This window comes from Achromobacter sp. FW305-C-30-7, from assembly GCF_058783105.1.
Map to the genome: position 1 here is coordinate 510,276 of NZ_JBYSYI010000002.1, position 113,232 is coordinate 623,507.

Sequence of the window (113,232 nt, forward strand, 5' to 3'; positions counted from 1 at the left end):
CCTGCTGGGCTTCGTCATGGGCATGAGCAACGGCTCGCAGTTGGTCATGACGGCCTTCGGCGGCACCGCGATCGTGTTCGGCACGATGGCCACGCTGGCCACCACCATCAAGCGCGACCTGTCGGGACTGCAGAAATTCCTGTTCATCGGCGCAGTCGTGATCCTGGTGGCGGCCCTGGCCAACATCTTCCTGCAGCTGCCCGCGCTGATGCTAACCATCTCGGTCCTGGCCATCGTCATCTTCTCGGCCTTCATGCTGGTCGACCTGCAGCGCGTGGTCAACGGCGGCGAAACCAACTACGTGTCCGCCACGCTGGCCATCTACCTGGACGTCTATAACGTCTTCTCGAACCTGCTGATGCTGCTGGGCATCTTCGGCGGCAACCGCGAATAATCGCAACGCAGCCAAACCGGCACAAAGGGCCTACATTCACGTGTAGGCCCTTTTTCTTTGCCCGCCGGGCACCTTTCCGCCGGAGCCACGCCATGCCCGATCGCCGCCGCTTCCTCCAGACCGCCGCAGCCAGCGCCCTGATCGGATCCGCTTGGCCGGCCCGCGCGCTCAGCGTGGTGACGCCGATGTGGTCCCGGACCATACCCGTATCCGGCGAGGCGCTGCCCGTCATCGGGCTGGGCACCGCCGACACCTTCAACGTTTCGCCCACGGACAAGGCCGCCATGGCGCCGTTGGCCCAGGTGCTGGACACGCTGCTGCAAAAGGGCGGCAAGCTGATCGACACCGCCCCCAGCTATGGGCAGGCGGAAGCGGTCACCGGCGCGCTGCTGGCCCGCGACGGCGGCCTGCGCGCCAGGACTTTCCTGGCAACCAAGATCAGCACGCAGGGCCATGAATCGGCCATGCGCCAGTTGCGGCAATCGCAGCAGGCGCTAGGCAGCGACAAGCTCGACCTGGTCCAGGTGCACAACCTGATCGACACCGTCAATCAGCTGGCGCTGCTGCGCGAGCTGAAGCAGCAAGGCGTGATCCGCTATGTCGGCATCACCCACTACACCGATCACGCCCATGATGAGCTGACCGAACTGGTGGAACGGGAAAAGCCCGACTTCCTCCAGATCAACCTGTCCGTGGCCGACCGCAACGCCGAAAAAAGGCTATTGCCCGCTTGCCAGACCCATGGCGTCGCGGTGCTGATCAACCGCCCCTTCCAGGACGGCGCGCTGTTCCGCCGGGTCAAGGGCATGACGCTGCCCAAGCTGGCCGCCGAGATCGATTGCGAGTCCTGGCCCCAGGTTTTCCTGAAGTTCATCATCGGCCATCCCGCGGTCACCGCAGTGATCCCCGCGACCTCCAAGCCGGCCAATATGGCGGACAACGCGCAGGCCGGCTTCGGGCGGATGCCGGATGCCGCCATGCGGGAACGCATCGCCGCCCTGCTGGCCTGACGCCATGGCGCCCGCCCCCGGCAGCTTGCCAGGCCGCGCCGCGCAGGCCTTGGGCCTTCCTCGGGAAGAACTGGCGCCGGCGGCCTGCGGCTTCGCGTTTTTCTTCTTCCTGTTCTGCGGCTATTTCATGCTGCGGCCGATCCGCGAGACCATGGGTATCCAGGCTGGCGTCGACCAGTTGCAGTGGCTGTTCACCGCGACCTTCGTCGCCATGCTGGCGGTAGTGCCGCTGTTCGGCTGGCTCTCGGCGCGCGTGCCCCGCGCCATGCTGGTGACCTGGGTCTACGCCGTCTTCGCGCTCAGCATGGCCGCTTTCGCCGCCCTGCTGTATCTGCGGCCCGGCAGCGTCTGGGCCGCGCGCAGCTTCTACGTCTGGCTGTCGGTGTTCAACCTGTTCGTCGTCTCCATCGCCTGGAGCCTGATGGCCGATGTGTTCCGCATGGAATCCGCCAAGCGCTTGTTCGCGCTGATCGCGGCAGGCGCAAGCGCCGGCGGGCTGGCGGGCCCGCTTTTGGGCGGCTTGCTGGCCGGCGCGCTGGGGCCGGCCGGCCTGCTGCTGCTGTCTGCGCTGCTGTTGACCGCCACCTTGCCGCTCAAGCGCTGGCTGCTGCGCTGGCGCGCGGCCAACCGCGAGGACGCGGCGCCGGACGACATGCGACAGCCGATCGAAGGTTCGATCCTGGCAGGCATCTCCCGCATCTTCCAGTCCCCCTATCTGCTGGGAATTTCACTGCTGGTCATCCTGCTGGCCACGCTCAACACCTTTCTCTACATGGAGCAGGCCCGGCTGGTGGCGCATGCCTTTGCCGACACGGCCCAACGCATCCGCGTCTTCAGCGCGCTGGACTTCACGGTGCAGGCCTTGTCGCTGGCGTCGCAGATCTTCATCACCGGCCGCGTCGCCACCCGCCTGGGACTGCGCTTCCTGCTGACCGCCGTGCCACTGACCATGACGGTCGCGTTCCTGGCCTTGGCGGCCTTTCCCGTGTTCGGCGTGCTGGCCGCGGCCATGATCGTGCGCCGCGTCGGCGAGTACGCGCTGATCCGGCCGGGGCGCGAAATGCTGTTCACGGCGGTCCCGCCCGAGGACAAGTACAAGACCAAGAACGTCATCGACACCGTGGTCTACCGTGCGGGCGATGCGGCCAGCGGCTGGGTCAAGGCCGGCGTGGACACGCTGGGCTACGGCGTGGCCCTGGTTGCCGCGCTGGGCGCAATCTGCGCGCTGGCCGCCGCCGCGGTAGGGCATGGCCTGGGGCGGACCGCGGACCGGCGCAACGAGGATAAATCTTAGGTTTTATTGAACATCCATCTCATTTAACCAAACGTATTCCCCAAGCCCCGACCGCACAATGGCGCAGCTCTCAATGCCTGGGGAAACGTCATGAAACGCACCGCCTGTCTTGCCGCCCTGTTGCTCAGCCTGGCCGCGCCCGCCGCGCAGGCTGCCTATCCGGAGCGCGCCATCACGCTGATCGTGCCGGCCGCGGCCGGCGGCAACGCTGATATCACCGCACGCCTGGTGGGCCAGGAAATGAGCCGCCAATTGGGCCAGCCCGTGGTGGTGGAAAACCGCGTCGGCGCGGGCGGCCGCATCGGCACCCAGGCCCTGGCGCGCGCGGCGGCCGACGGCTACACCATCGGCTATGCCCACGTCGGCACCCTGGTGCTGCATCGTTTCCTGTTCAAGCAACAGCTCTATGACCTGGACCGCGACATCGCCGCCATCGGCCTGGTCGCCGAAACGCCCAACGTCATCGTGGTGAATGCGTCCTCGCCCTATCGCGATCTGAAGGGATTCATCGAAGCCAGCCGCGCCCAGCCGCAACGCCTGACGATGACCTCGGCCGACCCGGGCACCACCAGCGAGGTCGGCGTCAAGCTCTTCATCGCCCAGACCGGCGCCGCCGTGCGCCAGATCCCGTACAAGGCGACGGCCGCGCAGCTGTCCGACCTGCTGGGCGGCCACGTCGATTCCATGATGGAAAACCTGCCGCCGCTGATCGGCAACCTGAAGGACGGCCGCCTGCGCGCGCTGGCGGTCACCACCCGGACCCGCGCCGCCTCCAATCCGGACGTGCCCACGGTGGCGGAACAAGGCTATCCCGACTACGAGCAGTCGGCCTGGAGCGCGCTGGTCGCACCCGCCGGCACGCCACCCGAGGTCATCGCGCGGCTGAACGCGGCGATGAACGCGGCGCTGCGCTCGGACAACGTCAGCAAGGAACTGCGCAGCCGCTCCCAGGAACCGCTAGGCGGCACGCCGCAGGACGTACAAAACCAGATACGCAAGGAGCTGCCCAAATGGGAAGGCATCATCAAGGCCGCCGGCACCACGCTGGACTGAGCCGGATCTCGACATCCGCAGGAGCCACCGCATGGCCACGGTAAGCCGCGAGGACTTCTCCTGCGCCGCCGCGACCAACGCCTCGGCCTACCGGCGCGTCACCATTCCGATGCTGCGGATCGAGGCGGGGCCAGGCCCCGCCGTCGCCTTGATGGCGGGCGTGCATGGCGACGAATGGGAAGGCCAGGCCGCCATCCTGGAACTATGGCGCCTGCTGCCCGGCATCCTGCGGCGCGGCACGGTCTATCTGCTGCCCGCGGCCAACGCCGAAGCCTCGCTGGCCGGCACGCGCCTGTCGCCCTCGGACGACGGCAATCTGAATCGCGCCTTCCTGGGCGCCCCCGCGCGCGGCTACACCGAAAGCGTGGCGGCCGCGCTGGAGGCCCGGCTCTTGCCCCGCATACAGGCGCTGGTGGACGTGCACAGCGGCGGCGCGTCGCTGCGCTACCTGCCGTCCTCGGTGATCACGCGTTACGGCAACGATGCCTATGATGAACGCCTGCCCGCCCTGGCGCGCGCCTTCGGGCTGCCCGATTGCATGTTTTTCCGCGGCACCGAGTCCGGCTCGATGCCGGCCGCCGCCAGCCGTCATGGAGTGTTGCGCCTGAGCGCCGAGATCGGCGGCGGGCGCGAAACCAGCCAGGCGCTGGTCGACCGCTGCCGCGACGGCCTGCTGGGCTGCCTGGGCGAACTGGGCCTCCTGCCAGACCGGCCCCCGGCGTTAAACCCCGAAGTCCGCCTCTACGACCTGGACGCTCCCACCGCCACCGTGCGCGCCCACGAAGCCGGCGTGTTCGTGCCTGCCATCGGACTGGGGCAAATGGTCGGCGCGCGCCAGCGCATCGGCCAACTGATCGAACCCGCCCGCCCCGACCTGCCGCCGCGAGCCCTGACCAGTCCGCAGGCCGGCACCGTGGTCTGCCTGCGCGCCATCGCCCGCAGCGACGACGGCGATTGCCTGCTGCAGGTCGCGCCCGCCCTGCCCCTCGATTCCCTCGCTTCGAAGTACTGACACATGCAGATGAACCCTAGCTTGTCCGGCCTGCGCTGCATCCGTTGCGCCAGCCTGTGGCCGCCCGCCGATTACCCCGAAGGCTGCCCCAGCTGCCTGGAAGCCGGCCACCCCGCCGGCCTGGAATGCCTCTACGAACCATCTACGGACGACGCCATGCCCCTGCCGGTGCTGGACGCCGTCACGCTGGGCGAAGGCGCCACTCCCTGCCTCGCCATGCCCGCGCTGGCGCAGACCGAGGGCATAGGCCAGCTCTGGCTGAAATGCGAAAGCGCCAATCCCACCGGCAGCCACAAGGACCGCATGGCGGCCCAACTGGTGTCGCGCGCGCGCCTGGCGGACGCCACCCGCGTGGCGGCCGCGTCCAGCGGCAATGCCGGGGTCTCGCTGGCCGCCTATTGCGCCGCCGCGCGGCTGGAGGCCGACATCGCCATCACCACCAACTGCCCGCCCTTGCAGCGTGAGGCCATGCAGCGCTTCGGCGCCCGGCTGACCGCCTTCGAGGACAGCCTGAGCCGCTGGCCCCATGTCGAGGACCTGTGCCGCAATCACGGCGCCTTCGCCGGCACCAACTATCTGAATCCGCCCGTCGGCACCCATCCCTACGGCGTGGAAGGCTACAAGCCCATTGCGCTGGAAATCCTGGAAGCCTGCGGCGTACCCAGCGACATCGTCGTCCCTACCGCGCGCGGCGACCTGCTGTGGGGCATCTTCCTGGGCTGGCAGCATCTGCTGCAAAGCGGACGGATCGCCCGCCTGCCCCGGCTGCATGCGGTGGAACCGTACGCCCGCCTGTCGCGCGCCCGCGCGACAGGCGACGCGCGCAAGCAATGGGACGGCGTGACGGACCAGTATTCGATCGCGGGCAGCACCAGCACGCTGCAGTCGCTGGAAGCTCTGTCGCGATCCGGCGGCACGCCCGTGGAAGTATCAGACGCGGCGGCCGCGCAAGCGCAGCAGCGGCTGGAACGCATGGGTCTGGCGACCGAGCTGTCGTCGGCCGCGGCGCTGGCTGCCGTGTCCCGGCTGCGGCGCTCGGGCCTGCTGGACGCGGAATCTTCGGTCGTGCTGATCGTGACCTCGGACGGACGCCGCGGCTAGCGTCCCGGCACAGGACGCTAGACGCCGAAGCTGTCCACCAGCGGCGCCAACGCGCCGCGCAGGCAGGTCGCCCAGAACTTGCCGGCTTCGGACAAGGGGCGGCTGCCGTGCAGAATCATGTGGCATTCGAAATGCACCGGCGCGGCCAGCGGGCGATAGCTCAGGCCAGCCGCCGCCATGCCGACCGCCGTGGCCGGATTGGCGATGCCCACGCCGTGCCCTGCCAGCGCCAATTGGCACACCGTGCTTGAGTATGGCGTTTCGATGGCCACCTTCAGGTTCTGCCCCGCCTGCGCCAGCAGCACATCAAGGCGCTTGCGCGAACCGTCCTCGGCATTCAGGGCGATCACGTCCGCATCAGCCAGATGCGAAAACTCCACCTGTTCCAGCCTCGCTAGCGGATGGCCCTTGGGAAAGACCGCCACGGCGCGCAGGCTGGCCAGCCGGTGCCCGCGCAAGCCTTCCAGTTCGGACTCGTCGGCGACTGCCGCCAGATCGAGTTCGCCCGACACCACCATGTCGCGCAAGGTGTTGGAGTCGCGGATCTGCAGATACAGCCCGGTGTCCGGATAGCGGGTCCGGAAGCGCGCAATCGTGTCGCTGATGATCGCGCCGCTGTAGGCATGGATGCAACCGACGCGCAACCGCGGCTGCGCCGCGCCGCGGATCGCGCGGATCTTGCGGCCCAGGCTTTCCAGGCCGACGTTCAAGCGGCGGATTTCTTCATAGAGCAAGGTCGCTTCAGGCGTGCGCTGCATGCGCTGGCGCACGCGCTCGAACAGGCGCAGCTCGATGCTGGCTTCGAGCGCGGCCAGGGTCGCGCTGACGGTGGCGGGCGACACGTCCAGCCGCCTGGCGGCGGCGGTGACGCTTTCCGTTTCATAGACGGTGCGGAAGGTCTCGACCTGCTTGAGCGTGAAGGTCATGGCCGGGTCGCGATGCGCTCAGATGCGCTGCAGGTCCATCAACACGCGGCGGGTCGACAAGGGCCGGCCCGCCAGGATTTCGGCCAGCCGTTCGCGCAGGTCGCGACGTAGCGCCGGCTCGATCGCTGGGTCGTCGAAATCGGGCGGCGCTTCGTCCACGCCATAGCCGGTTTCACGCAGCAAAGTCCATTCGAAGCGGCGCAGCGCTCCCGCCGCGCGGGTGCCGCCGGACAACTGTTGCAAGGCGAAGTCGTAGGCGTCGTACAGCAGCGGGTGGGCGTCTTCGCGCGGCAGCAGCCGCAGCAGCAGCTCGTTCATGTACCAGGCCGACATCAGCGCGGTGCCGGTCAGCGGTCGGATGCCGGCGATCTCGGCGCGGGTCAGGGTCTTGACCTCGCCGTTGCCGGTCCACGACAGCAGCAGCGGCTGGAACGCGGACAGCACCGGACGCAGCACGGAGTACGGGCGCTTGGCGCCTTTGGCGACCATGGCCACACAGCCATGATCGCGCGAGAAAGTCTGAACGATAAGGGAAGTCTCACGCCACGCGGTGGCGTGCAACATATATCCGGGGCGATCCTGGACGCGAGGCGCCCTTCTACTCATAGCCCAGATCGCGGAGCGCACCCTCGCGGTCGGACCAGCCCTTGCGCACCTTGATGTAGACCTCCAGGTGCACCGGCTTGTCCAGCAGCTTGGCGATGTCCTGCCGCGCCTCCGTGGCGATGCGCTTCATGTGCATGCCGCCCGTGCCCAACAGAATGGGCTTGTGGCTGTCGCGTTCGACCACCACGCAGGCGTTGATGCTGGCGCCCTTGGCGGTCTCTTCCCATTGCTCGATGACGACGGTACAGCCGTAGGGCAGCTCGTCGCCGACCAGGCGGAAGATCTTCTCGCGCACCAGTTCGGCGGCGATGAAGCGCATGGGGCGGTCGGTCAGCGTGTCTTCCTCGAACATCGCCTCGCCTTCCGGCAGACGCGACGCGATCTCTTCCAACAACTGATCCAGCTGCTGCTTCTTGGTGGCGCTGACCGGCACCACCGCACCGTAGGGATGCAGCGCCATGATCTTGGACACGAAGGCGAACAGGTCGTCGCGGTTCTTCAGCGCGTCGATCTTGGACACGACCAGGATGGTGCGTTCGGGCGCGGGCAGCAGCGGCAGCAGCTTGGCGTCGCCTTCGGACCATTTGCCGGCTTCCACCACATGCACCACCACGTCCACATCGGCCAGGGCCTGCGTGACCACGCGGTTCATCATGCGGTTCATGGCGCCGCCGTGGCGGGTCTGGAAACCGGGCGTATCGACGAACACGAACTGTTCGTGCTCGCGCGTCAGCACACCGTGGATGCGGTGGCGCGTGGTCTGCGCCTTGCGCGACACGATGGAAATCTTGGAACCGATCAGGGCATTCGTCAGGGTGGACTTGCCCACATTGGGGCGGCCCACGATGGCGACGAAGCCGGTACGAAAAGGGGTATCGCTCATTTAGTCTCTTGAGCCACTGCCACCGGCAGCGACAATTGCGCGGTTTTGCGCGCCTTGCCCGACTTGCGGGCAGCCTTGGTCGCCGGGCTGACGGCCAATGCGGCCTCCAGCGCCAGCTTGGCCGCCGATTGCTCGGCGGCGCGGCGGCTGGCGCCGGGCGCCATCACCTTGATCTCGAGCGCCGGAATGGCGCATTCGACTTCGAACTGCTGGCTGTGGGCCGCGCCATGCGTGGCCACCACCGTGTACAGCGGCAGCGCCAGCTTGCGGCCCTGCAGGAATTCCTGCAGCAAGGTCTTGGCATCCTTGCCCAGGGTCTTGGGATCGACCGAGGCCAGCACCGGCTGGTACTGGCGCACGATCACGCGGCGCGCGGCATCGAAGCCCGCGTCCAGGAACACGGCGCCGAACAGGGCCTCGACCGTGTCCGCCAGGATGGAAGGACGGCGGAAGCCGCCGCTCTTCAATTCGCCTTCGCCCAGGCGCAGGTACTGCGACAGCTCCAGCCGCTGGGCGATGTCCGCCAGCGAGGCCTGCTTGACCAGATTGGCGCGCAGGCGCGACAGATCGCCTTCGTCGATTTTGGAATAGCGCTCGAACAGCATCGCCGCAACGACGAAGTTCAGCACGGAATCCCCCAGGAATTCCAGGCGCTCGTTGTGGCGCGCGCCGTGGCTGCGATGCGTCAGCGCCTGTTCGAGCAATGCCGGATCACTGAAGTGGTGATCCAGGCGGTTTTCTAGCGTGGCTAGCGACATAATCAGTTGAAGCGGCCGATGCGGCTGAGATCGCTGAAATTCATCCAGATGAAGAACGCGCGCCCGACGATATTGGATTCCGGAACGAAGCCCCAGTATCGGCTGTCGGCGCTGTTATCCCGATTATCGCCCATGGCGAAGAACTGCCCCTCGGGTACTTTGCAGCGTACCCCATTACGGCTGTATTGGCAGTTCTGGCGGTTGGGAAATTGCCACATCGCGTTGTACTCCTGCGGCTTGCCCTCATCCAGCAGGATTTTGTGCTCAACTTCGCCCAACTTCTCTTTATATTGCGCAATATACGAGACACGGTCCGGTTCGAAGTAGTCGCCGTCGCGTACATGCGGCACCAATTCGCCATTGATGTAGAGCTTTTTGTCCAGGTAGGCGATCTCGTCGCCCGGCAGGCCAACCACACGCTTGATGTAGTCGACGTCCGGATCCACGGGGTAGCGGAACACGAACACGTCGCCGCGCTGGGGCTTGCCTACCTCGATGATCTTCTTGTCGATGACCGGCAGGCGCAGGCCGTAGCTGAACTTGTTCACCAGGATCAAGTCGCCCGACTGCAGGGTCGGCAACATGGAACCCGACGGGATGCGGAACGGCTCGACCACGAACGAGCGCAGCATGAACACGAACAGGATCACCGGGAAGAAGCTGACGGCGTATTCGATCCACCACGGCATGCGGCGCGCGGCGTCGCCGGCTTCGCGGCGCAGGCGCTCGGCTTCCTGGGCGTCGCCGACCAGGGCCGTATCGTATTGCGCCATTGCCGCCTGGGCCCGGCGTTCGCGGCCCTTGCGCAGCACTGCCAGATCAAGCACCCAGATAATGCCGGTCAACACCAGCAAAACAAAAAGAATCAGGGCAAAGTTCCAACTCATCAGCTAACCGCCTTTTCGGGTTCTATTTGTCTTCCACTTGCAGGATGGCGAGGAACGCCTCCTGCGGAATTTCCACGCTGCCCACCTGCTTCATGCGCTTCTTGCCGGCCTTCTGCTTTTCCAGCAGCTTCTTCTTGCGCGAGATGTCGCCGCCGTAGCACTTGGCCAGCACGTTCTTGCGCAGCGCCTTGACGTTTTCGCGCGCGATGATTTCAGCGCCGATGGCGGCCTGGATGACCACGTCGAACATCTGGCGCGGAATCAGGCCACGCATGCGCGTGACCACGTCGCGGGCGCGATGGCGCGCGTTGCTGCGGTGGACGATCACGGCCAGCGCATCGACGCGGTCGTTGTTGATCAGCAGGTCCACGCGCACCACGTCGGCCGAGCGGTACTCCAGGAACTCGTAGTCCATCGAGGCATAGCCGCGCGACACCGACTTCAGCTTGTCGAAGAAGTCCAGCACGATCTCGGCCAGCGGGATCTCGTACACCAGGTGCACCTGGCGACCGTGGTAGCTCATGTTGACTTGCGAGCCACGCTTGTTATTGCACAGCGTCATCACAGGACCCACGTAGTCCTGCGGCATGAACAGCGTGACCTTCACGATGGGTTCGCGGATGTCTGCGATCTTGCCCACTTCAGGCATGCGCGACGGGCTTTCCACCGTGATCACCGAACCGTCGCGCTGCTCGACCTCATACACCACCGACGGCGCGGTGGTGATGATGTCCATGTCGAATTCGCGCTCCAGGCGTTCCTGCACGATTTCCATGTGCAAGAGGCCCAGGAAGCCGCAACGGAAGCCGAAGCCCAAGGCCTGCGACACTTCCGGCTCGAACATCAGGGCGGCGTCATTCAGCTTGAGCTTGTCGAGCGAATCGCGCAGTTGGTCGTACTCGGAGCTTTCCACCGGATACAGGCCCGCGAACACCTGCGGCTTCACTTCCTTGAAACCGGGCAGCGGCGTGGCGGCAGGCTTGTTGGCCAGGGTGACGGTATCGCCCACCTTGGCGTCTTCCAGCTGCTTGATGCCGGCGATGATGAAACCGACCTCGCCCGCCGACAGATGCGGACGCTGCTGCGACTTCGGCGTGAACACGCCAGTCTGTTCGCACAGGTGGGTCGCGCCCGAGGCCATCAGCAGGATCTTGTCCTTGGGCTTGAGCACGCCGTTGATGATGCGCACCAGCATCACCACACCCACGTAGTTGTCGAACCACGAATCAATGATGAGCGCCTGCAGCGGCGCGTCCGGATCGCCCTTGGGGGGCGGCACGCGGGCGACGACCATTTCCAGGATCTCGTCGATGCCCATGCCGGTCTTGGCGCTGGCCAGCACCGCCTGCGACGCGTCGATGCCGATCACGTCCTCGACTTCCTGGCGCGCGCCATCGGGATCGGCCTGCGGCAGGTCCATCTTGTTCAGCACGGGCAGCACTTCCACGCCCAGTTCGATGGCGGTGTAGCAATTGGCCACGGTCTGCGCTTCGACGCCCTGCGAGGCATCCACCACCAGCAGCGCGCCTTCGCACGCCGACAGGGAACGGCTGACTTCATACGAGAAGTCCACGTGTCCCGGGGTGTCGATCAGGTTCAGGTTGTAGACCTTGCCGTCCTGCGCCTTGTAGTGCAGGGCCGCGGTCTGGGCCTTGATGGTGATGCCGCGTTCGCGCTCGATTTCCATGGAATCGAGGACCTGCGCCGACATCTCGCGATCCGCCAATCCGCCGCAGCGCTGGATCAGGCGATCGGCCAGGGTCGATTTGCCGTGATCGATGTGGGCAATGATGGAGAAGTTGCGAATATGCTGCATGCTTGAAGTTATAAGGGACGGAACACTCGGCACGGGGCCGGAAGACACCGCCGCCGGAATACGCACGGCTGACGAGGAGGGTGCCAACGGGCCTGGCCCGGGCAAAACAAGGGGGCGCCATGCGCCCCCTCTTGCGGCAACCAGCCATTTTAGCCGGTCTTGAGCCTTTTTTCTGCGAACTCGGGGGACGGGCCCGGCATTACTTCGATGCCGGCACCGCCACCCACTGCGTCTGGTCGCCGCGGCGCACCAGCAGGCCGGCCGCGCGGCCCTTGTCCAGCTTGGCCACGAGTTCGCCGAACTGCTTGGCGCCCGTGACGTCGGTGTCGTTCAGGGCCAACACGATGTCGCCTTCCTGCAGGCCGGCCTTGCCGGCAGCGCCTTCGGCCACCTTGACCTGGACACCGCCCTTGATGCGCAGCTTCTTCTGCACGTCGGCCGGCACGTCGACCACGCCCAGGCCCAGCGCATTGGTGACTTCCGGCACCGGCGCCGCGCCCTTCTTGCTGGCGTTGGCGGCCTTTTCGGTCGGGATTTCGCCGACCTTGACCGACAGGGTCAGGTTCTTGCCCTTGCGCCACACTTCCATGTCGGCGCGCGTGCCGGGCTTGGTTTCACCCACGATGCGCGGCAGATCGGACCAGCGCTTGATGGGTTCGCCGTTGAACTTGAGGATCACGTCGCCCGGCTGCACGCCAGCCTGCTCGGCGGGACCTTCGGCTTCCACGCTGCTGACCAGCGCGCCCTCGGCCTTGGGCAGGCCGATGGCTTCGGCCACGTCCTTGCCCACTTCGCCGATCTGCACGCCGACGCGGCCGCGCGTGACCTTGCCGGTAGCCCGCAGCTGGTCCACGACGCGCATGGCTTCGTCGATCGGGATCGCCAGCGAAATGCCCATGAAGCCGCCGCTGCGCGAAATGATCTGGGAGTTGATGCCCACCACCTCGCCCTGCAGATTGATCAGCGGACCGCCCGAGTTGCCCGGGTTGACCGCCACGTCAGTCTGGATGAAGGGCAGGTATTCGCCGGTATCGCGGCCGATGGCGCTGACGATGCCGGAGGTCACGGTGGAATCCAGGCCAAACGGCGAACCGATGGCCAGCACCCACTGCCCCTTCTTGAGCTTCTTGGGATCGCCGATGACCAGCGGCGTCATGTCCTTGGCTTCGATCTTGATCAGCGCGACGTCGGTGCGTTCATCCGTGCCGATGACCTTGGCCTTGAACTCGCGGCCGTCGGTCAGCGTGACGTAGATGTCCGTCGCGTCCACCACCACGTGGTTGTTGGTCAGGATGTAGCCGTCGTCCGAAATGAAGAAGCCGGAACCCACGCCGCGCGGCACGGTGCGCTCTTCAGGCTGGGAAGGCTGCGGACGCTGGCGTTGCGACGGGCCGGGTTGGCCGCCGCCGGGAGGCTGGAATTCGGGGCCGAAGAACCAGCGGAACAGTTCGTAGGGATCATTGCCGCCGCCAGGCCCCATGCCGCGCACCGGCACCGTGGCCGTGGTGCGGATGTTGACGACCGCGGGGTCGGCCTTTTCGACAATGCTCGTGAAATCAGGCAGCGTCGCCGCCGACGCCTGAGCGACAGCAGCAGGCACGTAGGCGCCGGCCATCATGACGCTGGCCGCGGCCGCCACCAGAAAGCGCCGGAAAAATGCATTCGACACTGTCATTGCTTTCATAAGTGTTACTCCGAAATTGCTGCTTGCCGCAGCTGGCCGATCACTTGGGCTCAGCTGGGGGCGTTGCTGCCGCAGGCGCGGCGGGCACATATTCAGTGGCTTGCGCCAGCTGTTCCAGCGTCGCGACGGGCACTTCGCCCACGGCGGTCAGCCAGAAATCAGCGATGCGCGTGCCATAGACGGTGATCGCCCCGCGTTGCGCGGCGCCGTGGGGAGGACGGTGACCGCGCTGGCTGTCGTAGGGTTCGATGAACACGGAAATGGCCGCCAGTCCATCGGACAATACCATCTGGTTGACCGTAACGCCCTTGCCCATCGAACGCGCAACCTGCATGACCGGCTTGAAACCCTTGGGCGCCGGAATGCGCCAGCCTTGGGCGGCCAGGTCCACGGGCTTCATCGAGGGTTCCAGCACCTTCCAGTCGCGCGTGCTCCAGCGCGAGGTCAGCAACTGGGGATCGACTTCCGGGCCCAACCGCAGCGAGGTGAACGAGACTTGTTCGACCACGCCGCGGGCCGCATTCAGCGTCTGGGCCTTGAGCAGCAGATTGGTTTCGACATCCGCGCACAGCCGGTAACCGTAGCGCAGCTTGTCCAGCGGTTCAATCGTGATCAGGCGGCACTCCCGCCCGGCCACGCGGTGCAGCGCGGATTCGGCGCGAATCTTGTAGAACTCGGACAGATTCGCCGCTTCTCCCAGCAGCAAGCCGGGGAAGCGATCGCCGCGGCGGCGCTCCAGCAGCACCGTCTTGCGCTCGGGGATCAGGCACTGCACGTCTTCGTTGTGACGCAGGTACTCGCGCGGCTGGCCGTCGAGGATTTCCAGGCGTTCGCGCTCGCCGGTGCCGTCCATGACGTGCACCAGGCGCGAGGACTGGATCGTTTCGCCCTGCTGGTACATGAAGACGCCCGCGTAGTCCTGCTTGCGGGCGGCTTGTTGGATACGGGTCAGCAGCTGGACCACGTCGTCGGCGGCCGCAGGCGCGGCATCGGCCGCGCGCGCGGGTTCATGCGCGGCCAGGAAAGCGGTCAGGAGCGTGGCGGCAAACCAGCCGGCGCGGTGGGCCTGCAGCGTGGCGGCCCGACCCAGCACCGGCCAACGCGAGGGAAGCACCAACGCCATCAGCGCCCCACTCCGGTGTCGAAGGACACCTGGCGCACGGCGCTGGGGCCGGCCATCTGGCGATGCGCCTCCAGATAGTCGCGCAGGCCCGTATCCTCGGCGCTCGCAGCCGGCGTGGTGCTGGCATCAGCCAGCACGCGCACCTCAGTGGCCGGTTCGCCGGTCAGGTAAGGCTGCGCCACCCAGGCAACGGTCGCGACCGCCGCGGCCACGGCCAGGCCGGACAGGCCGACCCGCAATGGCGAGCGGCGCCGAGGCGCCGCAACAATGGGCAATTCCGCGTCCAGCGCCCGTGCCAGGCGGGCCTGGAAGGCCGCGCTGGGGGTCAGCGCCAGATCGGCGTTGCGCAGGGAATCACCGATCAGATGATAGGTGTCCCAGGTCTCGCGCCCCTCGCGGGACAACAAACCGGGAAATATGTCGTCGGATTCTTCTCCGTCCATCCAGGCGGAAACCGATTCCTCCCAGGAGGCCTCGGCGATCACAACGGATTTGGCTGCTGTTTGCATGACTGCCACTCCTTACCAGCGACGCTCGGCATCGGTGCCTAGCAACGGACGCAACTTGACGGCAATGGCTTCACGCGCACGAAAAATGCGGGAGCGCACCGTACCGATAGGGCAATCCATGCTTTGGGCGATGTCTTCGTAACTCATACCTTCGATTTCACGCAGGACAATTGCGGTGCGCAATTCTTCAGGCAATTCCTCGATAGCCGCGTTCACCGTCTCGGCGATTTCGCGGCTGGCGACCATGGATTCCGGCGTGCTTATATCGGTTAGGTTGTCGGTTTCGTTAAAAGTTTCACCGTCTTCCGTTTCTATCGCATTGGGCGCGCTGGGGCGCCGGCCCTGCGAGGCCAGCCAGTTGCGCGCCGTATTGATGGCGATCCGGTACAACCAAGTGTAAAAGGCGCTCTCGCCCCGAAACTGGGGCAAAGCGCGGTAGGCCTTGATGAAGGCCTCCTGGGCCACGTCCTCGATCTCCGAGGGGTCGCGGATCATGCGGGCCAAGAGGCGGAGAATCTTGCGCTGGTACTTGAGCACCAACAGGTCGAAAGCCTTCTTGTCGCCCCGCTGGACGCGCGCGACAAGCTCAGCGTCGACTTCGCGCTCGCTCATGACGCCTCCCGCATGCGGGCCGCCGGACGGGCGGGACGCGCCGCGCCGGCGAGCAGGCACAGGCGCCGCCAGGACTCAGGTCGCAACGTCCGCTGCCAGACGATGAGGGTAATTGTGCTGTTGGTAAAGGCCGTACTCCCGGTGGGCAAGAGCTGCAAAGTGAGCGTCAGCCAGCGCGGACCGCGCTGTTCCTGCAACAGTCTCGCGTCCTGCCAGCCTTGCGGCAGGCGTACCTGCCAGCGCCCTTCCCCGGCTGCCGCGCGCAAGGCGGATACAGGGGACAGGCTGCTCCGTGCCGAGTGTAACAGCCCGGCCAGGACCAGCAGCAGCGCGATCGCCGTGCCCGCCGCCCATGCCATGCCGTGCCAGGACGCGGCCATTAGCGCGCTGCCGCCAGCGGCGGCCAGCGCCAGGCCAAAAAACGCCGTGGCACTTTTTGGCCGCAGGACAGGCACGCGCAACGCCCAGCGTCCCCCGAACGGCTCGTCCAAATCAGACCCGGCGAACGGCCATCGAGCCGTTGGTGCCGCCGAAGCCGAACGAGTTGGACAGGCCGACGTCGATCTTCATCTGCCGCGCCTCGTTGGCGCAGTAATCCAGATCGCATTCCGGATCTTGATTGAAGATGTTGATCGTGGGCGGCGACACCTGGTTGTAGACCGCCAGAGTGGTGAACACCGCCTCGATGCCGCCGGCCGCGCCGAGCAGGTGCCCGGTCATGGACTTGGTCGAATTGACCACCAGCTTCTTGGCGTGGTCGCCGAAAGCCAGCTTCAGCGCATCGGTCTCGTTCTTGTCGCCCAGGGGCGTCGAGGTGCCGTGGGCGTTGACGTACTGGATGTCTTCCGCGTTCAAGCCGCCGTTGCGCAGCGCGTTCAACACGCCGCGGCGCGGGCCGTCCTTGTCGGGAGCCGTGATGTGGTGCGCGTCCGAGCTCATGCCATAGCCCGCGAGCTCACCGTAGATGCGCGCGCCGCGTTTTTTGGCGTGTTCGTACTCTTCCAGCACCAGTACGCCTGCGCCCTCGCCCAGCACGAAGCCGTCGCGGTCGCGGTCCCAGGGACGCGAAGCCGTTTCAGGATCGTCATTGCGGGTCGACAAGGCGCGCATGGCGGCGAAACCGCCGATGCCCAGCGGCGACACGGTCGATTCGGCGCCGCCAGCCACCATGACGTCGGCATCGCCGTACTCGATCAGGCGCGCGGCATCGCCAATGCAATGCAGACCGGTGGTGCAAGCCGACACCACGGCGTAGCTCGGACCCTTCATGCCATAGGTAATGGACAGATGGCCGGAGATCAGGTTGATCAGCGAACCGGGCACGAAGAACGGCGAAATGCGGCGCGGACCCTTGGCCAGGTATTCGACCTGGGTTTCCTCGATGCGCGGCAGGCCGCCAATGCCGGAACCCACGATCACGCCGATGCGTTCTGCGTTGGCTTCGGTGACTTCCAGGCCGCAATCGCGCCATGCCTGCATCCCGGCGGCCAGGCCGTAATGGATGAAGGTATCCATCTGGCGGGCTTCCTTGGCCGAGATATAGGTGCTGATGTCGAAGTCTTTGACTTCGCCGGCAATATGCGTGGTGATGGCCGAGGGATCGAAACGGGTGATGCGGCTGATGCCAGAACGTCCGTTGACGATATTGTCCCAAGCGGTGGTCAAGTCGTTCCCGACGGGAGAAACGATACCCAGGCCAGTGATGACGACACGTCGCTTCACGGATGACTCCTCAAACAGACAAAAGAAAGGCGGTTTTCGGGATGCGCTGCACGTGCGGTCCACACGAAAGCGGGTCGGGCTTGACTACGCCCTTCCCGCATGCGGACCACACGGCAAATTCCTGAAACCGCCCCGATTTCCCGGTTGGCTGCGACGGATGTCGCGAGGCAACCAGAAGGGTAAAAGCCCAGCTTACTGCTTGCCGTGCGAATTGATGTAGTCAATCGCTTGTTGCACGGTCGTGATCTTTTCGGCCTCTTCGTCGGGGATCTCGGTCTCGAATTCGTCTTCGAGCGCCATGACCAGTTCGACCATGTCGAGCGAATCGGCACCGAGGTCGTCAAGGAAGGAGGATTCGTTCTTGATCTCGGCTTCGTTGACGCCAAGTTGTTCAGCGACGATCTTCTTGACGCGCTGTTCGATGCTTTCCATGCAGATCTCCAAATGGGAAAAATCCCGCGAATTATAGCCAAGCGCTGAGTTTTGCGACGCCTGGCCGTGAGAAAAATAACACCGCGCACTTGATCTGTCGCCGGGAGTGGCGCAGGAAACCGGTGTGCGGCGTTTCCGGTTGAATCTCGCGTTGCCGCGCCGATCGAGTCCGGCGGCGGCGCGGCGGAACTGGCCGCCTACGCGCGATTCGTGACTTATTGCATGTACATCCCGCCGTTGACGTGCAGGGTGGTGCCGGTAATGTAACCCGCCTGCGGTCCGGACAAAAACGCCACTGCGTGGGCGATGTCGGCGGGCGAACCCAGGCGGCCGAGCGGAATCTGCTGCAACAGAGCCGCAGTCTGATTTTCGCCCAACGCGCGCGTCATGTCGGTATCGATGAAACCGGGGGCGACGCAGTTCACGGTGATGTTGCGGCTGCCCAGCTCGCGCGCCAGGGCGCGCGACATGCCAGCCACGCCGGCCTTGGCGGCCGCGTAGTTGGCCTGGCCGGGGTTGCCGCTGGAACCTACCACCGACGTGACGTTGATGATGCGTCCCCAGCGGGCCTTCATCATGTTGCGCAGCACGGCGCGCGACAGGCGGAAAACCGAAGCCAGATTGGTGTCGATGACCGCCAACCAGTCCTCGTCCTTCATGCGCATTGCCAGCGTATCACGGGTGATGCCGGCGTTATTGACGAGGATATGGGGACCGCCGCCTTCCTTGCCCAGCGCATCGATCAGCGCATCGCAGGCAGCGGCGTCGGTCACGTCCAGCACCACGCCACGGCCGCCCAACGGCGCCAGCGCTTCGGTGATGGCGGCAGCGCCCGATTCGGAGGTAGCGGTGCCGACGACCGTGGCGCCGCGCGCAGCCAGTTCCTGGGCAATGGCGCGGCCGATGCCGCGCGTGGCGCCGGTCACCAGCGCGATCTTGCCCTGCAGTTCGATCGAGGTGTTGTCCATGTTCTTAATTTCCGTTGACGGCGGCCAACGCGGCTTCAAGCGAAGCAGGATCGGTAATGGCCATGCCCGTGAGTTCGGGGTCGATGCGCTTGGTCAGGCCGGCCAGCACCTTGCCGGGACCGCATTCGATGATGTGCGTGACGCCCTGCGCCTTCATCGCGCGCAGGGTTTCAACCCAGCGCACAGGATGCCATGCCTGGCGCACCAGCGCATCCCGGATTGCCCCGGGTTCGACAGGCGAAGCCACGTCGACGTTGTTGATCACTTGCACTTGCGGCGCGGACACCGTCACGCCAGCCAGCGCGCCGGCCAGCACTTCGGCGGCGGGCTTGAGCAGGCTGGAATGGAACGGTGCGGACACCGGCAGCAACAGCGCGCGCTTGGCGCCCGCGGCCTTGGCCAGCTCGCAGGCGCGCTCGACCGCGGCCTTGTGGCCCGCGATCACGACCTGCGCGGGCGCGTTGAAGTTCACGGCCTCGACGACCTCGCCCTGGGCAGCGGCCTCGCAGGCTGCGCGCACGGCGTCGTCGTCCAGGCCCAGGATGGCGGCCATGGCGCCGGTGCCCACCGGCACGGCAGCCTGCATGGCATCGGCGCGCACGCGCACCAGGCGCACGGCGTCTTCGAGCGCGAGCGAGCCCGCAGCCGTCAATGCGGCGTACTCGCCCAGGCTGTGGCCGGCCACGACATCGGGCTTGCGGCCGCCTGCGGCACACCAGGCCGCGTACATCGCGACGCCGGCGGTCAGCATGGCGGGCTGGGTATTGGTGGTCAGGTTGAGCTGTTCCGCGGGACCCTGCGCGATCAGCGCGCCCAGATCCTGCCCCAGCGCCTGGCTGGCCCGCGCCACGGTGTCGGTGACGGCCGCGACGCCGGACCAGGCGTCCAGCATGCCGACAGCTTGGGAACCTTGGCCAGGAAAGACAAAAGCGATTTTCATGATGGACCGTATGGATTGATTCAGTGTCTGTGTGGAATGCCAGGCACATCGTTCCGGCGGCCGCGGCGCATGCGCCACGCCACGCCGGAGCGCGCCCTTACATGCGGGCCAGTACCGAGCCCCAGGTGAATCCGCCGCCCACGCCTTGCATCAGGATCAACTGGCCCGGCTTGACGCGGCCGTCGCGGCGCGCGGCATCCAGGGCCAGCGGCACGCTGGCCGCCGAGGTGTTGGCGTGGCTGTCGACGGTGACGACGACCTTCTCGACCGGCACGGCAAGCTTGCGCGCCAGGAAATTCAGGATGCGCACGTTGGCCTGGTGCGGGATCAGCCAATCGACGTCGGCGATCTCGACGCCCGCTTCGGCGCAGGTATCGCGCGCGGAACGGTCCAGCACCGTGACGGCCTGCTTGAACACAGCCTGTCCGTCCATGCGCAGGAACGGATCGCCGGTCACGTCGCCATAGGCGACGTTGCCCGCGGCGTTCAGGATCTTGGCCTGGCTGCCGTCGGCGTGCAATTGCGCGGCCAGGATGCCGGGCTTGTCGGACGCCTTGAGCACCACGGCGCCGGCGCCGTCGCCGAACAACACGCAGGTGCCGCGGTCGTTCCAGTCCAGGATGCGCGAGAAGACTTCGGCGCCAATGACCAGCGCGCAGCGCGCGCGGCCGGCGCGGATGAAGCTGTCGGCGGTGGTCATGGCGTAGACGAAACCGCTGCACACGGCCTGCACGTCAAATGCCGCCGAACCCTTGGCGCCGAGATTGGCCTGCACGATGCAGGCGGTGCTCGGGAACACGAAATCAGGAGTCGACGTGGCCAGCACGATCAGGTCGACCTCGGACGCGTCCACGCCCGCGTCGGCCAGCGCGCGGCGCGAGGCCTCGGTGGCAAGCTGGCTGGTGGTCACGCCGCGTTCGGCCAGGTGGCGCTGGCGGATGCCGGTGCGCTCGACGATCCATTCGTCGGAAGTGGCGATGTCGCGCGTCGCCAGTTCCGCCGCCAGTTCGTCATTCGAAACCACGCGTTCCGGCAGGAAGCTGCCGGTGCCCGCGATCACGGAATATTTCATTGCGGTATCCATCAAGCGGTGTCCCCAGCCACGTTCGGCGGCGATGCCGTTGGGCCCTCGCCAGACTGAACGCGCTTGGTAATCTGAGCGACCGTCTCGGCGGTGCGCTCCAGCAGTTTACTCACTACGGCTTCGCGGGCGCGCTGCAACGCAAATCCATAGGCGTAGACGTCCGCGGAACCATGGCTCTTGATGACCACGCCGCGCAGGCCCAACAAGGCGGCGCCGTTATAGCGGCGGTTGTCGACGCGGGTGCGCAGGCGGTTGAGCACCGGCTTGGCCACCGCGCCGGCCAGCAGCGTGATCAGATTGCGTTTGAACTCTTCGCGAATGACGCTGGACAACATCTTCGCCAGCCCTTCGACGGACTTGAGCACGACGTTGCCGACGAAACCGTCGCAGACGACGACGTCGACCGTGCCCTTGAATATGTCATTGCCTTCCACGTTGCCGTAGAAGTTGAGCGGGCTGCTTCGAAGAAGCTCGGCGGCTTCCTTGACGACTTCGTTGCCCTTGATGACCTCTTCGCCGATATTGAGCAAGCCCACGGAGGGACGCTCGCGATGGTCCACCGCCTGCGACAGCGCGGCGCCCATGATGGCGAATTGGAGCAGGTGCTCGGCCGTGCAGTCCACATTCGCGCCCAGGTCCAGCACCGTGGTGGCGCGGCCCGTCTGGTTCGGAATGGACGTGGCGATCGCGGGGCGGTCTATGCCGTCCAGCGTCTTGAGCACATAGCGTGAAATGGCCATCCACGCGCCGGTATTGCCCGCGGAAACGCAGGCGTCGGCGCGCCCGTCCTTGACGGACTGGGCGGCCAGGCGCATGGAGGAGTCTTTTTTGCGGCGCAGGGCGACCTCAACCGGGTCGTCCATGGTGACGACTTCGGAAGCCGCCACGATTTCAATGCGATCGCGCGCTACCCCACGGTGCTCGGAGAGCGCCGCTTCAATAGCGTCGGGAAGCCCGACCAGCAATAGCCGGGTATCCGGAAATTGCCGGGCGAACTCGATCGCAGCCGGAATCGTGACGGGCAGACCGAAGTCTCCGCCCATACAGTCTATGGCGATGCGTATCACGGGTGCCAGGTATCAGCGCTCAGCCGAAATGGTCCGAGTACGAGTTCGGCCCGGGGGCCTTATTCGTCGGCCTTGGTCTTCAGGACCTTGCGGCCGCGGTAGAAGCCGTTGGGGCTGATGTGGTGACGCAGATGCGCTTCGCCCGTGTTGGGTTCGATCGCCGTCGGCGGGTTCACCAGAAAATCGTGCGAGCGGTGCATACCGCGCTTGGACGGGGACTTCTTGTTTTGTTGAACGGCCATGATGACTCCTAGAAACGGGGCGCATTGTACGCGATGCGGCCCGATGTTGATCTCAATCTTTGTGCTTCAGTTGTTCCAGCACCGCAAACGGCGACGGACGCTTGACAGCGGGCTCCTCGGGAGAAGCTTCGCTGACCTTGGCCAGCGCGCCCGGGCATACATCATGCTTGGGCACATACGGAACGCTCAGAATGAGCTCATCTTCGATCTGGGCCAGCAGATCAAAATGATGCGAACCCACCACCTTTTCAGGCAGGTTGGACACAAAACCATTTCCTTCTTCGTCCTCGTCGTCCTCGCCGGATGACTCCCCATAGGAAGCATCGTCGTCGAGATCGGCTTCGGACTTGACCAGCTGCAAGAGGACTTCGCTGTCGATCGGATACACAAACGGTTCATTGCACCGCTGACACACCAGAACCGGATTCGCCTGAACATGGACATGCAGCAGCGGCCGGCCCAGCAAGAGGCCGGATTTACCCATTTCGCCGCGCACGGACCACGTCACCAGCCCGGCCTCGCCCAGCGGTTGTTCGGGTAGCCCGTCAACCGCGCGCGTAAACCGCACAAGAGGTATGGTTCCTTGCGCTTCCTTGCCCATGTGGGCAAATGCGTATGCATCGATGCGCTTGATGTTCAGTCCTTTGCATTCGCGGGGTTGTGCATGCGCCTGTATGCAGTGGGTTTAACCACCCGCCGCAGCGGGCTTAACGCCCAGCCATGCAAAAATCCCGCAAAACGTTAGATAATACTGTGACTTACGCATTAACGTCAAATATCGCATGCCTTCAAAGCCTAGCCTGATCCTCGCGTCCAGCTCGCGTTACCGCAAAGAACTGCTGTCCCGCCTGCGCCTGCCCTTCACGGCGATTTCCCCCGATGTAGACGAAACGCCACAGTCCGGCGAAACGCCGGAAGCCCTGGCGCTGCGCCTGTCCGTGGCCAAGGCCATGGCGGTCGCAGCCAAGCATCCCGGCAGCATCGTGATCGGCTCGGACCAGGTGGCCACCGTGGACGGACAGCCCATAGGCAAGCCGGGGGATTTCCCGCGCGCCCTGGCGCAATTGCGGGCCTTGTCGGGTCAAATCGTGGAATTCCACAGCGCCCTGGCCGTCACCGACGGCCAACGGGTGGAAAAAGCCGACATTGTCACGCGCTGCCGTTTCCGCCATTTGACGGACGGCGCCATCGAGGCCTATCTGCGCGCCGAGGAACCCTACGATACCGCAGGCAGCGCCAAGGCGGAAAGCCTGGGCATCGCGCTTATGGAGAGCATCCAGAGCGACGACCCCACCGCCATCATCGGCCTGCCGCTGATCGCACTAACTCGCATGCTGACGCAGTTCGGCCTGGATCCGCTGGACGCCCCTGGAGCCGCCGCATGAGCGGCGCGCTGCACCTGATCCCGGTCGGCCTGGGCGAAGCCCCGCCCGAGCGCTGGCTACCCGCCGAGGTCCGCACCCTGGCGGGCCGGCTGGACACCTATATCGCCGAAAACGCCAAGACCGCCCGCGCCTTCCTCAAGCTGATCGGCACCGTCCGGCCGCTGCAGGAAATCACCATCCACACCCTGAACGACAAGGTCGACGCCGCCCAGATCAAGGCCTGGCTGGAGCCTGCGCTCAAGGGCGCGGAAATCGGCCTGGTTTCCGAGGCCGGCTGCCCCGCCGTCGCGGATCCGGGGGCCAAGGTCGCGGACGCCGCTCACCGCCTGGGCATCGCCGTCAAGCCCTGGGTCGGCCCATCCTCCATCCTGCTGGGCCTGATGGCCAGCGGACTGGACGGCCAGCGCTTCGCCTTCCATGGCTACGCGCCTGTGGATCCGGCGGAACGCGCCAAGCAGCTGCGCGCCTGGGAACAGCACTCGGCCAAGCACAACCAGACCCAACTGCTGATCGAAACCCCCTATCGCAACGCCGCCATGTTCGCCACGCTGCTGGCCAGCCTGAAAGGCGACACCAAGCTGTGCGTGGCGCGCTCGGTCACGACCGTCGACGAATGGATCGTCACCCGCAGCGTGGCCGACTGGAAAAAGCAGCCAGCGCCCCAGCTCGACAAGCTGCCCACGCTGTTCCTCTTCCTGGCGCGCTGACCCATGCGCCGCCTGATTCTTGCGCCGCTTGCCGCGGCCATCCTGGCAGGGTGCGCCGCGCGCGGCCCCGCCGGCCTGGACCTGGACACTTCGATCACCGCGGTCAGCCAGGCCAGCCGGGTACGCAGCATCGTGCTGCACTACACCAGCGTCGACGACGCCCGTTCGATGGAATTGCTCTCCAAGGGCAAGGTCAGCTCCCATTATCTGGTCAACGACGCTGGACACGTCTACCGGCTGGTGGACGAGAGCCGCGCCGCCTGGCACGCCGGCGCCAGCTCCTGGTACGGCAACATCGCCATGAACAGCACGTCCATCGGCATAGAAATCGTCAATCCAGGCTGGACGGAGGGCACGGACGGCAAGCCCGTCTGGCACCCCTATAACGACCGGCAATTGCGCGCGCTGACCATACTCGTACGCGATATTGCGCAGCGCCACGGCATCGCGCCCGAAAACATCGTGGGCCACAGCGACATCGCCCCGCAGCGCAAGGTCGACCCTGGCCCCCTTTTCCCCTGGAAAGCCCTGGCCGCGTCGGGAATCGGGCGCTGGTATGACGAAACCGGCGCCGCCGAGCACCTTGCGCGCCTGCAGATCCAGGGCGCCCCCGACGTGGCGTGGTTCCAGAAGCAGTTGACGCGGTTGGGCTACGCCTGCCCGCAGGACGGCGCGCTGGATCCAGCCACGATCGGCGCACTGGCCGCCTTCCAGATGCACTACCGGCCGGCGCTGTACGACGGCCAGCCCGACGCCGAAACCGCCGCCATCATGCTGGCGATGTTGTAGAACCGGCCAGCCTCAGCGCCGCGCGCGTAGCCACGCGAACAGCCGCCAGCCCAGCAGCAGGGCCAGCACGGCGGCGTAGAGCGCGGGTTGAGTCAGGTCGTTCTTGCCTGCCTTGTGCCACCAGTAATGCAGCACCGCCAGCAGCCCGATGGCATAGATGGCGCGATGCAGGCTCTGCCAGCGCTTGCCCAGCTTGCGCATGGCCCATTGCGTCGAGGTGGCCGCCAGCGCGGTCATCAGCACGAACGCCGCGAATCCCACCATGATGAAGGGACGTTCGCCGATATCCCGCAGCATGCCCGCCGGATCGAAACCGCGGTCCCACCAGACCCAGGCCATGAAATGCATGGACCCATAGAAGAACGCGAACAGGCCGCACATGCGGCGCAAGCGCACCAGGGCGGGCTGGCCGGTCAGCCGGCGCAGCGGCGTGATGGCCAGCGTCACGAGCAGGCAGACCAAGGTCCAGGTGCCCGAGGAACGGGTCAGGAACTCGACGGGATTCGCCGTCAGCCCGTTGTTCACGCCCAGCCAGATCCAGCGCGCGAAAGGCGTCAGCCCAAGCAGGAACAGGAACGGCTTGAAACGCCCTACCGCCTTGGCAGAAAGCTGTGTCTTGCGTGGCGGCGCAGCGGGAACCGCCTGCGGAGTGCCATCAGGCATACGAACGCCTCAATAGTTCGCCTTTAGATCCATGCCCTGGTAGAGCGCCGCCACCTGCTCGCCATAACCATTGAACATCAAGGTCTTGCGCTTGGGCGAGAACAGGCCGTCCTCGCCGATACGGCGCTCGGTGGCCTGACTCCAGCGTGGATGGGGCACGTCCGGGTTCACATTGGCGTAGAAGCCATACTCCTGCGGCGCGGCCTTGATCCAGGACGACACGGGCAGCTTTTCCACCAGACGGATCTTCACCAGGGACTTGGCCGACTTGAAACCGTACTTCCAGGGCACGGCCAAACGGAGCGGCGCACCGTTCTGGTTCGGCAGCACGCGGCCGTAGACGCCGAACACCAGCATGGCCAGGGGATTCATGGCCTCATCGATACGCAGGCCCTCCACGTAGGGCCAATCCAGGACGCCGGAGCGCACGCCGGGCATGTTCTCGCGCTGCACGGCGGTCACGAATTCCACGTACTTGGCGTTGCCCGTGGGTTCCGTCTGCTTGAGCAGCGCCGACAGCGAATACCCCACCCAGGGGATCACCATGGACCAGCCCTCGACGCAGCGCAGCCGGTAGACGCGATCTTCCATCGGCGCCAGCTTCAGCAGTTCCTCTATGGAAAACGTGCGCGGCTTGCCGACTTCGCCCTCGACGCTCACGCTCCAGGGACGGGTCTGCAATTTGCCGGCGTTGGCGGCTGGATCATCCTTATCCATGCCGAACTCGTAATAGTTGTTGTACGAGGTGATGTCGGCCAGCGAGGTCTGCTTGTCCATGACGCTCAGGGCGGCGTTGGCCTTGCCCGGCAGCGCGCCGGCCTCCTGGGCATGCGCGCTGCGCGTGGCCCAGCCTGGCAGGCCCGCGGCGGCGGCAACCACCCCGGCGCGCAACATCAGTTCGCGGCGCGAACGCCAGACGGCCTCGGAGGTGATCTCGGACGGAAGAAAATCGTCGGGCTTGCGTATCAGCATCATGGTCTCCGGTGTAGCGCCCGCAGGATCATGGGCGCGCCCTGCGCAAGCCATGGACGCCGCGCCGCCCCATGATATTCCGCGGCAGGCGGCGCTTGCGGGTATTTCCTATAGACCCGAGCCGGCGGCAGGCGTTCCGCGCCCGGGGAAACCCGGGCGACAGACAGCGGCTAGACCCGCGGCAACAGCCACTCGCGCACCTTCGGCACGCTGTCGAGCACAGCTTGGGGCGAGCAACCCTCAAGTTCCTTCAGGGTATGCGCGCCATAGGTCACGCCCAGGCCGTGCACGCCGGCATTGATCGCCATCTGCAGATCGTGCGAGGTGTCACCCACCATCACCACGCGATCCGGATCCACGTCCAACTCCTGCATCAGTTCATGCAGCATGGCGGGATGCGGCTTGCTGAAAGTCTCGTCAGCGGTACGGGTGGCGTCGAACAGCGGCCCCAGGCCAGTTGCGGCCAGCGCGCGGGTCAGGCCCACGCGGCTCTTGCCGGTCGCCACCGCCAGGCGCACGTTCTGCCCCGCCAGTTCGGCCAGCAGTTCCTGCACACCCTCGAACAGGCGCAACTCCGGGTCGCGCAGCAGGTAATGCGTGCGGTAGCGCTCCAGGAAGCGCGGCAGCATCGCCTGCGTCAGGTCCGGCACCGCGCGGCGCAAGGCGCTTTCCAGGGACAGGCCTATCACCCAGCTGGCGTCGGATGCCGACGGCACCGCCAGTTCCAGGTCGCGGCAGGCGCCCTGGATGGCTGCCACGATGCTGTGCGTGGAATCCATCAGGGTGCCATCCCAGTCAAAAACGACCAGCGAATACGACATAATCAGACCGACTCCAGTTGTTTCAGTATTTGCCGGCAGGCGGGGGGCAGCTCGGCGGTAAGCGTGAGGGGCTCGCCCGTCACCGGGTGGGCCAAGGTCAATTGATGGGCATGCAGGAACATCCTGCCAAAGCCCATGCGAGCGAACTCCGCCCGCACCTCATCGTGACCGTATTTATCGTCACCGACGATGGGAAAGCCGCTGGCGGCCAGATGCACCCGGATCTGGTGGGTACGGCCGGTGCGCAATTCAGCGTCGACCAGACTATAGCCACCCAGCCGCTGCTTGAGTGTGACGATGGTGTGCGCCGACTGGCCGTCTGGATCGACCTTTACCCGGCGTTCGCCGGACTGGGTGGTCCACTTGGACAGGCCCAGCTTGATGTGCTGGCGGTCATTGACCCAATCGCCCTCGACCAGGGCCAGGTAGTGCTTATCCCCTTTTCCTTCGCGCAGCATGGCGTGCAGCGCCAGCAAGGCGCTGCGCTTCTTGGCCACCATCAAGAGGCCAGAGGTTTCCCGGTCCAGGCGGTGGACCAGCTCCAGGAATTTTGCGCCGGGCCGGGCTGCCCGCAATTGCTCGATCACGCCAAAGGACACGCCGCTGCCGCCATGGACCGCCACGCCAGCGGGCTTGTCCACCACCAGCAGGGCCTCGTCCTCGAACACCACCGGGAACTCTGCGCCGGGCACCGGACGGGGCTTGCCGGGATCGGGCAAGCGCAAGGGCGGAATACGCACCACATCGCCTTCGGCGACCCTGTAGTCGGCCGAAGTACGTCCCTTATTTATCCGCACCTCGCCGCCGCGGATGGCCTTGTATATGTGGGTTTTGGGGACGCCCTTGCACAGTCTGGCCAGAAAGTTGTCCAGGCGCTGGCCGGCCTGCTCGGCGTCGACCTCCACCATGCGGACGGCGGGGGGAGCTTTAGAGAGGGTTTTCGAGGAGGAAGTTTCTTTGCGCATTGCGGAAAGCGACATATAATCGGGACAGCCTAAAGGGGCTGAACTAGCCGCCTGACGTAGAGATGCAACGTTACGCAACTCCGTCGAGCGCGCGGGCCGCCATTGTACTGCCTGCTCATTCAACCCCTGGGGTCATTTGGTCGCCGGCGCAACCGCGCCCTGCCGGATAGTGGTGTGGCATTCATTTTGCCCGCTGTCCCAGCAGGTCCGTTGCATGCCGCAAGCGGCTCTGAAGCACCGCAAGAATCGTCGCATATTTAAAGCACCAGCTGCGCGTGGGCAACCAATCCGACCGCAACTGCCGTTCACAGCACTTTTCCGTCAAACCACATTCAGTGAAGCTGACCCTCCTGCTGACAGAACCCCGAGCCCCACGGCTCGACGTGCCCGCCTGACCCGCGGCGGATACGCCTGGGCGCCGCCCAGGTACGGTCCGCATTTCTTGCCCGCTTCAGCCGCAGCCCGAGTGACCCGAGGTCACGCGCCGATATCGGCGCGTCATGACAACGGAGAACCCCTCTCATGAAGCGCATGCTGTTCAATGCGACGCATCAGGAAGAATTACGCGTCGCTATCGTCGATGGGCAAAAACTCATCGACCTCGACATCGAGACTGCCGGCCGCGAACAACGCAAAGGCAACATCTACAAAGGTGTCATCACCCGGATCGAACCCGGCCTCGAGGCTTGCTTCGTCAACTACGGCGAAGACCGCCACGGCTTCCTGCCCTTCAAGGAAGTAGCCCGCAGCTTCTTCAAGGAAGGCGTGGACGTCCGCAGCGCCCGCATCCAGGACGCCCTGCGCGAAGGCCAGGAACTGATCGTCCAGGTTGAAAAGGAAGAGCGCGGCAACAAGGGCGCCGCCCTGACCACGTTCATCTCGCTGGCTGGCCGCTACCTGGTCCTGATGCCCAACAACCCCCGCGGCGGCGGTGTTTCGCGCCGCGTCGAGGGCGAGGACCGCCAGGAACTGCGCGACACCATGGAGCAGCTCGATCTGCCCCAGGGCATGAGCATCATCGCCCGTACCGCCGGCATCGGCCGCAACGTCGAAGAACTCCAGTGGGACCTGTCCTATCTGTTGCAGCTCTGGACGGCCATCGATGGCGCCGCGCGCGACAACTCCGCGCCCATCCTGATCTACCTGGAATCCAGCCTGGTCATCCGGGCCATCCGCGACTACTTCTCCCCGGAAATCGGTGAGATCCTCATCGATACCGACGAGATCGCCGATCAGGCCACGGCCTTTATGAGCGTGGTGATGCCGGACAACGTCCAGCGCGTCAAACGCTACCGCGACGATATCCCGCTGTTCTCCCGCTTCCAGATCGAACACCAGATCGAAACGGCCTACTCGCGCACGGTGACGCTGCCTTCGGGCGGCGCCATCGTCATCGACCACACCGAAGCCCTGGTTTCCGTGGACGTCAACTCGGCCCGCTCCACGCGCGGCGCCGACATCGAGGAAACCGCGCTGCGCACCAACTCGGAAGCCGCCGACGAAGTGGCCCGCCAGTTGCGTTTGCGCGACCTGGGCGGCCTGATCGTCATCGACTTCATCGACATGGAGGACAGCAAGAACCAGCGCGCCGTCGAACAGCGCCTGCGTGACGCCCTCCATTTCGACCGCGCCCGCGTCCAGATGGGCAAGATTTCGCGCTTCGGCCTGATGGAACTGTCGCGCCAGCGCCTGCGCCCGGCCCTGAACGAAGGCTCGCACATCACCTGCCCGCGCTGCAACGGCACCGGCGTGATCCGCGACGCCGAGTCCAGCGCCCTGCACGTGCTGCGCCTGCTGCAAGAAGAAGCCATGAAGGAAAACACCGCCGCCGTGCACGCCCAAGTGCCGGTCGACGTGGCTACCTACCTGCTGAACGAAAAGCGCGCCGACATCACCAAGATGGAAGCCCGCCTCAAGGTCAACCTGATGCTGATCCCCAACAAGCATCTGGAAACGCCGCACCACCACATCGAGCGCCTGCGCCACGACGATCCGCGCCTGGAAGAACTGAAGACCAGCTTCGAACTGGTTGAAGCTCCGGCCACGGACGCCCCCTGGCAGCCGCGCGAGCACGAGATCAAGTCCCGTCCGGAAGCGCTGGTCAAGGGCATCACGCCTTCGCAGCCCGCTCCGGTTTCAACCCCGGCTCCCGCCGCGGCGGCTCCCGCTCCGGCAGCAGCCGGCGGCCTGGGCGGCCTGTTCAAGCGCCTGTTCGGCTGGCTGGGAGGCAGCTCCGAGGCGGCCAAGCCCGCTCCCGCCGCCCAGGAAGACAGCGCCAAGCGCGCCAGCTCCGGCCGCGGCAAGGGCCGCAGCGGCCATGACGGCCAGGAACGCCGTGGCGAACGCCATGGTTCGGACCGCAACCGCAACCGCCGCGGCGAGTCGCGCACCGAAGGCGCCGAAGGCAGCGAGGGCGGCCGCCATCACGTGCGCGGCAACCGCCGCCCCGAAGGCGAACGCCAGGAACGCGGCGATCGCCACAACCGCAACGAAGCCCGCGGCGAACGCGACACCCAGGCCACGCAAGCGGCCCTGGCGTCCAATCGTCCCGAGCAAGCCGTGGAAGCCGGCGGCGAAGATGCCGGCGCCGGTCGCAACCGCCGTCGCGGCCGCGGCCGCAACCGCCGCGAGGAAGGCCAGTCCGACGCGCCGATGAGCGAACAGGAAAGCATGGTCGCCGCCCTGGCGCAGACGGTTGCCACCGCTCTGCCCGAGACCAAGCCTGCCCCTGAAGCTGCCGAGCTGGTCGCCGAAACCTCCGAAACCGTCGAACAGGCCGCCGATGGCGTGCCCGGCATCGAAGGCGCCGAAGGCGCGGCCGATCCCGAGCGCAAGCGCCGCCGCCGCCGCAGCCGCCGTGGCCGCCGCAGCCCGGACGAAGCAGGTCTGGCCGGCAGCGATGAGCAGCTCGAAGATGGCGCCGACGATGACGGCGCCGAGCAATCGGAAGACTCCGCTGCCCAGCCCGCCGTGAGCGCCGCGCAAGCCGTGGAGCCGGCCCCGGTCCAGCAGGTCGCAGCCGCTCCGGCCCAGCCTCAGCAAGTCGAAGCCGCTCCGGTGCAAGTCCAAGAGGCTGCAGCCGCACCGGCTGAACCCGCCAAGGTTGCCGCCACTCCGGTTGCAGCCCAACAGGTCGAACCCGTGCAAGCCGCTGAAGCCGTGGCCCAGCCCGTGCAGACGGTGGCCCCCGAGGTAACGCAGCCGGTTTCCGTGCAAGCCGCGAGCGAGGCTTCCGCCCCCGCAGCGTCCGAACAGACACCGGTGGAAGCCGCTGCCGTCGAACCCGTGCTCACGCCCGCCCCTGCCGCCCCCGTCGCCCCTGCCGCGCCGGTGGTCCAGGAAACGGCGGCCCCGGCGCCTGCCGCCGCGCCCGTAGCCAGCCAGCCCATCGTGGTGCCGGCAGTTGCTCCGTCGGCCAAGGCCCAAGCCCTGCATGACGTGGTCAACGCTGCTGGCCTGCAGTGGGTGGAAACCGATCCGGACCGCCACGCACAGACCCAGCTGCGCATCGCCGCGGCGCATACGCCGGTCCGCCTGGGCCGCGAGCGCAAGCCGGTCGCGTCCGTTTCCAACGAGCCGCTGGTTCAGGTCGAAACGCGCCACTAAGCCGCAAGCCCGCAAAGGCTTGCGACGCGCAATACCCCGCACCCCGGGAGCTGGATCTCGATCCAGTTTCCGGGGTGTTTTTCATGGTGGACCCGATGCGCGGTCATGCTGACGCGGCCCATCCCCGGTGCGCCAGGCCCCATGCGACTCGCCGGCGCCCCGCGCCTCTCAATCGCCTTCTATCCGCTCCGCAGGCAGGTTCAAGGCCAGCCCGGCTTCTTCCACGAACGCTTCCGCCAGCGCCGAATGCGGCATGTGCCGGGCCCAGAGGATCCCCATGCGGCGCAGCGGCGCCCGCCCCGGCAGCGGCACGCGCTTGACGCGCCGGCTGTCCAGCCAATCCGGCGCCCAGTCGGGCACCAGCGACACCCCCAATCCTTCCGACACCATGCAGGCGATGCCCATCAGGCCGTCGACCTCCAGGCGCTCGCGCGGCACGATGCCGTGCTGGCGCAGGTACTGGTCCGCCAGGCGGCCGCCCCAGACGTTGCGGTCGTAGCGGATGAAGGGCTGCGTGCTCATCAGGTCATGGGCGTCGTTGCTCGCGGTGTCGGGCGGCGCCAGCACCACCAGCGGCTCTTCCGCCACCAGTTTCCAGGCATAGCCCTTGGACAGGTTGAACTGGGGCTTGACGATGAAGGCCGCATCCAGGTCGCCGTTGATCACCCGGTGATACAGGTGATTGGACGTGCCCGGCTCGATGAAGACGGCAAGTTTGGGCAGGCGCCGGTACAGGCGCGCCAGCACGATGGGCATGATGCCCGTCAGCGCCGACACCGACACGCCCAGGCGCAGTTCGCCCAAGGGCGCATCGTCGCTGGCGCTGGCGCGCAGGTCCCGCACCTCGCGCAGCACGCCGCGGGCGCGCTCCAGCACTTTCAGGCCCGCCTCGGTAGCCTTGACGCTGCGGCCGACGCGCTTGATGAGCGTGGCGCCCAATTCCTCTTCCAGGGTGCGCACCCGTGCCGCGATGGCGGCAGGCGTCAGGTCCAGCCGGCGCGCCGCCTCCGCCAGTGATCCGCATTCGACCACTGACACAAAACTCTGCACATATCGCGTATCCAAAACGTCCCCTTTTTTCTGTATGCTCGGTTTGCGCCAGGGCAAACCACAACAATTTTATGGATTGAAGCAATTAAACAGCAGATGTTCATCGGCCGGTTCGGTGCCAGAATCAGACGTTGCCGTCGCGCCGCCTGGCGCGCCCTTTTCATTCATCAGACAACGAGTAGAGACAATGAGCACCCAAGCCAGCATTCCCGGCGTTTTTTCTCCGGTCCTGACGCCATTCGACGCAGCCTATCGCCCGGCCTTGGGACGCTACGTGAAGCACTGCCGCTGGCTGCGCGAGCAATCCGTCGGCCTGGCCATATTCGGCACCAACTCAGAAGCCAACTCGCTGGCCCTGTCTGAAAAACGCAGCCTGCTGGACGCGCTGCTGGAAGCTGGCGTGGAGCCGTCCGCGCTGATGCCCGGCACCGGCGCCTGCGCGCTGCCCGACGCGATCGAGCTGACCCGCCACGCCGTGCGCAGCGGCAGCATGGGCGTGCTGGTCCTGCCGCCCTTCTACTACAAGGGCGTAAGCGACGAGGGCCTGTTCCGCTACTACGCCGAACTGATCGAAGGCGTGGACGACGACCGGCTGCGCATGTACCTGTACCACATCCCGCCCGTGAGCCAGGTGCCGCTCAGCCTGGACCTGATAGACCGCCTGCTGGACCGCTACCCCGGCCAGGTCGCGGGCGTGAAGGACAGCGGCGGCGACTGGAATAACACGGCGGCCATGATCGAGCGTTTTGCGCCGCGCGGCTTCCGGGTCTACGCGGGCAGCGAGGCTTTCCTGCTGCAGACGCTGCGCGCCGGCGGCGTGGGCTGCATCACGGCCACCGGCAACGTCAACCCGGGCCCGATCGTCGCGCTGCAACAGCGTTGGCAGGAAGCCGACGCCGACGCCCGCCAGGCCGGACTGAACGCGACCCGCAACGTGTTCGGCAAATTCCCCATGATCCCCGCGATGAAGGCCGCCATCGCCTGGAAGTCCGGCGACCCCGCCTGGGCGACGGTACGCCCGCCCCTGGTGGAACTGAACGCCGAACAGCGCACCGCCTTGCAGGCCGCCCTGGATGACAACGGCTTCGACATGCCGGGCGCGCAAGCGCTGGCGGACAACTAATCGCCAGTCCCGCAGGCGCGCCGCCGCCTGCGGAATCGCACAACACAGCGGCACATCCGCGGCAAAAAAACGCCCCCGCGCACGGTCCTGGATGGCCGTCCGCGGGGGCGTTTTTGCGTATGCGGCTGCGCGCCTCAGCTCACCACGCCGATGTTCCAGGGCACGAACTCGTGGTCGCCCAGCCCCAGCAGCTCGCTCTTGCTGCGCGTGCCGGAAGCCACCAGCAGGATTTCCTCGAAGATGCGCTGCGCAACTTCCTGCAACGTCGCGGTGCCGTCCAGGATGGCGCCGCAATTGACGTCCATGTCTTCCGTCAGCCTTTCATACATCGGCGTGTTGGTCGCCAGCTTGATCGACGGCACGGGCTTGGCGCCGAACATCGAGCCGCGTCCGGTCGTGAAACAGATCATGTTGGCCCCGCCGGCAATCTGCCCGGTCGCCGAGACAGGATCGAAGCCGGGCGTATCCATGAATACCATGCCGGGTTGGCGCACCGGCTCCGCGTATCGGTAGACCTCCATCAGCGCGGTGGTGCCGCCCTTCATCGAAGAACCCAGCGATTTCTCGAAGATATTGGCGAGGCCGCCCATCTGGTTGCCCGGGCTGACCTTGCCGTTGATCTGCACGTCGCGCCCGGGCGAATACTCTTCCTTCCACCAGCGGATACGCTGCACCAGCTTCTCGCCGACCTCGCGGTTGCGGGCACGCGACGTCAGCGTGTGCTCCACGCCGTAGATCTCCGGCGTTTCGGACAGGATGGCGGTGCCGCCGTGGCGCACCAGGATGTCCATGGCCGCGCCCAGCGCCGGATTGGCGGTGATGGACGAAAAGCCGTCCGACCCGCCGCATTGCAGCCCCACCGTCAGGTGCCGCGCCGGCAACGGCACGCGCTCGACCTCATTGGCCTGCGGCAGCAGGGCTTGCACTGCGGCGACGCCGGCCTCGATGGTTTTACGCGTGCCGCCGGTCTCCTGCATGATGAAGGTCTTCAGTCGCGCGCCCGCCTCCAGGCCCTGATCCTTGAGCAAGGCATCCAGCTGGTTGCGCTCGCAGCCCAGCCCGACGATCAGCACAGCGGCGAAGTTGGCATGGCAGGCATAGCCGCCCATCGTCCGGCGCAACAGGTCCATGGGTTCGCCCGACATCTCCATGCCGCAACCCATGCCATGGCTCAGCGCCACCACGCCATCCACGTTGGGATAGGCCGCCATCAGTTCCGGGGTGAAAGCCTCGGCAATACGATGCACCACCGTCGCCGAACAGTTGACCGTCGCCATGACGCCTATGTAATTGCGCGTGGCCACCTGCCCATTGGCGCGCACGATGCCGAGAAAGCGCGCCTGCTCGGACTCGGGCAAGACCGGCGTAGGCACGTAGTCGCGGGCGTGCGCGTAGTCGCGGTCGAACTCCTGGAAGTCCATATTGTGCGAGTGGACGTAGGTGCCCGCCGGAATGTCGCTGGCCGCAAAACCGATGCAGACGTTGTACTTGAGGATGGGCTCGCCGGCGCGCAGGTCGCGCGCCGCGATCTTGTGGCCGGCCGGAATCTGGCTGCGGCTGACGATGCCCTCGGAAGGCACGGCCGCGCCTATGCCGATGGGTACGCGCGCCACCACCACGTTGTCCGCGGAGTGCAGGCGGATGACGGGGCCGGCAGCGCGCTTTTCGCTTAAGTCGATCATATTTTGGTCTCGCAGGAATGAAGGGAACGCCCGGCCGCGGATGCCCTGGCGCGGGCAGGCCGGCTATTCGGGTTTGATGCCTATGTCGCGGATCAGCACGGACCAGCGCGGCAACTCCGCCCCCACGAAGCGTGTGAAGGTCTCGGAATCGCTACCCACCACCGTGAAACCCTGCTCGCTCAGCTTGGCCTGCATGTCACTCTGTTGCAGGGCCGCGCGGATGGAATCGGCAAGCTTGCCCACCACGGGCTTGGGCGTATTGGCCGGCGCAAACACGCCGTACCAGGTCGACACTTCAAAGTCCTTGAAGCCCGATTCAGCCAGGGTCGGAATCTGCGGCGCCTTGGGATCGCGCTTCAGGCTGGTAATGGCCAGCGGCCGGACCTTGCCCGAATTGATGTGCGGCAAGGCCACAGGAAGATTGGCGAACATGTACGGCACGTGCCCGCCCAGCACATCCGCCATGGCGGCCGATTCGCCCTTGTAGGGCACGTGCGTCACCTTGGTGCCCACCATGTGCGCGTACAGTTCCCCGGCAATGTGCTGCGGACCGCCCTGGCCCGACGAGGCGTAGCTCATGGCGCCGTCGCCCGCCTTGCGGATGTGCTCGGTGAGCTCCTGCACGGTCTTCGCGTCCACCAACGCCGGATTGACCACCAGGATCAGAGGCATGGTCACCACCTGCGACACCGGCGCGAAGTCCTTTTCAGGCTTGAACGGCAGGGACGGGAACAAGGAAGGGGCGACCACCATGGTGGACTGCGAGCCCAGGAACAGCGAATAGCCGTCGGCAGGCGAACGGGCCACGTTGTCGGCGGCGATGGTGCCAGTGGCGCCGGCCCGGTTCTCCACCACCACCTGCTGGCCCAGGCTTTCGGCCATCTTGGCGCCCACCAGGCGCGCCACGATGTCCGCGCCGCCGCCAGGAGCGAAACCCACGACCATGCGCAGCGGCTTGTTCGGAAACTCCTCGGCCGATGCGGCGGATGCGCCGCAGGACAGCGCGAGGGCCAGGCCAATAGCGGTGGCCATGCGCGTCAGCAGACGCGCGGGCGTACAGGGGTAGTTCATGCGTTGGTCTCCGTTTGTCGTCGTCGCGTCCCCTCGCCTGGCGCGGCCATGCGTGCTGCGGAGAATCAGGGGCCGCGCGGCGGCTCATTGTGTGTTGTGCGGTGCCTGGGCATTCTGGCCATTGCACTCCTTACCAACAAGTATGTGTACGCAGCGTCAGAACATAATATTTTTGTTGTTTTAGATTGAGCGGAAAGCCACGCAGCGCGGCAGCCCAAAAAAAATCCACCCCTGAGGGTGGATCTTTCTGTTTGGCGCGCCCTGGGGCCGCGCCAGGCTCGCGCAAGGCGGAATCAGAACTGGTAGGTGTAGGTCAGCTGCACCACGTCCAGGCCCGGGTTCGGGCGCTTGATGCTGGCATTGGAGAAGTGCGAATAGCGCAGGCCGATGCGATTGTTCGGCGTCACCAGAAAGCCCATGCCGATGTGGTCGCCAAACTGGAAGGCGGTGCTTATGTTCTCGTCGGCGAAGCGCGTGCTGGAGAACAGCGTGGCGCCGATACCCGCTTCGATGTAGAAGCGTTCGCCAGTCCACCAGCGGAACATCGGGATGGCGTTGAGCTGCCAGACATGGCTGGGCGAACGCGAACCGCTAGCCTTCCAGTACGACACGCCGAGTTCAGGCGTCAGGTCCAGGCGACCCCAGTTGCCGCCGAACTGGTAGGTCCAGACAGATGGCGTTTCGTAGTTCAGCGTCAGGCGCTGATAGTGGTCTCCAATGCCGTAATGCATGCTGACGCCGCCCTGGGTGCCTTCGGACGATTGGGCGCTTGCCAGCGACGCGGTTGCAGCCAGGGCAAGTCCCACAAGGCCGGTAAGCATCTTCTTCTTGGTCAACTGCATTGGAAAACTCCGTAGATTTCAAACCTAGTACGCAACATAGCAAAATCCGGGCCGGACGACTTGATTTCTGTCGCAGGCAGGCAACATCGCGGATGGAAAAGACTGTTCCGAATAACGTCCTTCAGATGCCTCCTGACAAACTCCCTAAACGAGAATGCCGCCGGGAGCCCGAGGCTGCCGGCGGCATCCGATCACCGCCCATCCAGTCCGCCCAAAAAGGCCGGCAGGATGGAGGCAAGATTCAGGCCGTCACCACATCCGCGGGCTGATTGGTCAGCAAGGCCAGCAGGCGGGCGATTTCCTCGCGCAGCTGGCGGCGGTCCACGACCATGTCGATGGCGCCCTTCTGCAGCAGGAACTCGGCGCGCTGGAAGCCTTCCGGCAGCTTTTCGCGCACGGTCTGTTCGATCACGCGCGGGCCGGCAAAGCCGATCAGCGCCTTGGGCTCGGCGATGACCACGTCGCCCATGAAGGCAAAGCTGGCCGACACGCCGCCCATGGTGGGGTCGGTCAACACGCTGATGAACGGCAGGCCGGCCGCCGACAGGCGGGTCAGCATGGCGTTGGTCTTGGCCATCTGCATCAGCGACAGCAGGCTTTCCTGCATGCGCGCGCCGCCCGAGGCGGCCACGCAGATGAACGGCGTCCGGTTGTCCAGGGCGGCCTGGGCGCCGCGCGCAAAGCGCTCGCCCACCACCGAGCCCATGGAGCCGCCCATGAATTCGAATTCAAAGCAGGCCAGGGTTGCGGACACGCCGCGGATCGAGCCGCTCATGACCACCATGGCGTCGGTTTCACCGGTTTGCTTGACCGCTTCCTGCAGACGCTCGGGATACTTGCGCGTGTCCTTGAACTTCAGCGTGTCGACCGAACGCGTGGTCTGGCCGATTTCGACCCGGCCCTCGACATCCAGCAGCGAATCGATGCGGGCGCGAGCCCCGATGCGCATGTGGTGGTCGCACTTGGGGCAGACGTGCAGGTTGGCCGCCAAGTCTTCGCTGTACAGCACCGATTCGCACGACGGGCATTTCACCCAAAGGCCTTCGGGAACGCGGCGCGGGCCGCTTTCGCTGGTTTTGTTGATGCGAGGAGGCAGGAGTTTTTCGATCCAGCTCATTGATTATTCATCCCGTATGAGGTCACGCCCGCCACTCAGGCCGACGCGCTTGCTCGTTTTACTTGATCCAGCGCTTGCCGGATGGTGCGCAGCCAGCCGCTGGCGGCGGTGACTGCGGCGTCGGTTTTCTGGGCCGCGGGGGCGTCCGCCGCCGCCTGCTCCATGGTTTCAATCAGTTTGCTGCCGATCACGACGGCGTCGGCCGCGCGCGCCACGCGCTGGGCGCTTTCGGCGTCGCGGATGCCGAAGCCCACGCCTACCGGAATATCGCGCACGTGGCGGCGGATCACGGCCAAACGCTCGGCCACGTCATCGGTATTGAGCGAGCCCGAACCCGTGACGCCCTTGAGCGACACGTAGTACACGTAGCCGCGGGCGACCGCGGCTACGGCCTTGATGCGCGCTTCCGTGGACGTGGGCGCCAAAAGGAAGATCGGGGCGATGCCATGCTCGCCCAGCGTGGCCGCGAACTCGACGACTTCTTCGGGCGGATAGTCCACCACCAGCACGCCGTCCACGCCAGCCTGCTCGGCGCGGCGCGCGAACTCGGCCTGGCCCATGCGTTCTATCGGGTTGGCGTAACCCATCAGCACCACCGGCGTGGCGGTGTCGCGCTGACGGAACTCGGCCACCAGGTCCAGCACGCGGGCCAGGCCCACGCCCTGCGCGATGGCGCGGTCGGCGGCGCGCTGGATCACCGGGCCGTCGGCCATGGGATCGGAGAACGGTACGCCCAGTTCGATGACGTCGGCGCCGGCCTCGACCAGCGCGTGCATCAGGGGAACGGTGGCGGCGGGCGAGGGATCGCCCGCGGCAATGTAGGGAATCAGCGCCGCGGCGCGGCCGGATTCGGCGGTGCGCGCAAAAGCGGCGGCGATGCGGTCGGTGCGAGTGGTCATGGACAGGGCCTCAGAGCTCGATGCCGGCCTGTTCGGCCACGGTATGCATGTCTTTGTCGCCACGGCCCGACAAGTTGACCAGGATGACGGCGTCGCGCGGCAGCGTGGCGGCCATCTTCACGGCTTGCGCGATGGCGTGCGACGACTCCAGCGCAGGCATGATGCCTTCGATGCGGCAGCAGTCGTGGAAGGCCTTGAGGGCTTCCGCGTCGGTGATGCCGACGTATTCGGCGCGGCCGGAGTCCTTCAGCCAGGCATGTTCCGGACCGACGCCGGGATAGTCCAGGCCGGCGGAGACCGAATGGGTTTCCTGGACCTGGCCGTCGGCGTCCTGCATGACGTAGGTGCGGTTGCCATGCAGCACGCCCACCTGGCCCGCGGCCAGGGAAGCGGCGTGGCGGCCGCTGTCCATGCCCTCGCCCGCCGCCTCGACGCCGATCAGGCGCACGTTTTCGTAGGGAATATAGGGATGGAAGATGCCCATGGCGTTGGAGCCGCCGCCCACCGCCGCCACGACGTAGTCGGGCTGGCGGCCAGCGGCTTCAGGCATCTGCGTCAGGCATTCGTTGCCGATGACGGTCTGGAAATCGCGCACCATGCGGGGATAGGGGTCGGGACCCGCCACCGTGCCGATGATGTAGAAGGTGTTTTCAATGTTGGTGACCCAGTCGCGCATGGCTTCGTTGAGCGCGTCCTTCAGGGTGCGCGAGCCGGAGTTGACCGGCACCACCGTGGCGCCCAGCAGCTTCATGCGGTAGACGTTCGACGCCTGGCGGCGGACGTCTTCGCTGCCCATGTAGACCACGCATTCCATGCCGTAGCGGGCCGCCACCGTGGCGGTGGCCACGCCGTGCTGGCCAGCGCCGGTTTCGGCGATGACGCGGGGCTTGCCCATGCGCTTGGCCAGCAATGCCTGGCCGATGCAGTTGTTGACCTTGTGGGCGCCGGTGTGGTTCAGGTCTTCGCGCTTAAACCAGATCTGGGCGCCGCCCACCATTTCCGACCAGCGGCGGGCATGGTAGACCGGACTGGGACGGCCCACGAAATGCTTGAGTTCGTAGTTGAACTCTTCCTGGAAGGCGGGGTCGACACGGTAATGGTCATAGGCCGCGCGCAGCTCGTCGAGCGCGTGCATCAGCGTTTCCGCCACGAAAACACCGCCATAAGGGCCGAAATGGCCCTGGGCATCCGGAAAGTCGTAAGGTTTCACCAAGCATCTCCCCCGGGTATCGCGGCGGCCACTGCCGGCCGCAAATCCGGTTTGCAACCCGTCATTTTACCTGACGCCGGCAGCGGCCGGGCGCTACGCCCTGGCCGCCCCGGCAATCGTCGCCTTGCCGTCAGAGCGACTGCCCCAGGCGGCGCAGGAAGGTGTCGCAGGCGGCCAACTGGTCCAGCGCGACGTACTCGTCAGGCTTGTGGGCCTGTTCGATATGGCCGGGGCCGCAGACCACCGTGGGAATGCCGATGCCCTGGAACAGGCCAGCCTCGGTGCCGTAGGCGACCTTGCGGGTGGCGCGGTCTTCGGTCAGGGCGCGCACCAGCTGGGTGATGGCGGCCTCCTCGGAAGCCTCAAGCGCGGGAGCCGCCGCGCCAGTCTCGATTTCGATGCTGGCGCCGTCGAACTCGGCCTGCATGCGCGGCAGGAGCTCTTCGCGCACGTATTTTTCAACTTCTGCCTGGATCTGGTCGGGCTGCATGCCCGGCAGGTTGCGGAACTCGTAGGTGAATTCGCACAGCTCGGGGATGGTGTTGACCGCGATGCCGCCCCGGATCTGGTTGGTGGTCATCGTGGAAAATGGCACGTCGTAGAACTGGTCGTAGGGGCCATTGGCCTTGAAGCTGTCGGCCAGGTCGCGGATACGGCAGATCAGGCGCGCGGCGTATTCAATGGCGTTGCAGCCGCGCGGGGTCAGCGACGAGTGCGCCGCCTTGCCGTGCACCTTGCAGCGGAACAGATTGATGCCCTTGTGCGCCACCACCACCTGCATGCCGGTGGGCTCGCCCACCACGCAGCCTTCGGGGCGGATGCCGCGCTCGTGCAGATCGGCCAGCATATAAGGCGCGCCGGCGCAGCCGACTTCCTCGTCGTACGAGAACGCCAGGTGCATCGGCTTTTTGCGCGGCATGGCCAGAAATTCCGGCACCAGCGCCAAAGAACTGGCGATGAAGCCCTTCATGTCGCAGCTGCCGCGCCCATAGAGCAGCCCGTCTTTTTCGATGAGTTTGAACGGATCCGTGCTCCAGTCCTGGCCATCCACGGGCACCACGTCGGTGTGGCCGGACAGCACAATGCCGCCCTGCATGCCGCCATCCTGGGCGGGCAAGGTGGCGAACAGGTTGGCCTTGGTGCGCTCCGGATTGTGCGCCAGCCATGCGTCGACGCCCTGGCCCTTGAGCCAATCCCGGACGGTTTCGATCAGGGCAAGATTGGAATTGCGGCTGGTGGTGTCAAAGCCAACCAGCGTTTCCAGCCAGGTGCGCGCGTTCATGTCACTACTCTCTTGGGGAAAAAGAGGAGTGTAAGGCCAGCGCGCATCCGCGTCTCGAACGAACCCCGGCACACAAGCGCCTAGAATGTCGCCCGGTTAGGCAACCCCCCAAGGAGAAACCGTGCAGCACAAAGCAGTTCCCACGCGCAACATCGTGGCGGCAGTCATAGGCAACGCCCTCGAATGGTATGACTTCCTGGTGTTCGCGTTCATGACGCCGATCATCTCGAAGTTGTTCTTCCCGACCGACCCCAGCGTACCCGGCAGCGAGCTGAACGCGATCCTGATGACCACCGCCATCTTCGGCGTCGGCTTCTTCATGCGTCCGGTCGGCGGCATCATCCTCGGCCTCTATGGCGACAAGAAAGGCCGCAAGGCGGCCATGGTCATGGTGACCTCGCTGATGGCCGTGTCGATCGCGCTGATCACCGTCGCCCCCACCTACCACGCGGCCGGCATCCTGGCCCCGATCTTCATCCTGATTGCGCGCCTGCTGCAGGGCTTCTCCGCCGGCGGCGAATTCGGCACCTCGACCGCGCTACTGATCGAAATGGCGCCCAACGGCAAGCGCGGCTTCTATGGTTCCTGGCAGATGGCCGGCCAGATGCTGGCCCTGCTGATCGGCGCGGCCTGCGGCACGCTCATCACCGAATTCTTCACGCCCCAGGAAATCGCCGATTGGGCCTGGCGCCTGCCGTTCGCCTTCGGCCTGGTAATTGTCCCCATCGCCATCTATATCCGCCGCAACGTCGATGAAACCGACGCCTTCAAGCAGCTCAAGGAAGAAGAGCGCCAGGCCGCCGCGCGCGGCGAAGTGCAGCGCCTGAGTCTGGGCCAGATGCTGAAGACGCATACCCGCGAAACCCTGATCGGCGTGGGCCTGGTCGTGACCGCGACGGTGTCCATCTACATCACCTTCACGTATCTGGTGACCTACTCCACCCAGATCCTGAAGCTGCCGCTGAACCAGACCTTCCTGGTGCAGATGGCGGGCGCGGCGCTGATGGTGCTGCTGACGCCCTTCATGGGAGCCTGGTCCGACCGCGTCGGCCGCCGCCCCATCGTGATCGGCTCGCTCATCGGCTACCTGATCGTGCTGTACCCGCTGTACTACTGGCTGTCGGACGCGCCGTCCATCGGCCGCCTGCTGGCCGTGCAAGTCGTGGTCTGCCTGTTCGTGTCGGCATTCTTCGGCGTGTTCAGCACGGTGATGGCGGAGCTATTCCCGGCGCGCGTGCGTTCGGTGGGCCTGTCCCTGGCTTACAACGTGGCCGTGATGATTTTCGGCGGCTTCGCGCAGTTCATCGTGACCTGGCTGATCAAGACCACCGGTTCGCCGATGGCGCCCGCCTACTACGTGATGTTCGGCGTGGCGCTGGGCCTGATCGCCGCGTTCTACATGCGCGACCGCGCGCACGAGCAGCTGGACGACTGAGTCCCGCTTGCGCCCGGGCCGCCCGGCCCGGGTTTCCCGCCTAGCGACGCGTCGCCGACGACACGCCTTGCACTTCGGCCAGGGCGTCCAGCGCGCGCGACAGCGATTCCCCGCCGCGCACTTCCACCGTGAACACCATATGAGCCAGCGACTGCTTGCTCTGCGTGTTCACGCCCACCACGTTCAGGCGCAGCCGCGCAAAGACTTCGGACAGGTCGCGCAGCAGGCCGGAACGGTCGTGCGCGCGCACGCTGATATCCACCGGATAGAAGGTGTCGGCGGTCTCGCCCCAAGCCACCTCGATGACGCGCTCGGGTTCGCGCGCGGCCAGCGCCAGATAGCTGTGGCAGTCGCTGCGGTGAATGGACACGCCGCGCCCGCGCGTAACGAAGCCAGCAATGAGGTCCGGCGGCGCCGGACGGCAGCAACGCGCCAACTGCGTCAACAGCGACCCTACTCCCACCACCAGCACGCCGCTCTTGCCGCTTTTCTCGGCACTGCCGGCGCTGGCATGGCGCAAGGCGGCCGGCTGCGGTTCGACGGCCGGCCCGGGCTGCTGGAACAGCGTATCGATCTGCCGCAGGCTGAATTCTTCCTTGGCCGCCGCCACGTACAAATCGTCGGCGCGGGCGAATCCCAGGTTCTGCGCCAACTGCTCCAGATTGACGGCGGTCTTGCCCAGGCGCTGCAATTCCTTTTCGACCAGGCCCTGGCCCTGGGTGATGCGCTGCTGCAATTCGATCGCGTTGAACCACATGCGCACCTTGGCGCGGGCCCGCGGGCTGGCCAGGAAGCCCAGCTGCGGATTGAGCCAGTCGCGCGACGGCCCGCCGGACTTGGCGGAGATGATCTCCACGGTCTGGCCGGTGGACAAATGGGTCTGCAAGGGCACCATCTGCCCATCGACCCGCGCGCCGCGGCAGCGGTGGCCGAGATCGGTATGCAGGTGATAGGCGAAATCCACCGGCGTGGCGCCGGCCGGCAACTCGATCACGCGCGCCTGCGGCGTCAGCACGTAGATGCGCTCATCGGTATGGGGCGGCGGCGTCGCCGGGCCGCGCTGCTTGCCCGATACCGGCTTGGCGGGCGCGGGCTTGGCGGGTTCGCCGCCACCCTCGACATCACTGTTCCAGGCCAGCAGCTGGCGCATCCACGCCAACTGCCGGTCATATTCGCTGGAGGCCGCCACCTGGCCGCCCTTGGCGCCCGCTTCCTTGTAGCGCCAGTGCGCGGCCATGCCGTACTCGGCGAACTGGTGCATTTCGCGCGTGCGGATCTGCACCTCGAACGGACGGCCGTCGTCGTCGGCCACCACCGTGTGCAGCGACCGGTAGCCGTTGGGCTTGGGCCGCGAAATATAGTCGTCGAATTCTTCTGAGATCGGCGTCCACATTTCGTGCACCATGCCCAGCGCCGTATAGCAGCCGCGCACGTCGTCCACGATGATGCGCAGCGCGCGCAGGTCGTACATCTGCGAGAAATCCAGCCGCTTCACCCGCATCTTGTTCCAGATGCTGTAGATGTGCTTGGGCCGGCCGCTGACCTCGGCTTCGACCCCCGCCTTGGCCAATCCGGTCTGCAGGCGCTCGATCGCGCCGGCGATGAAAGCCTCGCGCTCCACCCGCTTTTCTTCCAGCAGGCGAGCGATCTGCTTGTACTTTTCAGGCTCCAGGAAGCGGAACGCCAGGTCTTCCATTTCCCACTTGATCTGCCAGATCCCCAGGCGGTTGGCCAGCGGCGCGTACAGGTCCAGGGTTTCCCGGGCGAAATCGGTGGAGCACGGTGCCTTGCTTTCCGCGTGCCAGCGCAAGGTGCGCAAGCGCGAAGCCAGCCGCATCAGCACGATGCGCAGGTCGGCCGCCATGGCCAGCAGCATCTTGCGCTGCATTTCCTTTTGCGAACCGCTTTCGGCCGCGGCGTCGCTCGCCTGCCGCGCCACCACGCCCAACCGCAGCAGCGCGCGCGTGCCCTGCACCAGCCGCGCGATCTCGGCGCCAAAAGTCGCCGCAACCGGGTCGTTGCGCAGTGACGGCGCGGGGGCCATCAGGTCGGTCGGCAAGGCGGCCAGCAGCGCCGCCGCGCGGGTGGCGGCATCGGTATGCAGGGCCGCCAGGATGCGGACCACGCCCGCGCCGTGCCCGGCCAGCGGCTCGCCGGTCAGCGCCTGTTGTCCTTCGAAACGCGGCTCGGCCCAGGCCACCGCCTGGTCGATCAGCGCCATGCCGTCGGCATCCAGGCCGGCGCCTACCTCCTGGCGCCAGGTAGCGTCGAAAGGCGTAGGCGCGTCGGGAACAGGCGGGGCGGACATGACGGACGGCAGGCGGATGTAGTTGGATATCCCGACACTCTACACTAGGGTTTGTAGACACCAAAAGCAGCCGCTAGCCCCGGCATATGGAAGGAACTGAAGCTTATGTTGCGCTGGCTCAAGGGCCGGGGCGCCCGCCCCTCCGCGGTGGCCGAAATGCAGGCCCGCATCTCGCCGGAACTGTGGCAACAGGTACTGGAGGCCCACCCGTTCCTGGCGGCCTTGAACACCGAAGAAGCGGCTCAGCTGCAGGCGCGTTCCGCCTGGTTGCTGGCCAGCAAGAACATCAATGGCGCGCAGGGACTGGAGGTCTCGGATTTCATGCGCCTGAGCATCGCGGCCCAGGCCAGCCTGCCCATCCTCAACCTCGCGCCCGAACTGTATGAAGGCTGGGACGAGATCATCGTGTACCCGGCCAGCTTCCGCATCCCGCGCTCCAGCCAGGACGATGACGGCGTGGTGCACGAATACATGGAGGACGCGGCCGGAGAAGCCTGGGAAGGCGGGCCGCTGGTGCTGTCCTGGGAAGACACCCAGCTCTCCGATGGCGGCTTCAACGTGGTCATCCACGAGTTCGCCCACAAGCTGGACCTGCGCTCGGGCTACGCCGACGGCATGCCCTCGCTGGCTGCGCACCCCGAACTCAAGCCCCAGGCCTGGCGCCGCATCCTGGACGACAGCCTGGACCGCTTCATCGCGGCCGTGGAGGCGGTCGAAGCCGCCATCCCGCACGATGTGGATCCGGAAAGCGAGGCCGCCGACGCCTGGTACGGCCAACTGCCCATGGACCCTTATGCCGCCACCGACGAGGCCGAGTTCTTCGCGGTCAGCTCGGAACACTTCTTCGTGGATCCCCACCCCATGCACGAAGCGCTGCCGCAATGGTATGGGCTGCTGCGGGCTTACTACCGGCAGGATCCCCTGGAACGCTACGCATGAAACAGCTGCTGATCGTGTGGCATTCGCGCACCGGCGCCGCGCAACAGATGGCCGAGGCTGCGGCGCGCGGAGCGCGGGCGGCCGCCGCACAGCTGGAGCAGGCGACCGATCTGAGCGTGGTCCTGCAACGAGCCGCGGACACCCAGGCCGAAGCGCTGCTCGCCAGTCAGGCCTATCTGTTCTGCGCCCCCGAGAACCTGGGCTCGCTGAGCGGCGAAATGAAGGAATTCTTCGACCGCAACTACTACGCGGTGCTGGACCGGATACAGGGGCTGCCCTATGCCTGTACCATCAGCGCGGGCAGCGATGGCGCGGGCGCGGCGCGGCAGGTCGAGCGCATCTGCACCGGCTGGCGGCTCAGCGCCCTGGCGCCGCCGCTCATCGTCAACATGGGTGCGCAGACCGCGCAGCAGATCCTGGCGCCCAAGACCGTGGCCGGCGCGGATCTTGCAAGATGCGAGGAATTGGGCAGCCTGCTGGCCGCGACGCTGTTGCTCGGGCAGTAGCCGGCGTACGCGTAGGGAGAAAGATGGTGGCGGACTCGAAAGTCCGCCACCGGCCAGGCGCCGATAGCGCCCGGCGCGGGGAAGCGTCTTAGACGGCAGCCGTCACAACGATTTCGACCTTGAAATCCGGATTGGCCAGGCGGGCCTCGACGGTGGCGCGCGGAGGCGAATTGCCGTCGGCGACCCAGGCGTCCCAGGCCTTGTTCATGCCGTCGAATTCCTTCATGTTGGCCACATAGATCTGGGCCATCAGGATCTTGGTCTTGTCGGTGCCGGCTTCGGCCAGCAGGCGGTCGATCGTGGCGAGCACTTGTTCAGTCTGGCCGGTGATGTCCAGCGTGGAATCGTCCGGCACCTGGCCGGCCAGGTACGCGACGCCGTTGTACACGGCCATGTCGGACAGGCGCTTGGCCACGTGGAAGCGCTTGATGCTGCTCATGAATAGTCCCCTAGATTCGAGTGGGTTGGGTGGAACAATGCAGAAGAACCCGCAATTTACCCCGAGCCGCCCTCAGGCGGGAGGCAACTGGAACACCTGGCGCAGATAGGCCAGGTAGGCCGGATCGTCGCACATGGTCTTTTCCGGCGCGTCGGACACCTTGGCCACTGGCTGGCCATTGCAGCGGACCATCTTCATGACGATCTGCAAGGGTTCATGGCCCAGGTCGTTGGTCAGATTGGTGCCGATGCCGAAGGACACTTTGCAGCGCCCGGAAAACTGGCGGGCCAGTTCGATGGCGCGCGGGAAGGTCAGCGAATCCGAGAACACCAGCGTCTTGGCGCGCGGATCCACGCGGTTCTTGCGGTAGTGCTCGAGCAGGCGTTCGCCCCAGACGAAGGGATCGCCCGAGTCATGGCGCGCGCCATCGAACAGCTTGCAGAAATACATGTCGAAATCGCGCAGGAAGGCATCCATGCCGTAGACGTCCGACAGCGCGATGCCCAGGTCGCCGCGGTATTCCTTGGCCCAGACTTCCAGCGCGTACACCTGCGAATCGCGCAGGCGCGGACCCAGCGCCTGGCAGGCCTGCAGGTATTCGTGGCCCATGGTGCCCAGCGGCAGGACTTCGTGCTGCTTGGCCAGCAGCACATTGCTGGTGCCGGCGAAATGCTCGCCCATCTGCGCCTTCATGGTGGACACGATTTCCTCATGCCAGACCTTGGAGAAGCGGCGGCGCGTGCCGTATTCGGCCACGCGGAAGTCAGCCAGCGCGGGATCGTCCAGCACCAGGTGCATCTTGGACTGCAGGCGCTTGCGGCCTTCTTCCCAATCGGGATTCTTGCGCGTGTTGCGGAAATAGACCTCGTTGACGATGGCCAGCACGGGGATCTCGAACAGGATCGTGTGCAGCCAGGGGCCCTTGACCTCGATGCTGATTTCGCCCGGCCCCTCGCCTTCCGCTATATGGATGCAGCGCTCCGGCAGGTGGAACAGTTCCAGGAAATCGATGAAGTCGCTTTTGATAAAGCGCAAGCCGCCCAGATATTTAAGCTCGTCCTCGGTGAAGCGCAGCTGGCATAGCTGGCGCACTTCCTCGCGGATTTCATCCAGATAGGGACGCAGGTCGACCCCGGGCGTGCGGCATTTGTAACGGTACTCGACCTGGGCAGCTGGAAACTGATGCAGAACCACCTGCATCATGCTGAATTTATACAGATCGGTGTCGAGCAGCGAAGTGATTATCATGATGGCGCGTTTCGTTTCGCGACACCATAGCATAGAGCCCCTGCTGTTAAGGGCGAAGGGCCACTATGTCAATACGGGTATTGCCGGCACATCGGCGCGGCATTGGGTAAAATCCGCCCAACAAGACACAAAAGCCGCCGCTCCCGGAGTTCCTGAATGACCCACGTTGTCACCGAAAACTGTATCAAGTGCAAGTACACCGACTGCGTAGACGTGTGCCCGGTGGACTGTTTTCGTGAGGGTCCGAACTTCCTCGTGATCGATCCCGACGAATGCATCGACTGCGCCGTCTGCATCCCGGAATGCCCGGCCAATGCCATCTACGCCGAAGAAGATGTGCCGCAGGACCAAATGAATTTCATCGCGCTGAACGCCGAACTCTCGCCCGAATTCGCCAGCATCAGCCGCGCCAAGAAGCCCCTGCCCGACGCCGACGAATGGAACGGCAAGCAGGACAAGCTGCAATACCTCGAAAAATAATCCGCGAACGCCGGCCCCAGCCTGGCGGCCGGCCTCGCGCGATGTGCCGATGACCGACGACTCCAAATACACGCGCCAGACCGTAACCCACGTCCACACCTGGGTGCCTGACAAGCTGTTCTCCGTGCGCGTGACGCGCGACGACGCGTATACGTTCCAGCCGGGCCAGTTCGCCCGGGTCGGTCTGCCCGAAGCCGGCGCCGCCGAAGGCGAACCCACGCTGTGGCGCGCCTACTCCATGGTGTCGGCGCCGCATGAACCCTGGCTGGAGTTCTATTCCATCGTGGTCCCCGAAGGCCAGTTCAGCCCGCGCATGGCGCGGCTGCAGCCCGGCGACGACCTCTATGTGGAAAAGACGCCCTACGGCTTCCTGACCCTGGAGCGCTTTGCGCCCGGCGGCGATCTCTGGCTGCTGGCCTCGGGCACCGGCCTGTCGGCCTATCTTTCCATCCTGCGCGACCCCGCCGTCTGGCGCGCCTACCGCCGCATCATCCTGGTGCACGGCGTGCGCACCGCCGCGGAGCTCGCCTACCGCGGCGAAATCGAATCCTGGCGCGCCGAGCCGGCCCTGGCCGAATTCTTCGCGGCGGATCCGCAGAAGCTGGTCTACCTGCCCATCGCCACCCGCGAAGCCCTGCCCGGCATGCCGCAGGAACGCCTGACCACCTTGATCGCCGACGGCCGCCTGGAGCAACTGGCAGGCCAGCCGCTGGATCCCGACCAGGCCAAGATCATGCTTTGCGGCAACCCGGACATGCTGGCGGACGCCCGCAAGCTGCTGGGCGAACGCGGCTTCAAGCCCGGACGCCGCGGCGTCCCCGGCAACCTGGCAGTGGAAAACTACTGGTAGCTTCGGTTCGTCCGACTTAGTGCATAAACCCTCCTTTTGGTATGACAGCACGGTGTAAAAAGCGCCCTAAACTGGTGCTCAATGGGCATTGGGTCGCTTTTTAGCAACAGATTTGCTTTTTTTGTCGGCGTTTCTTCAGGCTGTTTAGAAATATCGTTAGTGCCCGGAGCAATAATCGGGACACACGCACGACCCAGAAGGACTTTTCTCAAATGCTGTATCAATTGCACGAAATGCAGCGCGCCTTCCTGACTCCGTTTGCAGCATTCACGGACGCCGGTTCCCAGCTGTTTTCCAGTCCCTACAGCCCTCTCGCCTATACCCCGATCTCCCGCCAGATGGCAGCCGGGTATGAGCTGATGACCCGCATCGGCAAGGAATACCAGAAGCCTGCCTGGAACTTGCCCACCACCGAGATCAAGGGCAAGTCGGTCCGCGTCATCGAAGGCGTGGCCATGGACAAGCCGTTCTGCCGCCTGCTGCACTTCCAGCGCGACGTCCGCCACGCGGGCCAGGACGATCCCAAGGTCCTGCTGGTCGCGCCGCTGTCCGGCCACCACGCCACCCTGCTGCGCGATACCGTGCGCGCCCTGCTGCCGGCCCACGACGTCTATGTCACGGACTGGGTCGACGCCCGCATGGTGCCGCTGTCGGCCGGCCCGTTCCACTTGAACGACTACGTGCGCTACGTGCAGGACTTCATCCGCCACCTGGGCCCCGACGTGCACGTCATTTCCGTGTGCCAGCCCACGGTGCCGGTGTTGGCCGCCGTCTCGCTGATGGCCTCCGCCAACGATCCCTGCCAGCCGCGCAGCATGGTAATGATGGGCGGACCCATCGATCCGCGCCAGTCGCCCACGCAGGTGAACCGCCTGGCCACCACCAAGCCCTACTCCTGGTTCGAGAACCAGGTCATCCATCCGGTGCCGCCGCGCTATCCGGGCGCCGGCCGCAAGGTCTATCCAGGCTTTCTGCAGCACGCGGGCTTCATGGCCATGAACCCCGACCGCCACATGAAGTCGCATTACGACTTCTACCTGGACCTGCTGCGTGGCGACGATAGCGACGCCGAAGCGCACCGCCGCTTCTACGACGAATACAACGCCGTGCTGGATATGCCCGCCGAGTTCTACCTGGACACGATCCGCATGGTGTTCCAGGAGTTCCAGCTGCCCAACGGCACCTGGGAAGTGGACGGCAAGCTGGTGCGCCCGGCTGACATCAAGAAGGTCGCCCTCCTCACCATCGAAGGCGAGCTGGACGACATTTCGGGCCAGGGCCAGACGCGCGCCGCCATCAAGCTGTGCAAGAACATCCCGGCCGAGCGCAAGACGCACTACACGGCGCCGAACTGCGGCCACTACGGCATTTTCTCTGGCCGCCGCTGGCGCGAAATGATCTGTCCTAAAATTGCCGAATTCATCCGGCAATCTGCGTAGGATGGGTGCTGCGCGAGTCAAGCGGGACTAGAACCCGGACCTCCGACGCGCGCAACCCATCAAACAATGGTGGCTGGTAATACCACTGTTGTTTGATGGGTTGCGCGCGATCTGCATTCAGGCCCCCGGCTTCTGTCTTTTCGCGCCCCGCCCCACGGGTTCTTCTTCACATCCATGTCCTGTCGCTCACTCGCCGACCGCATCGATGCCTTGCTGCCTCAGACGCAATGCACCAAGTGCGGATACACCGGCTGTCGGCCCTATGCCGACGCCATCGCGGACGGCGCCGCCCCGATCAACCGTTGCCCGCCCGGAGGCGATGAAGGCATCGCCGCGCTGGCGGCCCTGCTCGACACTCCCGTCCTGCCCCTGGACGCCACGCGCGGCGAACCCGGGCCGCTGCTGGTCGCACGCATCGACGAAGCGCATTGCATCGGCTGTACGCTGTGCATCCAGGCCTGTCCGGTGGACGCCATCGTGGGCGCCAACAAGCACATGCATACCGTGCTGGCCGACTGGTGCACCGGCTGCGACCTGTGCGTGGCGCCCTGTCCGGTCGATTGCATCCAGATGGTGCCGGCGGGCCGCGCCTGGAGCGCGCAGGATGCCGCCATCAGCCGCCAGCGCCATCGCAGCCACCTGGCGCGGGTCGAGCGCCTGGCCGCCGACAATGCGCGCCTGATGGCGCCCGAAACGGCCGCTGCCATCAGCGCCCCCACGCCCGCCGTGGACGAGGCGCGCGACGAGGACCGCAAGCGTTCCGCCATTGAATCCGCGCTGGCCCGCGCCCGGGCCCGCCGCAACCCCACGCAATCATGAACGCAGCCAAACGCCGTGAGATCTTCGCCCGCCTGCAGGCCGCCAACCCGCACCCCACCACCGAGCTCGAGTACGACACGCCGTTCCAGCTGCTGATCGCGGTGCTGCTGTCGGCGCAGGCGACCGACAAATCGGTCAACATCGCCACGCGCAAGTTCTTCCCGGCTTACGGCACGCCGCAGGCCCTGCTGGCGCTGGGCGAAGCAGGCCTGGCCGACTACATCAAGACCATCGGGCTGTACCGCACCAAGGCGAAGAACACCATCGCCACCTGCAAGATCCTGATCGAGCAGCATGGCGGCGAAGTGCCGCAAACCCGCGAGGCGCTCGAAGCCCTGCCCGGCGTTGGACGCAAGACCGCCAACGTGGTGCTCAACACCGCGTTCGGCCAGCCCACGATGGCGGTCGACACGCACATCTTCCGCGTGTCGAACCGCACCGGCATCGCGCCCGGCAAGAACGTGCTGGAAGTCGAACAGAAACTCGAAAAGTTCGTGCCGCGCGAATACATGCAGGACGCGCATCACTGGCTGATCCTGCTGGGCCGCTACATCTGCGTGGCGCGCAAACCCAAATGCCCTCAATGCGGCATTTCCGATCTCTGCGAATTCAAGCAGAAAACGCCCGCCTGAACAGCGCATTGCGCTGGTGCGCCGACACGGCATCCGGCGCGCCGCAAACCGGGTTTTCCCTCGCTATGAAATCCATGACGCGTTGATGACGATCAACGCATATTTGCTGCATTGCATTTCCATTATGGAAAGGCTCTCTTCCCTTGTGGCGCAAGCATTGTCGGCCTGCCGACAATTGCCCATTCCGCACTGCAAAACCTATGACAAACCCTCATGGAATTTTGATAAATAGGTGCGCATACTCGCCGGCAACTCATAAGAAAACGGCGAGGCTTCGCCAGTTTTCCGGACCCTGCGGGGGCCTGGCGCAACGACGGCAGGTGGAGACCGAAATAAATACAACGCCGGTGCAGCGAACATGGACGACACGATCCTGGAGACAAAAGGCCTCACCAAGGAATTCCGCGGATTCGTCGCGGTCAATGGGGTCGATTTGCGTATCAAGCGGGGCGAGATTCATGCCTTGATCGGGCCTAACGGCGCGGGCAAGACCACTTGCTTCAACCTGCTTACCAAGTTTCTCTCTCCCACGTCGGGAACCATCAAGTTCAACGGTATCGACATTACCGGCGAGCGTCCCGCGCAGATCGCGCGGCGCGGCGTGATCCGCTCCTTCCAGATCTCGGCGGTGTTCCCGCACCTGACCGTGCTGGAAAACGTGCGCATCGGCCTGCAGCGCAAGACCGGCCTGTCGTTCCACTTCTGGAAAAGCGACAAGCAGCTGGCGGCGCTGAACGAGCCCGCCCGCGCGCTGCTGGAACAGGTCGACCTGGGCGCCTTCGCCGACGAGACCACCGTAAACCTGCCCTATGGCCGCAAGCGCGCGCTCGAAATCGCCACCACGCTGGCGATGGAACCCGAGCTGATGCTGCTGGACGAACCCACGCAGGGCATGGGCCACGAGGACGTGGACCGCGTCACGCAGCTGATCAAGCGCGTCAGCGCCGGGCGCACCATCCTGATGGTGGAACACAACATGAATGTCGTGTCCTCCATCGCCAACACCATTACTGTGCTGGCGCGCGGCAGCGTGCTGGCCGAAGGATCGTACGCCGAAGTCTCCCGCCATCCGGCCGTGATGCAGGCTTACATGGGCACCACCGAGGGCGAACTTCAAGGAGCGCACGCATGAGCACCCCGGCACTGGAAATTTCGGGCCTGCAGGCCTGGTACGGGGAATCGCATATCCTGCACGGCGTGGATATGCGCGTTGGACAAGGCGAAGTGGTCACGCTGCTAGGACGCAATGGCGCCGGGCGCACCACGACCCTGCGGGCCATCCTCGGCCTGACGGGTTCGCGCAAGGGTTCGGTACGCATCCACGGCACCGAAGCCATCGACCTGCCCACCTACAAGATCGCCCACCTGGGCGTGGGCTATTGCCCCGAGGAACGCGGCATCTTCGCCAGCCTGTCCTGCGAAGAAAACCTGCTGCTGCCGCCGGTCGTCGGCTCGCTGGGCGGCGGCATGTCGCTGGCCGAAATCTACGACATGTTCCCCAACCTGCAGGAGCGCCGGAATTCTCCTGGCACGCGCCTGTCGGGCGGCGAACAACAGATGCTGGCCGTGGCGCGCATCCTGCGCACCGGCGCCAACCTGCTGCTGCTCGACGAAATCTCCGAAGGCCTCGCCCCTGTCATCGTGCAGGCGCTGGCGCGCATGATCACGGCGCTGAAGCAGCGCGGCTACACCATCGTCATGGTGGAGCAGAACTTCCGCTTTGCCGCGCCCTTGGCCGACCGCTTCTATGTCATGGAGCACGGCCAGATCGTCGAGCACTTCGAAGCCGCAGAACTTTCAGAAAAACAGGACACGCTCAACGAACTGCTGGGCGTCTAGAACCTGTGTCATCCGCCGGAAATCCGGCAACACTACACCGTAGGGAAGAGAGGAGTCATCCCATGAAGCTGCACACCATCACTGCTGCACTGGCCATGGCGGGCCTGGGATTTGCTGGGGCAACCGCCCACGCGCAAGGTATCTCCGACGATGTCATCCGCATCGGCTTCATCACTGACATGTCGGGCGTGTATTCCGACATCGACGGCAAGGCCGGTCTGGAAGCCGTGCGCATGGCAATCGAGGACGCCGGCGGTTCGATCAACGGCAAGAAGATCGAAGTCGTGTCGGCCGACCACCAGAACAAAGCCGACGTCGCCTCGGCGCGCGTGCGCGAATGGTTCGACGAGCAGAAGGTGGACGTCATCATCGCCGGCACCAACTCGTCGACCAGCCTGGCCATGGCCGGCGTGGCCGCCGCGAAGAAGAAGCCCTTCATGGCGATCGGCGCGGGCGCGTCGGACCTGACCAACGCCCAATGCTCGCCCTATACCGTGCACTACGCCTACGACACCGTGGCCCTGGCGCGCGGCACCGGTTCCGCCGTGGTGAAGGACGGCGGCAAGAGCTGGTTCTTCCTGACCGCGGACTACGCCTTCGGCCACGCGCTGGAACGTGACACCATGGCCGTGGTCAAGGCTGCTGGCGGCGAGGTCAAGGGCCAGGTGCGCGCGCCGCTGGGCGCGTCGGACTTCTCGTCCTTCCTGCTGCAGGCGCAAGCCTCCAAGGCGCAGATCCTGGGCCTGGCCAATGCCGGCGGCGACACCATCAACTCGATCAAGGCCGCCAATGAATTCGGCGTGACCAAGACCATGAAGATGGCCGGCCTGCTGGTCTTCATCAACGACGTGCACGCGCTGGGCCTGCAAGCCACCCAGGGCATGTACCTGACCGACGGCTGGTACTGGGACCAATCCGACGCCTCGCGCGCCTGGTCCAAGAAGTTCGAAGCCAAGGTCGGCCGCAAGCCTTCCATGCTGCAGGCGGGCGACTACTCGGCCACGGCCTTCTACCTGAACGCCATCAAGTCCACCGGCACGGACGACGGCGACGCCGTCATGAAGTGGATGAAGTCGAACAAGGTCAACGACTTCTTCGCGCAAGGCGGTTACGTGCGCGAAGACGGCCGCATGATCCACGACATGTACCTGATGCAGGTCAAGACGCCGGCCGAATCCAAGGCCCCGTGGGACTACTACAAGGTCGTGGCGACGCTCCCTGGCGACGAGGTCTACACCAAGTTGTCCGAGTCCACCTGCAAGCTGGTCAAGAAGTAAACCAGCCCCAGTGCCCCCAGACGCGACCCGGCGAATCTAAGCGCCGGGCCGCGTTTTTGACAGGGCCTTGTTTCGCGCCGGGTCGCATTCTGACCGGATCAGGTTTTGACTAGCTCGCTTCCATTCGTACGCGCAGGATTTTCACAAGATGACTGACATTTTCGGCATCCCCATACAGGCCTTGTTCGGCCAGCTGTTGCTAGGCCTGGTCAACGGCTCCTTCTACGCCATGCTGTCGCTCGGGCTGGCCGTCATCTTCGGGCTGCTGAACGTCATCAACTTCGCGCACGGCGCGCTCTACATGCTGGGCGCGTTCGTCGCCTGGATGGGGCTGTCGTACCTGGGGTTGAACTACTGGGTCATGCTGATCCTGGCGCCGCTGATCGTCGGGCTGTTCGGCATCATCATAGAAAAGCTGTTGCTGCGGCATCTGTACAAGCTCGATCACCTGTACGGCCTGCTGCTCACCTTCGGCCTGACGCTGCTCATAGAAGGCCTGTTCCGCAGCTTCTACGGCGTCTCGGGCCAACCTTATCCCACGCCCGACGCGCTGCGCGGGGCCACCAACCTGGGCTTCATGGTCCTGCCGAACTACCGCGGCTGGGTCGTGGTGGCCTCCCTGGTGGTGTGCCTGGCAACCTGGTTCGTCATTGAACGCACCCGCCTGGGCGCCCTGCTGCGCGCCGGCACCGAGAACCCGCGGCTGGTTGAGGCCTTTGGCGTCAACGTGCCGCGCATGATCACGCTGACCTATGGCTTCGGCGTGGCGCTGGCGGGCTTTGCTGGCGTGCTGGCCGCGCCCGTGCTGCAGATTTCTCCGTTGATGGGCTCCAACCTCATCATCGTCGTGTTCGCCGTGGTCGTGATCGGGGGCATGGGGTCCATCATGGGCGCCATCGTGACCGGTCTGGGCCTGGGCGTGATTGAAGGACTGACCAAGGTGTTCTGGCCCGAGGCCTCCAGCACGGTCGTGTTCATCATCATGGCCATCGTTCTGTTGATCCGCCCGGCCGGGCTGTTCGGAAAAGAAAAATGAATCGTCAATTCCTGGGCTATGCGGTACTGGCCGTCGTGGTGGCCATGCTCCCCTTTGTCGGGGTGTATCCGATCTTCGCCATGAAGATCATGTGCTACGCGCTCTTCGCGTGCGCATTCAACCTGCTGCTGGGTTTCACTGGTCTCCTGTCGTTCGGACATGCCGCCTTCCTGGGCAGCGCGGCCTACGCGACCGGCCACGCGCTCAAGGTGTGGGGCTTTCCCACCGAGATCGGCTTGCTGTTCGGCGTAGCCGTGGCGGCGCTGCTGGGCCTGGCGATGGGCGCCCTTGCCATCCGCCGCAGCGGCATCTACTTCGCCATGATCACCCTGGCGCTGTCGCAGATGGTGTTCTTCTTCTTCCTCCAGGCGAAGTTCACGGGCGGCGAGGACGGCCTGCAAAGCGTGCCGCGCGGCACCCTGTTCGGCTTGATCGACCTGTCCAAAGACCTGAACCTGTACTACGTGGTGATGGCCATCTTCATCATTGGCTACTTCATCATCTGGCGCACGGTGAACTCGCCCTTCGGCCAGGTGCTGCAGGCGCTGCGCGAGAATGAGCCGCGCGCCATCTCGCTGGGCTACGACGTCGACCGCTTCAAGCTGCTGGCCTTCGTGCTGTCGGCCGCGCTGGCTGGCCTGGCGGGCGCCACCAAGACCCTGGTCTTCGTGTCGGCCACCTTGTCCGACGCCACCTGGCAGATGTCCGGCCTGGTCATCCTGATGACGCTGATAGGCGGACTGGGCACCTTGACCGGCCCCATCCTCGGCGCCTTCATCGTGGTGCTGATGGAGAACAAGGTGGGCGACTTCGGCCAGATGATGGCCAACCTGACCGGCGTGGACTGGTTCCTGCGCCTGGGTGAATCGGTCACCATCGTGATCGGCCTGATCTTCGTGATCTGCGTGCTGGCCTTCCGCCGCGGCATCGTGGGCGAGATTGGCGCCCTGATCAACCGCCGGCGCAGCGCCCGCGCCTGATCCAGGCAACGCAAGTCGCACGGGGCCGCCATCCGCGGCCCCGTTTCATTTGGCGCGCCCGCTGGCACCCGTACAATGAACGGCACCCAACCCAACAGGTGCCTGACCATGCGCAACCCGCATCCGCTCGCCCCCGTCCTTGGCGCCCTGGCGCTGGCAGCCGCCCTCATCCCCGCCGCCGCGCAAGCCGCCGATCCTGCCGCTCCCGTCTGCGAAATCAACCGGCCGGTCCGCTTCAGCGGCCTGAACTGGGAATCCAACCTGGTCCTGGCCGGTATCGAACGCTATGTGCTGGAACATGGCTACGGCTGCAAGACCACGGTCGAGATCGGCGAGACCCTGCCCATGCTGGCCGCGCTGCAACGCGGCGACGTCGACGTCACCCCGGAAGTCTGGCCCGGCCAGATCGAAGGCGCATGGAAGAAGGCTTTGGCCAGCGGCAAGGTGCTGGGCGTGGGCCACGTGTACGACGCCGGCGAAGGCTGGTACGTGCCGCGCTACACCGTCGAACGCCACCCCGATTTGAAATCCGCGGCCGACCTGGCGCGCTTCAAGGAAGTCTTCGCCGATCCCGAGGAGCCCGGGCGCGGCCGCATCTACGGCTGCCCCGCAGGCTGGGCCTGCGGCACCCTGAACGAGAACCTGCTGCGCGCCTTGAAGCTTGAAAAGGACTACGCGATGTTCGCGCCCGGTTCCGGCGCTGCGCAGAAGGCCGCCATCGTCTCCGCGTACAAGCGCAAGCGCGACATCGTCTTCTACTACTGGACGCCCACCTCCCTGGTCGGGGCGCTGGACCTGGTGAAGCTGGAACTGCCCGCCTTCGACCAGGCCGCCTACACCTGCATGACCGATCCCAAGTGCGCCCATCCCGTGGCCACCGAGTTCAAGCCCAACCCCGTGGTCACCGGCGTGAATGCGCAGTTCGCCAAGCAGGCGCCGCAGCTCGCCGAGTTCCTGGGCAAGCTGACCGTGCCCAGCGACGCCATCGACGCCACGCTGGGCTGGCTGGAAAACGAAGGCAAGGAACCCGAGGACGCCGCGCGCTATTTCCTCAAGCAGTATGGCCCCGTCTGGCGGCAATGGATGCCGGCGCAGGCGGCCGACCGCGTGCAGGCGGCGCTGGCTCGCGAATGACAACCGGAACCCGGCCGCCGCCTCATGTATCCTGACGTTTCGGCGCGCCGATAGCGCCAACCCGATTCAAGTGAAGGAAGACAACCATGGATGCCTTGTTCTGGCACAACGGTCACTGGACCACTGAAAACCCCAAACTGCTCGGCCCGGCCGACCACGCCTTCTGGATGGCCAGCATGGTGTTCGACGGCGCGCGCGCATTCCGCGGCCTGACGCCGGACCTGGACCTGCACTGCCAGCGCGTGGTGCGCTCGGCCGAAAAGATGCTGATGAAGCCCCAGCTCGGCTGGGAAGAAATCCAGCAGCTGTGCCTGCAAGCCGTCGCGAAATTCCCGCAAGGCACCGAGCTCTACATCAAGCCCATGTTCTATTGCGCCGACGGCTTCCTGCTGCCGGACGCCGACAAGACCCAATTCGTGCTGCATGTGTTCAAGGTGCCCATGCCAGGCGACCAGGGCTTCTCCGCCTGCTTCTCCAGCTTTGCGCGTTCCTGGCCCAATATGGCGCCGACCGACGCCAAGGCGTCCTGCCTCTACCCCAACGGCCAACGCGCCATCCGCGAAGCCGCCGAGAAGGGTTTCGACAACGCCATCATGCTGGACGGCGCGGGCAATATCGCCGAATTCGCCACCAGCAATCTGTGGATCGCGAAGGACGGCGTGGTGTCCACGCCGGCCGACAACGGCACCTTCCTCAATGGCATCACGCGCCGCCGCGTGCTGGCCCTGCTGAAGGCCGACGGCGTCGACGTGCAGGAACGCAGCCTGACCCGCGCCGACATCGAACAAGCCGACGAAGTGTTCTCGTCCGGCAACTACGGCAAGGTGGTGCACGTGAATCGCGTGGAAGACCGCAAGCTGGAATACGGCCCGATGGCCCGCCGCGCGCATAAGCTGTACATGGACTACGCGGAAAGCACCGGCGCGAAGTAGGATCACCGCCGCCCTAGCCGCCCATCCAAACTGCCCGCCCCTGTGCGGGCAGTTTCGTTCTCAGGAATGCCTCATGCAGACCCGACGTGACTTTCTCCGCAGCGGCGCCTCGCTGGCCGGCGCCGGCAGCGCCCTGGCCCTGCTGCCCGCCTCCATCCGCCGCGCGCTCGCGATCCCGGCCGCGCGCCGCACGGGCACGATCCGCGACGTGGAGCACATCGTCGTCTTCATGCAGGAGAACCGCTCGTTCGACCATTATTTCGGCGGACTGGCGGGCGTGCGCGGGTTCGGCGACCGCTTTCCCATACCCGTGCCGGACAGCCCGGACGCGCGCCGTCGCACCGTCTGGGCGCAGTACAACGACAAACCCGATGAAGGCGCGCCGCGCACGGTGCTGCCCTTCCACCTGGATACGCGCGAAGCTTTCGAGACCATGCGCGTGGCCAGCACGCCGCACACCTGGTCCAACGCCCAGGACGCGTGGGACGCAGGCCGCATGGGCAACTGGCCGGCCGCCAAGAAGAACCACTCGATGGCGTACTTCTCAGCCGAGGACATGCCCTTCCAGTACGCCATGGCGCGCGCCTTCACGGTCTGCGACGCCTACCACTGCTCGTTCACCGGCGGCACCAATACCAACCGGCTGTTCGTCTGGACGGGCACCAACGACGGCCTGGGCCGCGGCAACGGTCCGGCCTTGGGCAATACCTACAACAAGCTCGCCGGCGGCGATCCGGCGCGCGCCTATACCTGGACGACCTATCCCGAGCGGCTGGAGGCGGCCGGCGTCAGTTGGCGCATCTACCAGAACATGGCGGACAACTATTCATTGAACCCCACCGCCGGGTTCAAGGCCTACCGCGATGCCTATCAAGGCCTGCCCGGGTCAGTGGCCGCGTTGAAGGACAAGGCGCTCACCACCCGCGACCTGGACCTGCTGCGCCAGGACGTGCTGGACGGCACCCTGCCGCAAGTGTCCTGGATCTGTGCGACCAAGGCCGGCTCCGAGCACCCCAGCCCGTCCAGCCCGGCCCAGGGCGCCGACTACACGGCCCGCGTGCTGGATGCGCTGACGGCCAACCCCGAGGTCTGGAGCAAGACCGTCCTGCTGCTGATGTTCGACGAGAACGACGGCTTCTTCGACCATATGCCGCCGCCCGCGCCGCCCTCGCGCGATGCCTCGGGCGCGCTGGCCGGAGCCTCCACGGCGGATACCCGCGGCGAGTATCACGAGATCGTCGCCGGCGCGGAAAAGGACGATACCCTCGCCCACCTGCACGGCGTCTACGGCCTGGGCCCTCGCGTACCCATGTATGTGCTGTCGCCCTGGACCACGGGCGGCTGGGTCAATTCCCAGGTGTTCGACCACACTTCCGTGCTGCGTTTCATCGAGCAGCGCTTCGGCGTGGCCGAGCCCAATATCTCGCCGTGGCGCCGCGCCGTCTGCGGCGACCTCACATCGATCTTCGACTTCGCCGCGCCAGACGGCGCTGGCCTGCCCAGCGGCTTGCCAGCCACGACCGAACGCGCCGGACTGGCATCGGCGCTGCCCGGCACGGTCACGCCACCCGCGCCGCTGCAGCCGGGGCTGGCGCGGCAGCAGACTGGCACGCGCCCATCGCGTCCTCTGCCCTACGCGCTGCAGGTCCATGCGGTTGCGAATGGCGAGAGCGTGACGCTGCGCTTCGAGAATACCGGCGCGGCTGGCGCGGTGCTGCATGTGTATGACCGGCTGCACCTGGAGCGCGGCCCGCGCCGCTACACCGTGGAAGCGGGCAAGCGTCTCGCAGACGCATGGCAGACCGCTGCCGACAATGGCCGCTACGATCTGTGGGTGCTGGGCCCCAACGGCTTCCACCGCCATTGCACCGGCCGCGCCGGCCTGCAACCGCTGGAAGTCACGGCCAGCTATCAGGGGCCGGGCGCGTCGCTGCAACTGACGCTGCGCAATCCCGCCCCGCAGGCCCGTTCGTTCCGGGTGGAGGCCAACGCCTATGGCTATCCCCAGGAAGGCGACACGCCCATCGCTCCCGGCGAGGCGGTCAGCCTGGCCTGGGATCTGACCCGCAGCGCAGGCTGGTATGACCTGACGGTGCGCGACAACGGCGACCCCGCCTACACTCGCCGCCTGGCCGGCCGCATCGAAACCGGCGCCCCTTCCACTTCCGATCCCGCGATGGGACAGGAGCTGATACTGCAATGGACCCCGCTGGCATGAAACCGCCCGCCCCCTATGAAAACGCCGTGACCTTCCAGTTCGGCGATTCGCCCGAACTGGCCGACGAGTTGCTGGCGCTGGTGCTGGCCGGCACGAAGACGGCCACCTGCGGCGCGCTGCGCGACTTCAATGAACAGGAACCCGTGCCCCAGGCCGGCCGGCGCGACGTGGTGCTGGACGGCCTGGGCCGCCCCGCCTGCGTGATCGAGACGCTCAGCGTATTGATCCAGCGCTTCGACCAGGTCGATGAAGCGTTCGCGCTGGCCGAAGGGGAAGGCCCCTACGAGGCCTGGCGCGACGCGCACATCGCCTACTTCGGCCGCAACGGCGGTTATGCGCCGGACATGATGCTGGCGTGCGAACGCTTCCGGGTGGTCGAAGTCTTCGAGCGATAAAAAAAGCCGGATGCCTTGCGGCGTCCGGCCCTTCGTGCACACGAGGTCGATCAGCCTTGCTCGCCGCCCTTGCCCAGGCCCAGATAGCTTTCGATGACCTTGGGGTCGCCGGCCAGTTCGCGCGCCGGACCGTGCAGGATGACTTCGCCGGTTTCCAGCACGTAGCCGTAGTCGGCCACTTGCAGCGCCGCGCGTGCATTTTGTTCGACCAGCAGAATCGCCACGCCGGTCTCGCGCAGGCGCGCGATGATGTGGAAGATCTCGCGCACGATGCGCGGCGCCAGGCCCAGGCTGGGCTCGTCGAGCATCAGCAGGTTGGGCTTGGCCATCAGCGCGCGGCCGACCGCCAGCATCTGGCGTTCGCCGCCCGACAGGGTGCCGGCCTGCTGCGCACGGCGCTCGCGCAGCCGCGGAAACAGGTCGAACACCTCGTTCAGCGTGTCGCGCCAGCCGCTTTCGCGGGCGCGGTAGCGGCGGAAGCCGCCCAGCAGCAGGTTGTCTTCCACCGACATGGTGCCGAACAGTTCGCGGCGCTCGGGCACCAGCGACATGCCAGCCGCGACGCGGCGTTCGACCTGCCAGCCCGACACGTCGGTGCCGGCGTACTGCACGGTGCCGGCCGCGTGGCCGGTCTGCGGCAGCGCACCCATCATGGCGTTCAGCATGGTGGATTTGCCGGCGCCGTTGGCGCCGATCACGGTAACGATGCTGCCAGCGGGCACGGTGAGCGAGGCGCCCACCAGCGCGCCCACCTTACCGTAGCGGGCGGACAGGTTGGTGACTTCGAGTACGGGAGCGCTCATCACACGCCTCCTGCCGACACGGGTTTGGCCTGGTCCGCTTCGGGCAGGTCGTCATCGATGCCGCCCAGGTAGGCTTCCAGCACCGCCGGGTTCTTTTGCACGTCGGCCGGCACGCCTTCAGCCAGCTTGGTGCCGAAATCCATCACCACGAGGTGGTTGGTCAGACGCATCACAAAATCCATATCGTGTTCGACGAGCAGAATGCTCATGCCCTCGGCTCGCAACTGTTCCAGCACGCGCGCCAGGTCCTGCTTTTCCTTGTAGCGCAGGCCGGCGGCGGGTTCGTCCAGCAGCAGCAATACCGGGTCGGAGGCCAGGGCGCGCGCGATTTCCAGGATGCGTTGCTGGCCCAGCGCCAGGTTGCCCGCCTGCTCGTACAGGTACTCGCCCAGGCCGACGCGCTTGATCTGCTCCGCGGCTTCGTGCAACAGCTGCGCCTCGCGGGCGCGATCCGAATGCAAAGCGCCCGCCAGCACGCCGACGTCCGAGCGCAGGTGCGCGCCCAGCGCCACGTTCTCCAGCACCGTCATGCCGGGCAGCAGTTGCACGTGCTGGAAGGTGCGGCCCACGCCCAGCTTGGCAATCTCGCGCGCCGAACGGCTGTCGATGCGCTGGCCCATGAAGGTGACCTTGCCGCGCGTCACCGGCAGCACGCCGCTGATCAGGTTGAAGGTCGTGCTCTTGCCAGCGCCGTTCGGGCCGATCAGGCCCATGATTTCGCCGGAGGCGACCTTGAAGGAAATGTCGTTGACCGCGACCAGGCCGCCGAACTCCTTGCGGATGGCATCCACTTCGAGCACCACCTGGCCCGCTTGCGGACGCGCGCGCGTCGGCAGGGCCGGCGCCGGCGCGGGCGGCGCCAGGTTCCGGCGCGATCCGTCGGCGCCGGTGATGCTGCCCCACCAGCCCGCCAGGATCGGCCACAGGCCGTTGCGGGCGTATTGCAGCATCAGGATCAGCAGCACGCCGAAGACGATCATCTCGAAGTTGGCGTTGGTATCGAGCAGCTTGGGCAACAGGTTCTGCAACTGGTCCTTCAGCACCAGGATGACGCTGGAGCCCAGCAAGGCGCCCCAGACGTAGCCGGCGCCACCGACCACCGCCATGAACAGGTATTCGATGCCGTAGTTGATGCCGAACGGGCTGGGGCTGACGGCGCGCTGCATGTGCGCATAGAGCCAGCCGGACACGCAGGCCAGCAATGCCGCCCAGACGAAGATCACGACCTTGTAGGCAGCGGTGTTCACGCCCATGGATTCGGCCATGCCGGCGCCGCTCTTGAGCGCGCGGATGGCGCGCCCGGGACGCGAGTTCAGCAGGTTGCGGGTCGCCCACAGCGCCAGCAGCACGAACACCCAGATCAGGTAATAGATGTGGCGGCCGCTGGCCAGCGACATGCCGAAGATGCTGATGGGCTCGATGCCAGCGATGCCGTCATGCTTGCCCAGCCAGTCGATGTTGCCGAACAGGAAGTACAGCGACAGGCCCCAGGCGATGGTGCCCAGCGGCAGGTAGTGGCCCGACAGGCGCAGGGTGATGGCGCCCAGCAGATAGGCCACGACGGCCGTCAGGACCAGCCCGGCCGGCAGCGCCAGCCAGGGCGAGACATCGTATTGCGTGGTCAGGAAGGCGGTGGTGTAGGCGCCCAGGCCCACGAACGCGGCCTGGCCGAACGAGGTCAGGCCGCCCACGCCGGTCAGGAGCACCAGTCCCAGCACCACCAGGCTGGCCAGCCCGATGTAGTTGAGTTGCGTCACCCAGAATTCGGGCGTGGCCGACACCAGCGGCAGGCCCGCCAGGACGACGAGAAAGAGGACGAGCAAAATGCGGTTCATGACGTTTATTCCTCTTCGTCCACGTGATGGGTGCTGAACGAACGCCACACCAGAACCGGGATAATCAGGGTGAAGACAATCACTTCCTTATAGGCGCTGGCCCAGAAGGACGAGAAGGATTCCAGCACGCCCACCAGCAGCGAGCCCGCGGCGGCCACGGGGTAGCTGGCCAGACCGCCGATGATGGCGCCGACGAAGCCCTTCAGGCCGATCAGGAAGCCGGTGTCGTAATACACCGTGGTGATGGGCGCGATCAGCATGCCGGACATGGCGCCGATGGCAACCGCCAGCGTGAAGGTCAGGCTGCCGGACATGGTGGTGCTGATGCCGACCAGGCGGGCGCCGCGGCGGTTGACCGCGGTTGCGCGCAGGGCGCGGCCATACAGCGTCTTGCCGAAGAACAGCCACAGGCCGATGATCAGGATGGCGCAGGTCGCCACCACGAACAGGCTTTGCGCCGACCAGGTCATGAAGCCCAGGTCGATCTGACCGCTGACGAAGGCGGGAGTGCGCCAGCCTTCGGCGCCAAAGAACACCAGCGCCAGGCCGGTGAGCGCGAAGTGCACGGCCACGGAAACGATCAGCAAGACCAGCACGGTGGCTTCGGCCAGCGGCTGGTAGACGATGCGATAGACCATCGGACCCATCGGGATCACCAGCAGCAGCGTCAGCAGCATGTTCAGCCACAGCGAATTGCCGGGCGCGGTGTAGGTCACGGTCAGCCACAGCAGCGCCAGCGGCAGGACCACACAGGTGGCGATGGCCTTGGGCAAGGCGGCCGCGCTGCGGGTGCGCAGCGCGCGCAGCAGCTCGAGCGCCAGGCAGACGACGCCCAACAGCGGCAGGAGATAGGCGGTGCCCGGCACTTTGCCGTCCACCAGCATGGCCAGGGTCAGGGCGCCGAACGCCACGAACTCGCCCTGGGGAATGAAAATGACGCGCGTAACGGCGAATACCAGCACCAGAGCCATGCCCAGGAGGGCATAGATGGCGCCGTTGACGACACCGTCTTGCAGCAGGATCAGCGCAATTGTGGAATCCATCTAACAACCTTATTTATTCTGGTGTTCCGGCCGCACCCGGGACACTGATACGACACACCGGCCGGAAAGGCCGGTGCGAAGCATTGCTGGGGTGCCGCGCGGCGGGCGCCGCCGCGCTTTATGCACCCTTGGATCGGGCGATCCTGGGGATTACAGGCCGGGCTGGTAGACCCACTTGCCGCCTTCCACCTTGACCATCACGCGCGAGCGCTCGTCAAAGCCGGCGTGGTCCGTCGGCGACATGTTGAACACGCCTTGCGAGGCGGCCAGGTCCTTCACGCCTTCCAGGGCGTCGCGCATGGCGGCGCGGAACTCCGGCGTGCCGGGCTTGGCGCCCGACTTCAACGCCACCGGCAGTGCGGCCACGACCAACTGGCCGGCGTCCCACATGTGGCCGCCGAACGTGTTGGTGGAACCGGCGCCGTTGGCCTTTTCGTAGGCTTCCACATAGGCGAGGGCCGATTTCTTGACCTGGTTGCTGTCCGGCAACTGAGCCGCGACCAGCAGCGGGCCGGCGGGCAGCAGCATGCCGTCGCAGTCCTTGCCGCAAACGCGCAGCACGTCGTTGTTGGCAGCGCCGTGGGTCTGGTAGATGGTGCCGCCGTAGTTGCGGGCCTTCAGTTCCTTCTGCGGCAGGGCCGAGGGGGTGCCGGCGCCGGCGATCAGGATGGCGTCGGGCTTGGCGCCGACCAGCTTGAGCACCTGGCCCGTCACGCTGGTGTCGGTGCGGCTGTACTTCTCGATGGCGACGATTTCGATGCCCTTGGCCTTGGCGGCCTTTTGCATCACGTCCAGCCAGCCGTCGCCGTAGGCGTCGGCAAAGCCGATGAAGCCCAGGGTCTTGACCTTGGACTTGGCCATGGCGTCAGCCAGGGCGCCGGCCATCAGCGCGTCGTTCTGCGGTGTCTTGAAGACCCAGCGGCGCTTGTCGTCCACGGGCTCGACGATCTTGGCGCTGGCGGCCACGCTGATCATCGGTACCTTGGCTTCGGCGGCCACGTCGACCATGGCCAATGAGCCCGGCGTGACCGAGGTGCCGATCAGCACGTCGACCTTGTCGTCGGTGGCCAGTTTGCGCGAGTTCTTGACGGCTTGCGTCGTGTCGGTAGCGTCGTCCAGGACGATCCATTCGATCTTCTGGCCGGCCACTTCCTTGGGCAGGAGGGCCACGGTGTTGCGCTCGGGGATACCCAGCGACGCGGCGGGGCCGGTGCTGGACACGGTCACGCCAACCTTGACCTGGGCGCTCGCCAGTAGCGGCAGGGCCAGGGCAATGGCGGCAGCCGCCGCGGACAAGCCGAAGTGCTTGCGCATATTTTTGTCTCCTGTGGTGGCTCTTGGGCGCCTCGGTCGAGGCTAAGGCGAGCCTAGTTAAAGTTATACAGAAAAAAATATTATAGGGTTAAAACAGTATCAGATGACGATGCGCAACTCCGGTAATTCCCTGATGTGCTACCCGAAACACGTTTTAGCAAACGCATTCGTTAATGGCGAACTTGTACTAGATAAGTTCGCCAGCCGTCAGTTGGGGGATTCCCTTGGAAAGCGGCGCGCGTCTCAGCGCCCCAACATCGGCCACACGCGCTCAACCCGCGACGCTACCCAGGCCGCGACCACGGCCTTGGCCAAGTCGCCGGGCAGGAATACGGCTACCGCCATCGCCGCCTTGGCCAGGCCCATCTTCGTCACCGCGGCCAGCCATGGCACGCCGCAGGCGTAGACCACGGCGATGCCGCCGACCACGCATGCGACCACATAGCCGGCGAACTTCGCCCAGCCGCCGACGGCGCGTCCCGCGAGGCTGCGCGCCAGCCAGCCCGTCACGAAGGCGCCCACTACCAAGCCGACAAGGAAGCCGCCCGTTGGCCCAAAGAAGGCGCCCAGCCCTCCCCGGCCGCCCGGCAGCACGGGCAGCCCGACCGCCGCCAGCGCCAGGTACAGCAGGCAGGCCAGCGCGCCGCGGACGGGTCCGAGCATCGCGCCCGCCAGCATGGCCCCCAGGGTCTGCAGCGTCACCGGCACCGGGATGGCCGGCAGCGGAATCGGCGGAATCAGACTCAGGACCACGATCAGCGCCGCGAACAGCGCAATCAGCACGGTATTACTGGATTTCACGGTTTTTCCCCTTTGGGAGATGGAACAGGGCGCGCAGCCCTCAGTGGCTGCGCGCGTCTATTGCTTCGGATACTTCCTGCGCCCTTTTCAGCGTCAGCACGATCAGGGGCACGATCAGCGCCACCGGACTGGCGCCCAGCCCGCGGGCCGCCTGCGCTTCGCGGATTTCCTGGAAATTGCGCCAGATCTCGGGCACGAAACGCAGGGCCAGCGCCAGGGCCAGCGCGACCTTGCCGGCATCCACCAGCCGCATGCGTTCAAGCGGCATCAGCGCCTTTTCGCAGACGGCGATCAGATCGGACGTGCGGGTGGCGAGCGTGACAGCCAATGCCAGCCCGACCATCGCAGCGACGCGCAGCAGCACGGCCAGCGCCTCCATCCCGCCCTGGAACCAGGCGGTGAACGCGCCCACGGCCAATAGCACCCATGCCAATCCTTTTACCTGGCGCCAGACCGTGGCTGCGGCCACGCCCGTGGACCAGACCAGCGCGGCCGCCGCCAGGAAGGCTGGCGCCAGCCAACGCGGGTCACGCAACAGGAACAGGCCCGCGCCCGCCGCCATCAGGGCCAACAGCTTCAGCCACGCCGGCAGCCGGTGCAGGAAGGAGTCGCCCGCGACGTACAGCGGTTCCATCATGCGCAGTGCTCCCGGTACCAGCGCAGCGCGGCGGCCGGCTTGTCGTCGGCCGCGATATTGCCGTCGCGCACCACCACGACCCGGTCGAAATCCTCCAGCAGCTCCAGATCGTGGCTGACGACGATGGCGTCATGGGGCAGGCCCGCAATGGCATCGCGCACACGATTACGGTTGCGCAGATCCAGCTGGGTAGTGGGTTCGTCGAACACGATCAGCGCCGGCTCCATCACCAGCACCGCGGCCAGCGCCACCAGTTGGCGTTCGCCGCCGGACAGCGTGTGGCTGGTCCGGTCCGCCAGATGGCCCACGCCCAGGTGGCCCAATTGGGCGTCGATGCGGGCTTCGCGTTGCTGCCGGTCCGGGGCCAGATGCTTCAGGCCGAACGCCAGGTCCTCGCGGACGATGGGGAAGACAATCTGATTTTCGGGATTCTGGAATACGAAACCGACCTGACGACGGACAGCCTTCAGGTCGCGGCGGGTGTCCAGCCCGCCCACCCTGACGCTGCCAGCGGAAGGCAGCACCAAGCCGTTGATCAGCCGCGCCAGCGTGCTCTTGCCGGCGCCATTGGGACCGACGATGCCGATGCGGCGTTCGGCCAGCGTCAGGCTCACCCCATTCAGCACTTGCGCCTGGGGCGTGGAAACAACCGCCTGGTCAAACTCGATTAACATGGGGCGGGATTATGCCCGAACCATTTCGGGCATCGGGACTCCAAGAGCTCATATGGACAAAGTACGAAAATCCGACGCCGAATGGCGTGCCCAGCTTTCCCCCGAAGAATACGTCGTCACCCGTGAAAAGGGTACCGAACGGGCCTTCACCGGGCGCTACTGGAATACGTTCAGCCACGGCATCTACCGCTGCGTGGGCTGTGGCACGGCGCTGTTCGCTTCCGACACCAAATTCGATGCCGGCTGCGGCTGGCCCAGCTATTTCCAGGCGCTGGATCCGGAACTGGTGCGCGAAGAACGCGACACCACCCACGGCATGGTCCGCACCGAAGTGCTGTGCAACGTCTGCGACTCGCACCTGGGACACGTCTTCCCCGACGGCCCCGAGCCCACCGGACTGCGCTATTGCATCAATTCCCTGTCGATGACGTTTGAACCCATAGAAGACTGAATGAAGAAGTTCCTGTTCGACCTGTTTCCGCTGTTCCTGTTCTTCATTGCCTATCGGTACACGGACATTTTCATCGCCACGGGCGTCGCCATGGCCGCGGCCGTGCTGCAGATCGTCTGGCTGAAGGCGACGGGCCGCGCCACCGAGGCCATGCACTGGATCAACCTGACCGTCATCCTGGTATTCGGCGGGGCCACGATCTGGCTGCACAGCGACGTCTTCATCAAGTGGAAGCCCACGGTGCTGTATTGGCTATTCGGCGGCGCGCTGGTGTTTGCGCGCCTGCTGTTCGGCCGCAACCTGATCCGCCGCCTGATGGAAAAGCAGATCCAGCTGCCTGACGCCGCCTGGGAGCGGCTGAACCTGGTCTGGGCCGGCTTCTTCCTGATTGCGGGCGCGCTCAACCTGTACGTGGCGTTTTCCGGCCATTTCACCGAGTCTCAATGGGTCAGCTTCAAGGCCTTCGGCCTGATGGGCCTGATGGTGGTCTTCGTGATCGGCCAGTCGATCTGGCTGGGCAAGCACATCCAGACGGAGGATCAGGCCCCCTCCTCCGACACCCCGCCGCGCCAGCCCTGAAGCGGCCCGATTCCCCGGCCGGCGCCCCTAGCCGGCGCCGGAACTAAACCTATACCTCCATGTCAGACACCACCGACCGCATTTCCCTGATCCGGGAGCGGCTAGCCGTCCTGGAACCCGTCAGCCTGGACATCCTGGACGACTCGCATTTGCATGCCGGCCACGAAGGCAGTAAAAACGGCGCCGGCCACTATCGCGTGATCATCGTAGCGCCTTGCTTTGCGGGGCTCTCGGCCGTTGCGCGGCATAGGCTGGTGTATCATCATTTGCAAGATTTGATCCCCTATCCGATTCATGCGCTTGCGCTAGATGCCCAGGCTCCCAAATAGAAAGTAAAAGGATATTCATGAAACGCATCGTCATGCTGGCTGCAGCCTGCGTCATCGCCGTGCCGGCTTTCGCTCAGAACGTGGCTACCGTCAACGGCAAGGCCATTCCGCAAAAGAGCCTGGATCAATTCGTCAAGCTGCTGGTCAGCCAGGGCGCCACCGATTCGCCGCAACTGCGCGAACAGGTCAAGCAGGAAATGATCAACCGCCAGATCTTCGTGCAAGCCGCCGAAGCCAGCGGCATCGCCAAGCAGGCCGACGTCCAGACCGAAGTCGAGCTGGCCCGCCAAGGCATCCTGGTCCGCGCCCTGATGGCCGACTACCTGGCCAAGCACCCGGTGTCGGACGCCAAGGTCACGGCTGAGTACGAGAAGATCAAGAAGGAACAGGCCGGCAAGATGGAATACAAGGTCCGCCACATCCTCGTCGAAGACGAGAAGACGGCGAACGACCTGCTGGCCCAGATCAAGAGCAACAAGAGCAAGTTCAACGACTTGGCCAAGAAGAATTCCAAGGACCCCGGCAGCGCCGAAAAGGGTGGCGACCTGGGTTGGGCTCCCCCGACCAACTACGTCCAGCCGTTCGCGCAAGCCGTGACGCAGCTGAAGAAGGGCGAACTGGTCGACAAGCCGGTGCAAACCCAGTTCGGCTGGCACATCATCATGGTCGACGACACCCGTCCGGTGGAATTCCCGCCGCTCGACCAGGTGCGCCCGCAGCTGGAAGAAATGCTGCGCCAGCAAACCCTGGCCGACTACCAGAAGGAACTGCGCGAAAAGGCCAAGATCCAGTAAGCCTTGCCGCACAGATGAAAAATGCCCGCGCAAGCGGGCATTTTTTCGCCTGCATTTCCTGGGCCGGGCCGGCTCCCCGCCCGCTAGGCCAGCGCCTGCCTCAGATGGGCATTCCAGAGAGGCCCCTCCAGCAGCGGTGACAGGTGACCGTAGCGCCCCGCCACACTCACCTGAACGACATTGCCGGGATACGGGAGCTGCGCCTGGGCGGCCGGATCATCCGGCGCGAACAGCTCGTCCGACGCGCAACGCAGCCAGCGCATGGGTGTGGCCGACTCCAGCAGCGCGCCGCGCGCGTCGTAGCGGCAGGCCGACGTCCTGAGCGCCGCCATGGACCAAGGCGAGAAGCTCGCCGCCCAGGCCCCAGCCTCGGCCCGCAAGCGCGGCTCAACGTCGGACTCGCCAGCGTCGGCCAGCCACCGGGCATAGCCGTAGCGGCGCAAGGTCGCACAGCGCAGTTCGACCCATTCGTTCCACGCATCCGCATCGTCCGAGTCAATCGCAGCAGCGAGTCGCCGCAGGCGCTGCGCGTCCGCCATGCTGCCGCCGCCGCGCGGCGCCGAGGCCAGCGCCACGACCCGTCCGACGGATAGCGGCGCGGCCACCGCCCACTGGAAAGCTTGGTAACCGCCAAAGGAATAGCCCACCACGGCATCCAGCCGTTCGACGCCGATCGCGCGCAGCCATTCCCCCTGCAGGCGCACGCCATCGGCGATCGATACGGCTGGAAACGCGCTGGCCGCGGCGCCGGTCGGCGCGCTGCTGCCAAAGCACGATCCCAGTGCGTTGGGCGCCAGCACGCAGGTGTCGCGCGTGTCCAGCGCCGCCCCCGGCCCCAACCAGGGGCTGGCCCAGCCGGCATCGGGATAGACCTCCCCCTCGTCCGTCCTCAAGGCCTGCTGGCTGCCCGATATGCCATGCAGCAGCAACACCACGGCACGCGCGCGCTCTGGCGGCGGGCCGTAGCGGGCCCAGGCCAGCCGGGCTGGCGCCAAGGCCTCGCCACTGTCCAGCGGCAGGGAGTCGACCTGCGCCACGCCAGCGGCATGATCGATGAGCTGGTTTGCGGCCACCGGCGGCTCCTAGACGGGACGCTCGCCCATGACCGTCGTGCGGTAGATCGTGCGCCGCATGCTGGCTGGCAGTTCGCGGGTGGTGGCCTTGTGCATCACGCAGCGGTTGTCCCACATGACCACGTCGCCCGGTTCCCATTGCAGCGCGTACTGGTACTTCTCCTGCGTGCAATGCGCGAACAGGCGTTCCAGCAGTTCCTGGCTGTCCGCCTCGCCCCAGCCGGATACTTCGGCGGTCATGCCAGGGTGCACATACAGCGCCTTGCGACCCGTCTCCGGATGCGTGCGCACGATGGGGTGTTCCACGTCAGGCGTGCCTGCCAGTTGGCTGGCGTCCATCTTCACCTGGGTGCCCTCCTCGGCCCTGGTGTTCTTGGGCCGGTAGCGGTGCACTGCCTGCAGGCCCGCCAGCTGGGATTGGACGGCGCCGTCCAGCTCCTCGTAGGCCCGGTACATATTGATGAACAAGGTGTTGCCGCCTTCCGGCGGTATCAGTTGGGCATTGAGGATGGTGGCCTTGGCCGGACATTCGCGGAAGGCGAAATCCGAATGCCAGTACGAACCGCCGTCGGCGATGCCTGCCGGCACGCCGTTCTTGACCTCGTTGGACAGCACGAATATCTCGGGATACTCAGCGTGGTTGTACTGGGCCAGCACGTGGATATCCAGCTCGCCCAGGCGGCGGCTGAAGCGCAACTGGCCTTCGGGCGACAGGCGCTGGTTCTTGAAAACCAGCAACTGATGGCGCAGGAACAGCGCGTTCACGTCCTCGAACGCCGCGTCGTCCAGCGTTTCCAGATCCACGTCATGCACGGCCGCGCCGATCAGCGGACTCAGGGGTATCGCTTTCATCATGAGGCTCCTGCCTAGGTTCAGGGAAGACGGTGCACGCGGGCCTCGGTGCGCACCAGCGGCTCCGCGCCGTGCTCGCCGATCAGCACCGGGTACTCCAGCCGCATGCCGCCCAGGCCCGGGCGGTACAGATGCGTGCCCAGCGCCACCACCATGCCGGGCGTGACGAGGTCGCGGCTGCGCAGGTTGATGAAGGGCCGGGTACGCGCGCAGGTGCCCAGGCCATGGCCGAACAGGGGCAGGCCGAACTCGCTCAAGCCATGCTTTTCGAACACGGCGATGCCACGGCTGGCACACTCCGCTATCGGCCTACCGGGCGTCAGGGACGCCAACATGGTCTGTACGGTTTCTTCCCAACAATCGATCAGCTTGCTCTGCGCCGGGTCCGGCTTGCCCAGGAACACGGGCAAGGCGGTATCCGCCATATAGAGATCCAGCAGCGGATGCAGGTCCAGGATCACGAATTCATTCGGCCGGATCGCGCGGTCCGTCGCCTGCTGGGTGACGCCCCGTAGAAAGCCCGTGCGCTCGCCCGCGCCGACTTCGGTGCCGCCCGTCACGGCCCAGGACCAGGTGCTGCCCCGCCGCCGGATTGCACGCTCGATCTCGCCGGCGATCTCGTTCTCGGTCGCCCCGGCCCGCACCGCATTCATGCCCTGCTCGAAACCGTAGTCGGACACCTCCGCCGCATGGCGCAGGCGCTCGATCTCGGCCGCGTCCTTGATCAGCATGACGTCGTCGATCACGTCCACGCCGTTCTCGAACTTGATGTCGGGCAAATGGCTGGTCAGGTCGAAGTATTCGGCGGCCGTCAGCATGCCCGGCGCCACCTGCGCCGCCCCCGGGTGCGACAGGTCCAGCGCGACCTTGCCCCGCGTCAACCCGTGGTGCTCCAGACGCTGGCGTATCAGTTGCGGAAAGTCCGAGAACTCGAACTCGTACATCTCCATCTGATGGCCTTCGGCTCGCACGCGCGAGGCGTCCATGGCCCAGTAAATGAACTCGCAATGCCCGTCGGCGGTGACCAGCACGGCGCCGCGCCAGGGCATGAACGCGCCGCTCAGGTAATGCAGCGCGCCCTGGCGGGTGCCCAGGTAGGCGTCAAAGCCGAGTTCGCGCGCGTGCTGGGCGACGCGCTTGCGGCGGGCCTGAAAATCGATGGACTGCATGTGTCACTCCTCTTTGGGGATTCAGGAAACCGATGCGCCGGAAGCCTTGACCACGGGCGCCCACTTCTCGGTTTCGTCGGCGGTGAAGCGGGCGAAGTCGTCGGGCTTGCTGGCTACAGGGTCGGCGGCCTGCGAGACCAATTGCTCGCGCACGCGGGGATCAGCCAGCGCCCGGGCGATTTCCTGCTGCAGGCGTTCGACGATGGGACGCGGCGTGCCGGCGGGCGCGAACACGCCTATCCAGGACGTCATGGCGTAGCCAGGCAGGGTTTCGGCCACGGTCGGCACGTCGGGCGCGGCCGGGGAACGCTGCGGACCGGTCACGGCGATGGCGCGCAGCTTGCCGGCCTTGATCAGGGGCTGGGCGATGACCAGGCTGTCGAAGGCCAGGTCGGCCTGCCCGCCGATCACGTCGGTGAGCGCGGGCAGGCTGCCCTTGTAAGGGATGTGCTGCATCTGCACGCCCGCCATCTCGTTGAATAGCTCGCCGGACATGTGCATGGAAGTGCCGCTGCCGCCCGAGGCGCGGTTGAGCTTGCCGGGGTTGGCTTTGGCGTAGGCGATCAGGTCCGCCACCGAGTAGATGGGCAGCTTGGGGTTGACCACCACGACCAGCGGATACGACACGACCTGCGTTACCGCCGCGAAGTCCTTCAGCGGCTGGAACGGCATGGACTTGTACAGGGTCTGGTTGATGGCGTTGGTGCCTATCGTGCCCATCAGGATGGTGTAGCCGTCCGGGGCCGACTTGGCCACGGCGTCCGCGCCGATGTTGCCGCCCGCTCCGGGCTTGGCCTCGACGATGACCGACACGCCCATGCTCTGGGTCATGCGTTCAGCCAGCAGCCGGGTGACGATTTCAGTAGGACCGCCAGCCGCGGCGGGCACCACGAAGCGAATGGGCTTGCTGGGATAGGCCTCGGCCGCGCTGGCGGCGGAAGTGGCCGCCACCCCCGCCGCCAGGGCGTATGCGCCCAAGGCGCTCAATAGTCTCCTGCACATGGCATGTCTCCGTTGTTGCGGGACGTACCGGGCGGGTGCCCTGGCCGACCCATCTAATTAACGAACAATTGTTCGCTAATTCGCATTTTATGGAGATTGCCGCGGATGTCAAACTACAATCGAGCCTCCAACGACAAGACCGCCGATACATGGACACGACATTGCCGGAACCGAAAGAAAGGAAAGAGGAGTTTCTGGACAGCCTGGCCAACGGCCTGCAATTGCTGCAGATCTACGCCACGGGCGTGGCCAGCGTGACCGTGCAGGAAGCTGCCGAACAGCTGGACGTGACGCGCGCGGCATCGCGGCGCATCCTGCTGACGCTGGAAAAGCTGGGCTATGTGCGCCAGGACGGCAGGGATTTCTCGCCCACGCCCAAGGTCATGGACCTGGGATACGCCTATTTCGCTTCGCTCAGCCTGCCCAAGCTGACCCGCGCGACCATGCGCGAAGTCGCGCAGACCGTGGGCGAAACCTGCTCGCTGGGCGTGCTGGACCGGCAACACGTCGTATTCCTGGCGCGCGAGGAAGGCCCCAAGCTGCTCAAGCTGGACCTGTCGGTAGGCAGCCGCCTGCCCGCCTACGCCCATTCGCTGGGCCGCACGCTGCTATCCACGCTGGATGACGAAGCGCTCGACGAGTATCTGGAAAACGCGGACCTCAAGCGCCTGACGCCCTACACGACGGTGTCGCGCAGCGCCCTGCGCAAGCTGATCCGGCAGGTGCGCCAGGACGGCTACTGCATTTCGGTCAGCGAATTGGTGGACGGTTTCGCGGGCGTGGCCGTGCCGCTGTACAACCACGAGGGCAAGGCCGTGGCGGGCTTGAGCGTCAGCATGGTGCTTGGATCGCGCTCGCCAGACGAGTTGAAGCGCCAGCATCTGCCCGCCCTGCAACACGCAGCCGCCACCATCCGCGACATGATGCCGCGCAGCACGATCTAATCTGGATCTGGCGGCCGGACGGCCTCAGCCGCCCTGCTCGCCCAGCAAGGCTTTCAGTGCGTCTTCGTCCAGCACCGCCACGCCCAATTCCTGCGCCTTGGCGAGCTTGCTGCCGGAATCTTCGCCGGCCACCAGATAGGCCGTCTTCTTGGACACCGAACCGCTGACCTTGCCGCCGGCGGCCTGGATGCGCATCGAGGCTTCTTCGCGCGTCCAGTTGGGCAGGGTGCCGGTCAGCACGAAGGTCTTGCCGGCCAGGGTGGTCGCTTGCGGCGCCGCCTCGGCCACGGGATTCACGCCCTGCGCCTTGAGCTGTTCGATCACGTCGCGGTTGTGCTGCTCGGCGAAGAAGCGGCGAATCGAGGCCGCCACCACCGGACCCACATCGGGCACGGAGGACAAGGCGTCCTCATCGGCGTCCATGATGGCGTCGATGCTGCCGAAATGGCGCGCCACGTCGCGCGCCGTGGTTTCGCCCACGTGGCGGATGCCCAGCGCGTACAGCAGGCGGTTCAAGGCCGGCGCGCGCGCCTTGTCGATGGCGGCCACCAGGTTGTCGGCGGACTTCTGGCCCATGCGGTCCAGCCCCACCAACTCCAGCGGGCGCAGGCTGTACAGGTCAGCCAGGGTCTTGACCCGGCCGCTGTCGACCAGTTGGTCCACCAGCTTCTCGCCCAGGCCTTCGATATCCAGCGCCTTGCGGCTGGCGGCATGCCAGAGCGTCTGCTTGCGCTGCGCGCCGCAGAACAGGCCACCGGTGCAGCGCGCGATGGTCTCGTCTTCCAGGCGTTCGATGGCGGAGCCGCAAATCGGACAGGCCGTGGGCATGACGAATTCGCGCGCGTCGTCCGGCCGCTTTTCCAGCACCGGGCCCAACACTTCGGGAATCACGTCGCCCGCGCGGCGCACGATGACCGTATCGCCGATGCGCACGTCCTTGCGGCGGATCTCGTCTTCGTTGTGCAGCGTGGCGTTGGTGACGGTGACCCCGCCCACGAACACCGGCTTCAGGCGCGCGACCGGCGTGATGGCGCCGGTGCGGCCCACCTGCACCTCGATATCGAGCAAGGTGGTAGTGGCCTCTTCGGCGGCGAACTTGTGCGCCAGCGCAAAGCGCGGCGCACGCGCCACGAAGCCCAGCACCTTTTGCGCCGGCAGCGAGTCCACCTTGTAGACCACGCCGTCGATGTCGTAGGGCAGCTCGGGCCGCAGCTTGCCGACCTTTGCGTAGAAGGCCATCAGGCCCTCGGCGCCGCTGGCGCGGTGGTTGTGCTTGACGTTGACCGGCAGGCCCAGCGAGGCCAGCCAGTCCAGCATGGCGCCATGGGATTTCTCGGGCAATTGCGAGGCCTCGGCCGCACCCGCCGACGCTTCGGCGAACAGGCCGCCTTGCGTGCCCGCCAAGCCCTGTACCTCGCCCCAGCCATAGGCGAAGAAGCGCAGCGGCCGCTTGGCGGTGATGCGCGGATCCAGCTGGCGCAGGCTGCCCGCGGCAGCATTGCGCGGATTGACGAAGACTTTTTCGTCGCGCTTGGCCTGGGCCTGGTTCAGTTTTTCGAAATCGGCGCGGTTCATCAGGACTTCGCCGCGGACTTCCAGCACCTTGGGGAACGTCCCCTTGAGCTGCAGCGGAATCGCCTTGATGGTGCGGATATTCGAGGTAACGTCCTCGCCGGTCTGGCCGTCGCCGCGGGTGGCGGCCTGCACCAGGCGGCCATCCTCGTAGCGCAGGCTGATCGCCAGCCCGTCCAGCTTGAGTTCGCAGAAGTAATCGGCTTGCTGCGCCGGACCCAGCAGGCCCGCGCCGCGCAGCGTGTCGGTGACGCGGCGGTCGAAAGCCGCCACGTCCTCTTCGTCGAAGGCGTTGCCCAGCGACAGCATCGGCACCATGTGGCGCACGCTGCCAAAGGCGGAGACGGGCGCCGCGCCCACGCGCTGCGTGGGCGACTCCGGCGTCACCAGTTCCGGATGCTCGGCCTCCAGGGCCTGCAGTTCGCGCATCAGTCCGTCGTACTCGGCATCCGAGATCGACGGTTCGTCGTAGACGTAATAGCGAACGTTGTGCTGTTCGATTTCGGCGCGCAAGCGCGCCGCGGCCTGCGCCGCGCTTTCACCGCCAGACGTGCTGTTCATTTACGCAAACACCCTTAGGGCGCGCTCGCTGCCGGCGGGCAGGCCCGCTTGTTCAAGCTGGCCGAACAGCACCTGGAGGCGCTCGTCGATGACCGTTTCCGAACCATCGGCCAGCGGCTTGCCCTGATCGTCGACCAGGTCCGCGCGCAGGCGGGCAGCCAGGTCGCGGCCCACATCGACCATGCGGCCGAAAGCGCGCTCGTCCGCCGGGCTGCAGGGCACGTCCAGCAGCAGGTACAGGCGTTCGATTCCGCCCATGCCGGCATCGAACGCCGCGCCGTCGCCGCGCGCCAGGGTGAAGCGGGCCACGCCATTTTCCGCCGGCCAGGCCAGGCGGCTGCCGTCCGAGACGAAACCGAGGTCGCGCGCCACCGACAGCACTTCGGCGGCGGGTTGGGCCGTGCCCAGCAACAAGGTCAGGCCGACCTGGGTATCCAGGGCGGCGCAGGTGTCGTCCAGGCGGGCGCCTTGCTCCAGAACGGCCTGCTGGTCCGGACCTTCAATGGTGGCGTCGAAGCGCTCGGCCATGTCCTGGGCGCGGGCCCAGGCTTGGGACCATTCGATGGCGGTCAGCGGACCGCTGCGGTTGGCCAGCAGCACGGCCAGTTGCATGGACGCATAGGATTCGCCGGCATGGACACGCGCACGGTGGCGGCGCTGGTCGGTTTCCGCGAACACGCGCATGGGCTTGCGGCCGACGTGGCGCAGGCTTTGCATGTAGGGCAGCAAGTCGGCGCCGCGCACGGTGTCGGCGAAGTTGATCTCGATGACCACTTCGCAGGCGGGATCGGGTTCTTCGGTATCGTCGGCATCGCTGCCGGGATCGACCGGCGCCGGCTGGCCGGGCTGGGCACGAGGGGTCTCGCCGCCCATGCCGGGTTCGCGGCGCGCCGCCGCGGCGCCCGCAGCCGACGCAGCGCCGGTTGCCGCGCCCGCCCCCAACAGCGGATCCTGTTCGGTGGAGGGGAAATGGGTCTGCATCTTGCGCCGGACACGCCGGTCCTGCCACCAGTTGAATCCCAGCACCAGCAGTATCAGCAATACGCCCAGGGCTATCAGCCCGATCTGCAAATCACTCATGTATAAATCCCGCGCCGAAACCCCGACGCCCTTCTGAATATTGGGTTTATGCCGCTTCGGAGGCCATCATCTGGACGGCCGAGTCTATGTCTACCGCAACGATACGCGAAACCCCTTGCTCTTGCATGGTTACACCGATCAGTTGCTTGGCCATCTGCATCGCGATCTTGTTGTGCGAGATGAACAGGAACTGGGTCTGCTCGCTCATGTTGGCGACCAGATTCGCGTAGCGTTCCGTGTTGGCGTCGTCCAGCGGCGCGTCCACCTCGTCCAGCAGGCAGAACGGCGCGGGGTTGAGCTTGAACAGCGCGAACACCAGGGCGGTCGCGGTCAGGGCCTTTTCGCCGCCGGACAGCAGGTGGATGGTGCTGTTGCGCTTGCCCGGAGGCTGGGCCATGACCTGCACGCCGGCGTCGAGGATTTCCTCGCCCGTCATGCTCAGCTTGGCCTCGCCGCCGCCGAACAGCTTGGGGAACAGCTCGCCGAAGTGGCCGTTGACGACGTTGAAGGTCTCTTGCAACAGCTCGCGCGTCTCGCGGTCGATCTTGCGGATGGCGTCCTCGAGGGTCTCGATGGCGCTCATCAGGTCCTGGTTTTGCGAATCCAGGAAGCCCTTGCGCTCGCGCGAGGTGTTCAATTCGTCCAGCGCGGCCAGGTTGACCGAGCCCAGGGATTCGATCTGGCGCGAAATGCGGCCCACTTCGGACTGCAGCCAGCTGGCGCGGCGCCATTCGTCGGACTGGTTGGCCAGGTCCTGGGCCAATGCCTCGCGGTCGACTTCGCGCGCATTCAGCTGTTCGGTGAACTGCTCCTCGGCCAGGCGGGCGGCCTGTTCCTGCAACTGCAATTCCATGATGCGGGCGCGCCGCGGTTCCAGCGTCTGTTCCTGCTGCAGGCGGTCTTCGTCCGCGCCGCGCAGCAGGGCCGCCAGGTTTTCGAGTTCCTGGCGCGCGCGCGACAGCGCTTCCTCGCGCTCGGCGCGCGCTTCCAGGGCGTCCTGCAGGCCGGCTTGGGAGGCCGAGGCGTCCAGCTCGGCCAGGTCCACCAGCAACTGCTCCAATTCGACGCTGCCGCGTTGGCTCTGGTCGGCGGCCAATTGCTGGTTGCGCTGCAGGTCGGTGATGCGGACCTGGATGCCGCGTTCGGCGAATTCGGCTTCCTGGGCGGCGCGTTCGAGTTCGCGCAGGCCGGCGCGGGCCGCTTCGGCCTGGGCCGCCAGGGTTTCGCCGTCGATCTCGGCATCGGCGAAACGGGATTGGTGTTCGGCCAGCTCTTCGTCCAGAGCCTCGAAGCGGGCCTCGGCCTCTTCGCGGGCAGCGCGCAGGTCCTCTTCCTGGACCTTGATTTCTTCCAGGTCCTGGCGCAGTCGCGAGGCGCGCTCGCCGGATTGCTCGGCCTGCTGCTGCAGGCGCGAGTGCTCCAGCTGGATGTCATGCACCCGGCGAGTGACTTCCGCCACGCGCTGGCGCGCCGGGGCAATGGCCTGGGACACCTGCTGCCAGGCGACTTCGGCGCGGGCGACCGCGGCGCGCGCCTGGTCGGCAATCAGCTGCTGCGCCTTGATCTCGCGCTGCAGGTTCTCGATTTCCTGCTGGCGCGCCAACAGGCCGGCCTGCTCGGAATCCGGCGCGTAGAAGCGCACGCTGTGGGCGTCGACCAGGTGGCCGGCCTTGACCACGCAGGCACCGCCCGCGGGCAGACTGGCGCGCATGGCCAGGGCCTGGGTCACGTCGGTGGCCGTGTAGATGCCGCCCAGCCACTCGTTGAGTAGTGTGCGCAGGTCGGGATCGGTGATGCGCAGCAGGCTGGCCAAGGACGTCAGGCCGGCAGGCGCGGCGGGCGCCGGCGCCGCGACCGGCAACTGGTAGAAGGCCAGACGGGCTGGCGGCGCATCCTCGGCGAAGGCGCGGGCCCAATCCAGGTTGCGCACTTCCATGGAGGCCATGCGCTCGCGCAGGGCGGCTTCCAGGGCGGTTTCCCAACCGGGTTCGATGTGCAGCTTCTGCCACAGGCGCGACAGCCCGGCCAGCTCATGCTTGGCCAGCCAGGGTTCCAGCGCCCCCTGCTTCTGCACGTCTTCCTGCAGCTTCACCAGGGCCGACAGGCGGGCCTCCAGGCGCGCCAGGTTCTGCACGTCGGTCTGGGCGGCGGCCTGGGCGCGGCTGCGCTCGGCATCCGCTTCCGGCACGCGGCCTTCCAGGGTGGCCAGCGCTTCCTGGGCTTCCTCGAGCTGGTCCTCGCCGGCGACACGGTCGCCGGCCAGTTGCTCCAGGCGCACCGGATCAGGGCTGTGCAGTTCACGCAATTCCTGCTGCAGGCGCTCGCGGCGCTGGTCCAGCGCCTGCATCTGGCGGTCGGCGTCGCGCTGCGACTGGGCCACCAGGGCCAGATTCTGTTCGACGCGGGCCAGCGCGGCGCGCATCTCGTCGCGCCCCGAGGCGGCTTCGCGCACCCGCTGCTCCACGGCCGGCAGCGCGGCCTGGGCGTCCTCGGCCTTGGCCCGCGCCTCTTCGGTGCGGGCGGCGCCCGCGGCCAGGTCTTCCTCGGCCTGGGCGATCTGTTCGGTGCAATGTTCGCGCTGGGCGGTCCACTCGCCGATCTGCTGCTGCAGCTGGTCGCGGCGCGCCTGCAGGCGGTTGCGGGAATCGACCACGTGGCGGATTTCGGCTTCCAGGCGGCTGACCTGCGCGTTGGCCTCGTACAGCCCGCCCTGGGCGGTATGCACCGCGTCGCTGGCGGCGTAATGGGCCTGGCGGCGGGACTCCAGCGCAGCTTCGCCCGCCCGCAGGCCGGCGATGGCGGCTTCCAGCTCGTTCTGGGCCTGCGCCATCTCCTGGGCCTTCTTGGCGCGTTCTTCGCGCGCCCCGGTTTCCTTCAGGAACCACAGCGCGTGCTGCTTCTTTTCACCGTCGGCCTGGAGCTCGCGGTAGCGCGTGGCCACTTCGGCCTGCGCCTCCAGCTTTTCCAGCTGGCTGTTGAGTTCGCGCAGGATGTCTTCGACGCGGGTCAGGTTCTCGCGCGTGTCGGACAGGCGGTTTTCGGTCTCGCGGCGCCGTTCCTTGTAGCGCGACACCCCGGCCGCCTCTTCCAGGAACACCCGCAGTTCTTCGGGGCGCGCCTCGATCAGGCGGTTGATCATGCCCTGGCCGATGATGGCGTAGCCGCGGGCGCCCAGGCCGGTGCCCAGGAAGATGTCGTGGATGTCGCGGCGGCGGACCTGCTGGTTGTTGACGAAGTAGCTGCTGGTGCCGTCGCGGGTCAGCACGCGGCGCACCGCGATTTCCGCGTAGGTGCTCCACTGGCCGGCGGCGCGCCCCTCGCTGTTGTCGAACACCATTTCCACCGAGGCCCGCGCCGCCGGCTTGCGGTTGCCGGAGCCGTTGAAAATGACGTCCTGCATGGACTCGCCGCGCAGTTCCGAGGCCTTGGCCTCGCCCAGCACCCAGCGCACGGCATCAATGATGTTCGATTTTCCGCAGCCATTGGGACCCACCACACCCACCAGTTGGCTGGGCACGGGAATCACGGTGGGATCGACGAAGGACTTGAAGCCGGCGAGTTTTAGCTGAGTAAGACGCACAATACGATGACGACGGGGTGGGTTGAACGAAAGGCGTTAACGGACCTGCCGCACAGATTGCAAACCGGCCCCTGGAGGGCCGGCTTACACATGGGTCGTATGATACCGCAGGCAGTCTGTCCCCAAACGTCAGCAAGGGTCAAGACGAGTTGTCCCTGAGGCTTGCCGGCGGTCAACCCGCGGGCAAACGCTCAATGGCCGCCACCTGAGGTCCGGCTATACTCCCTGACACTTTTTTGCGCGACACATAAATTTTCACGCGGACTGGCCGGGGCCAGGCCTGAGAACGGGGACATTCTTGAAACGTGGTTTCTATCTGGTCATGGCCGCGCAGGCCTTCTCGTCATTGGCGGACAACGCGCTGTTCATTGCAGCCATCGCCTTGATACAGGAGCTGCATGGGCCGGACTGGATGGCGCCCATGATGAAGTGGTCATTCGCGCTGGCCTATGTGGTCCTGGCCGCCTTCGTCGGGGCGCTGGCGGATTCCTTCCCCAAGGGCCGCGTGATGTTCTCCACCAACGCGCTGAAGGTGGTCGGCTGCATGCTGATGTTCTCGTATGCCAGCATCGGCGTCGCCCCCCAGTACCAGACCTACCTGATCTGCGCGGCATACGCCATTGTCGGCATCGGCGCCGCGGCCTATTCCCCCGCCAAGTACGGAATCGTCACCGAAATGCTGCCCCCGACCATGCTGGTCAAGGGCAATAGCTGGATCGAGGGCCTGACGGTCTTCTCCATCATCCTGGGCACGGTGCTGGGCGGCGTGCTGATTTCGTCCTCTGTCTCCAGCGCCCTGCTCAGCCATTCCTTCATCGGCAAGCTGGTCCACACCCCGGCCGAGGCCGCGATCCTGGTCATCGCCTTCGTCTACCTGCTGGCGGCGCTGTGCAACCTGCTGATTCCGCATACCCACGTGCGCTACCCGCCGCAGCAGAAGAACCCGGTGCGGCTCATCCGCACGTTCTGGGGTTATGTCTGTGTGCTCTGGAAAGACAAGCTGGGGCAGATCTCGCTGGCCGTCACCACCCTGTTCTGGGGCGCCGGCGCCACCCTGCAGCTGATCGTCATCGAATGGGGCCGCAGCCACCTGGGATACCAACTGGACAAGGCCTCGATGCTGATGGGCGTGGCTGCGCTGGGCACGGTGGTCGGCTCCATCCTGGCGGGCCGCATTCCGCTGCGGCGCGCGCTGGCCGTGCTGCCGGTCGGCGCCGCGATGGGCCTGGTGGTGCTGCTGATGCCGCTGGTCTACTCGCCCTGGAGCGTCTACCTGCTGCTGCTGATCACGGGCGGCCTGGCCGGCTTCTTCGTGGTGCCGATGAATGCGCTGCTGCAGCATCGCGGCCACGTGCTGCTGTCGGCCGGCCATTCCATCGCCGTGCAGAACTTCAACGAACAGCTCAACATCCTGCTGATGGTCGCCATGTACACGCTGCTGCTGTGGCTGCAGTTGCCCATCAACATCATCATCGTGATCTTCGGCACCGTGGTCGCCGTGCTGATGGTGGTCTTCATGCGCTGGAGCAAGCGCAACCTGCAGGCCAACCCCGAACTGCACGACCAGATCGGCCAGGAAGGCCACGGCCGCGCGCTGGATTCCTCGCACTAGGTCGGCGCAGCGGTTCCGCAGCAACGAAAAACCGGGCCGAGGCCCGGTTTTTCGTTGTCCGCCTTTCAGTGCGCCGGGCTCAGCTCAGCCGCGCCACCGCCAGGCGCAGGTCCTGCCAGGCGCGCGCCTTCTCGCTGGGACTGCGCAGCAGGTAGGCCGGGTGGTAGCTGACGACCACCGGAATCTCCACCCCCTCGTCCGTCTTCAACTGATGGATGCGGCCGCGCAGGCTGCCTATCGTGGCGTCCGTGCCGAGCAGCGTCTGGGCGGCGAAACGGCCCAGCACCAGGATCCGCTCAGGCTTGAGCAGCGCGATCTGGCGCATCAGGTAGGGGCTGCAAGCCGCGATTTCCTCCGGCTTGGGATTGCGGTTGCCGGGCGGGCGGCACTTGATGACGTTGGTAATGAACACGTCGCGCTCGCGGCTCATGGACACCGACGACAGCATGGCGTCCAGCAACTGGCCCGAGCGGCCCACGAAGGGCTGCCCTTGCCGGTCCTCTTGCTCGCCGGGCGCTTCGCCCACCACCAGCCAGCGCGTGGGCTGGCCGCCATGGCCGAAGACCGCGTTGCGGCGGCCCTTGCACAGGCCACAGGCAGCGCAGGCGACGACCTGGTCGTGCATTTCTTCCAGCGTGGCATTGCGGATCGCTTCGGCCACGGGTACCGGTGGCGGCGGCGCAGCCTCCTCCGCCGCCTTGGGCACAGGACGCGGCGGCGGGCCGCTGCGGTTCAGGATCGAAGCCGGTATGCCGGGACGGCCGGAAGCAGGCGCGGCGGGAGCCGATGCTGCGGGAGCGGGCGCTTCAGAAACTGGCGCCGCGGCGGCCGGTGCAGCTGCTGCCGGCATTGGCGCCTCGGCGGATGGCGGCGCAAACGGCGGCGACCCGACCGCGGGCGCCTGCGCACGTTCCGTCAAAACTTCCTTGGAAACAGGGACTTGCGGTTCAACTGCGGGCCGACTAGGCGCGGGCGCCGGGCGCAGCCACAGCCGCTCCATGCCGATCTCGCGCAGCCAGATGCGCTGCAGCGGGTTGACGCGGGGCGCGGCCGATGGCGACGCTGCTGTGGGCTGGCTCATGCCGCCGCTCCGTCCGTCGCGAAACGCTTCTGCATGACCAGGGCGTCTTCCCTGCCGCCTTTTTCGGCCGGGTAATAGCCCCGCCGCACGCCGATCTGCAAATACCCGTGCCGCTTGTAGAAATTGATGGCCGACTCGTTGGACGGGCGCACTTCCAACAGCACACCCTCCATGCCGCGTTCACGCGCCTGCTGCTCGCACCAGCCGAGCAGCACGCCGCCCAGGCCCTGGCGGTGCAGCGGCTTGGCCACGGCGATCACCAGCAGGTGCGCCACGTCGGGCGCGAACATGAGGACGCAGAACCCCGCCAGCTTGCCTTCGCGCCGCAGCACCCAGGCGCCATAGCCGGCCGCCAGGGCATCAGCGAAATTGCCGCGGGTCCAGGGAAAGGCCTGCACGTGCGCCTCCAGCGCCACGACCTCGTCCAGATCGGCATCGGTCATCGGCTGGGGCACCCAGGGCGCCAACGACGGCTGGGCCTTGGGATTGCCGCCCTCCCCGCGCATGCGCTCGGCGGTGGTGAACGCCACCTTGTCGCGCACATAGAGCGGCGCGGCCAGCTCGGGCGCCACGGCCTCGCCCCGCATCCAGCCCTGCCGCGCCAGACGGGCGACGCTAGCCGCTTCTGGCCGCCGCGCGCTGTCCGCGCGGCGCCACTCTGCGGGATGCTCCATGTCGGACGCGTAGGCATCCCATGCGTCGCCAGCCAGCAGCAGTTCCAGCGGCTGGCCCGCAGCGGCCGACCAGGCCGGCAGATGATGGGCAGTCCAGGGCACGACTTCGGCCGCGGCGATAAGCAGGGGCGCCTGCAGGACTTCCCACGAGATTTCACCGTCCGCAACGCCCGCCTGGCGGTAGACGGCCAGATAGACTTCGTTCATGCGGGCATCCAGCGCCACCACGATCGCATCCGCCGGCGTCGCCTCCACCTGTGCGGCGACCGCCTGATGAGAGACAATGGGAAGTACCGGGATGCCCAGGCCCAGGCCCATGCCTTGAGCCACTCCGCAGGCCACCCGCAGGCCGGTGAATCCGCCCGGACCCTGGCCAAAAGCCACCGCATGCAAGGCGGCAGGCGCCAGTCCGGACTCCGCCAGCAGCTCGTTGGCCATGGGCAAGAGCCGTTCCGCGTGCTCCTGGGAACCTTCATGCTCCCTGACGCTGACCTCCAGGCGGCCATCGACCGCCCGCAACAGGGCCACGCCGCAACGGGACGAAGAGGTTTCCAAAGCCAGCAGGTTTAGTTCCATAGATGCAGATTGTACGAAATACCGTGAGTCCGCCCCCGGTTATCAGGCTGATGCCGGGGGGATTTCAACCATGGTTCGCAATGTGTAATATCTTGTGAACGCCCACTAGCCGCTGGTTCTCGCCACTGTTACATTTCCGGCCATGAATACGCAAAACACCACTCCCACCCGAAAAATCCTCGTCGTCGACGATGATCCGCGCTTGCGCGATTTGCTGCGTCGGTATTTATCCGAGCAGGGATTCAACGTTTTCGTTGCCGAAGACGCCAAAGAGATGGGCAAACTCTGGCAACGCGAGCATTTCGACCTGCTCGTGCTGGATCTGATGCTGCCCGGGGAAGATGGCCTGTCCATCTGTCGCCGGCTGCGCGGTGGTCACGACAATACCCCCATCATCATGCTGACGGCCAAGGCGGAAGAAATCGACCGCATCGTCGGCCTGGAAATGGGCGCGGACGATTACCTGTCCAAGCCGTTCAATCCCCGGGAACTGCTGGCGCGGATCAACGCGATCCTGCGCCGCCGCGGCACCGAGGAACATCCCGGCGCCCCCAGCCAGGAAAACGAATCCATCGCCTTCGGCCCCTACACGCTGAACCTGTCCACCCGCACGCTCACGCGCAACGGCGAACAGGTGCCGATCACCACCGGCGAATTCTCGGTGCTGAAGGTGTTCGCCCGCCATCCCAAGATCCCGCTGTCGCGCGACAAGCTCATGGAACTGGCGCGCGGCCGCGAATACGAAGCCTTCGATCGCAGCCTGGACGTGCAAATCTCGCGCCTGCGCAAGCTGATCGAGCCGAACCCGTCCAAGCCCGTATTCATCCAGACCGTCTGGGGTCTCGGATACGTGTTTGTGCCGGACGGTGGTAGCTGACCGACTCGCCCGCCCCGGGCAGGAGCGCAGCCTCGTGCCCCGCTTGCGCAGAACCTTCAGGAACCTGACATCACGTTTGCGGCTCGGCTTGTTCGGCCGCACGTTCCTGTTGCTCGCCGCGCTGATGCTCGTCTCCCTGGGCGCGTGGCTACAAGTATTTTTCAGCATGGAGCTGGGACCGCGCGCCAATCAAATGGCGCAGCGGGTGATCACGGCCGTCAATATCACGCGCACCGCGCTGATCTATTCGCATAACGACGAACGCAGCAAGCTCCTGCTGGACCTGGCCACCAACGAAGGCATCCAGGTCTATCCGCGCGAGGTCACCGACTTCGCCGAAGCCCTCCCCGACGACGATTACTGGCAACGCGTTGCCCAGCACATCCGCACGCGCTTCGGCCCGGAAACGCAGATCGCCTGGGGCGTCAACCAGGTGCCCGGCTTCTGGGTCAGTTTCCAGATAGAAAAAGACCTCTACTGGCTGGTGTTCGAGCGCGAGCAGATCGGCCTGACGGGCGGGATCGAATGGCTGGGCTGGGGCGCCACGGCGCTGCTGCTGTCCCTGGTGGGAGCCGCGGTCAGCGTGGGCTTCGTCAACCGGCCGCTGTCGCGGCTGGCCCGGGCCGCCCAGGTGCTGTCGCGGGGCGAAAACCCCGCGCCCCTGCCGGAACAGGGGCCGCTGGAGATCCGCGACCTGAACGCCTCGTTCAACCGCATGGCCAAGGACCTGAGGCAGGCCGAGGCCGACCGCGAACTGATGCTGGCGGGGATCTCGCACGATCTGCGCACGCCGCTGGCGCGCATGCGGCTGGAAATCGAGCTGAGCGGGGTGTCCGAGGACGCCCGCCAGGCCATCGACGAAGATCTGGGCCAGATCGACCACAGCATCGGCCAATTGATGGAGTACGCGCGCCCCGCCGGCACGCTGCCGCAACTGGCCACGGACATCTCCGCGGTGCTGGCGGAACTCTACGAACGTGAACGCAGCCATACCGCATCGCTGGGCGGAGAGCTGGACGCCACGCTTGAACCTGGCCTGCGCGCCCGCATCACGGCGCTGGACCTCAAGCGCGTGGTCAGCAATCTGATCGAGAACGCCCGCCGCTACGGCCGTTCCAGCGACGGCATGGCGCATCTCGTCATGACACTGCAAGCTGAAGGCTCCATGATCGCGATCGAGGTATCCGACCGCGGTCCCGGCATCGCCCCCGAGGACGTCGATCGCCTGCTGCGGCCGTTCTCGCGCGGCGAGGCGGCACGCACCGGCGTCAGCGGCGCGGGACTGGGCCTGGCCATCGTCGAACGCCTGCTCAAGCACGTGGGCGGCTCACTGCGGATGCTGCCCCGCGAAGGCGGCGGCCTGACCGCAAGGATAGAGTTGCCCAAAGCGAAGTTTAGGAATTATCAATTAGACAACGATAATCCATAGCGTAGAATTTATGGTTTGAGGCACAGCCTTAATTCCACCAACAACTGGGAGTAAACATGAAAACTGTTGGCGACAAACTCGAACCCTTCAAGGTCACCGGCGTCAAGCCCGGCTTCAACCAGCACGAAGAAAACGGCGTGTCGGCGTTTGAAGACATCACCGAAAGCTCGTTCCCCGGCAAGTGGAAGGTCATCTACTTCTACCCGAAAGACTTCACGTTTGTTTGCCCGACCGAAATCGTCGGCTTCAACAAGCTGGCCAAGGATTTCGAAGACCGCGACGCCGTCCTGCTGGGCGGTTCGAGCGACAACGAATTCGTCAAGCTGGCTTGGCGCCGTGAGCACCCGGACCTGAACAAGCTGGGTCACTACCAATTCGGCGACACCACCGGCGCCCTGATCGACCAGCTGGGCGTGCGTGAAAAGGGTGCTGGCGTTGCCCTGCGCGCCACCTTCATCGTTGATCCGGACAACACGATCCAGCACGTTTCGGTGAACAACCTGAACGTCGGCCGTAACCCGGAAGAAGTTCTGCGTCTGCTCGACGGTCTGCAAACCGACGAGCTGTGCCCGTGCAACCGTACGGTTGGCGGCGCTACGCTGTAATTTCCAGCCCGGCCCGGGACCCGCTAGCGGGTCCTGCGCTGGGCTTTAACTGCTCTAGATTATAGGTAAAAGCTATGGAATTTCTTACGACCATTAAGGAACAACTGCCGGATTGGGCCAAGGATATCCGCCTGAATCTGGACGCCGTGATCGCCCGTTCGACCCTGGCTCCCGAAGATGCCGTCGGCGCCGCCCTGTCCGCCGCCTACGCCGCGCGCAGCCCGGTGCTGGTCGAAGCCTTCAAGAGCGGCCTGTCGGAAGGCGACGCCAACGCCGCGCTGACGGCCTCGGCCCTCATGGGCATGAACAACACCTGGTATCCCTACGTCGAAATGACCGGCGACGCCCAATTGAAGAGCCTGCCGGCCCAACTGCGCATGAACGCCTACGCCACCCACGGCGGCGTGGACAAAAAGCGCTTCGAGCTGTTCGCGCTGGTGGCCTCCATCATCGGCAAGTGCCATTTCTGCGTGGCTTCGCACTACGAGAACCTGAAGAACGACGGCCTGTCGACCGAACAGCTGCGTGACGCCGGCCGCATCGCCGCCGTGGTCAACGCCGCCGCCCTGGCGCTGGCTGCCCAAGGCAAGTAAACAGCCTCGCGCAATAAAAAACCCGCCTGCGATACATGCGCAGGCGGGTTTTTGTTATGCAGGACCGTCGATCGCTTATTTCTTCGGCATGCTCGACGTGGTGGGCAGGCCGTTCGCGGCCCAGGCCTCGACGCCGCCGCGGTACCAGTACACGGTCCAGCCCAGCGTGCCGGCGCGCAGCGCCGCGTTGTAGGCGGAACGATCGTTCATGCCCGCGCCCAGGATCACGACGGGCGCCTTGCGATCGCCGCCGTTGTTCTTCAACAGCCAAGCGTCGAAGCCTTGTTGCAGGTGATCCGTGACGCTGCCATCCGAACCCGCATCCGCCAGCGGATAGCCGATGGGCACCGTGTCGCGCAGCCCGCTGGTGTCGACGATCAGGAGATTCTTGTCTTTCTTGATCATCCCGACCAGATCGGCGGTCGTGATCACCTGGGCGCGGTAGATCTTGTTAGGCGTCGGACCCTTGTACGGCGCGGTGAACAGCATGGTCGTGGCAGGCACGCCAAAGTCTTTCAGTTCGTCGATGGCGCTGGCAGGCAGGCCCTGCCCCGGCGCTGCCGCTGGCTGCTGACGCGGCGCGGCCGAGCCTGGGGCGCCGCCGCCCTGGGCCGCGACCTCGCCGCCCACGGTGCCCATCTCGATGTCGGAAATCATCACCGCGATGTTTTCGATCAGTTCATAGCACATGGTGATCGAGCCTTCGCGCGGGCTGTACCAGGCATTGAGCTGGCCGCAGTCCTTGAACACCACGTTGATCGGGCGCGGCAGCACGTAGCGTTCGCCCAGCAGCTTGATGTTGTTCGAGATCGCTTCGGACAGATTGTTCGCAAACAAGTTGCCGATCTTGCGCTTGGACGGCTGGAACACCACCTTCACCGGCGCACCGGGCGCATTCACCGGCTGCTGGCCTTCGGGCGTCCAGGTGCCCACGCGTGTGTGAGGCGCCAGGATCTTGTTCCAGGCGCGATTCTGCTTGTTGAATTCATCCGCGCAACGCGCCCGGGTCCGGTCCTCCAGCCCGACGTGTTTGGCAATGGACTCGAACACGGCAGGGTTGCCGCCGTACATGATGCAGAGCATGTTGCGAAAGCGCTTCAGGTCGCCAGTGTGCTCGTCTTGCCAGGCCGAGGAGGCGTCGGCCCCCCTGCGTTCGGCCACCTTGCCGCTGTAGTACCACTGCAAGGCCGCGTACTTCGCCGCGTCCTGCGCCATCGTGTTCACTTCCTTGTTGTCCGACGGATACATGGTCGGCTCGACGATCTGCAGCGCCGAGTAGATGTCGACCGCGTCCTCTTCCGCCCCCGTCGAGGGCAGCTCCAGCTCGCCGATCAGCGCGTGCCCGAACTCGTGCATGAAGATGCTGCGCATGATGCCGATGTACACCGACACGATGCGCATGGTGTCGCCGCCAAAACGCGGATAGGGGCCTTCCCCCGGCAAGGCCGGGTTGTAGTCGCCGCCGCCCTGTCCAGCGGCCGGAGCCGGCGCCTGGGGTTTTTGCGCCGTGCCCCCGCCTGCGTTGCCGCCGCGCGCGGGCAAGGTGCCGGCCGCCGGCGCCGCGCCGGATTGGCCGCCTGTCATCGTGATCTTGAAGTCGGCAACGCCGAAGGTGCCTACGTCGTAGGCCATGATGCCCAGCTCGGCGCCCGTGGCGGGCTCATTGCTGACATCGCCGATCTGCTGGCCGTTCACGATGAAACGGGCCGCGCCGGGCAGTTCGACCACTCTGATGCGGTCGGTACCGTCCAGCTTCGCTATGTTGGGCAGCGACGCGATGTCGCGGCGATTCTGGCCCTGCAGACAGAACAGCAGCGTGTTCTTGTCGGCCGTGAGTTCGAGCAGGCACAGGCTCTTGTTGGCGCGGTTGCTCAGCGCCACGCCGATGGACGCTTTCGGATTCGGAGACTTGACGACCACATTGACGTCGGTCACCCGGCCCGATTCCGGCGCCGGCCCGACATTCATGTACAGGGTCTGTTCGCTGTCGGCCTTGTTCGCATTGTGCAGGGTGAACCAGCCATCCTGCACGCCAGCGGTCCAGCCCTCCAGCATCTGCTGCTTGACCGCGCCGGCCAGCGGGCCCAGCTGCTGCTCGTACTGCGCATGCGCGGGCAGGCTTACCGCGCTGAAGATGGAAGCCAGGGCGATGCCACGTAAATGCATCCGAATGTCTCAGTAGTCGAATTGAAGTAGCGCAGAATATGCCAGATCAATTCGACCCGCTTATTCATTTGTTAAAGATGTATCCAAACTAAATGAGCAGCGGAAAAGCGCCTTCGGTCGTGTTGCGCGGAGCCCTCGCGCAAACTAGGAAGCCGCACGCGCCAGCAAGGCCACTACCGTCGCCGCAATGCCTTCCTTGCGACCCAGGTAGCCCAGGCCCTCATTGGTCTTGGCCTTGATGTTGACCTCGGTTTCGGCCAGGCCGGTGTCGGCGGCGATGTTCTTCACCATGGCCGGCGCGTGCGGACCGATCTTGGGCGCCTGCGCGTGCAGCGTGGCGTCGATGTTCACCGGTTCCCAGCCCGCGGCGCGCACGCGCGCCATGGCCTCGCGCAGCAGCACGCGGCTGTCTGCGCCCTTGAAGGCCGGATCGGTATCCGGAAAGTGGCGGCCGATGTCGCCCAGGCCGGCGGCGCCCAGCAACGCATCGGTAATGGCGTGCAACAGCACGTCCGCATCCGAATGCCCAAGCAGGCCATGCGAGTGGGGAATCGTGACGCCGCCGATGATCAGCGGACGGCCCTCGACCAGCGCATGCACGTCGAAACCCTGGCCGACGCGGAAAGGAATACTCATAGCCATTTTTCCATCAGTTCGAAATCGTCCGGCCATGTCACCTTGAAATTGCGCATGGCGCCGGGTACCAGCAGTGGTGCGTAGCCGGCCGCCTCGATGGCCGAGGCCTCGTCGGTGACCGCCGCGCCGCTCACGGAAGCTGCCGTCAGCGCATCGCGCAGCACGCCGGCTCGGAACATCTGCGGGGTCTGCGCCAGCCACAGGCCATTGCGGTCCAACGTGCGCTCTACGCGCTCATGGCCGCCCTTGACGGTGTCCGCCACGGGCAGCGCCAACAGGCCGCCCACGGGATCAGCCAGGCAGGCGTCGATCAGCCGGCCCAGGGCAGCCATCGGCAAGCCGGGGCGCGCGGCGTCGTGCACCAGCACCCAGGCGTCGTCGGCCACGCCGCTGTCGGCCAGCGCGCCGGCCACGGTATCCGCGCGGGTCGCCCCACCGCAGGCTCGCCACACGGTGCGCGGCAGGCCGGCCAGGGCCGCATCCACCCAGCCGTCGCCGGGCGTCACGGCCACGCGCACCTGCGAGATGCGCTCGTCGGCCAGCAGCGCACATACCGCGTGGCGCAGCATGGGCTGTCCGGCCAGCGGACGGTATTGCTTGGGCACGGTTTCATGCCCGGGCCGGCTGGCGCGGGCCCCTACGCCCGCAGCGGGCACGATTGCAATGAGAGAGGCAGACATGGTGCGGTGATTTTATAATCTTCCGCTTGATGCCTGCTTCCAGCCTGATGCCCGCCCCCTCTACCTCCGCCCCAGCCGCGCCTCCCGTCCCCGCGACGGCCCCTACCCTGTCCGCGCTGAAGGCCGGCGCGCGCTATGCCCAGCCGCGCCCGCCGGGCTCCGGCGACGCCTGGCTGCTGGCGGACCTGGCGCGGCAAGCATCGGCGCCGCTGGTGATCCTGACGGCCGAGCCCGTCGAGGCCCAGCGCCTGGCCGAGGAAATCCAGCTGTTCGCCCCGGACCTGCGGGTGCGCCAGCTGCCCGACTGGGAAACGCTGCCCTACGACGCCTTCTCGCCGCACCAGGACCTGATTTCGGAGCGCCTGCACACGCTGCACTCACTGATGACGAAGTCGGTGGACGTGCTGACGGTGCCGGTCACCACCGCGCTGTACCGGCTGGCGCCGCCCTCGTTCCTGGCGGCCTACACCTTTTCCTTCAAGCAGAAGGACAAGCTCAACGAAGCCGCGCTGCGCGCCCAGTTGACGCTGGCCAACTACAACCATGTCACCCAGGTGACCGCGCCGGGCGAGTTCTGCCTGCGCGGCGGACTGATCGACCTGTTCCCCATGGGTTCGGTAGTGCCCTACCGCCTGGACCTGTTCGACGACGAAATCGAGACCATCCGCAGCTTCGATGTGGACACGCAGCGCAGCTTGTATCCGGTGCGCGAAGTGCAGCTCCTGCCCGGCCGCGAGTTCCCCATGGACGAGGACGCGCGCAACCGTTTCCGGGCGCGCTTCCGCGAGGTCTTCGAGGGCGATCCGTCGCGCGCCCTGCCCTACAAGGACATCGGCAACGGCATCCCGTTCGCCGGCGTCGAGTACTACCTGCCGCTCTTCTTCGAAGAAACGGCGACCCTGTTCGACTACCTGACACAAGGCACGGTCACCGTCACCGTGGGCGACATCGACGACACCATCCAGCGCTTCAACCAGGACACTTCGAGCCGCTACGGCTTCCTGAAAAGCGACCGCGAACGGCCGGTGCTGCCGCCGCCCGAGCTGTTCCTGGACAACGAGACGCTCTACGCCCGGCTGAAGGACTTCCGCCGGCTGTCGCTCACTGCCGGCCAGCCGCACCCCGACTTCCGCGCCGCGCCCGACGTGAGCGTGGCGCGCCGCTCCGAGGATCCCATCGCCAAGCTGCGCGCGCTGGTGCAAGGCGGCCAGACGCGCGTGCTGCTGTGCGCCGACTCCGCCGGCCGGCGCGAGACCCTGGTGCAGATGCTGAACGAGTTCGGCGTCACCCCGGACGCGCAGCCCGACAGCATCGAAGCCTTCCTGGCCTCGGACGCCCATTTCGGCATCGTCGCCGCGCCGCTGTCCACCGGCTTCGGACTGCCCCAGGCCAATCTGGCCTTCCTCACCGAAAACGACCTGTACCCCGGCCTGGCCACCACCGGCCGCCGCGGCAAGCGCGACCAGGAACGCGCCAGCAACGTCGAAGCCATGGTGCGCGACCTGTCCGAGCTGCGCGCGGGCGACCCCGTGGTTCATGCGCAGCACGGCATCGGCCGCTACCACGGCCTGGTCAACATGGACATGGGCGAAGGCGGGATGGAATTCCTCCATCTCGAATACGCCAACGGCAGCACCCTGTACGTGCCGGTGTCGCAGCTGCACGTGATCGCCCGCTACAGCGGCGCCGATCCGGAGGCCGCGCCCCTGCACCAGCTGGGCTCCGGCCAATGGGACAAGGCGCGCCGCAAGGCCGCCCGCCAGGTCCGCGACACCGCGGCCGAACTGCTGGCCCTGTATGCCCAGCGCGCCGCGCGCGAGGGCTACGCCTTCAATCTGCCGCTCAACGACTACCAGGCTTTCGCCGAAGGCTTCGGCTTTGAAGAAACGGTCGACCAGGCCGCCGCCATCGAAGCCGTCATCGCCGACATGACCTCCGGCCGCCCCATGGACCGCCTGGTCTGCGGCGACGTGGGCTTCGGCAAGACCGAGGTCGCCCTGCGCGCCGCCTTCCTGGCCGTGGCCAACGGCAAGCAGGTCGCCCTGCTCTGCCCCACCACGCTGCTGGCCGAGCAGCACGCCCAGACCTTCTCCGACCGCTTCGCCGACTGGCCCGTGAAGGTGGTGGAGCTGTCGCGCTTCCGCTCGGCCAAGGAAGTGTCCGCCGCCGTCGAAGGCATCAACGACGGCCGCGTGGACATCGTCATCGGCACCCACAAGATCCTGTCCAAGGACGTGAAGTTCAAGCGCCTGGGCCTGGTCATCATCGACGAGGAACACCGCTTCGGCGTGCGCCAGAAGGAAGCGCTGAAGGCGCTGCGGGCCGAGGTCGACGTGCTGACCCTGACCGCCACGCCCATCCCGCGCACGCTGGGCATGTCGCTGGAAGGCATACGCGACTTCTCCGTCATCGCCACCGCGCCGCAGAAGCGCCTGGCCATCAAGACTTTCGTGCGGCGCGAAGACGGCAGCACCCTGCGCGAAGCGCTCTTGCGCGAACTCAAGCGCGGCGGCCAGTGCTACTTCCTGCACAACGAAGTCGAGACCATCCACAACCGCCGCGCCCGACTGGAAGAACTGGTGCCCGAGGCCCGCATCGCGGTGGCGCACGGCCAGATGCCCGAGCGCGAGCTGGAACAGGTGATGAAGGGCTTCTATCAGCAGCGCTACAACGTGCTGTTGTGCACCACCATCATCGAAACCGGCATCGACGTGCCCAGCGCCAACACCATCGTGATCCACCGGGCGGACCGCTTCGGGCTGGCCCAGCTGCACCAGTTGCGCGGCCGGGTCGGGCGCTCCCATCACCAGGCCTATGCCTACTTGCTGACGCCGGGCGAAGACGCCATCACCAACAACGCCAAGAAGCGCCTGGAAGCCATCCAGGCCATGGAAGAGCTGGGCTCAGGCTTCTATCTGGCCATGCACGACCTGGAGATCCGGGGCACGGGCGAGGTGCTGGGCGATTCGCAGTCGGGCAACATCCAGGAAGTGGGTTTCTCGATGTACAACGAGATGCTCAACGAAGCCGTCCGCGCACTGCGCGCCGGCGAAGAACCCGACCTGGATGCCCCCTTCAACCTGGCCTGCGAAGTCAACCTGCACGCCCCGGCGCTGCTGCCGTCCGACTATTGCGCCGATGTCCATGCCCGCCTGGGCATTTACAAGCGCCTGGCGCACGCCGCGGACGAAGACGACCTGATCCACATCCAGGAAGAACTGATCGACCGCTTCGGCAAGCTGCCCGAGGCCGCGCAGACGCTGCTGGCCACGCACCGCCTGCGCCTGGCCGCCCAGCCCCTGGGCATCGTCAAGATCGACGCCAGCGAAACCCAGGCGCTGCTGCAATTCGGCCCCAAGACCTCGGTCGATCCGGCCAAGATCATCGAACTGGTGCAGCGCCAACGCCACATCAAACTGGCGGGACAGGATAAATTGCGGGTTGAGATCAAGGCCGCGCAGATCCCGGCCCGCGCCGACGCCGTCCGCGCCGTGCTGCGCGCCCTGAAGTAACCGTCCAACCACACTGATTTTTATGACTACCCATCACCTTGTCGTCCAATCCCCCGGCCTGACCGTGGAACACGCGGAACAGCTGGCGGCCCTGGCCCAGGCGCAAGGCGTGGCGCGCATCAGCGCCACCGCCGCCCGCCTGCTCGACGTGCAGCACGACGAGACCACCCGCGCCGAAGTCGTCGCTTGGGCCGAGCGCCATGGCGTCGACTCCGCCTTCCTGCCCGCGGGCCTGAAGCTGTCGGCCTGCAAGGTGCTGGCCATGGACATGGACTCCACGCTGATCAACATCGAATGCATCGACGAGATCGCCGGCGTAGCGGGCCTGAAGGACAAGGTCTCCGAAATCACCGAGGCCGCCATGCGCGGCGAAATCAAGGACTTCTCGGAAAGCCTGCGCCGCCGCGTCGCCCTGCTCGAAGGCGTGCCAGCCGACGCCCTGGAACAGGTCTACACGGATAAGCTGCGCCTGAATCCCGGCGCCGAGCGCCTGATCACCACGGCCCAGGTCGCCGGCATCAAGGTCCTGCTGGTCTCCGGCGGCTTCACCTTCTTCACCGAACGCCTGCGCCAACGCCTGAATCTGGACAGCGCGCACGCCAACACCCTGGAAATCGCCAACGGCGTGTTGACCGGCAAGGTGTTGGGGGACATCCTGGACGCCGACGCCAAGGAAGCCCATCTGCGCGAGTTCGCCCGCCAGCACGGCGCCTCCCAGGATCAGATCATCGCCATGGGCGACGGCGCCAACGACCTGAAGATGCTGGGCATCGCCGGCTTCCCGGTCGCCTACCACGCCAAGCCGCTGGTCCGTCAGCAGACGCGCTACGCGCTCAATGTGTCGGGACTGGATGGGGTGCTGAACTGGTTCGAAAGCTGATCAGACCACACCGGGCGCCAGCCCCCGGACCCAGACATGAAAAAAGCCACCTCGCGGTGGCTTTCTTCATTGCAGCAAGGTATCAGTACCGCACGCGCAGCGAGAGCAGCGCAGCCCGGCCCGTGCCCAGCGCCGCGTAGTGCGCGGCATAGGCCTTGGTGTAGTACGTTTCGTCGAAAATGTTCAGCACGTTCAACTGCGCCGACATGTGGTCGTTGAATTCGTACGCCGCCATGGCGTCGAAGCGCCAGTAGGAAGGCACCCAGCGCGCCTTGGGGGTGCCGTCCGCGTTCTTGGTCGCGTCCGAGTTGCCGTACACCTTGTCCACGTAGTACGCGCCGCCACCGACCGTCAGCTTGGGCAGCACCTTGTAGGTGGTCCACAGGCTGAAGGCATTGCGCGGGGTGTTCGGCAGGTCCTGGCCCACGGCGCCGCTGTTGTAGGCGCCCTTGGTCATCTCGCTGTTCATGAAGGTGTAGCCGCCGAACACGTTCCACTTGGGCGTGATGCTGCCCGAGAAGCCCAGTTCGATGCCGCGCACCTTGGCTTCGCCGACCTGCGCGGTCTCGGTGGCCGAAACGGCGACGCTGGTGTTCTTGCGGATGTCCTGGAAGGCCGCCGCCGACAGCGTCAGGCGGTCATCGAACACCTGCCACTTCGTGCCCAGTTCCACCGTGCGGCTCTTTTCCGGCTCGAGCGACTGGCTCGTGACCGACACGGCGTCGCTGATCGCGCTGGAGGCGATGGCCGACGGCGTGGAAGAGGTGCCGTAGGTGGCGTAGATCGTGCCATTGGGCGCCGGCTTGTAGGCCAGGCCGACCTGGTAGTTGAAGAGATTGTCCTCTCGGCTGGTGCTGTAGAACGCCGGGGTGCTGGCCGGGTCGTTGCGGCCCTTGGCGATGTTGCTGCCGCTGGTGCGGTAGTTGTCCCAACGCAGGCCCAGGCTGGCCTGCCATTGCTCGTTGAACTTGATCGTGTCGAAGCCGTAGAGCGCGACCGTATCCGTGTTGTAGCGAGCCGGATTGTTGTTGCGTTGCAGATGGCCAGGGTAGTAGGTACCCGGATCCGGATCCCACAACGAGGCGCAGAGCGCCGGGTTGGCGTAGGTATTCTTGCCGTTCGCCGTGCCGGTCACGCAACCGCTGGTCCCAGCAGGAACGCCCGACTCGGTATAGCCGTCCTTGTCTTGCTTGATATTGCTGTACTCGAAGCCCAGGTCGAACGAGTGCTTCAGGCTGCCGGTATCGAACTCGCCCGTGAGGTTGGTCTGGTTGGCAAAGCTCTTGGTGACGTAGTAGCCCGACTTGAGCGCCCGGTACACCAGGCCGTTCGGGATGTTGCCCTTGCTGTCGTCAGGGTTGGTGGCGGCGAAGTCGGTCGTGCCGCGGCCATAGCGGGTGACGTTGCGCAGCTGCAGCTTGTCCGAGAAGTCGTGCTGGAAATCCACGGTCGCCACGTCGTCGCGCGTCTTCATGAAGTCGCGGCCGGTCAGCCCGTAGAAGCTCTTGCGGCTTACACCCATGGTCTCCGTCACCGGCTGGCCCGTCTTCGGGTCATACGGGATGGAGTAATCCGGCATGCTGTCGTCTTGGTAGTGGTAGTAGCTCAGCGTGATGCGCGTCGGCGTACCCACGCCCAGCGTCAGCGACGGCGCCACGCCCCAACGCTCGAAGTCCACCGCGTCGTCGCGGCCGGGAGCGTCGCCCTTGTTGCCCATGACGTTCAGGCGGAAAGCGGCCTTGTCGGCCAGGCGCCAGTTGCTGTCGATCGTCGCGCGGTAGTTGTTGTCCGTGCCGATCTGCGCCGTGGCTTCAGTGAAGTCGGTGGCCTTGGGCGTCTTGCTGACCATGTTGATGCTGCCGCCGGCGCCGCCGCGGCCCGAATAGACTGAGTCCGGACCCTTGATGACTTCGACCTGTTCCAGGTTGAAGGTATCGCGCACCTGCGTGCTGGAGTCGCGGATGCCGTCCAGGAAAATGCTGCCGGCGGAGTTCTGGCCGCGGATGATGGGCAGGTCGCCGCCCGGCCGGCCGCCTTCGCCCGCGCCGAACGTGATGCCGGGGGAGTTGCGCAGCACATCCTGCAGCGTGGACGCAGCCTGGTCCTGGATCACTTGCTTGGGCACGACTTGGACGGTGCGCGGAGTGTCCAGCAAAGGCGCCGTGAACTTGGGCGACTGTGCCGTGGAGGTCTGGTACGACGACCCCTCACCCTCCACCCGCACGGGCGCAAGTTGCGTCACGCCCGAATCCGCGGATTGGGCGGCGGCGTAAGGGCTGATAAACAGCGCGGGGACCGCAATAGCGGCGGCCAGGGAGGTCGTGAGCGTATTCAGCGAATACGTATCTTGGGGCTTCAAACCAGCTTCTCCGAATGTAAATAGCAACGATTCTTGTTTTTCTACCGGTTGCGATTGTGAACTCGGGCGCTGAACGGAACCTGAAAAATGACTTTTCACTCACATGAAATGAAAAAAAACAACACTAAATACAGATAGGTTTCGACCAGCACGTCAACAGCGCGACGAACTCCAGCCCCGCCTACCACGAGCGATACCGCTAAGCCTGGGAATGCCACTGGCGATGGCGGGGAGACCGTCAGAGGAGCTGGACGGCGTGGGCTAGGACATTCCCCTATATCGCAAAAAAAAACGCCCTATGGGGCGTTTTTTCGGAATGAGTCAGGCAGCCTTCAGGCGCGCAGCCGGGGATGCCGCTTGAACAGATAACGGTACACGAACCCCGGATAAGCCAGCACCAGATACAGGCTCAAGGTGATCGCGTAGAACTCCCAAGTCTGGGAAAAGCGGTTGCCCAGGGTCGATTCGAACGCGAAACCCAAGGCGCCGACGATGGCGTAGAACACCAGCACTTCGATCAGGCGCATCCAGAACGGCTTGACCGCCGCCACCCCGCCCTGCTTCCAGGGCATGACGGCAAAGACCCGCTCCGTCAGGAACGGGAGATTCGCGCTGACCAGGGCCAGCGCGATCAACAGCCATACCGCCAGAGTCTGGTTCATGGCCCCGTTTTCCGTTTACAGGCTGAGCGAGCTGCGGATGGCCTGCACGCACAGGGCCATCAGGCCGCCCGGCAGGATGCCCAGGATCAGGATCAGCGCGCCGTTGACCGACAGCACGCCGCGCTGGCCGCAGGTGGCGACCATCGGGGCGGCATCGGCGGCCGGCTCGTCGAAGTACACGACCTTGACCACGCGCAGGTAGTAGAACGCGCCGATCAGCGAGAACAGCACCGCGATCACGGCCAGCGTCACGTGGCCGGCGCTGATCAGCGCCTGCAACACGGCCAGCTTGGCGTAGAAGCCCACCAGCGGCGGAATGCCGGCCAGCGAGAACATCAGCAGCAGGACGATGGCGGCGTGCCACGGGCTGCGGCGGTTCAGGCCCTTCAGGTCGTCGATGTGCTCGCACTCGAAGCCCTGGCGCGACAGCAGCAGCACGATGCCGAAGCTGGCCAGCGTGGTCAGCACGTAGGTCAGCATGTAGAACAGCGAGGCGCCGTAGGCGGCGGACGACAGTTCCGGCTTGCCCGCGACCGAACCCGACATCAGGCCCAGCAGCACGAAGCCCATGTGCGAGATGGTCGAGTAGGCCAGCATGCGCTTGAAGTTGGTCTGCGCGATGGCGGTCAGGTTACCGATGGCCAGCGACAGCACCGCCAGGATCATCAGCATCGGCTGCCAGTCGGCGGCCAGGCCGTGCAGGCCGTCGACCAGCAGGCGCAGCGTGATGGCGAAGGCGGCCAGCTTGGGCGCGGCGCCCAGGATCAGCGTCACGGCGGTGGGCGAACCCTGGTAGACGTCCGGCACCCACATGTGGAACGGCACGGCGCCAAGCTTGAACGCCAGGCCCGACACCAGGAACACGATGCCGAACACCAGGGCCAGCTTCTCGGCCTTGCCCGCAGCGATGACCTTGGACACTTCGGCCAGATCCAGGTGGCCCGTGGCGCCGTAGATCATCGACATGCCGTACAGCAGGAAGCCCGAAGCCAGCGCGCCCAGCACGAAGTACTTCATGGCGGCTTCGGTGGCGACGACATCGTCGCGGCGCAGCGCGATCAGCGCGTAGAGCGCCAGCGACATCAGTTCCAGACCCAGGTAGATGGAGATCAGGTTCCCGGAGGAGATCATGACCATCTGGCCCAGCAGCGCGAACAGCGTCAGGACGTAGAGTTCGCCGCCCCGCATCATGTCACGTACTTGCGCGTAGACACGGCCGTACACAAGCGTCGCGGCGACAGCGATATAGGACGCGATCTTGAGCAGATGCGACAGTTCGTCGGTGACGTACAGGCCGTTGAAGGTCGAACCAACAACGCCGTTCTTCCATTGCAGGGCCGACACGACGGTCAGCACGCCCAATGCAAGCATGGTCAGCAAGAACGTCGGCTTGCGCTCGGGGTGATTGCTGACCGCGTCGACGAGCAGGATAGCCAGGCCGAAAACCAGCAGGAGGATTTCCGGTGTCGCCAGGGCGAAATCGATTTGGGATTGCATCATTGTCTTGTCTTACAGTTTCGAGACGGCAACGTGTTGCAGCAGGGCCTCCACCGAAACGTGCATCACGTCGGTAAAGGGCTTGGGATAGATCCCCATGTACAACACGGCGATCGCCATCACGCCAAGAATCACAAACTCGCGGCGGTTGATATCGGTCAGCTCGCGCACGTGGTCGTTGGCGACGTCGCCCAGGACCACGCGCTTGACCATCCACAGCGAATACGAAGCGCCCAGGATCAGGGCGGTAGCCGCCAGCAGGCCGATCCAGAAGTTGTGCTCGACCGCGCCCATGATCACCATGAACTCGCCGACGAAACCGCTGGTGGCCGGCAGGCCGCTGTTGGCCATCGAGAACAGGATGAAGAAGGTGGCGAAACGCGGCATGACGTTGACCACGCCGCCGTAATCGGCGATGCGGCGCGAGTGCATGCGGTCATAGAGCACGCCAATACACATGAACATGGCGCCCGACACGAAGCCGTGCGAAATCATCTGCACGATGGCGCCTTCGACGCCGGCCGTGTTGAAGATGAAGAAGCCCAGCGTCACGAAGCCCATGTGGGCCACCGACGAATAGGCCACCAGCTTCTTCATGTCGTCCTGGACGATAGCGACCAGGCCGATGTAGATCACGGCAATCAGCGACAGCGTGATCATCATGCCGGCCAGGCTGTGCGAGGCGTCAGGAGCGATCGGCAGCGAGAAGCGCAGGAAGCCGTACGCGCCCAGCTTCAGCATGATCGCGGCCAGCACGATGGAGCCGCCCGTGGGGGCTTCGACGTGGGCGTCGGGCAACCACGTGTGGACCGGCCACATCGGCACCTTGACGGCGAAGGCCGCCAGCAAGGCCACGAAGATCAGGATCTGCGGGGTGTAGCCCAGCTTGGTCTGCTGCCAGGTCAGGATGTCGAACGAACCGCCCGACACGTTCCACAGGTACACGAAGGCGACCAGCGTCAGCAGCGAGCCCATCAGCGTGTACAGGAAGAACTTGAACGCTGCGTAAACGCGGTTCGGGCCGCCCCAGACGCCGATGATGATGTACATCGGGATCAGCGTGGCTTCGAAGAACACGTAGAACAGCATGCCGTCCAGCGCGCAGAACACGCCCACCATCAGACCCGACAGGATCAGGAAGGCGGCCATGTACTGGGCGACGCGGCTGGTGATGACTTCCCAGCCGGCCAGCACCACGATGATGGTGATGAAGGCCGTCAGCAGCACGAACCACATCGAGATGCCGTCGATACCCAGGTGGTAGTTGACGTTGAAAGCCTCGATCCAGGAGGTCTTCTCCACGAACTGCATCTTGGCCGTGGTGGAGTCGAAACCGGTGTAGAGCGGGATAGTGACGAGGAAACCGGCGATTGCGCCGACGAGCGACAGGCCGCGCGTCAGGCCGGGACGGTCGTCACGGCCCACCGCCAGCACCAGCAGGCCGAATACGATCGGGACAAAGATCGCAAGCGTGAGCCAGGGGAAAGTGTTGGATGCCATCTCGCTTGCCATCATTGGGGAATCAGCACAAAGAAAGTCACCAGCGCCATGATGCCGATGATCATCGCGAACGCGTAGTGATAGATGAAGCCGGACTGCAGGTGACGGCTGACCGCTGCCACCCAGCCCACCACACGGGCGCTGCCGTTGATCAACAGGCCATCGATGATGCCGCGGTCGCCGGTCTGCCACAGGCCACGGCCCAGGCAGCGCAGGCCGCGGGCGATGATCTGCTCGTTGACCCAATCCACGTAGTACTTGTTCTCAAGCACCTTGTTGATGCCGGACAGGCTGGACTTGATCTTGGCCGGAACCTTGGGATTGATCAGGTAGCAGTACCAGGCGGTGACGGCGCCCGCCACGACCAGCCAGAACGGAACCGTCTGGAAGGCGTGCAGGCCGAAGGCCACCCAACCGTGCCACTCTTCGTGCAGCTCGTGCATCGCCGGATGCTGCGGCAGGACCTTGATGACGCCGTCGAAGAACTTGCCGAACAGCATCGGGTCGACCACCAGGGCGCCGATGATGACCGACGGGATCGCCAGCAGCACCAGCGGCAGCGTGACCACCCAGGGCGACTCGTGAGGCGTGCCATGATGGCCATGGCCGTCCGGCTCGTGGTCGACGTCGGCTGCGTGATGATCATCGTGGCCGTGGCCATGACCGGTGGTATCGAAGCGTTCCTTGCCGTGGAAGACCAGGAAGTACACGCGGAACGAGTACAGCGAGGTCACGAACACGCCGATCAGCGTCGAGTAGTACGCGAAGTTCGCGCCCCAGACGTTCGCGGCGCCGGCGGCCTCGATGATGTGTTCCTTCGAGTAGAAGCCCGAGAAGAACGGCGTGCCGACCAGGGCCAGCGTGCCCAGCAGGAAGGTGATCCAGGTGATGGGCATGTACTTGCGCAGGCCGCCCATGTTGCGGATGTCCTGGTCATGGTGCATGCCGATGATGACGGAGCCCGCGCCCAGGAACAGCAGCGCCTTGAAGAACGCGTGCGTCATCAGGTGGAAGATCGCGACCGAATAGGCCGACGCGCCCAGCGCGACCGTCATGTAGCCCAGCTGCGACAGCGTGGAGTACGCGACCACGCGCTTGATGTCGTTCTGGATGATGCCCAGGATGCCCAGGAACAGCGCGCCGATGGCGCCGATCACGATGATGAAGGACAGCGCCACGTCGGACAGTTCGAACAGCGGCGAGAAGCGGGCAACCATGAAGATGCCGGCCGTCACCATGGTGGCGGCGTGGATCAGCGCGGAGATCGGGGTCGGGCCTTCCATCGAGTCGGGCAACCAGGCGTGCAGCGGAACCTGGGCCGATTTGCCCATGGCGCCGATGAACAGGCAGATGCAGGCGACCGTCAGCAGCATCCAGTCGGAACCGGGCAGCGTCAGGGTGGCCAGCTTGTCGGCCTGGGCGAAGACTTCGCCGTAGTGCATGGTGCCAGCGTAGGCGAACAGCAGGCCGATGCCCAGCACGAAGCCGAAGTCGCCGACGCGGTTGATCAGGAACGCCTTCATGTTGGCGAAGATCGCCGTGGGACGGGTGTACCAGAAGCCGATCAGCAGGTACGACACCAGGCCCACCGCTTCCCAGCCGAAGAACAGCTGCACCATGTTGTTCGACATCACCAGCATCAGCATGGAGAACGTGAACAGCGAGATGTAGGAGAAGAAGCGCTGGTAGCCGGGATCATCCGCCATGTAGCCGATGGTGTAGATGTGCACCATCAGCGACACCGAAGTCACCACGACCATCATCATGGCCGACAGCGGATCGATCAGGAAGCCGATTTCCAGCTTGGTCTGGCCGATCAGGCTCCAGGTGTAGACCGCGCCGTCAAAGCGCAGGCCGTTGAGCACGTCGTTCAGCACCACCACCGAACCGATGGTGGAGATGAGCACGCCCAGGATGGTGATCATGTGCGACGCACGGCGGCCGATGGGACGGCCCAGGAACCCGGTGCCGAAGAGGCCCGCGAGAATTGCCCCGGCCAGCGGAGCCAGCGCGATGAGCAAGTAGAGATTGGGTGAGCTAGACATTTTCTTCCAATACCCCGTTCAGCCCTTCAGGCGATCGAGTTCGTCAACGTTGATCGTGTTCAGGTTGCGGAACAGCAGCACCAGGATGGCCAGGCCGATCGCCGCTTCAGCGGCGGCCACGGTCAGGATGAAGAACACGAACACCTGGCCGGCGGTGTCGCCGAACCAGCTGGAGAACGCCACGAAGTTCATGTTGACGGCCAGGAGCACCAGCTCGATGGACATCAGGAGAATGATCAGGTTGCGGCGGTTCAGGAAGATGCCGAAGATCCCGATGGCGAACAGGATCGCCCCGAGGATCAGGTAGTGGGCCAGCGTCAGCGTCATTTTTGTTCTCCTTGGGGCGCGGCGGCGGTCGGGGTGCCGTTGTGCGCCTGGGCGCGCTCGCTCTGGGCGGGCATGCTCACCAGACGGAAACGGTCCTTCGCACGCACGCGGACGGCGGCCACCGGGTCGTTGTACTTCACGTCGCGGCGGCGGCGCAGGGTCAGCGCGATGGCGGCGACCATGCCCACCAGCAGCAGCGCGGCGCCCACTTCAATGGCGTAGACGTACTGCGTGTACATGGCTTCGCCCAGCGCGCGGGCGTTGTTGTAGTCGCCGGCAACCGGGGCTTGCGGGCCCGCGCCGTACCAGGTCGAACCCAGCACGAAGGCCATTTCCAGCACCATCACCAGGCCGATGATCAGGCCCAGCGGCAGGTAGGTCTTCATGCCTTGGCGCAGGGCATCCATGCGGATGTCCAGCATCATCACGACGAAGAGGAAGAGCACCATCACGGCGCCCACGTACACCAGCACCAGCAGCAGCGCGAGGAACTCGGCGCCCAGCAGCATCCACAGCATGGCCGCGTTGGAGAACGCCAGGATCAGGTGCAGGACGGCGGTGACCGGGCTGCGCGCGGTGATCACGCGGAACGCCGCGATCACCAGCACGGCGGCCAGTATGTAGAACAGGACAGTAGTAAAAGTCATGGATCAGGTCCTGGGCTTCAACGGTAGGGAGCGTCTTCGGCCCGGCGGCGGGCGATATCGGCTTCATAGCGGTCGCCCACGGCGAGCAGCATGTCTTTGGTGAAATACAGGTCGCCGCGCTTTTCGCCGTGGTATTCGTGGATATGCGTTTCCACGATGGAGTCCACGGGGCAGCTTTCCTCACAGAAGCCGCAGAAAATGCACTTGGTCAGGTCGATGTCGTAGCGCGTGGTGCGGCGGGTGCCGTCATCGCGCTGGTCCGACTCGATCGTGATCGCCAGCGCGGGGCACACGGCTTCACACAGCTTGCACGCGATGCAGCGCTCTTCCCCGTTGGGGTAGCGGCGCAGCGCGTGCAGGCCGCGGAAACGCGGCGACGCAGGCGTCTTTTCCTGGGGGTAGCGCAAGGTGACCTTGCGCTTGAAGAAATACTTGCCCGTCAGGCGCATGCCCTTGAGCAACTCGGTCAGCATCAGGCTGCCGAAGAAATCCTTGATCGCTTCCATATCCTGCCTCTGCCTGGCGGCTTAGCGCCAAATGTTCCAGGGCGTCTGCATCCAGATCGCCACCACGACCAGCCAAACGCCGGTCAGCGGGATGAAGATTTTCCAACCCAAGCGCATGATCTGGTCATAGCGGTAGCGCGGGAACGACGCACGGAACCACACGAACAACGAGACCACGAAAAACGTCTTGAGACCCAGCCAGAGCCAACCCGGAATCCAGGTCAGCGGCGCGATGTCGATCGGCGAAGCCCAGCCGCCCAGGAACATGATCGAGGCCATGCAGGACAGCAGGATCATGTTGGCGTATTCGCCCAGGAAGAACAGCGCGAACGCCATGCCCGAGTATTCGACCATGTGGCCGGCCACGATTTCAGATTCACCTTCGACCACGTCGAACGGGTGGCGGTTGGTTTCCGCCACGGCCGAGATCACGTAGATCACGAACAGCGGCAACAGCGGCAGCCAGTTCCACGACATGAACGTCAGGCCCTTGTCGGCAAACCAGCCGCGGTTCTGCACATGCACGATCTCGGACATGTTCAGGCTGCCCGACACCAGCAGCACCGTCACCAGCACGAAGCCGATGGCCAGTTCATACGACAGCATCTGCGCGGAAGCGCGCAGCGCGCCCAGGAAGGCGTACTTGGAGTTGGACGCCCAACCCGCCACGATCACGCCGTACACGCCGATGGACGTGATGGCCATGATGTACAGCAGACCGGCGTTGACGTTGGCCAGGACCACGTCGGGGCCGAACGGCACCACCGCCCAGGCGGCCAGGGCGGGCATCAGCGTGACCACGGGGGCCACGATGAACAGCACCTTGTTGGCCTGCGACGGAACCACCACTTCCTTGGTCAGCAGCTTGAACACGTCGGCGAACGGCTGCAGCAGCCCCTTGAAGCCGACGCGGTTCGGACCCATGCGCACGTGCATGGCGCCGATCATCTTGCGTTCCCAGTAGGTCAGGTAAGCCACGCACAGAATGATGGGCACGGCGATGACCACAATCTTGATGAGGGTCCAGAGGACCAGCCAGACCGTCGGGCCCAGCAATGCCGTACCCTGGCTCTCAAGAACATTAAGCCATTCCATCAGGCACGCTCCACGCTGATTTGACCGAATGCGCCACCCAGGGCTGCGGTGTTTTCAAAGGCTGCGGAGATGCGCACGGCACGGTCGGCCACGGCATCGTCCTGCACGGTTTCGAGTTCGACGGCGCCCTGCGCGCCCGACACGCGCACCTTGACCCCGGCCGTCAGGCCCAGGCTGGTGAGCGTGCGGCCGTTCATGGCGGCAGCCGGCTTCTTCGAGGCCGGGGCCGCTTGCAGCGGCTCCGAACGGCGGACCATGGCGTCGGTGCGGTAGATCGGCACGTCGGCGACGCGCTCCAGGCCGGTGCCGGCCTGGCCCAGGCCCAGCGGGGCCTTGATCTCGTTGGACAGGCGGCCTTCGATGCCGCCCGCCAGCGCGGCGTCGCGCACGGACTCGGAGGTCTCGTCGTCGAAGCCGGCCAAGTGCAGGACGTTGCCCAGCACGCGCAGGACCTTCCAGCCCGGACGGGTCTGGCCGAACGGCGTGACCGTACCCTTGAAGCTCTGGGCCAGGCCTTGCGCGTTGACGTAGGTGCCCGAGGTTTCAGTGAACGGCGACACCGGCAGCATGACGTCGGCCCATTCAGCGGCTGCCGAACGGTAAGGCGTCAAGGCCACCGCGAACTGCGCGCCGCGCAGCGCGGCGATGGCTTGCTGGCCGTTGTCGGCGTCCAGCAGCGGTTCGGCGTGCAGGACCACGTAGGCCTTCAGCGGCTCGGCCAGCATGGCGGCAGCATTCTTGCCGCCCTTGCCCGGAATGGCGCCAGCCAGGTAACCGCCGACGGTATTGCCGCCGGAGGTCAGGAAGCCGAACTTGCCGCCGGCCAGTTGCGCCACGGCGCGGCCGTTGGCGGCCAGGGTCGAAGCCTGGGCGCTGGCGACGGCCAGGTTGCCCATCAGCACGGCGGTGTTGGCGCCGGAAGCCAGGCTGGCGGCGATGAGCTTGGCGTTTTCGCCAGGCGTGACCGAGGCGAACTCGGCCGGCACGGCCTGTTCCTTGGCCTGGGCCAAGGCGACTGCCACTTCGGCCAGCGCGCGCGCCAGCTCGGACGGCGCCACGGTAATGCGGGCAGCGATGGGCATCAGGGGATCGTCAGCGGCGCTGTCGACCATCAGGATCTGGGTGCCGCGCTTGGCGGCCTGACGCAGACGCTGCGCCATCAGCGGATGATCCTTGCGCAGGAACGAACCGACCACCAGAACGCGGTCCAGGTTGTCGAGTTCGGCGATCGGCATGCCCAGCCAAGGCGCGCCGGTCAGGGCGGCGTCAAAGGCCGCATCCGTCTGGCGCAGGCGGAAGTCGATGTTCTCGGAACCCAGCGAACGGACCAGGCGGCCCAGCAGCGCGTATTCCTCGGTGGTGGCGTATTCGGACGCCAGGGCGCCGATCTGGCCGGCGCCGAAGCTGTCGCGCACGCGGGACAGACCCTGGGCCACGGCGGCAAGCGCGTCGCTCCAGGAAGCTTCCTGCCACTTGCCGTCGGTGCCCTTGATCATCGGGGCCGACAGGCGGTCTTCGCTGTTCAGACCTTCGTACGAGAAACGGTCGCGGTCGCTGATCCAGCATTCGTTGACGGCTTCGTCTTCGAAGGGAACCACGCGCATGACGCGGTCGCCCTTGACCTGGACCACCAGGTTGGCGCCCAGGCTGTCGTGCGGGCTGACCGAACGGCGGCGAGCCAGTTCCCAGGTGCGCGCGCTGTAACGGAAGGGCTTGGAGGTCAGCGCGCCCACCGGACAGATGTCGATCATGTTGCCCGACAGTTCGGACTCGATCGAGCGGCCGACGAAGGTCGTGATCTCGGAGTGTTCGCCACGGCCCAGCATGCCCAGTTCCATGACGCCGGCGATTTCCTGGCCGAAGCGCACACAGCGGGTGCAGTGGATGCAGCGGCTCATTTCCTCGGCGGAAACCAGCGGACCCAGGTCCTTGTGGAAGACCACGCGCTTTTCTTCCTGGTAACGCGAGGAAGAGCCGCCGTAGCCCACGGCCAGGTCCTGCAGCTGGCATTCGCCGCCCTGATCGCAGATCGGGCAGTCGAGCGGGTGATTGATGAGCAAGAATTCCATCACCGACTTCTGAGCGGCGCGAGCCTTCTCGGAGCAGGTGTGGACGACCATGCCGTTGGTCACGGGCGTGGCGCAGGCGGGCAGCGCCTTGGGCGCTTTTTCCACTTCAACCAGGCACATGCGGCAGTTGGCCGCGATGGACAGTTTCTTGTGGTAGCAGAAATGCGGCACGTAAAGCCCGACTTTCTGGGCGGCATGCATGACCATGCTGCCTTCGGGCACTTCGACCTTGTTGCCGTCGACGGTTAGTTCAACCATTGCTGTTCCTGAGACCTACAGATATTGCGGGACCACACAAGACTTATGCTCGATGTGGTGCGCGAATTCGTCGCGAAAATGCTTGAGAAAGCCACGGACGGGCATGGCGGCGGCGTCACCCAGGGCGCAGATGGTGCGGCCCATGATGTTGCCCGCCACGTTGTCCAGCAAGTCCAGATCTTCCGGACGGCCGTGACCGTTTTCGATGCGATGCACCATGCGGTAGAGCCAGCCGGTGCCTTCGCGGCACGGCGTGCACTGGCCGCAGCTTTCCTCGAAATAGAAGTACGACAGGCGCAACAGCGACTTCACCATGCAGCGCGTTTCGTCCATGACGATCACGGCGCCCGAGCCCAGCATCGAGCCGGCCTTGGCGATGGAGTCATAGTCCATCGTGCATTCCATGATGACGTCGGCCGGCAGCACCGGGGCGCTAGATCCGCCAGGGATCACGGCCTTCAGTTTCTTGCCGCCGCGCATGCCGCCCGCCAGCTCCAGCAGGGTCGAGAACGGGGTGCCCAGCGGGATCTCGTAATTGCCGGGACGCTCGACGTCGCCGGTGATCGAGAATAGCTTGGTGCCGCCGTTGTTCGGCTTGCCGACTTCGAGGTAGGCTTGGCCGCTGTTGCGGATGATCCAG

General features: G+C 65.8%; 104 protein-coding genes (2 of these 104 running past the window's edge). 40 read left to right on the top strand and 64 right to left on the bottom strand.

Features of this window, described 5'->3' with window-relative positions:
• The 6 genes from AC3WOB_RS09310 to AC3WOB_RS09335 form a co-directional block, all read left to right on the top strand.
• A protein-coding gene (locus tag AC3WOB_RS09310) for a Bax inhibitor-1/YccA family protein (RefSeq protein ID WP_013392245.1) crosses the window boundary here: on the top strand, positions 1 to 394 show its 3' portion. It extends 317 nt beyond the left edge of the window; the window shows 394 of its 711 coding nt (coding positions 318-711); the start codon falls outside the window, past its left edge; its stop codon occupies positions 392 to 394.
• Positions 395 to 486: 92 nt separating this feature from the next.
• Positions 487 to 1,404: an aldo/keto reductase gene (locus AC3WOB_RS09315; RefSeq protein ID WP_492274809.1), complete on the top strand. Its 918-nt coding sequence runs from the start codon at positions 487 to 489 to the stop codon at positions 1,402 to 1,404.
• A gap of 4 nt (positions 1,405 to 1,408) precedes the next feature.
• Positions 1,409 to 2,698 carry an NTP/NDP exchange transporter gene (locus tag AC3WOB_RS09320; protein WP_013392243.1) on the top strand — a complete coding sequence of 430 codons (1,290 nt, stop codon included), beginning with the start codon at positions 1,409 to 1,411 and terminating at the stop codon, positions 2,696 to 2,698.
• Positions 2,699 to 2,788: 90 nt separating this feature from the next.
• Positions 2,789 to 3,751, top strand: a complete 963-nt coding sequence (locus tag AC3WOB_RS09325; protein WP_013392242.1) for a Bug family tripartite tricarboxylate transporter substrate binding protein — start codon at positions 2,789 to 2,791, stop codon at positions 3,749 to 3,751.
• Positions 3,752 to 3,782: 31 nt separating this feature from the next.
• Positions 3,783 to 4,763, top strand: a complete 981-nt coding sequence (locus tag AC3WOB_RS09330; protein ID WP_492274810.1) for a M14 family metallopeptidase — start codon at positions 3,783 to 3,785, stop codon at positions 4,761 to 4,763.
• Between the two features lie 3 nt (positions 4,764 to 4,766).
• Positions 4,767 to 5,864, top strand: a complete 1,098-nt coding sequence (locus tag AC3WOB_RS09335; RefSeq protein ID WP_492274811.1) for a pyridoxal-phosphate dependent enzyme — start codon at positions 4,767 to 4,769, stop codon at positions 5,862 to 5,864.
• Positions 5,865 to 5,881: 17 nt separating this feature from the next.
• On the opposite strand, the gene AC3WOB_RS09340 is transcribed toward AC3WOB_RS09335, so the two are convergent.
• The 19 genes from AC3WOB_RS09340 to AC3WOB_RS09430 form a co-directional block, all read right to left on the bottom strand.
• Complete coding sequence (locus AC3WOB_RS09340; RefSeq protein ID WP_492274812.1) at positions 5,882 to 6,790, bottom strand: LysR family transcriptional regulator; 909 nt, start codon at positions 6,788 to 6,790, stop codon at positions 5,882 to 5,884.
• A gap of 18 nt (positions 6,791 to 6,808) precedes the next feature.
• Positions 6,809 to 7,396 carry a DNA repair protein RecO gene (gene recO, locus AC3WOB_RS09345; RefSeq protein ID WP_207470133.1) on the bottom strand — a complete coding sequence of 196 codons (588 nt, stop codon included), beginning with the start codon at positions 7,394 to 7,396 and terminating at the stop codon, positions 6,809 to 6,811.
• Entirely contained in the window at positions 7,389 to 8,279 is an 891-nt protein-coding gene (gene era / locus AC3WOB_RS09350; RefSeq protein WP_013392237.1) for a GTPase Era, read from the bottom strand. The genes recO and era overlap by 8 nt, the downstream gene beginning before the upstream one ends.
• Positions 8,276 to 9,037, bottom strand: a complete 762-nt coding sequence (rnc, locus tag AC3WOB_RS09355) for a ribonuclease III (RefSeq protein ID WP_013392236.1) — start codon at positions 9,035 to 9,037, stop codon at positions 8,276 to 8,278. The genes era and rnc overlap by 4 nt, the downstream gene beginning before the upstream one ends.
• Before the next feature lie 2 nt (positions 9,038 to 9,039).
• Positions 9,040 to 9,924 (bottom strand): signal peptidase I, encoded by an 885-nt coding sequence (gene lepB / locus AC3WOB_RS09360; protein WP_492274813.1) that lies wholly within the window; start codon positions 9,922 to 9,924, stop codon positions 9,040 to 9,042.
• Positions 9,925 to 9,946: 22 nt separating this feature from the next.
• On the bottom strand, positions 9,947 to 11,740 hold the full coding sequence (lepA, locus tag AC3WOB_RS09365) for a translation elongation factor 4 (RefSeq protein WP_013392234.1): 1,794 nt from the start codon (positions 11,738 to 11,740) through the stop codon (positions 9,947 to 9,949).
• 199 nt (positions 11,741 to 11,939) lie between these two features.
• The gene (locus AC3WOB_RS09370; protein WP_013392233.1) at positions 11,940 to 13,424 is read right to left on the bottom strand and encodes a DegQ family serine endoprotease; all 1,485 of its coding nucleotides are present in this window, start codon (positions 13,422 to 13,424) and stop codon (positions 11,940 to 11,942) included.
• Positions 13,425 to 13,464: 40 nt separating this feature from the next.
• Positions 13,465 to 14,547, bottom strand: a complete 1,083-nt coding sequence (locus AC3WOB_RS09375) for a MucB/RseB C-terminal domain-containing protein (protein WP_013392232.1) — start codon at positions 14,545 to 14,547, stop codon at positions 13,465 to 13,467.
• On the bottom strand, positions 14,547 to 15,056 hold the full coding sequence (locus tag AC3WOB_RS09380; RefSeq protein ID WP_013392231.1) for a sigma-E factor negative regulatory protein: 510 nt from the start codon (positions 15,054 to 15,056) through the stop codon (positions 14,547 to 14,549). The genes AC3WOB_RS09375 and AC3WOB_RS09380 overlap by 1 nt, the downstream gene beginning before the upstream one ends.
• Before the next feature lie 12 nt (positions 15,057 to 15,068).
• On the bottom strand, positions 15,069 to 15,668 hold the full coding sequence (rpoE, locus tag AC3WOB_RS09385) for an RNA polymerase sigma factor RpoE (RefSeq protein WP_013392230.1): 600 nt from the start codon (positions 15,666 to 15,668) through the stop codon (positions 15,069 to 15,071).
• The gene (locus AC3WOB_RS09390; RefSeq protein ID WP_492274814.1) at positions 15,665 to 16,159 is read right to left on the bottom strand and encodes a hypothetical protein; all 495 of its coding nucleotides are present in this window, start codon (positions 16,157 to 16,159) and stop codon (positions 15,665 to 15,667) included. The genes rpoE and AC3WOB_RS09390 overlap by 4 nt, the downstream gene beginning before the upstream one ends.
• 1 nt (position 16,160) lies before the next feature.
• Complete coding sequence (fabF, locus tag AC3WOB_RS09395; RefSeq protein ID WP_013392228.1) at positions 16,161 to 17,390, bottom strand: beta-ketoacyl-ACP synthase II; 1,230 nt, start codon at positions 17,388 to 17,390, stop codon at positions 16,161 to 16,163.
• A 192-nt stretch (positions 17,391 to 17,582) separates the two neighbouring features.
• Positions 17,583 to 17,822, bottom strand: coding sequence for an acyl carrier protein (gene acpP, locus AC3WOB_RS09400; protein WP_003813816.1), 240 nt, complete (start codon positions 17,820 to 17,822; stop codon positions 17,583 to 17,585).
• Positions 17,823 to 18,037: 215 nt separating this feature from the next.
• On the bottom strand, positions 18,038 to 18,790 hold the full coding sequence (gene fabG / locus AC3WOB_RS09405; RefSeq protein WP_013392227.1) for a 3-oxoacyl-ACP reductase FabG: 753 nt from the start codon (positions 18,788 to 18,790) through the stop codon (positions 18,038 to 18,040).
• A 4-nt stretch (positions 18,791 to 18,794) separates the two neighbouring features.
• Positions 18,795 to 19,730, bottom strand: a complete 936-nt coding sequence (gene fabD / locus AC3WOB_RS09410) for an ACP S-malonyltransferase (protein WP_013392226.1) — start codon at positions 19,728 to 19,730, stop codon at positions 18,795 to 18,797.
• A gap of 97 nt (positions 19,731 to 19,827) precedes the next feature.
• A complete protein-coding gene (locus tag AC3WOB_RS09415; protein ID WP_013392225.1) occupies positions 19,828 to 20,814 on the bottom strand; it encodes a beta-ketoacyl-ACP synthase III in 987 nt (328 codons plus the stop codon).
• Positions 20,814 to 21,881 (bottom strand): phosphate acyltransferase PlsX, encoded by a 1,068-nt coding sequence (plsX, locus tag AC3WOB_RS09420; RefSeq protein WP_013392224.1) that lies wholly within the window; start codon positions 21,879 to 21,881, stop codon positions 20,814 to 20,816. The genes AC3WOB_RS09415 and plsX overlap by 1 nt, the downstream gene beginning before the upstream one ends.
• A gap of 59 nt (positions 21,882 to 21,940) precedes the next feature.
• On the bottom strand, positions 21,941 to 22,123 hold the full coding sequence (gene rpmF, locus AC3WOB_RS09425; RefSeq protein WP_013392223.1) for a 50S ribosomal protein L32: 183 nt from the start codon (positions 22,121 to 22,123) through the stop codon (positions 21,941 to 21,943).
• 52 nt (positions 22,124 to 22,175) lie between these two features.
• Positions 22,176 to 22,724, bottom strand: a complete 549-nt coding sequence (locus tag AC3WOB_RS09430; protein ID WP_013392222.1) for a YceD family protein — start codon at positions 22,722 to 22,724, stop codon at positions 22,176 to 22,178.
• A 181-nt stretch (positions 22,725 to 22,905) separates the two neighbouring features.
• On the opposite strand from AC3WOB_RS09430, the gene AC3WOB_RS09435 reads away from it, so the two are divergent.
• From AC3WOB_RS09435 to AC3WOB_RS09445, 3 genes are read left to right on the top strand one after another with little or no spacing between them, the layout of a single operon-like run.
• Positions 22,906 to 23,508, top strand: a complete 603-nt coding sequence (locus AC3WOB_RS09435) for a Maf-like protein (protein ID WP_013392221.1) — start codon at positions 22,906 to 22,908, stop codon at positions 23,506 to 23,508.
• The gene (locus AC3WOB_RS09440; protein ID WP_013392220.1) at positions 23,505 to 24,215 is read left to right on the top strand and encodes an SAM-dependent methyltransferase; all 711 of its coding nucleotides are present in this window, start codon (positions 23,505 to 23,507) and stop codon (positions 24,213 to 24,215) included. The genes AC3WOB_RS09435 and AC3WOB_RS09440 overlap by 4 nt, the downstream gene beginning before the upstream one ends.
• 3 nt (positions 24,216 to 24,218) lie before the next feature.
• A complete protein-coding gene (locus tag AC3WOB_RS09445; protein ID WP_013392219.1) occupies positions 24,219 to 25,004 on the top strand; it encodes an N-acetylmuramoyl-L-alanine amidase in 786 nt (261 codons plus the stop codon).
• Between the two features lie 12 nt (positions 25,005 to 25,016).
• Here AC3WOB_RS09445 and msrQ read toward each other — a convergent pair whose 3' ends face one another.
• From msrQ to AC3WOB_RS09465, 4 genes are all read right to left on the bottom strand, one after another.
• The gene (msrQ, locus tag AC3WOB_RS09450) at positions 25,017 to 25,667 is read right to left on the bottom strand and encodes a protein-methionine-sulfoxide reductase heme-binding subunit MsrQ (RefSeq protein ID WP_492274815.1); all 651 of its coding nucleotides are present in this window, start codon (positions 25,665 to 25,667) and stop codon (positions 25,017 to 25,019) included.
• Between the two features lie 9 nt (positions 25,668 to 25,676).
• Positions 25,677 to 26,639: a protein-methionine-sulfoxide reductase catalytic subunit MsrP gene (gene msrP, locus AC3WOB_RS09455; RefSeq protein ID WP_013392217.1), complete on the bottom strand. Its 963-nt coding sequence runs from the start codon at positions 26,637 to 26,639 to the stop codon at positions 25,677 to 25,679.
• 170 nt (positions 26,640 to 26,809) lie between these two features.
• Entirely contained in the window at positions 26,810 to 27,460 is a 651-nt protein-coding gene (locus AC3WOB_RS09460) for an HAD family hydrolase (protein WP_013392216.1), read from the bottom strand.
• 2 nt (positions 27,461 to 27,462) lie between these two features.
• The gene (locus AC3WOB_RS09465; protein ID WP_492274816.1) at positions 27,463 to 28,425 is read right to left on the bottom strand and encodes an RluA family pseudouridine synthase; all 963 of its coding nucleotides are present in this window, start codon (positions 28,423 to 28,425) and stop codon (positions 27,463 to 27,465) included.
• A gap of 522 nt (positions 28,426 to 28,947) precedes the next feature.
• Here AC3WOB_RS09465 and AC3WOB_RS09470 point away from each other — a divergent pair.
• Positions 28,948 to 32,031, top strand: coding sequence for an Rne/Rng family ribonuclease (locus AC3WOB_RS09470; RefSeq protein ID WP_492274817.1), 3,084 nt, complete (start codon positions 28,948 to 28,950; stop codon positions 32,029 to 32,031).
• Positions 32,032 to 32,199: 168 nt separating this feature from the next.
• On the opposite strand, the gene AC3WOB_RS09475 is transcribed toward AC3WOB_RS09470, so the two are convergent.
• Positions 32,200 to 33,096: a LysR family transcriptional regulator gene (locus AC3WOB_RS09475; RefSeq protein ID WP_041652698.1), complete on the bottom strand. Its 897-nt coding sequence runs from the start codon at positions 33,094 to 33,096 to the stop codon at positions 32,200 to 32,202.
• A gap of 172 nt (positions 33,097 to 33,268) precedes the next feature.
• Here AC3WOB_RS09475 and AC3WOB_RS09480 point away from each other — a divergent pair, with 172 nt between their 5' ends.
• On the top strand, positions 33,269 to 34,204 hold the full coding sequence (locus AC3WOB_RS09480) for a dihydrodipicolinate synthase family protein (protein ID WP_492274818.1): 936 nt from the start codon (positions 33,269 to 33,271) through the stop codon (positions 34,202 to 34,204).
• A gap of 134 nt (positions 34,205 to 34,338) precedes the next feature.
• Here the strand turns inward: AC3WOB_RS09480 and AC3WOB_RS09485 are convergent, their stop codons facing one another.
• The 7 genes from AC3WOB_RS09485 to argE form a co-directional block, all read right to left on the bottom strand.
• Positions 34,339 to 35,886: a UxaA family hydrolase gene (locus AC3WOB_RS09485; RefSeq protein WP_013392211.1), complete on the bottom strand. Its 1,548-nt coding sequence runs from the start codon at positions 35,884 to 35,886 to the stop codon at positions 34,339 to 34,341.
• Positions 35,887 to 35,949: 63 nt separating this feature from the next.
• Positions 35,950 to 36,957: a Bug family tripartite tricarboxylate transporter substrate binding protein gene (locus tag AC3WOB_RS09490; RefSeq protein ID WP_013392210.1), complete on the bottom strand. Its 1,008-nt coding sequence runs from the start codon at positions 36,955 to 36,957 to the stop codon at positions 35,950 to 35,952.
• Between the two features lie 293 nt (positions 36,958 to 37,250).
• Positions 37,251 to 37,799, bottom strand: coding sequence for an acyloxyacyl hydrolase (locus tag AC3WOB_RS09495; protein WP_013392209.1), 549 nt, complete (start codon positions 37,797 to 37,799; stop codon positions 37,251 to 37,253).
• A gap of 241 nt (positions 37,800 to 38,040) precedes the next feature.
• Positions 38,041 to 38,916: an acetyl-CoA carboxylase, carboxyltransferase subunit beta gene (gene accD / locus AC3WOB_RS09500; RefSeq protein WP_013392208.1), complete on the bottom strand. Its 876-nt coding sequence runs from the start codon at positions 38,914 to 38,916 to the stop codon at positions 38,041 to 38,043.
• A 35-nt stretch (positions 38,917 to 38,951) separates the two neighbouring features.
• Positions 38,952 to 39,815: a tryptophan synthase subunit alpha gene (gene trpA, locus AC3WOB_RS09505; RefSeq protein ID WP_013392207.1), complete on the bottom strand. Its 864-nt coding sequence runs from the start codon at positions 39,813 to 39,815 to the stop codon at positions 38,952 to 38,954.
• 10 nt (positions 39,816 to 39,825) lie between these two features.
• Positions 39,826 to 41,025, bottom strand: coding sequence for a tryptophan synthase subunit beta (trpB, locus tag AC3WOB_RS09510; RefSeq protein ID WP_013392206.1), 1,200 nt, complete (start codon positions 41,023 to 41,025; stop codon positions 39,826 to 39,828).
• A gap of 130 nt (positions 41,026 to 41,155) precedes the next feature.
• Positions 41,156 to 42,307: an acetylornithine deacetylase gene (argE, locus tag AC3WOB_RS09515; RefSeq protein ID WP_013392205.1), complete on the bottom strand. Its 1,152-nt coding sequence runs from the start codon at positions 42,305 to 42,307 to the stop codon at positions 41,156 to 41,158.
• Between the two features lie 121 nt (positions 42,308 to 42,428).
• Between argE and AC3WOB_RS09520 the strand changes: the two genes are divergently transcribed.
• On the top strand, positions 42,429 to 43,742 hold the full coding sequence (locus tag AC3WOB_RS09520; protein WP_492274819.1) for an MFS transporter: 1,314 nt from the start codon (positions 42,429 to 42,431) through the stop codon (positions 43,740 to 43,742).
• Between the two features lie 40 nt (positions 43,743 to 43,782).
• Here AC3WOB_RS09520 and AC3WOB_RS09525 read toward each other — a convergent pair whose 3' ends face one another.
• Positions 43,783 to 46,050, bottom strand: a complete 2,268-nt coding sequence (locus AC3WOB_RS09525) for a RelA/SpoT family protein (RefSeq protein ID WP_492274820.1) — start codon at positions 46,048 to 46,050, stop codon at positions 43,783 to 43,785.
• A gap of 105 nt (positions 46,051 to 46,155) precedes the next feature.
• On the opposite strand from AC3WOB_RS09525, the gene AC3WOB_RS09530 reads away from it, so the two are divergent.
• Both AC3WOB_RS09530 and AC3WOB_RS09535 read left to right on the top strand, forming a co-directional pair.
• Positions 46,156 to 46,989, top strand: a complete 834-nt coding sequence (locus tag AC3WOB_RS09530) for a M90 family metallopeptidase (RefSeq protein ID WP_492274821.1) — start codon at positions 46,156 to 46,158, stop codon at positions 46,987 to 46,989.
• A complete protein-coding gene (locus tag AC3WOB_RS09535; RefSeq protein ID WP_492274822.1) occupies positions 46,986 to 47,495 on the top strand; it encodes an NAD(P)H-dependent oxidoreductase in 510 nt (169 codons plus the stop codon). Before AC3WOB_RS09530 ends, AC3WOB_RS09535 begins: the two co-directional genes overlap by 4 nt.
• 88 nt (positions 47,496 to 47,583) lie before the next feature.
• On the opposite strand, the gene AC3WOB_RS09540 is transcribed toward AC3WOB_RS09535, so the two are convergent.
• Positions 47,584 to 47,934: a RidA family protein gene (locus AC3WOB_RS09540; RefSeq protein ID WP_013392200.1), complete on the bottom strand. Its 351-nt coding sequence runs from the start codon at positions 47,932 to 47,934 to the stop codon at positions 47,584 to 47,586.
• Positions 47,935 to 48,006: 72 nt separating this feature from the next.
• On the bottom strand, positions 48,007 to 49,182 hold the full coding sequence (gene pncB / locus AC3WOB_RS09545) for a nicotinate phosphoribosyltransferase (RefSeq protein WP_041652688.1): 1,176 nt from the start codon (positions 49,180 to 49,182) through the stop codon (positions 48,007 to 48,009).
• A 156-nt stretch (positions 49,183 to 49,338) separates the two neighbouring features.
• Between pncB and fdxA the strand changes: the two genes are divergently transcribed.
• The 14 genes from fdxA to AC3WOB_RS09615 all read left to right on the top strand — a co-directional run bounded on the left by fdxA (position 49,339) and on the right by AC3WOB_RS09615 (position 63,213).
• On the top strand, positions 49,339 to 49,662 hold the full coding sequence (gene fdxA, locus AC3WOB_RS09550) for a ferredoxin FdxA (RefSeq protein ID WP_013392198.1): 324 nt from the start codon (positions 49,339 to 49,341) through the stop codon (positions 49,660 to 49,662).
• 49 nt (positions 49,663 to 49,711) lie between these two features.
• Positions 49,712 to 50,512, top strand: coding sequence for a ferredoxin--NADP reductase (locus AC3WOB_RS09555; RefSeq protein WP_492274823.1), 801 nt, complete (start codon positions 49,712 to 49,714; stop codon positions 50,510 to 50,512).
• A 212-nt stretch (positions 50,513 to 50,724) separates the two neighbouring features.
• The gene (locus AC3WOB_RS09560; protein ID WP_013392196.1) at positions 50,725 to 51,951 is read left to right on the top strand and encodes a polyhydroxyalkanoate depolymerase; all 1,227 of its coding nucleotides are present in this window, start codon (positions 50,725 to 50,727) and stop codon (positions 51,949 to 51,951) included.
• A gap of 174 nt (positions 51,952 to 52,125) precedes the next feature.
• Positions 52,126 to 52,770, top strand: a complete 645-nt coding sequence (gene rsxB / locus AC3WOB_RS09565) for an electron transport complex subunit RsxB (protein WP_492274824.1) — start codon at positions 52,126 to 52,128, stop codon at positions 52,768 to 52,770.
• The gene (gene nth / locus AC3WOB_RS09570) at positions 52,767 to 53,402 is read left to right on the top strand and encodes an endonuclease III (RefSeq protein WP_013392194.1); all 636 of its coding nucleotides are present in this window, start codon (positions 52,767 to 52,769) and stop codon (positions 53,400 to 53,402) included. The genes rsxB and nth overlap by 4 nt, the downstream gene beginning before the upstream one ends.
• A 358-nt stretch (positions 53,403 to 53,760) precedes the next feature.
• A complete protein-coding gene (locus AC3WOB_RS09575; RefSeq protein WP_013392193.1) occupies positions 53,761 to 54,534 on the top strand; it encodes an ABC transporter ATP-binding protein in 774 nt (257 codons plus the stop codon).
• Positions 54,531 to 55,241, top strand: a complete 711-nt coding sequence (locus AC3WOB_RS09580; protein ID WP_013392192.1) for an ABC transporter ATP-binding protein — start codon at positions 54,531 to 54,533, stop codon at positions 55,239 to 55,241. Before AC3WOB_RS09575 ends, AC3WOB_RS09580 begins: the two co-directional genes overlap by 4 nt.
• A gap of 62 nt (positions 55,242 to 55,303) precedes the next feature.
• Positions 55,304 to 56,518, top strand: a complete 1,215-nt coding sequence (locus tag AC3WOB_RS09585) for an ABC transporter substrate-binding protein (protein WP_013392191.1) — start codon at positions 55,304 to 55,306, stop codon at positions 56,516 to 56,518.
• 148 nt (positions 56,519 to 56,666) lie between these two features.
• Positions 56,667 to 57,554, top strand: coding sequence for a branched-chain amino acid ABC transporter permease (locus AC3WOB_RS09590; protein ID WP_013392190.1), 888 nt, complete (start codon positions 56,667 to 56,669; stop codon positions 57,552 to 57,554).
• Complete coding sequence (locus AC3WOB_RS09595) at positions 57,551 to 58,534, top strand: branched-chain amino acid ABC transporter permease (RefSeq protein WP_013392189.1); 984 nt, start codon at positions 57,551 to 57,553, stop codon at positions 58,532 to 58,534. The genes AC3WOB_RS09590 and AC3WOB_RS09595 overlap by 4 nt, the downstream gene beginning before the upstream one ends.
• Before the next feature lie 108 nt (positions 58,535 to 58,642).
• The gene (locus AC3WOB_RS09600; protein ID WP_492274960.1) at positions 58,643 to 59,668 is read left to right on the top strand and encodes an ABC transporter substrate-binding protein; all 1,026 of its coding nucleotides are present in this window, start codon (positions 58,643 to 58,645) and stop codon (positions 59,666 to 59,668) included.
• An 86-nt stretch (positions 59,669 to 59,754) separates the two neighbouring features.
• Positions 59,755 to 60,600 carry a branched-chain amino acid aminotransferase gene (locus AC3WOB_RS09605; protein WP_013392187.1) on the top strand — a complete coding sequence of 282 codons (846 nt, stop codon included), beginning with the start codon at positions 59,755 to 59,757 and terminating at the stop codon, positions 60,598 to 60,600.
• A 73-nt stretch (positions 60,601 to 60,673) separates the two neighbouring features.
• Positions 60,674 to 62,818, top strand: a complete 2,145-nt coding sequence (locus AC3WOB_RS09610) for a phosphocholine-specific phospholipase C (protein ID WP_492274825.1) — start codon at positions 60,674 to 60,676, stop codon at positions 62,816 to 62,818.
• Entirely contained in the window at positions 62,815 to 63,213 is a 399-nt protein-coding gene (locus AC3WOB_RS09615) for an ASCH domain-containing protein (protein WP_242702628.1), read from the top strand. The genes AC3WOB_RS09610 and AC3WOB_RS09615 overlap by 4 nt, the downstream gene beginning before the upstream one ends.
• A gap of 50 nt (positions 63,214 to 63,263) precedes the next feature.
• Here the strand turns inward: AC3WOB_RS09615 and AC3WOB_RS09620 are convergent, their stop codons facing one another.
• The 7 genes from AC3WOB_RS09620 to AC3WOB_RS09650 form a co-directional block, all read right to left on the bottom strand.
• On the bottom strand, positions 63,264 to 64,016 hold the full coding sequence (locus AC3WOB_RS09620) for an ABC transporter ATP-binding protein (protein ID WP_013392184.1): 753 nt from the start codon (positions 64,014 to 64,016) through the stop codon (positions 63,264 to 63,266).
• Entirely contained in the window at positions 64,016 to 65,851 is a 1,836-nt protein-coding gene (locus AC3WOB_RS09625; RefSeq protein ID WP_013392183.1) for a branched-chain amino acid ABC transporter ATP-binding protein/permease, read from the bottom strand. Before AC3WOB_RS09625 ends, AC3WOB_RS09620 begins: the two co-directional genes overlap by 1 nt.
• 5 nt (positions 65,852 to 65,856) lie before the next feature.
• Entirely contained in the window at positions 65,857 to 66,894 is a 1,038-nt protein-coding gene (locus tag AC3WOB_RS09630; RefSeq protein WP_013392182.1) for a branched-chain amino acid ABC transporter permease, read from the bottom strand.
• A gap of 150 nt (positions 66,895 to 67,044) precedes the next feature.
• Positions 67,045 to 68,208: an ABC transporter substrate-binding protein gene (locus tag AC3WOB_RS09635; protein ID WP_013392181.1), complete on the bottom strand. Its 1,164-nt coding sequence runs from the start codon at positions 68,206 to 68,208 to the stop codon at positions 67,045 to 67,047.
• Between the two features lie 243 nt (positions 68,209 to 68,451).
• Entirely contained in the window at positions 68,452 to 69,009 is a 558-nt protein-coding gene (locus AC3WOB_RS09640) for a biotin transporter BioY (RefSeq protein ID WP_013392180.1), read from the bottom strand.
• A 40-nt stretch (positions 69,010 to 69,049) separates the two neighbouring features.
• A complete protein-coding gene (locus AC3WOB_RS09645) occupies positions 69,050 to 69,646 on the bottom strand; it encodes an energy-coupling factor transporter transmembrane component T family protein (RefSeq protein WP_492274826.1) in 597 nt (198 codons plus the stop codon).
• Complete coding sequence (locus AC3WOB_RS09650) at positions 69,643 to 70,320, bottom strand: energy-coupling factor ABC transporter ATP-binding protein (RefSeq protein WP_013392178.1); 678 nt, start codon at positions 70,318 to 70,320, stop codon at positions 69,643 to 69,645. Before AC3WOB_RS09650 ends, AC3WOB_RS09645 begins: the two co-directional genes overlap by 4 nt.
• A 52-nt stretch (positions 70,321 to 70,372) precedes the next feature.
• On the opposite strand from AC3WOB_RS09650, the gene msrB reads away from it, so the two are divergent.
• The 4 genes from msrB to AC3WOB_RS09670 are packed head-to-tail and all read left to right on the top strand — an operon-like array spanning position 70,373 to position 72,473.
• Complete coding sequence (gene msrB, locus AC3WOB_RS09655; RefSeq protein WP_013392177.1) at positions 70,373 to 70,771, top strand: peptide-methionine (R)-S-oxide reductase MsrB; 399 nt, start codon at positions 70,373 to 70,375, stop codon at positions 70,769 to 70,771.
• Positions 70,772 to 71,350 (top strand): septation protein A, encoded by a 579-nt coding sequence (locus tag AC3WOB_RS09660; RefSeq protein WP_013392176.1) that lies wholly within the window; start codon positions 70,772 to 70,774, stop codon positions 71,348 to 71,350. It abuts the gene before it with no gap.
• A 59-nt stretch (positions 71,351 to 71,409) separates the two neighbouring features.
• On the top strand, positions 71,410 to 71,679 hold the full coding sequence (locus AC3WOB_RS09665; protein ID WP_013392175.1) for a BolA family protein: 270 nt from the start codon (positions 71,410 to 71,412) through the stop codon (positions 71,677 to 71,679).
• 17 nt (positions 71,680 to 71,696) lie between these two features.
• Complete coding sequence (locus AC3WOB_RS09670; RefSeq protein ID WP_013392174.1) at positions 71,697 to 72,473, top strand: peptidylprolyl isomerase; 777 nt, start codon at positions 71,697 to 71,699, stop codon at positions 72,471 to 72,473.
• A gap of 83 nt (positions 72,474 to 72,556) precedes the next feature.
• On the opposite strand, the gene AC3WOB_RS09675 is transcribed toward AC3WOB_RS09670, so the two are convergent.
• Genes AC3WOB_RS09675 through AC3WOB_RS09690 form a run of 4 tightly spaced genes read right to left on the bottom strand, consistent with a single transcriptional unit; the run spans position 72,557 to position 76,569 of the window.
• Positions 72,557 to 73,546 carry an alpha/beta fold hydrolase gene (locus tag AC3WOB_RS09675; RefSeq protein ID WP_492274827.1) on the bottom strand — a complete coding sequence of 330 codons (990 nt, stop codon included), beginning with the start codon at positions 73,544 to 73,546 and terminating at the stop codon, positions 72,557 to 72,559.
• Between the two features lie 9 nt (positions 73,547 to 73,555).
• Positions 73,556 to 74,401, bottom strand: a complete 846-nt coding sequence (locus AC3WOB_RS09680) for a TauD/TfdA dioxygenase family protein (protein ID WP_492274828.1) — start codon at positions 74,399 to 74,401, stop codon at positions 73,556 to 73,558.
• A 17-nt stretch (positions 74,402 to 74,418) separates the two neighbouring features.
• On the bottom strand, positions 74,419 to 75,567 hold the full coding sequence (locus AC3WOB_RS09685) for a M24 family metallopeptidase (RefSeq protein ID WP_013392171.1): 1,149 nt from the start codon (positions 75,565 to 75,567) through the stop codon (positions 74,419 to 74,421).
• A 21-nt stretch (positions 75,568 to 75,588) separates the two neighbouring features.
• Entirely contained in the window at positions 75,589 to 76,569 is a 981-nt protein-coding gene (locus AC3WOB_RS09690; RefSeq protein WP_492274829.1) for a tripartite tricarboxylate transporter substrate binding protein, read from the bottom strand.
• 149 nt (positions 76,570 to 76,718) lie between these two features.
• Here AC3WOB_RS09690 and AC3WOB_RS09695 point away from each other — a divergent pair, with 149 nt between their 5' ends.
• Positions 76,719 to 77,513, top strand: a complete 795-nt coding sequence (locus AC3WOB_RS09695) for an IclR family transcriptional regulator domain-containing protein (protein ID WP_492274830.1) — start codon at positions 76,719 to 76,721, stop codon at positions 77,511 to 77,513.
• Between the two features lie 24 nt (positions 77,514 to 77,537).
• Here the strand turns inward: AC3WOB_RS09695 and ligA are convergent, their stop codons facing one another.
• Genes ligA through smc form a run of 3 tightly spaced genes read right to left on the bottom strand, consistent with a single transcriptional unit; the run spans position 77,538 to position 84,306 of the window.
• Positions 77,538 to 79,646 (bottom strand): NAD-dependent DNA ligase LigA, encoded by a 2,109-nt coding sequence (ligA, locus tag AC3WOB_RS09700; RefSeq protein WP_492274831.1) that lies wholly within the window; start codon positions 79,644 to 79,646, stop codon positions 77,538 to 77,540.
• Positions 79,647 to 80,726, bottom strand: coding sequence for a cell division protein ZipA C-terminal FtsZ-binding domain-containing protein (locus AC3WOB_RS09705; protein WP_013392167.1), 1,080 nt, complete (start codon positions 80,724 to 80,726; stop codon positions 79,647 to 79,649).
• A 46-nt stretch (positions 80,727 to 80,772) separates the two neighbouring features.
• The gene (gene smc / locus AC3WOB_RS09710; RefSeq protein ID WP_013392166.1) at positions 80,773 to 84,306 is read right to left on the bottom strand and encodes a chromosome segregation protein SMC; all 3,534 of its coding nucleotides are present in this window, start codon (positions 84,304 to 84,306) and stop codon (positions 80,773 to 80,775) included.
• Between the two features lie 298 nt (positions 84,307 to 84,604).
• Between smc and lplT the strand changes: the two genes are divergently transcribed.
• The gene (gene lplT, locus AC3WOB_RS09715; RefSeq protein ID WP_013392165.1) at positions 84,605 to 85,918 is read left to right on the top strand and encodes a lysophospholipid transporter LplT; all 1,314 of its coding nucleotides are present in this window, start codon (positions 84,605 to 84,607) and stop codon (positions 85,916 to 85,918) included.
• 79 nt (positions 85,919 to 85,997) lie between these two features.
• Here lplT and AC3WOB_RS09720 read toward each other — a convergent pair whose 3' ends face one another.
• Both AC3WOB_RS09720 and AC3WOB_RS09725 read right to left on the bottom strand, forming a co-directional pair.
• Positions 85,998 to 86,999 (bottom strand): uracil-DNA glycosylase, encoded by a 1,002-nt coding sequence (locus AC3WOB_RS09720; protein ID WP_492274832.1) that lies wholly within the window; start codon positions 86,997 to 86,999, stop codon positions 85,998 to 86,000.
• A complete protein-coding gene (locus tag AC3WOB_RS09725; RefSeq protein WP_013392163.1) occupies positions 86,996 to 88,249 on the bottom strand; it encodes a bifunctional tRNA (adenosine(37)-N6)-threonylcarbamoyltransferase complex dimerization subunit type 1 TsaB/ribosomal protein alanine acetyltransferase RimI in 1,254 nt (417 codons plus the stop codon). Before AC3WOB_RS09725 ends, AC3WOB_RS09720 begins: the two co-directional genes overlap by 4 nt.
• Before the next feature lie 142 nt (positions 88,250 to 88,391).
• Here AC3WOB_RS09725 and risA point away from each other — a divergent pair, with 142 nt between their 5' ends.
• The 4 genes from risA to AC3WOB_RS09745 all read left to right on the top strand — a co-directional run bounded on the left by risA (position 88,392) and on the right by AC3WOB_RS09745 (position 91,753).
• Positions 88,392 to 89,126 (top strand): response regulator transcription factor RisA, encoded by a 735-nt coding sequence (gene risA, locus AC3WOB_RS09730; RefSeq protein WP_013392162.1) that lies wholly within the window; start codon positions 88,392 to 88,394, stop codon positions 89,124 to 89,126.
• 34 nt (positions 89,127 to 89,160) lie between these two features.
• On the top strand, positions 89,161 to 90,555 hold the full coding sequence (gene risS, locus AC3WOB_RS09735; protein ID WP_013392161.1) for a sensor histidine kinase RisS: 1,395 nt from the start codon (positions 89,161 to 89,163) through the stop codon (positions 90,553 to 90,555).
• 56 nt (positions 90,556 to 90,611) lie between these two features.
• Entirely contained in the window at positions 90,612 to 91,160 is a 549-nt protein-coding gene (locus tag AC3WOB_RS09740; protein WP_006389231.1) for a peroxiredoxin, read from the top strand.
• A gap of 74 nt (positions 91,161 to 91,234) precedes the next feature.
• Positions 91,235 to 91,753, top strand: a complete 519-nt coding sequence (locus tag AC3WOB_RS09745) for a carboxymuconolactone decarboxylase family protein (protein ID WP_013392160.1) — start codon at positions 91,235 to 91,237, stop codon at positions 91,751 to 91,753.
• A gap of 75 nt (positions 91,754 to 91,828) precedes the next feature.
• Here the strand turns inward: AC3WOB_RS09745 and AC3WOB_RS09750 are convergent, their stop codons facing one another.
• From AC3WOB_RS09750 to ispD, 3 genes are all read right to left on the bottom strand, one after another.
• The gene (locus AC3WOB_RS09750) at positions 91,829 to 93,919 is read right to left on the bottom strand and encodes a DUF4344 domain-containing metallopeptidase (RefSeq protein ID WP_492274833.1); all 2,091 of its coding nucleotides are present in this window, start codon (positions 93,917 to 93,919) and stop codon (positions 91,829 to 91,831) included.
• Between the two features lie 144 nt (positions 93,920 to 94,063).
• Positions 94,064 to 94,555 carry a 2-C-methyl-D-erythritol 2,4-cyclodiphosphate synthase gene (gene ispF, locus AC3WOB_RS09755; RefSeq protein ID WP_013392158.1) on the bottom strand — a complete coding sequence of 164 codons (492 nt, stop codon included), beginning with the start codon at positions 94,553 to 94,555 and terminating at the stop codon, positions 94,064 to 94,066.
• Positions 94,552 to 95,235 carry a 2-C-methyl-D-erythritol 4-phosphate cytidylyltransferase gene (ispD, locus tag AC3WOB_RS09760; protein ID WP_013392157.1) on the bottom strand — a complete coding sequence of 228 codons (684 nt, stop codon included), beginning with the start codon at positions 95,233 to 95,235 and terminating at the stop codon, positions 94,552 to 94,554. Before ispD ends, ispF begins: the two co-directional genes overlap by 4 nt.
• Positions 95,236 to 95,264: 29 nt before the next feature.
• Here ispD and mfd point away from each other — a divergent pair, with 29 nt between their 5' ends.
• Together mfd and serB are read left to right on the top strand one after the other, a co-directional pair.
• Positions 95,265 to 98,747: a transcription-repair coupling factor gene (mfd, locus tag AC3WOB_RS09765; protein WP_492274834.1), complete on the top strand. Its 3,483-nt coding sequence runs from the start codon at positions 95,265 to 95,267 to the stop codon at positions 98,745 to 98,747.
• A 22-nt stretch (positions 98,748 to 98,769) separates the two neighbouring features.
• Positions 98,770 to 99,627, top strand: coding sequence for a phosphoserine phosphatase SerB (gene serB / locus AC3WOB_RS09770; RefSeq protein ID WP_492274835.1), 858 nt, complete (start codon positions 98,770 to 98,772; stop codon positions 99,625 to 99,627).
• A gap of 82 nt (positions 99,628 to 99,709) precedes the next feature.
• Here the strand turns inward: serB and AC3WOB_RS09775 are convergent, their stop codons facing one another.
• From AC3WOB_RS09775 to nuoF, 11 genes are all read right to left on the bottom strand, one after another.
• A complete protein-coding gene (locus tag AC3WOB_RS09775; protein ID WP_492274836.1) occupies positions 99,710 to 101,986 on the bottom strand; it encodes a TonB-dependent receptor in 2,277 nt (758 codons plus the stop codon).
• A gap of 332 nt (positions 101,987 to 102,318) precedes the next feature.
• On the bottom strand, positions 102,319 to 102,648 hold the full coding sequence (locus tag AC3WOB_RS09780) for a DUF2818 family protein (RefSeq protein ID WP_013392153.1): 330 nt from the start codon (positions 102,646 to 102,648) through the stop codon (positions 102,319 to 102,321).
• Between the two features lie 15 nt (positions 102,649 to 102,663).
• Positions 102,664 to 104,148, bottom strand: coding sequence for an NADH-quinone oxidoreductase subunit NuoN (nuoN, locus tag AC3WOB_RS09785; RefSeq protein ID WP_013392152.1), 1,485 nt, complete (start codon positions 104,146 to 104,148; stop codon positions 102,664 to 102,666).
• 9 nt (positions 104,149 to 104,157) lie between these two features.
• Positions 104,158 to 105,660, bottom strand: coding sequence for an NADH-quinone oxidoreductase subunit M (locus AC3WOB_RS09790; protein WP_013392151.1), 1,503 nt, complete (start codon positions 105,658 to 105,660; stop codon positions 104,158 to 104,160).
• The gene (nuoL, locus tag AC3WOB_RS09795; RefSeq protein ID WP_013392150.1) at positions 105,657 to 107,690 is read right to left on the bottom strand and encodes an NADH-quinone oxidoreductase subunit L; all 2,034 of its coding nucleotides are present in this window, start codon (positions 107,688 to 107,690) and stop codon (positions 105,657 to 105,659) included. Before nuoL ends, AC3WOB_RS09790 begins: the two co-directional genes overlap by 4 nt.
• An 18-nt stretch (positions 107,691 to 107,708) precedes the next feature.
• Complete coding sequence (gene nuoK / locus AC3WOB_RS09800; protein ID WP_006217969.1) at positions 107,709 to 108,017, bottom strand: NADH-quinone oxidoreductase subunit NuoK; 309 nt, start codon at positions 108,015 to 108,017, stop codon at positions 107,709 to 107,711.
• Positions 108,014 to 108,664, bottom strand: a complete 651-nt coding sequence (locus AC3WOB_RS09805; protein ID WP_013392149.1) for an NADH-quinone oxidoreductase subunit J — start codon at positions 108,662 to 108,664, stop codon at positions 108,014 to 108,016. The genes nuoK and AC3WOB_RS09805 overlap by 4 nt, the downstream gene beginning before the upstream one ends.
• A gap of 17 nt (positions 108,665 to 108,681) precedes the next feature.
• Positions 108,682 to 109,170 (bottom strand): NADH-quinone oxidoreductase subunit NuoI, encoded by a 489-nt coding sequence (nuoI, locus tag AC3WOB_RS09810; protein WP_008161196.1) that lies wholly within the window; start codon positions 109,168 to 109,170, stop codon positions 108,682 to 108,684.
• A 21-nt stretch (positions 109,171 to 109,191) separates the two neighbouring features.
• A complete protein-coding gene (nuoH, locus tag AC3WOB_RS09815; RefSeq protein WP_424243566.1) occupies positions 109,192 to 110,265 on the bottom strand; it encodes an NADH-quinone oxidoreductase subunit NuoH in 1,074 nt (357 codons plus the stop codon).
• Entirely contained in the window at positions 110,265 to 112,592 is a 2,328-nt protein-coding gene (gene nuoG / locus AC3WOB_RS09820) for an NADH-quinone oxidoreductase subunit NuoG (protein ID WP_013392147.1), read from the bottom strand. Before nuoG ends, nuoH begins: the two co-directional genes overlap by 1 nt.
• A gap of 15 nt (positions 112,593 to 112,607) precedes the next feature.
• On the bottom strand, positions 112,608 to 113,232 hold the 3' end of the coding sequence (nuoF, locus tag AC3WOB_RS09825) for an NADH-quinone oxidoreductase subunit NuoF (protein WP_013392146.1). The gene runs 743 nt beyond the window's last position; 625 of the gene's 1,368 nt are visible here — the last part of the coding sequence; its start codon lies beyond the right edge, outside the window; its stop codon occupies positions 112,608 to 112,610.

Bases quoted from the DNA above. Each gene is read 5' to 3' on its own strand.
- AC3WOB_RS09720 (WP_492274832.1), bottom strand. From the start codon at position 86,999: ATGAGCCAGCCCACAGCAGCGTCGCCATCGGCCGCGCCCCGCGTCAAC.
- ispF (WP_013392158.1), bottom strand. From the start codon at position 94,555: ATGAGTATTCCTTTCCGCGTCGGCCAGGGTTTCGACGTGCATGCGCTG.
- acpP (WP_003813816.1), bottom strand. From the start codon at position 17,822: ATGGAAAGCATCGAACAGCGCGTCAAGAAGATCGTCGCTGAACAACTT.
- nuoN (WP_013392152.1), bottom strand. From the start codon at position 104,148: ATGATGCAATCCCAAATCGATTTCGCCCTGGCGACACCGGAAATCCTC.
- AC3WOB_RS09375 (WP_013392232.1), bottom strand. From the start codon at position 14,547: ATGGCGTTGGTGCTTCCCTCGCGTTGGCCGGTGCTGGGTCGGGCCGCC.
- AC3WOB_RS09610 (WP_492274825.1), top strand. From the start codon at position 60,674: ATGCAGACCCGACGTGACTTTCTCCGCAGCGGCGCCTCGCTGGCCGGC.
- ligA (WP_492274831.1), bottom strand. From the start codon at position 79,646: ATGAACAGCACGTCTGGCGGTGAAAGCGCGGCGCAGGCCGCGGCGCGC.
- AC3WOB_RS09315 (WP_492274809.1), top strand. From the start codon at position 487: ATGCCCGATCGCCGCCGCTTCCTCCAGACCGCCGCAGCCAGCGCCCTG.
- rsxB (WP_492274824.1), top strand. From the start codon at position 52,126: ATGTCCTGTCGCTCACTCGCCGACCGCATCGATGCCTTGCTGCCTCAG.
- nuoK (WP_006217969.1), bottom strand. From the start codon at position 108,017: ATGACGCTGACGCTGGCCCACTACCTGATCCTCGGGGCGATCCTGTTC.
- AC3WOB_RS09650 (WP_013392178.1), bottom strand. From the start codon at position 70,320: ATGTTAATCGAGTTTGACCAGGCGGTTGTTTCCACGCCCCAGGCGCAA.
- rpmF (WP_013392223.1), bottom strand. From the start codon at position 22,123: ATGGCCGTTCAACAAAACAAGAAGTCCCCGTCCAAGCGCGGTATGCAC.
- AC3WOB_RS09645 (WP_492274826.1), bottom strand. From the start codon at position 69,646: ATGATGGAACCGCTGTACGTCGCGGGCGACTCCTTCCTGCACCGGCTG.
- AC3WOB_RS09470 (WP_492274817.1), top strand. From the start codon at position 28,948: ATGAAGCGCATGCTGTTCAATGCGACGCATCAGGAAGAATTACGCGTC.
- AC3WOB_RS09665 (WP_013392175.1), top strand. From the start codon at position 71,410: ATGTCAGACACCACCGACCGCATTTCCCTGATCCGGGAGCGGCTAGCC.
- AC3WOB_RS09530 (WP_492274821.1), top strand. From the start codon at position 46,156: ATGTTGCGCTGGCTCAAGGGCCGGGGCGCCCGCCCCTCCGCGGTGGCC.
- trpA (WP_013392207.1), bottom strand. From the start codon at position 39,815: ATGACCACTCGCACCGACCGCATCGCCGCCGCTTTTGCGCGCACCGCC.
- rpoE (WP_013392230.1), bottom strand. From the start codon at position 15,668: ATGAGCGAGCGCGAAGTCGACGCTGAGCTTGTCGCGCGCGTCCAGCGG.
- AC3WOB_RS09380 (WP_013392231.1), bottom strand. From the start codon at position 15,056: ATGCAAACAGCAGCCAAATCCGTTGTGATCGCCGAGGCCTCCTGGGAG.
- AC3WOB_RS09440 (WP_013392220.1), top strand. From the start codon at position 23,505: ATGAGCGGCGCGCTGCACCTGATCCCGGTCGGCCTGGGCGAAGCCCCG.
- msrB (WP_013392177.1), top strand. From the start codon at position 70,373: ATGGACAAAGTACGAAAATCCGACGCCGAATGGCGTGCCCAGCTTTCC.
- nuoL (WP_013392150.1), bottom strand. From the start codon at position 107,690: ATGTCTAGCTCACCCAATCTCTACTTGCTCATCGCGCTGGCTCCGCTG.
- AC3WOB_RS09465 (WP_492274816.1), bottom strand. From the start codon at position 28,425: ATGCGCAAAGAAACTTCCTCCTCGAAAACCCTCTCTAAAGCTCCCCCC.
- AC3WOB_RS09600 (WP_492274960.1), top strand. From the start codon at position 58,643: ATGCGCAACCCGCATCCGCTCGCCCCCGTCCTTGGCGCCCTGGCGCTG.
- AC3WOB_RS09525 (WP_492274820.1), bottom strand. From the start codon at position 46,050: ATGTCCGCCCCGCCTGTTCCCGACGCGCCTACGCCTTTCGACGCTACC.
- AC3WOB_RS09780 (WP_013392153.1), bottom strand. From the start codon at position 102,648: ATGAACCAGACTCTGGCGGTATGGCTGTTGATCGCGCTGGCCCTGGTC.
- AC3WOB_RS09555 (WP_492274823.1), top strand. From the start codon at position 49,712: ATGACCGACGACTCCAAATACACGCGCCAGACCGTAACCCACGTCCAC.
- AC3WOB_RS09585 (WP_013392191.1), top strand. From the start codon at position 55,304: ATGAAGCTGCACACCATCACTGCTGCACTGGCCATGGCGGGCCTGGGA.
- AC3WOB_RS09415 (WP_013392225.1), bottom strand. From the start codon at position 20,814: ATGGATACCGCAATGAAATATTCCGTGATCGCGGGCACCGGCAGCTTC.
- era (WP_013392237.1), bottom strand. From the start codon at position 8,279: ATGAGCGATACCCCTTTTCGTACCGGCTTCGTCGCCATCGTGGGCCGC.
- AC3WOB_RS09445 (WP_013392219.1), top strand. From the start codon at position 24,219: ATGCGCCGCCTGATTCTTGCGCCGCTTGCCGCGGCCATCCTGGCAGGG.
- rnc (WP_013392236.1), bottom strand. From the start codon at position 9,037: ATGTCGCTAGCCACGCTAGAAAACCGCCTGGATCACCACTTCAGTGAT.
- msrQ (WP_492274815.1), bottom strand. From the start codon at position 25,667: ATGCCTGATGGCACTCCGCAGGCGGTTCCCGCTGCGCCGCCACGCAAG.
- msrP (WP_013392217.1), bottom strand. From the start codon at position 26,639: ATGCTGATACGCAAGCCCGACGATTTTCTTCCGTCCGAGATCACCTCC.
- AC3WOB_RS09490 (WP_013392210.1), bottom strand. From the start codon at position 36,957: ATGAACTACCCCTGTACGCCCGCGCGTCTGCTGACGCGCATGGCCACC.
- AC3WOB_RS09625 (WP_013392183.1), bottom strand. From the start codon at position 65,851: ATGAACCGCATTTTGCTCGTCCTCTTTCTCGTCGTCCTGGCGGGCCTG.
- fabG (WP_013392227.1), bottom strand. From the start codon at position 18,790: ATGGACAACACCTCGATCGAACTGCAGGGCAAGATCGCGCTGGTGACC.
- AC3WOB_RS09670 (WP_013392174.1), top strand. From the start codon at position 71,697: ATGAAACGCATCGTCATGCTGGCTGCAGCCTGCGTCATCGCCGTGCCG.
- AC3WOB_RS09580 (WP_013392192.1), top strand. From the start codon at position 54,531: ATGAGCACCCCGGCACTGGAAATTTCGGGCCTGCAGGCCTGGTACGGG.
- AC3WOB_RS09745 (WP_013392160.1), top strand. From the start codon at position 91,235: ATGGAATTTCTTACGACCATTAAGGAACAACTGCCGGATTGGGCCAAG.
- AC3WOB_RS09435 (WP_013392221.1), top strand. From the start codon at position 22,906: ATGCCTTCAAAGCCTAGCCTGATCCTCGCGTCCAGCTCGCGTTACCGC.
- AC3WOB_RS09595 (WP_013392189.1), top strand. From the start codon at position 57,551: ATGAATCGTCAATTCCTGGGCTATGCGGTACTGGCCGTCGTGGTGGCC.
- AC3WOB_RS09460 (WP_013392216.1), bottom strand. From the start codon at position 27,460: ATGTCGTATTCGCTGGTCGTTTTTGACTGGGATGGCACCCTGATGGAT.
- AC3WOB_RS09725 (WP_013392163.1), bottom strand. From the start codon at position 88,249: ATGGAACTAAACCTGCTGGCTTTGGAAACCTCTTCGTCCCGTTGCGGC.
- AC3WOB_RS09540 (WP_013392200.1), bottom strand. From the start codon at position 47,934: ATGAGCAGCATCAAGCGCTTCCACGTGGCCAAGCGCCTGTCCGACATG.
- nuoI (WP_008161196.1), bottom strand. From the start codon at position 109,170: ATGGAAGCGATCAAGGATTTCTTCGGCAGCCTGATGCTGACCGAGTTG.
- AC3WOB_RS09660 (WP_013392176.1), top strand. From the start codon at position 70,772: ATGAAGAAGTTCCTGTTCGACCTGTTTCCGCTGTTCCTGTTCTTCATT.
- accD (WP_013392208.1), bottom strand. From the start codon at position 38,916: ATGAGCTGGATCGAAAAACTCCTGCCTCCTCGCATCAACAAAACCAGC.
- AC3WOB_RS09790 (WP_013392151.1), bottom strand. From the start codon at position 105,660: ATGATGGCAAGCGAGATGGCATCCAACACTTTCCCCTGGCTCACGCTT.
- AC3WOB_RS09685 (WP_013392171.1), bottom strand. From the start codon at position 75,567: ATGCAGTCCATCGATTTTCAGGCCCGCCGCAAGCGCGTCGCCCAGCAC.
- AC3WOB_RS09480 (WP_492274818.1), top strand. From the start codon at position 33,269: ATGAGCACCCAAGCCAGCATTCCCGGCGTTTTTTCTCCGGTCCTGACG.
- AC3WOB_RS09485 (WP_013392211.1), bottom strand. From the start codon at position 35,886: ATGATCGACTTAAGCGAAAAGCGCGCTGCCGGCCCCGTCATCCGCCTG.
- argE (WP_013392205.1), bottom strand. From the start codon at position 42,307: ATGAACGCGCGCACCTGGCTGGAAACGCTGGTTGGCTTTGACACCACC.
- AC3WOB_RS09320 (WP_013392243.1), top strand. From the start codon at position 1,409: ATGGCGCCCGCCCCCGGCAGCTTGCCAGGCCGCGCCGCGCAGGCCTTG.
- AC3WOB_RS09370 (WP_013392233.1), bottom strand. From the start codon at position 13,424: ATGAAAGCAATGACAGTGTCGAATGCATTTTTCCGGCGCTTTCTGGTG.
- AC3WOB_RS09750 (WP_492274833.1), bottom strand. From the start codon at position 93,919: ATGCATTTACGTGGCATCGCCCTGGCTTCCATCTTCAGCGCGGTAAGC.
- nuoG (WP_013392147.1), bottom strand. From the start codon at position 112,592: ATGGTTGAACTAACCGTCGACGGCAACAAGGTCGAAGTGCCCGAAGGC.
- risA (WP_013392162.1), top strand. From the start codon at position 88,392: ATGAATACGCAAAACACCACTCCCACCCGAAAAATCCTCGTCGTCGAC.
- AC3WOB_RS09340 (WP_492274812.1), bottom strand. From the start codon at position 6,790: ATGACCTTCACGCTCAAGCAGGTCGAGACCTTCCGCACCGTCTATGAA.
- ispD (WP_013392157.1), bottom strand. From the start codon at position 95,235: ATGTCTGCCTCTCTCATTGCAATCGTGCCCGCTGCGGGCGTAGGGGCC.
- AC3WOB_RS09335 (WP_492274811.1), top strand. From the start codon at position 4,767: ATGCAGATGAACCCTAGCTTGTCCGGCCTGCGCTGCATCCGTTGCGCC.
- recO (WP_207470133.1), bottom strand. From the start codon at position 7,396: ATGAGTAGAAGGGCGCCTCGCGTCCAGGATCGCCCCGGATATATGTTG.
- AC3WOB_RS09635 (WP_013392181.1), bottom strand. From the start codon at position 68,208: ATGCGCAAGCACTTCGGCTTGTCCGCGGCGGCTGCCGCCATTGCCCTG.
- AC3WOB_RS09495 (WP_013392209.1), bottom strand. From the start codon at position 37,799: ATGCAGTTGACCAAGAAGAAGATGCTTACCGGCCTTGTGGGACTTGCC.
- AC3WOB_RS09740 (WP_006389231.1), top strand. From the start codon at position 90,612: ATGAAAACTGTTGGCGACAAACTCGAACCCTTCAAGGTCACCGGCGTC.
- AC3WOB_RS09805 (WP_013392149.1), bottom strand. From the start codon at position 108,664: ATGACTTTTACTACTGTCCTGTTCTACATACTGGCCGCCGTGCTGGTG.
- AC3WOB_RS09630 (WP_013392182.1), bottom strand. From the start codon at position 66,894: ATGGATTCCACAATTGCGCTGATCCTGCTGCAAGACGGTGTCGTCAAC.
- AC3WOB_RS09615 (WP_242702628.1), top strand. From the start codon at position 62,815: ATGAAACCGCCCGCCCCCTATGAAAACGCCGTGACCTTCCAGTTCGGC.
- fdxA (WP_013392198.1), top strand. From the start codon at position 49,339: ATGACCCACGTTGTCACCGAAAACTGTATCAAGTGCAAGTACACCGAC.
- AC3WOB_RS09620 (WP_013392184.1), bottom strand. From the start codon at position 64,016: ATGAGCGCTCCCGTACTCGAAGTCACCAACCTGTCCGCCCGCTACGGT.
- fabD (WP_013392226.1), bottom strand. From the start codon at position 19,730: ATGAAAATCGCTTTTGTCTTTCCTGGCCAAGGTTCCCAAGCTGTCGGC.
- serB (WP_492274835.1), top strand. From the start codon at position 98,770: ATGACTACCCATCACCTTGTCGTCCAATCCCCCGGCCTGACCGTGGAA.
- nuoH (WP_424243566.1), bottom strand. From the start codon at position 110,265: ATGGAATGGCTTAATGTTCTTGAGAGCCAGGGTACGGCATTGCTGGGC.
- AC3WOB_RS09690 (WP_492274829.1), bottom strand. From the start codon at position 76,569: ATGTGCAGGAGACTATTGAGCGCCTTGGGCGCATACGCCCTGGCGGCG.
- lepA (WP_013392234.1), bottom strand. From the start codon at position 11,740: ATGCAGCATATTCGCAACTTCTCCATCATTGCCCACATCGATCACGGC.
- lepB (WP_492274813.1), bottom strand. From the start codon at position 9,924: ATGAGTTGGAACTTTGCCCTGATTCTTTTTGTTTTGCTGGTGTTGACC.
- AC3WOB_RS09560 (WP_013392196.1), top strand. From the start codon at position 50,725: ATGCTGTATCAATTGCACGAAATGCAGCGCGCCTTCCTGACTCCGTTT.
- AC3WOB_RS09680 (WP_492274828.1), bottom strand. From the start codon at position 74,401: ATGATGAAAGCGATACCCCTGAGTCCGCTGATCGGCGCGGCCGTGCAT.
- AC3WOB_RS09330 (WP_492274810.1), top strand. From the start codon at position 3,783: ATGGCCACGGTAAGCCGCGAGGACTTCTCCTGCGCCGCCGCGACCAAC.
- AC3WOB_RS09430 (WP_013392222.1), bottom strand. From the start codon at position 22,724: ATGGGCAAGGAAGCGCAAGGAACCATACCTCTTGTGCGGTTTACGCGC.
- AC3WOB_RS09695 (WP_492274830.1), top strand. From the start codon at position 76,719: ATGGACACGACATTGCCGGAACCGAAAGAAAGGAAAGAGGAGTTTCTG.
- AC3WOB_RS09535 (WP_492274822.1), top strand. From the start codon at position 46,986: ATGAAACAGCTGCTGATCGTGTGGCATTCGCGCACCGGCGCCGCGCAA.
- AC3WOB_RS09590 (WP_013392190.1), top strand. From the start codon at position 56,667: ATGACTGACATTTTCGGCATCCCCATACAGGCCTTGTTCGGCCAGCTG.
- pncB (WP_041652688.1), bottom strand. From the start codon at position 49,182: ATGATAATCACTTCGCTGCTCGACACCGATCTGTATAAATTCAGCATG.
- AC3WOB_RS09705 (WP_013392167.1), bottom strand. From the start codon at position 80,726: ATGAGTGATTTGCAGATCGGGCTGATAGCCCTGGGCGTATTGCTGATA.
- AC3WOB_RS09575 (WP_013392193.1), top strand. From the start codon at position 53,761: ATGGACGACACGATCCTGGAGACAAAAGGCCTCACCAAGGAATTCCGC.
- nth (WP_013392194.1), top strand. From the start codon at position 52,767: ATGAACGCAGCCAAACGCCGTGAGATCTTCGCCCGCCTGCAGGCCGCC.
- mfd (WP_492274834.1), top strand. From the start codon at position 95,265: ATGCCTGCTTCCAGCCTGATGCCCGCCCCCTCTACCTCCGCCCCAGCC.
- AC3WOB_RS09325 (WP_013392242.1), top strand. From the start codon at position 2,789: ATGAAACGCACCGCCTGTCTTGCCGCCCTGTTGCTCAGCCTGGCCGCG.
- AC3WOB_RS09605 (WP_013392187.1), top strand. From the start codon at position 59,755: ATGGATGCCTTGTTCTGGCACAACGGTCACTGGACCACTGAAAACCCC.